Origin of the sequence: Vibrio sp. T3Y01 (assembly GCF_013114525.1) — a bacterium.
Lineage (GTDB): Bacteria > Pseudomonadota > Gammaproteobacteria > Enterobacterales > Vibrionaceae > Vibrio > Vibrio chagasii_B.
This window is the reverse complement of the sequence record NZ_VTXJ01000024.1, coordinates 1-87146: the sequence shown is the minus strand read 5'-3', so window position 1 is coordinate 87146 and position 87146 is coordinate 1. Positions and strand designations below refer to the sequence as shown.

The 87146-nt window shown below is 43.4% G+C and carries 74 protein-coding genes and 6 pseudogenes; 46 read left to right on the top strand and 34 right to left on the bottom strand.

Annotated features, from left to right (window positions below):
* Nucleotides 1–270 (bottom strand): annotated as a pseudogene (locus tag F0232_RS24960) (hypothetical protein); the annotation flags it as partial.
* A gap of 520 nt (nt 271–790) precedes the next feature.
* Here F0232_RS24960 and F0232_RS25125 point away from each other — a divergent pair.
* From F0232_RS25125 to F0232_RS20925, 3 genes and pseudogenes are all read left to right on the top strand, one after another.
* Nucleotides 791–1135 (top strand): annotated as a pseudogene (locus F0232_RS25125) (KilA-N domain-containing protein).
* Nucleotides 1081–1488: a hypothetical protein gene (locus F0232_RS25120; RefSeq protein WP_253821978.1), complete on the top strand. Its 408-nt coding sequence runs from the start codon at nt 1081–1083 to the stop codon at nt 1486–1488. Before F0232_RS25125 ends, F0232_RS25120 begins: the two are co-directional and overlap by 55 nt.
* Before the next feature lie 142 nt (nt 1489–1630).
* A pseudogene (locus F0232_RS20925) lies at nt 1631–1817 on the top strand (transposase); the annotation flags it as partial.
* A 111-nt stretch (nt 1818–1928) separates the two neighbouring features.
* Here F0232_RS20925 and F0232_RS20920 read toward each other — a convergent pair.
* Nucleotides 1929–2244, bottom strand: a pseudogene (locus F0232_RS20920) (IS3 family transposase); the annotation flags it as partial.
* A 763-nt stretch (nt 2245–3007) separates the two neighbouring features.
* Here F0232_RS20920 and F0232_RS20915 point away from each other — a divergent pair.
* The 6 genes from F0232_RS20915 to F0232_RS20890 are packed head-to-tail and all read left to right on the top strand — an operon-like array spanning nt 3008 to nt 9259.
* The gene (locus F0232_RS20915) at nt 3008–4189 is read left to right on the top strand and encodes a hypothetical protein (RefSeq protein WP_171750972.1); all 1182 of its coding nucleotides are present in this window, start codon (nt 3008–3010) and stop codon (nt 4187–4189) included.
* A 52-nt stretch (nt 4190–4241) separates the two neighbouring features.
* Entirely contained in the window at nt 4242–5018 is a 777-nt protein-coding gene (locus F0232_RS20910; RefSeq protein WP_171750971.1) for a GNAT family N-acetyltransferase, read from the top strand.
* A 2-nt stretch (nt 5019–5020) separates the two neighbouring features.
* Nucleotides 5021–5713, top strand: coding sequence for a histidine phosphatase family protein (locus F0232_RS20905; RefSeq protein WP_171750970.1), 693 nt, complete (start codon nt 5021–5023; stop codon nt 5711–5713).
* Complete coding sequence (locus tag F0232_RS20900; RefSeq protein WP_171750969.1) at nt 5710–6540, top strand: aminoglycoside phosphotransferase family protein; 831 nt, start codon at nt 5710–5712, stop codon at nt 6538–6540. Before F0232_RS20905 ends, F0232_RS20900 begins: the two co-directional genes overlap by 4 nt.
* Nucleotides 6527–8143, top strand: coding sequence for a hypothetical protein (locus tag F0232_RS20895; protein WP_171750968.1), 1617 nt, complete (start codon nt 6527–6529; stop codon nt 8141–8143). The genes F0232_RS20900 and F0232_RS20895 overlap by 14 nt, the downstream gene beginning before the upstream one ends.
* A gap of 18 nt (nt 8144–8161) precedes the next feature.
* On the top strand, nt 8162–9259 hold the full coding sequence (locus tag F0232_RS20890; RefSeq protein ID WP_171750967.1) for a hypothetical protein: 1098 nt from the start codon (nt 8162–8164) through the stop codon (nt 9257–9259).
* A gap of 153 nt (nt 9260–9412) precedes the next feature.
* Here F0232_RS20890 and F0232_RS20885 read toward each other — a convergent pair.
* A pseudogene (locus F0232_RS20885) lies at nt 9413–10191 on the bottom strand (IS5 family transposase).
* A 134-nt stretch (nt 10192–10325) separates the two neighbouring features.
* Nucleotides 10326–10436, bottom strand: a pseudogene (locus tag F0232_RS20880) (IS5 family transposase); the annotation flags it as partial.
* A 176-nt stretch (nt 10437–10612) separates the two neighbouring features.
* Here F0232_RS20880 and F0232_RS20875 point away from each other — a divergent pair.
* Together F0232_RS20875 and F0232_RS20870 are read left to right on the top strand one after the other, a co-directional pair.
* Nucleotides 10613–10747, top strand: a complete 135-nt coding sequence (locus F0232_RS20875) for an L-threonine 3-dehydrogenase (RefSeq protein WP_008218904.1) — start codon at nt 10613–10615, stop codon at nt 10745–10747.
* A gap of 174 nt (nt 10748–10921) precedes the next feature.
* Nucleotides 10922–11767, top strand: a complete 846-nt coding sequence (locus F0232_RS20870; protein ID WP_105058030.1) for a hypothetical protein — start codon at nt 10922–10924, stop codon at nt 11765–11767.
* Between the two features lie 44 nt (nt 11768–11811).
* Here the strand turns inward: F0232_RS20870 and F0232_RS20865 are convergent, their stop codons facing one another.
* Nucleotides 11812–11970 (bottom strand): hypothetical protein, encoded by a 159-nt coding sequence (locus F0232_RS20865; RefSeq protein ID WP_253821976.1) that lies wholly within the window; start codon nt 11968–11970, stop codon nt 11812–11814.
* Between the two features lie 287 nt (nt 11971–12257).
* Between F0232_RS20865 and F0232_RS20860 the strand changes: the two genes are divergently transcribed.
* Nucleotides 12258–12503, top strand: a complete 246-nt coding sequence (locus F0232_RS20860; protein WP_061031174.1) for a hypothetical protein — start codon at nt 12258–12260, stop codon at nt 12501–12503.
* A 78-nt stretch (nt 12504–12581) separates the two neighbouring features.
* On the opposite strand, the gene F0232_RS20855 is transcribed toward F0232_RS20860, so the two are convergent.
* From F0232_RS20855 to F0232_RS20845, 3 genes are all read right to left on the bottom strand, one after another.
* Nucleotides 12582–13805 (bottom strand): DUF819 domain-containing protein, encoded by a 1224-nt coding sequence (locus F0232_RS20855; RefSeq protein ID WP_061031173.1) that lies wholly within the window; start codon nt 13803–13805, stop codon nt 12582–12584.
* Nucleotides 13806–14320: 515 nt separating this feature from the next.
* The gene (locus tag F0232_RS20850; RefSeq protein ID WP_105058032.1) at nt 14321–16246 is read right to left on the bottom strand and encodes a monovalent cation:proton antiporter-2 (CPA2) family protein; all 1926 of its coding nucleotides are present in this window, start codon (nt 16244–16246) and stop codon (nt 14321–14323) included.
* Nucleotides 16247–16249: 3 nt separating this feature from the next.
* A complete protein-coding gene (locus tag F0232_RS20845; RefSeq protein ID WP_105058033.1) occupies nt 16250–16864 on the bottom strand; it encodes an NAD(P)H-dependent oxidoreductase in 615 nt (204 codons plus the stop codon).
* Nucleotides 16865–17168: 304 nt separating this feature from the next.
* Between F0232_RS20845 and F0232_RS20840 the strand changes: the two genes are divergently transcribed.
* Nucleotides 17169–18245, top strand: a complete 1077-nt coding sequence (locus F0232_RS20840; RefSeq protein ID WP_105058034.1) for a low specificity L-threonine aldolase — start codon at nt 17169–17171, stop codon at nt 18243–18245.
* A 99-nt stretch (nt 18246–18344) separates the two neighbouring features.
* Here F0232_RS20840 and F0232_RS25210 read toward each other — a convergent pair whose 3' ends face one another.
* Nucleotides 18345–18470 (bottom strand): hypothetical protein, encoded by a 126-nt coding sequence (locus F0232_RS25210; RefSeq protein ID WP_008218887.1) that lies wholly within the window; start codon nt 18468–18470, stop codon nt 18345–18347.
* Between the two features lie 234 nt (nt 18471–18704).
* On the opposite strand from F0232_RS25210, the gene F0232_RS20835 reads away from it, so the two are divergent.
* Nucleotides 18705–19139 carry a YccF domain-containing protein gene (locus F0232_RS20835; RefSeq protein WP_004740303.1) on the top strand — a complete coding sequence of 145 codons (435 nt, stop codon included), beginning with the start codon at nt 18705–18707 and terminating at the stop codon, nt 19137–19139.
* Nucleotides 19140–19247: 108 nt separating this feature from the next.
* On the opposite strand, the gene F0232_RS20830 is transcribed toward F0232_RS20835, so the two are convergent.
* The 3 genes from F0232_RS20830 to F0232_RS20820 all read right to left on the bottom strand — a co-directional run bounded on the left by F0232_RS20830 (nt 19248) and on the right by F0232_RS20820 (nt 21931).
* Nucleotides 19248–20171 (bottom strand): hypothetical protein, encoded by a 924-nt coding sequence (locus tag F0232_RS20830; protein WP_061031169.1) that lies wholly within the window; start codon nt 20169–20171, stop codon nt 19248–19250.
* A 195-nt stretch (nt 20172–20366) separates the two neighbouring features.
* Entirely contained in the window at nt 20367–21515 is a 1149-nt protein-coding gene (yiaY, locus tag F0232_RS20825) for an L-threonine dehydrogenase (protein ID WP_105058035.1), read from the bottom strand.
* A 239-nt stretch (nt 21516–21754) separates the two neighbouring features.
* Nucleotides 21755–21931, bottom strand: a complete 177-nt coding sequence (locus tag F0232_RS20820) for a hypothetical protein (protein WP_171731948.1) — start codon at nt 21929–21931, stop codon at nt 21755–21757.
* Between the two features lie 215 nt (nt 21932–22146).
* On the opposite strand from F0232_RS20820, the gene yjjG reads away from it, so the two are divergent.
* Nucleotides 22147–22821 (top strand): pyrimidine 5'-nucleotidase, encoded by a 675-nt coding sequence (gene yjjG, locus F0232_RS20815; protein WP_061031167.1) that lies wholly within the window; start codon nt 22147–22149, stop codon nt 22819–22821.
* Nucleotides 22822–23270: 449 nt separating this feature from the next.
* Nucleotides 23271–24197 (top strand): aromatic amino acid DMT transporter YddG, encoded by a 927-nt coding sequence (gene yddG, locus F0232_RS20810; RefSeq protein ID WP_061031166.1) that lies wholly within the window; start codon nt 23271–23273, stop codon nt 24195–24197.
* A 38-nt stretch (nt 24198–24235) separates the two neighbouring features.
* On the opposite strand, the gene F0232_RS20805 is transcribed toward yddG, so the two are convergent.
* Nucleotides 24236–25132: a cation diffusion facilitator family transporter gene (locus F0232_RS20805; RefSeq protein ID WP_061031165.1), complete on the bottom strand. Its 897-nt coding sequence runs from the start codon at nt 25130–25132 to the stop codon at nt 24236–24238.
* A gap of 290 nt (nt 25133–25422) precedes the next feature.
* On the opposite strand from F0232_RS20805, the gene F0232_RS20800 reads away from it, so the two are divergent.
* The gene (locus F0232_RS20800; RefSeq protein ID WP_008218874.1) at nt 25423–25773 is read left to right on the top strand and encodes a hypothetical protein; all 351 of its coding nucleotides are present in this window, start codon (nt 25423–25425) and stop codon (nt 25771–25773) included.
* 10 nt (nt 25774–25783) lie between these two features.
* Here F0232_RS20800 and F0232_RS20795 read toward each other — a convergent pair whose 3' ends face one another.
* Nucleotides 25784–26662 (bottom strand): LysR family transcriptional regulator, encoded by an 879-nt coding sequence (locus tag F0232_RS20795; RefSeq protein WP_010428915.1) that lies wholly within the window; start codon nt 26660–26662, stop codon nt 25784–25786.
* 162 nt (nt 26663–26824) lie between these two features.
* On the opposite strand from F0232_RS20795, the gene F0232_RS20790 reads away from it, so the two are divergent.
* From F0232_RS20790 to F0232_RS20780, 3 genes are all read left to right on the top strand, one after another.
* Nucleotides 26825–27406: a class I SAM-dependent methyltransferase gene (locus F0232_RS20790; protein ID WP_105058036.1), complete on the top strand. Its 582-nt coding sequence runs from the start codon at nt 26825–26827 to the stop codon at nt 27404–27406.
* 311 nt (nt 27407–27717) lie between these two features.
* Entirely contained in the window at nt 27718–29274 is a 1557-nt protein-coding gene (locus F0232_RS20785; protein ID WP_171750966.1) for a YjjI family glycine radical enzyme, read from the top strand.
* A gap of 24 nt (nt 29275–29298) precedes the next feature.
* Nucleotides 29299–30213, top strand: a complete 915-nt coding sequence (locus tag F0232_RS20780; RefSeq protein ID WP_105058038.1) for a YjjW family glycine radical enzyme activase — start codon at nt 29299–29301, stop codon at nt 30211–30213.
* Nucleotides 30214–30240: 27 nt separating this feature from the next.
* Here F0232_RS20780 and F0232_RS20775 read toward each other — a convergent pair whose 3' ends face one another.
* The 5 genes from F0232_RS20775 to yccS all read right to left on the bottom strand — a co-directional run bounded on the left by F0232_RS20775 (nt 30241) and on the right by yccS (nt 35859).
* Nucleotides 30241–31152: a LysR family transcriptional regulator gene (locus tag F0232_RS20775; RefSeq protein WP_032498365.1), complete on the bottom strand. Its 912-nt coding sequence runs from the start codon at nt 31150–31152 to the stop codon at nt 30241–30243.
* Between the two features lie 74 nt (nt 31153–31226).
* Nucleotides 31227–32489, bottom strand: a complete 1263-nt coding sequence (locus F0232_RS20770) for a hydroxymethylglutaryl-CoA reductase (protein ID WP_105058835.1) — start codon at nt 32487–32489, stop codon at nt 31227–31229.
* A 208-nt stretch (nt 32490–32697) separates the two neighbouring features.
* Nucleotides 32698–33036, bottom strand: a complete 339-nt coding sequence (locus F0232_RS20765; protein WP_061031159.1) for a hypothetical protein — start codon at nt 33034–33036, stop codon at nt 32698–32700.
* 121 nt (nt 33037–33157) lie between these two features.
* On the bottom strand, nt 33158–33343 hold the full coding sequence (locus tag F0232_RS20760) for a hypothetical protein (RefSeq protein WP_061031158.1): 186 nt from the start codon (nt 33341–33343) through the stop codon (nt 33158–33160).
* Between the two features lie 332 nt (nt 33344–33675).
* Nucleotides 33676–35859 (bottom strand): YccS family putative transporter, encoded by a 2184-nt coding sequence (gene yccS / locus F0232_RS20755; RefSeq protein WP_105058039.1) that lies wholly within the window; start codon nt 35857–35859, stop codon nt 33676–33678.
* Between the two features lie 177 nt (nt 35860–36036).
* Between yccS and helD the strand changes: the two genes are divergently transcribed.
* Nucleotides 36037–38112, top strand: coding sequence for a DNA helicase IV (gene helD / locus F0232_RS20750; protein ID WP_105058040.1), 2076 nt, complete (start codon nt 36037–36039; stop codon nt 38110–38112).
* An 84-nt stretch (nt 38113–38196) separates the two neighbouring features.
* On the top strand, nt 38197–38547 hold the full coding sequence (locus F0232_RS20745) for a VOC family protein (RefSeq protein ID WP_105058041.1): 351 nt from the start codon (nt 38197–38199) through the stop codon (nt 38545–38547).
* Between the two features lie 91 nt (nt 38548–38638).
* Here the strand turns inward: F0232_RS20745 and F0232_RS20740 are convergent, their stop codons facing one another.
* The gene (locus F0232_RS20740) at nt 38639–39094 is read right to left on the bottom strand and encodes a methylglyoxal synthase (RefSeq protein WP_008218843.1); all 456 of its coding nucleotides are present in this window, start codon (nt 39092–39094) and stop codon (nt 38639–38641) included.
* Between the two features lie 62 nt (nt 39095–39156).
* Nucleotides 39157–40185 (bottom strand): TMAO reductase system periplasmic protein TorT, encoded by a 1029-nt coding sequence (gene torT / locus F0232_RS20735; RefSeq protein ID WP_061031154.1) that lies wholly within the window; start codon nt 40183–40185, stop codon nt 39157–39159.
* Between the two features lie 92 nt (nt 40186–40277).
* Between torT and torS the strand changes: the two genes are divergently transcribed.
* The gene (torS, locus tag F0232_RS20730; protein WP_105058042.1) at nt 40278–43292 is read left to right on the top strand and encodes a TMAO reductase system sensor histidine kinase/response regulator TorS; all 3015 of its coding nucleotides are present in this window, start codon (nt 40278–40280) and stop codon (nt 43290–43292) included.
* A 127-nt stretch (nt 43293–43419) separates the two neighbouring features.
* Here the strand turns inward: torS and F0232_RS20725 are convergent, their stop codons facing one another.
* The 3 genes from F0232_RS20725 to F0232_RS20715 form a co-directional block, all read right to left on the bottom strand.
* Nucleotides 43420–45774, bottom strand: coding sequence for a fatty acid cis/trans isomerase (locus tag F0232_RS20725; protein WP_105058043.1), 2355 nt, complete (start codon nt 45772–45774; stop codon nt 43420–43422).
* Nucleotides 45775–45918: 144 nt separating this feature from the next.
* Nucleotides 45919–47583 (bottom strand): VRR-NUC domain-containing protein, encoded by a 1665-nt coding sequence (locus tag F0232_RS20720; protein ID WP_105058044.1) that lies wholly within the window; start codon nt 47581–47583, stop codon nt 45919–45921.
* A 56-nt stretch (nt 47584–47639) separates the two neighbouring features.
* The gene (locus tag F0232_RS20715; RefSeq protein WP_061031150.1) at nt 47640–48875 is read right to left on the bottom strand and encodes an OFA family MFS transporter; all 1236 of its coding nucleotides are present in this window, start codon (nt 48873–48875) and stop codon (nt 47640–47642) included.
* 596 nt (nt 48876–49471) lie between these two features.
* On the opposite strand from F0232_RS20715, the gene F0232_RS20710 reads away from it, so the two are divergent.
* Nucleotides 49472–49852, top strand: a complete 381-nt coding sequence (locus tag F0232_RS20710) for an NADH:ubiquinone oxidoreductase (protein ID WP_105023277.1) — start codon at nt 49472–49474, stop codon at nt 49850–49852.
* A gap of 137 nt (nt 49853–49989) precedes the next feature.
* Here the strand turns inward: F0232_RS20710 and F0232_RS20705 are convergent, their stop codons facing one another.
* Nucleotides 49990–50334 (bottom strand): YajD family HNH nuclease, encoded by a 345-nt coding sequence (locus tag F0232_RS20705; RefSeq protein WP_004740276.1) that lies wholly within the window; start codon nt 50332–50334, stop codon nt 49990–49992.
* Between the two features lie 274 nt (nt 50335–50608).
* Here F0232_RS20705 and yghU point away from each other — a divergent pair, with 274 nt between their 5' ends.
* The 3 genes from yghU (at nt 50609) to F0232_RS20690 (ending at nt 56727) form a co-directional block, all read left to right on the top strand.
* Nucleotides 50609–51466: a glutathione-dependent disulfide-bond oxidoreductase gene (gene yghU, locus F0232_RS20700; RefSeq protein WP_105058045.1), complete on the top strand. Its 858-nt coding sequence runs from the start codon at nt 50609–50611 to the stop codon at nt 51464–51466.
* A gap of 244 nt (nt 51467–51710) precedes the next feature.
* A complete protein-coding gene (locus F0232_RS20695) occupies nt 51711–56198 on the top strand; it encodes an SslE/AcfD family lipoprotein zinc metalloprotease (protein WP_105058046.1) in 4488 nt (1495 codons plus the stop codon).
* Nucleotides 56199–56403: 205 nt separating this feature from the next.
* Entirely contained in the window at nt 56404–56727 is a 324-nt protein-coding gene (locus tag F0232_RS20690; RefSeq protein ID WP_052880068.1) for a DOPA 4,5-dioxygenase family protein, read from the top strand.
* Between the two features lie 165 nt (nt 56728–56892).
* Here the strand turns inward: F0232_RS20690 and fruA are convergent, their stop codons facing one another.
* From fruA to fruB, 3 genes are read right to left on the bottom strand one after another with little or no spacing between them, the layout of a single operon-like run.
* On the bottom strand, nt 56893–58656 hold the full coding sequence (gene fruA / locus F0232_RS20685; RefSeq protein ID WP_105058047.1) for a PTS fructose transporter subunit IIBC: 1764 nt from the start codon (nt 58654–58656) through the stop codon (nt 56893–56895).
* Between the two features lie 15 nt (nt 58657–58671).
* The gene (gene pfkB / locus F0232_RS20680) at nt 58672–59649 is read right to left on the bottom strand and encodes a 1-phosphofructokinase (protein ID WP_061031145.1); all 978 of its coding nucleotides are present in this window, start codon (nt 59647–59649) and stop codon (nt 58672–58674) included.
* Between the two features lie 9 nt (nt 59650–59658).
* Nucleotides 59659–60792, bottom strand: coding sequence for a fused PTS fructose transporter subunit IIA/HPr protein (fruB, locus tag F0232_RS20675; RefSeq protein ID WP_105058048.1), 1134 nt, complete (start codon nt 60790–60792; stop codon nt 59659–59661).
* Nucleotides 60793–61166: 374 nt separating this feature from the next.
* Here fruB and cra point away from each other — a divergent pair, with 374 nt between their 5' ends.
* The 3 genes from cra to F0232_RS20660 all read left to right on the top strand — a co-directional run bounded on the left by cra (nt 61167) and on the right by F0232_RS20660 (nt 63575).
* Nucleotides 61167–62171, top strand: coding sequence for a catabolite repressor/activator (cra, locus tag F0232_RS20670; protein ID WP_105058049.1), 1005 nt, complete (start codon nt 61167–61169; stop codon nt 62169–62171).
* Between the two features lie 213 nt (nt 62172–62384).
* Complete coding sequence (locus tag F0232_RS20665) at nt 62385–63080, top strand: winged helix-turn-helix domain-containing protein (RefSeq protein WP_105058050.1); 696 nt, start codon at nt 62385–62387, stop codon at nt 63078–63080.
* A 15-nt stretch (nt 63081–63095) separates the two neighbouring features.
* Complete coding sequence (locus F0232_RS20660) at nt 63096–63575, top strand: hypothetical protein (protein ID WP_061031141.1); 480 nt, start codon at nt 63096–63098, stop codon at nt 63573–63575.
* A 91-nt stretch (nt 63576–63666) separates the two neighbouring features.
* Here the strand turns inward: F0232_RS20660 and F0232_RS20655 are convergent, their stop codons facing one another.
* From F0232_RS20655 to nirB, 5 genes are all read right to left on the bottom strand, one after another.
* Nucleotides 63667–64293, bottom strand: coding sequence for an outer membrane beta-barrel protein (locus F0232_RS20655; RefSeq protein WP_061031140.1), 627 nt, complete (start codon nt 64291–64293; stop codon nt 63667–63669).
* Nucleotides 64294–64533: 240 nt separating this feature from the next.
* Nucleotides 64534–66318, bottom strand: a complete 1785-nt coding sequence (locus F0232_RS20650) for a bifunctional protein-serine/threonine kinase/phosphatase (protein ID WP_105058051.1) — start codon at nt 66316–66318, stop codon at nt 64534–64536.
* 145 nt (nt 66319–66463) lie between these two features.
* Complete coding sequence (locus F0232_RS20645) at nt 66464–67933, bottom strand: NarK family nitrate/nitrite MFS transporter (protein ID WP_105058052.1); 1470 nt, start codon at nt 67931–67933, stop codon at nt 66464–66466.
* A 180-nt stretch (nt 67934–68113) separates the two neighbouring features.
* Nucleotides 68114–68458 carry a nitrite reductase small subunit NirD gene (gene nirD / locus F0232_RS20640; protein ID WP_061031137.1) on the bottom strand — a complete coding sequence of 115 codons (345 nt, stop codon included), beginning with the start codon at nt 68456–68458 and terminating at the stop codon, nt 68114–68116.
* Between the two features lie 123 nt (nt 68459–68581).
* The gene (gene nirB / locus F0232_RS20635) at nt 68582–71164 is read right to left on the bottom strand and encodes a nitrite reductase large subunit NirB (RefSeq protein ID WP_105058053.1); all 2583 of its coding nucleotides are present in this window, start codon (nt 71162–71164) and stop codon (nt 68582–68584) included.
* Between the two features lie 505 nt (nt 71165–71669).
* Between nirB and F0232_RS20630 the strand changes: the two genes are divergently transcribed.
* From F0232_RS20630 to F0232_RS20560, 15 genes are all read left to right on the top strand, one after another.
* On the top strand, nt 71670–74252 hold the full coding sequence (locus tag F0232_RS20630; RefSeq protein ID WP_105058054.1) for a molybdopterin oxidoreductase family protein: 2583 nt from the start codon (nt 71670–71672) through the stop codon (nt 74250–74252).
* A gap of 381 nt (nt 74253–74633) precedes the next feature.
* Nucleotides 74634–75308 carry a hypothetical protein gene (locus F0232_RS20625; RefSeq protein ID WP_105058836.1) on the top strand — a complete coding sequence of 225 codons (675 nt, stop codon included), beginning with the start codon at nt 74634–74636 and terminating at the stop codon, nt 75306–75308.
* A gap of 352 nt (nt 75309–75660) precedes the next feature.
* Nucleotides 75661–76119, top strand: coding sequence for a hypothetical protein (locus F0232_RS20620; protein WP_017107819.1), 459 nt, complete (start codon nt 75661–75663; stop codon nt 76117–76119).
* A 263-nt stretch (nt 76120–76382) separates the two neighbouring features.
* A complete protein-coding gene (locus F0232_RS20615) occupies nt 76383–77108 on the top strand; it encodes a hypothetical protein (protein ID WP_171750965.1) in 726 nt (241 codons plus the stop codon).
* A complete protein-coding gene (locus F0232_RS20610) occupies nt 77101–78423 on the top strand; it encodes a hypothetical protein (RefSeq protein ID WP_171750964.1) in 1323 nt (440 codons plus the stop codon). The genes F0232_RS20615 and F0232_RS20610 overlap by 8 nt, the downstream gene beginning before the upstream one ends.
* A gap of 408 nt (nt 78424–78831) precedes the next feature.
* Complete coding sequence (locus F0232_RS20605; RefSeq protein ID WP_061031132.1) at nt 78832–79284, top strand: hypothetical protein; 453 nt, start codon at nt 78832–78834, stop codon at nt 79282–79284.
* A gap of 117 nt (nt 79285–79401) precedes the next feature.
* The gene (locus F0232_RS20600) at nt 79402–79755 is read left to right on the top strand and encodes a DUF6404 family protein (protein ID WP_061031131.1); all 354 of its coding nucleotides are present in this window, start codon (nt 79402–79404) and stop codon (nt 79753–79755) included.
* 153 nt (nt 79756–79908) lie between these two features.
* Nucleotides 79909–80232 carry a hypothetical protein gene (locus tag F0232_RS20595; protein ID WP_105058056.1) on the top strand — a complete coding sequence of 108 codons (324 nt, stop codon included), beginning with the start codon at nt 79909–79911 and terminating at the stop codon, nt 80230–80232.
* Between the two features lie 66 nt (nt 80233–80298).
* Nucleotides 80299–80637, top strand: coding sequence for a DUF952 domain-containing protein (locus F0232_RS20590; protein ID WP_105058057.1), 339 nt, complete (start codon nt 80299–80301; stop codon nt 80635–80637).
* Between the two features lie 107 nt (nt 80638–80744).
* The gene (locus F0232_RS20585; protein ID WP_105058058.1) at nt 80745–81545 is read left to right on the top strand and encodes a GNAT family N-acetyltransferase; all 801 of its coding nucleotides are present in this window, start codon (nt 80745–80747) and stop codon (nt 81543–81545) included.
* 27 nt (nt 81546–81572) lie between these two features.
* On the top strand, nt 81573–82343 hold the full coding sequence (locus F0232_RS20580) for a GNAT family N-acetyltransferase (protein ID WP_105058059.1): 771 nt from the start codon (nt 81573–81575) through the stop codon (nt 82341–82343).
* A 21-nt stretch (nt 82344–82364) separates the two neighbouring features.
* Entirely contained in the window at nt 82365–82778 is a 414-nt protein-coding gene (locus F0232_RS20575; RefSeq protein WP_105058060.1) for an NUDIX hydrolase, read from the top strand.
* Between the two features lie 93 nt (nt 82779–82871).
* Nucleotides 82872–83375 carry a peptide deformylase gene (gene def / locus F0232_RS20570; RefSeq protein WP_105058061.1) on the top strand — a complete coding sequence of 168 codons (504 nt, stop codon included), beginning with the start codon at nt 82872–82874 and terminating at the stop codon, nt 83373–83375.
* Nucleotides 83376–83598: 223 nt separating this feature from the next.
* Complete coding sequence (locus tag F0232_RS20565) at nt 83599–84021, top strand: GNAT family N-acetyltransferase (RefSeq protein WP_105058062.1); 423 nt, start codon at nt 83599–83601, stop codon at nt 84019–84021.
* Between the two features lie 172 nt (nt 84022–84193).
* Nucleotides 84194–84958, top strand: a complete 765-nt coding sequence (locus F0232_RS20560) for a hypothetical protein (RefSeq protein ID WP_105058063.1) — start codon at nt 84194–84196, stop codon at nt 84956–84958.
* Between the two features lie 62 nt (nt 84959–85020).
* Here the strand turns inward: F0232_RS20560 and F0232_RS20555 are convergent, their stop codons facing one another.
* Nucleotides 85021–85308, bottom strand: coding sequence for a hypothetical protein (locus F0232_RS20555; protein ID WP_061031124.1), 288 nt, complete (start codon nt 85306–85308; stop codon nt 85021–85023).
* Between the two features lie 1113 nt (nt 85309–86421).
* On the opposite strand from F0232_RS20555, the gene F0232_RS20550 reads away from it, so the two are divergent.
* The gene (locus F0232_RS20550) at nt 86422–86880 is read left to right on the top strand and encodes a GNAT family N-acetyltransferase (RefSeq protein WP_171731989.1); all 459 of its coding nucleotides are present in this window, start codon (nt 86422–86424) and stop codon (nt 86878–86880) included.
* Nucleotides 86881–87146 lie beyond the last annotated feature (266 nt).

Below are 87146 nucleotides of genomic sequence, written 5' to 3'. Positions count from 1 at the left end.
ATAAGCAAAAGATTGCCATGCAAACTGCATAAAACTGCAATTAGTATCGGATTTACTAGTTTCTGTAGGCTCTTGAGGTAAGGAAGGGTAATCAATCCAAGAGGGGGCCCCAGTACAGCCGGAGGCTACTAACTCTAACGATTTTTTATTACTAATCTTATTTTCGTAAGAGTCATTCGATTGTAAAGCTTCCCCTCTAATTTCTATGGAATAACAATGTATTGGGGAGAGGAAAAACGAAGAAACTATGATTTTCTTTAACTTTACCATGATAATGTCTCTCATTCGTATTTGTTTGAGTGGCCAAACTACAATAGTTACAAATAAAACGAATCTAAATTAATTAATAATTTAGTGTGACTCTGGAACGGCGTGTCTTTCCTGGAATTGTTTTGTCTCGATCCTGTCTACGTTCATGGGATAGGCAAGCTGATTGTAAGAACTGTGCCCTATACGATATACTATGCTATTAAACGTTTGGCACCGATCTCCCACATCGTTAATCTGCTACGGCACTGGCAAAATCCAGCGTCGGGATTGGACCCCCGTTTGAATTTCTCGGCACATAAGTGCCAGCATATTGCTGGTTTTTTTATGTGTGGATTCATCGTATCCAAATATAGGCAATTCGTTCAGGGATTGTTCTAGCAATATTATGGTGGGCTGGGCGAGGCAGCTTTATGCTGGCCGTGTTCCGAGAGAGCGGTAGGTCCAACCTTGTTCAGTTCACCACCCATTGATTGGACCCTCTGAGTGGTGAAGGAGTCTAATTTCTCTTTCGGAGGTCACTATGACCAATCTAACTATTCTTTCTAAAGACATCCACACACTCGATAATTTGTATTCGTTAAATGATCTGCATAAAGCAAGTGGTGGACATTCAAAACACAAGCCAGTTCAGTTTCTTCGCAACCATCAAACTCAAGAGTTGATTAATGAAATTGAACAAAGTGCTAATTAGCACTTTGCTGTAAACACCAAACGTGGCGGTAGTAATGCGGGGACTTGGGTATGCAAAGAATTGGTCTACTCATACGCAATGTGGATTAGCCCAAAATTCCATCTAAATGTCATTCGTGTATGCCCACAGCTCCTGCACTTCCAACTTCAATCGTTCCGCAAGACCTATCCTTAAACGACTTAATCTTTGAACTGGCTAAGGCGAAAAACGTAACAGCGCAAACTGTACATGTGCACTACAATTCTGTATTCAATACAAATGCTTGGTCACAAGAGCGTGGCTTTGAACACGCATTGGCAAAAAGAGTCCTTAAACAAGACTTAGAAAATGAATTGCGTAGTCAAACCCCAGAACTACAATTACTCAAGCAACAAGCTAGAGATAGTGGTTTAGCATTAGTGGATAGAAGTGAATACCAAAGCTTCCAAGGCCGAATGCAAATGCAGCAAAAGCAAATCGAGAAGTTGATAGATGATGTGATGGCGTTAAGCCGAAATCATAATTCGTTGTTGAACAGGGTTATGTAAAAGCGGCGGCAAAAATGGCGGCATTCATTGTAAAACAGCGTTATTTATGGGTATAAATAACGCTGTTTTACTGTTTTTTTATACATAAACTCTCGTTTAAGATTCTGATTTAAATTGTGTTTTGTTTCTTTTTCCAAGTTCTATGTCTAAACCTTGTTACAAAACAACCAACTGGAAGCCATATCACTAACCGTGGCTCTCTGACGTTGACGTTTTGGATTGATGAAGAAGCGATCAGAGGTTGGGCGCAAAGCAAACAGAATAAGCGCGGCAAGCCGCGTCGGTTCAGTGATTTAGCTATCACGACAGCGCTCATGGTGAAACGAGTTTTAGGCATAGGGCTAGGAGAGGGAGTGAATGTAGCTGCTCAGATCGTAGGTTCTTGATTTAGTTCCATTGAATTACTCAACAAAGCCTGTTCAGCGTCAAAAATATTAACAGCTCCTGTTGAGAATAAGACATCTAAGACGTTCGTCTTTGAGTTCTTGTTCAAGTCGTTTTATTTTTTGGGCGGGCGTTTCATTCGCTCTCGGTGATTTAGGCATCATGCTCTTCCTTGGATTGGTAGTCTAATCCATTTTTCCATGTTTTTTACCAAGTAAGAACGGTTGAACGGCCTTGTATGCCGTAAATTGGTTGGGCTTGTTCATAGGTCATGTTGCCTTTTTCGATGGCGTCTACAACCTGCAATTTAAAGCCTAGTGTGTAATTACGCTGAATGCGCTTAACGTAGTGTTTATTTGGTATGGTCGTCATTAGACCTCAATGTGTATACACGTTTCAGGACGGGACAGTGTTCCCTTATCTGGCAAATCAGAGTACGGACGTACTTGCTTGCGAACGGCTAGGTTCAAGCGTTTGTGAGTACGGAATACATACTCAAGAACCACTCTGGTCGCAGGGGTGAGAAGTCGGTGAGTTTGCTTCGATATGCAGAAGCGGATGAGATCGGGTGATATCAAGAATATTTGTGAGAGAGTTGTGGTTTTCGGCTCGATGCGACGTGGTAAACGATGCGTTACGTTTAGTGTATTACGGCCAAGTATCTATCGAGAATCTTTGTATATTTTGCGATAGCAGCCCAATTAGCAAAGAACCAAATTGTACGACAATAATTTTCAAGGTTTTTTATAAATATAGACCCCAATGCGGCATATTTAGAATGAATATAACAAAAAGAAATCCCCCCCAAAATACTGATAGTTTAGTTAATAATATGATTACTATGATTCTAAACGCCTACTTGAAAGAAGTATCTGGAGTACTGTAACTCTACACGTAGCAACTAACTTAAAAATTATTATGTGGTCGTTAGACGTAGACTATTCTAACTCTGCTTGAATTTTTATTGAGTGTTGTATTAATTTTGGCGATTTGATTGTTTTATACTCAACATTAGTGAGTAATTTTATAAATCAGAAAAATTTTCATTAAAAACAGAACTTTAAGCTAGTGTGTTTAATTGCGCATTGATAGTGTAAATAGTAAGCTTCTTTTTCTATTTATATGGATAATAAAAATGAATAATAAATTATTAACGCCAGTTGTGCTGAGCAATTTAGGTGATGGCCTTTTTATGGGCGCCATTCCTTTAATTTCCTATATGCTCACAAGTGACCCCTTAATTATAACACTTTTGTCAATAGTGAGGCCGGTATCGATTATAGTATGTGGATACAAAATTGAACATCTAACAAATAACTTAAGCGATAGCTTATATACTAGCTCTATTTGTAGGATTCTCGTATTATTTGCTTTGCTATTTTTATCTCTCATGGATATGGTAAACGTCTTTGTCTTCGGTGCTATCGTTTTTCTATTTAGCTTTATGGAACTGATTTACGATTCGACATTTAGTACACTACCAAAGGTAGTGTGTAAGTCCGAAGAAGAAATAAGGCAAGGATACTCGAAACTTCAAGTATCCACGACGCTTAGCAATGATTTCATTGGACCACCTTTAGCCGCTTTAATCTTAACGATTGCAAGTGATAATACCTTAAGTGGTCTTATTCTTGCCTTAGTAGTTGTTTCATTTCTATTCTCATCACCAGTTAGAAGAACCTTGGATTCAATAGAAACATCGAAAACAAGTTCTCTAACTAGCAATGAAACAACAGCAGGATTTAAGATGCCTTCTAAGGCCAAGTCACTCCTGACGTACTGCTGCACTATTAGTATGTTTACCGGAGCGTTCACCTCAGTTTATGTGATACATATATTAAGTGGTTTAAAGTTCAGCAAAATTGACTTCGGCTTCTTAATGGTATTCTTCTCCTTAGGTGTAATTCTCAATCACTTTGTTCTTTCTAAGTATCTAACTTTTACTCCCAAGCTTGATATGTTCATTTCAATATGTCTGATATTTATGGGCACATTGATAACGTCGGTCTCAGAACTGTATGTAATGCTGGGATTCGCACAGTTACTGGCGGGGGTAGGTTTTGTGAGGTGGATGGTAAATGAATCCTATATAAAGCAAAAGCTCTGCAAAATTGAGGACCTTAATGTTCTCAATGCCAAATTCAGAATGTATGAGACCATCGCTTTCTCATCCGGTGCGGTATTTAGTGGAATGATACTCAAATACACCACGTTCGATACTTTTGATATCTATACTCTGCTTTTTATTTTTGAAATGGTAGTTGGCATCATATTTTATAAAAATTATAAGGAAGAAAGAGGTGAGGTTACCGAATAATCATCCATTTATGGATGAGAATGTTGTGTCGGACATAATGTCTTTCTACAGAATGAGTGAAAAACAAAATAGTGGCTTTTATAAGATAAATGGATGCCCCTATACGGAGTATGCATTTAAAGGTTTTGAGTTTGCTGACAAATTATTGGTTAACACACCATTTCTATTATGGTCAGGACCCACATTAAAACTGACTGATGAACGTAACAGTGATCGTATCTTTGTAAACTTAACATTGGAGCCTGAAAGAGGTCTTCCTTTTTATGAAACAGCAATCTTGATAAACCCTGACGCTAATTATGCTTTCGTCAACAAAAAACAAAGATATGATATAAAAAAAGCAGTAAAGGAAAGTTATGTACGCATATCGAGTTATAAACCAGCATATGATAAAAAAATAGTCCAGCTTCTTAAACTAAACTTGAGTCGCAAAGGTATGCCTGAACAAATGCTTCCAGATAATCTATTGAAGTACATCTTATCAAGTAAAAAATTTAAAAAGGTATGCTGTACAGATAATGAAGGTGATTTGGTTGGTATAGGCATCACTCTAGAAAATGAAAACTATATTTGTTTATGGCTTGCAGCTTTTGAACAGGACACATTGAAAACGAGCAAGACATCGTATGTGCTATACGATCATTTGATCAAAGAATCGGTTTCAAGAAAAGTTGGTGTACTAGATTTTGGGCGAGGAATAAGCCAATTCAAAAAAAAATTTGGTTTCAAGGCACATACCGTGAACCTAGATTTTTCAACTACTAACAGAAAAATAAAGGCTCAGTTAAAACAATACATTATAAACAGACAAAAAATAAAGGGAATATAATAATGGCTAGGACTGACTTAGTTATTGGTCACAATAAACTACCAAAATCTTCGATTAGAGTTGTTTTTGTTAGACATGGAAATGCTGAACACTATGGCAAAGAGATTGCTTCCGATTCCTCACTTACAGATATTGGAGATAATCAATCTGTAGAAGTATGTCAGCATATCATGAAACAATATAAGGTAGATGATGTGATTTGTTCGGAGCTATCTCGGACTCAAAATACGGCCTTACCGCTAATAAAAAACCTTGGTCTGAAAGTGAAAATTGACTGTCTATTAAATGAGGCTCATACCTTTAAGGACTGGCGGATACTTAGTAAAGATACATTAGAAAAAAATATATTACGTAGAATTATTAAAGCAGAAGAGAGACCCAAAAAAGGAGAGTCACCAAAAGATGTTCAGGGAAGGTGTGAAGCGTTTTTGAAACATATATCAAGTGACTACAGTAACTTTGGAAAAACGATCGCAATTTTTGGTCATTTTTCTTGGATTAACATGCTACTTAACTTTATTAATGGGAAAAGTAGTTGCTGTAATGTGAACTGTGTTACTGAGATACCAAATGCTTCCATAACGGAGATTATCATACACAATACGTACGATGATGATGATTTCGATGATGTTTTTTTTACAATTAAGAAAGTTGGTGATGTATCTCATCTAATTAATAGTGAGGTTACGGTATGATGGAATTACTTTATGAAGATTATAGGTATTTGTCTTCTGGTTACGAAGCTGATGTATTCTTTTCCAAAGAAAAAAATACGATTGTCAAGGTTCATAAAACAGCACAAGTTAACGATGGCAATGATGACTTTGTAATGGATATAGACCTCTACAATCAAGAGTATGACATTTTGAACTTTCTTGAGGGCAAAGCATTACTCGCGCCGAGTCAACCTAGATTAGTAACTAATCTAGGAAAACTCATGTTGGAAATGGAATACATAGAAAGCGATGGCTCGACGTGCAGTATAGATGAAAAAATTTGCTATTTAAAAAAGTTACACGCTCTGCCGGTTAGTGGCGTTGTAGCATCGATCTCGAGAGGTTCAACAACAACATTCGACGAATATATTATAAACCGACTTATGGACAGAGCATCAAAAATTTATAGTCCATCTTTAGATCCTATAGCTAAAATTTATCGAGAGCTTTTGTCTTGCCTAAATTCTAGATGTGCAGGTGATAGTTTACTTCATCTCGATTTTAGAAACGAAAATATTTTATGTAAGAACTCTAGGATTGTTGGTGTAATAGACTGGTGCAATTCGTTAGTCGGAGACCCACTTATGGATATCGCGCGATTGATATCTTTTGAGGAAAACCTATCAATAATAGATAAGTATCTAACTAGGAAACCTAATAAAAACGAATTAGGTAGAATATATATATATCTTATAGATGTATATTTGATGCTAACATTGTTTTATAAAAATGATTGTTCAGAGAACAGTAATCTTTATAGAAGTAAACTAGAAAATGCTATTGGGTGTTTCAATGAATTGTCATAGCACTTTAAACTGTTTAGTGGTAAATCTGACCAGAAGTACAGTCGTAGAGGATATGATTGATAGAAAAATTTTCCATTATAAATCAATTAAAGAGTTAGAGTCTATAGACCTGATATTTGATACTCTGTATATAATAGCAGAAGAAGGGCAGTGCACTGCATATGATATTTTACAATTGAGTAGAAAACTTGATAAGTCGATTGGATATAAATTTATAGAAAATTGTTCTAAGTTTATTATATCAGAACCAAGTTATTATTCTGATGAAGGTAATCTTGTTATAGATAGGCTTTCAAACCGAAAAGTTACTTCAGAAAATTTTAAGTATGTTTCCGAAGAGAAAAAGCTATCGGAGATGGAAACATTAGAACTATTTAAAAGAAAATATAACCTCATAGCTATTACATCACATGGAAGAGTTGATGCTACATACCTTCCTAATGTTGTTTTATGTTCTAAATCACCGTGTTTTGACTCTAATGAGGAACTTACATTAAGTTGTGAAAATTCTAGCCAGTGTTATTACGCACCTCGAACTGTATTAAATAGTTCTAGTATAAACAGTGAGGTGCTATTTTTAAACACATGTAACTCTATAAACTCTCATGGGACAGGTTTTAATAAAGCAATAGATTTTGCGCGCAATACAGAATGTAGGGCATTTATAGGCTCACCAGTAGTCCATAATAGTACAGAATATCAAACTCTAATTTTCGTAAACAGTTTTATTAATGGAAGCCCGATATACAAAGCACTGGATGATACTGAGTCTTCTCTCCGTTCTTATGAGCAAAGGTCAATGCTTATAGTAGGTGATCCTCTTACTCGAATTTCTAATCCACCAAAGTTGGTCGAGCACTTAATCAAGAATGAGGATATTCTGGTGAAGCTTGAAAAACTTGAAGAGAGAGTATCTAGAGGGCTACAAAGTCTCGTTGAAACGAAATCAGTGACAGGTGTTAGTATCAGCACTATGAAAAATGATGTATACGAAATGAGTCGCTACATTGATGAGATAAAAAATCTCAAGAAGCAAGCGCTAAGATGTATAAGAGATGATCTCGAATCTACATTATTCAATATACAATCTTTGTTTGAAAAACGCGTGAGAAAAATTCAGAACGAAATGGTTGATAAATTAATTCGGAAATCTTCAAAAGGTGTTGTTTCAATAAATGAGAATATGTTTCATTCTTTTAAATTGACTCATGGCTTTGATGACGTTTGTAATGAATGTTCATCCTCTATAAATAAATTGGTTTACGAAAATAATAGAGTTTTTTCTTATTGTGGTAATTGCTCATTACAGAAAGAAAGTTCAAATGAACGCTCCAGTTTTTCAACAAATCTTTCAGTTAATAGAGAAGAGTTAACCGCAAAAATATCTAACTTAAAAGAAAATAGTTTAGTTGTAGTTCTATTGTCTGATGTTGGTAGGTTTGGAGTGAAAAATCATTTTGTGAAAAGCGATATAGTATCTAACAAAGTATGTCTATCACTTCCAATCGATAAAAAGCTGCCCAGACATCCTTATTGGCTGAAAACATTCGTACTCGTTGACCTAAGTGTCTGCATAGAAACAAAAACAATAAATATTATATAAAATAGTTGAAAAGAAGTTATGAATAAGTTAGATGGCATCTTCAAGTCCCTTGATTCAATCAAGGAAAACTATCGGCTAGGCCTAGATTATAATGGGAAGCACTTATCTCCGATATTTTGTGGCTTCGCTATAATAAATGATTCTTTTAGCATGAAGCTAATTCAAAGAACATTTAGAGAAGTAACTTTTATATCATACAATTATATAGATTGTGATGAGATGAAAGAATACTACGTAATCAATTTCGACAGTTTACCTTTACATGAGCCTATTACAGTATGGATACCATACAGTAGTATTCGATACCAATCAGAATCATACAAAGGACTTAAACGTGACAATGCACACTTTGGTAAGATAAAAAAACTATCTTTTGTTGGGATTACACCTAAATTTGGTATTACACAAGAGGCACATAGTGAGATAGAGAAGTCTGATGTTATAATTGCCTATGATCGCTTCGTTAGTTTTTTATCCGAGATAGGCTTGGATAACAAGTATATTGAAACCTTTAAATATAATGGCAAAGATTTCAATGAAAATATTATATGTGCAAGTAATATTCTAAGGAACTTTTCAAATGATGATAGTAAGAAACGAGCTGTAGTATTATGTGATGGTTCGCCTTTAATCTACGACTTAGACGCTGGTATTGATACTAACCTATATCAAGTATCTTTTTTCTCTGCTACCCCTGTAGGGTTAAAAATACTTGCATCACTTTATAAGGACTCTTGTAAAAAAAATATCGTCTACCTTTCTGGTAGTGGCTATAGGTCAATGGAAATTATTGACAAGGTACGACAGATTGCAAATATGATTAAACAAGGTATTGTGCTGACATTAGTTGAAGGCTCATGCTTCGATATAGAGGAGCTAGTAGGCATGATCGGTAAGTATATCAATGTTTATGGTTATGTAGTATCTGACTATGGAATGGAAACTGAAAGTATTACCCACATAAAGGATGGATGTTTTCTTACTAATGGTGATGTTGATGATATGAAAACGAATCTAACTACACTTGTACTTTCCAACAGACAACAGTATGAGCAGGACTCAATCTATTCCGACTGTCCGAGCGAAAACTTAGGCTTACTGGATAAGGCAATATAAGTATTATTTAAGTCCGTTACAGAGTGTTAATTGACTGGGGTGACGGACTATTTGCTAAAAGTTGGATTAATACTATTGGCAAAAAATTCAGACTTGTAGTGGCTTTGTTGTTTAATTAAGTAAGACGACATGGCTGCCCATGTTGATTGATACTCAATCAATACAATGAATTTCAGGAATACCAAGCCCTGTAAACTTGTTCAACGCTTTGATCATTGCCTAAGTCTCGCCAACCTGAGCGTTGTAATTTCTTAGGCTTAGTCTCCCACCTAACAATGGTTTTACCCGATACATTGCTGTTTCTGAGAGCGAGCGCTTATGATAACCATACCGCTTTTTCCACTTCTTGTTGGAGCTGCTCGCTTTATATATTCAGCATCATGGCAATGTCTTGTGTCATAAGCACCATCACCTGATATCTCAATGATTTTACGACGTGTCTGCTTAAGTAGGTTGGGAAGCACTTCGGCATCGGTAACGTTAGATAAACTCAGCTCTGCTGCGATTATTTCGTGGGTGCTGGTATCGACTGCTAAATGTAGCTTACGCCAGACTCTGCGCTTCCCATCAGTACCATGCTTTTTGACCTTCCATTCGCCTTCTCCATTCACCTTGAGACCAGTGGCATCGATGGCCAGATGCTGTATCACGCCTCTGGTTTTGGTTTTAAATGAAACCTCAACTTCCTTCGCTCGACGGCTTATACAGGTGTAATGCGGACAAACAAGCGGTATGTTAGCCAGCTTAAATACAGAGTCTAGAAAACCTTGCAGCGCTCTCAATAGCATAGAGAAAACGCGTTTTACCATCGGTGCGGTAGTAATGGCTAGGTCGCTGAATTGACGAGGCCTACCGCGATTATTCTGTTTGCTTTACTTCCATTCGCTTACAGCTTCTTCATCAATCCAGAAAGTGAGTGAACCACGATTGATTAGGGCTTTGTTGTACTGTTTCTAGTTATTTGTTTTGTAACGAGGTTTCGGCATAAGGCTAAGATGATTAACTGATGTAGCCGCTCAGATCGTAACTTCCTAATTTAGTTCCATCGAAGTACGCAATAAAGCCATTTCCATGCATCTATGGCTGAGTCATCTATCCAGAACGTAACCGAACCACGTTTACATAGAGCCTTATTGTACTCCGCCCAGTTAGTAATCTTCTTTTTCGCTTTGCCCATGTTACCACTGTTCTAATCATCACAAAGGATCAGATCGCAGTTCTTGGAAAAGGTTTAACTGATTTAAGCAACAACGCCTCTTAGAGGTCAAAAGATGTCGCCATTTTGTCGCCATTGTCAATTTTGTTTTTTTGTAAGATTTTGTTCTTAAATGATTTAATTTGCAATTGTATATAATGGCTTCACTAATCCAGTCTGGCCTAGATCTATCTCCAATCATTACTCACCACTACAAAGTAGACGACTTCCAAGCAGGCTTCGACATGATGCGCTCTGGTATGTCTGGTAAAGTAATCCTAGATTGGGAATAAGCCAATAGGGTGAGACCTTTAGCTAGTTCCACAATGAAAATGCCCCAAAGAAATTTGGGGCATTTTTGTTTTTTGAGGGCGAACAAATTCCCATGTCGCCTAATGGCTATTTTGAATATCGGCAGTCTTTAAAATACGCGTAAATACACAGCGTTTATATTTAGAGAGGGCTTAATGGCTTGTAAATCACTTGCTGTAATAATGAGTGGATTATTATTAACGTCTACTGTCGTGATTGCTAATGAAGAAAGTAATCAAACAGCAGAGCAGGCAGCAAAGGAACTTGCAAACCCGAACACGGCTTACGCGAGCCTGAACTTAAAACTTCAATACTCTGGCGGATACGACGGAGGAGGGGACAGTTTTGCTACGGTTCTTCAGCCGACGCTACCATTCCCTATGGAGAACGGCGACAAAATCATTTTCCGCCCGGCTATCTCTTATGTTCAGAATGATTTCAATGTGAATACGCCGATAAGTTCCCAACATATGGATCAGTCGGGAGTGAGTGATATTTCCTTTGACCTAGCTTATGCGCCCAAAATGGAAGGCGGGACCATTGCCGCTTTTGGTGTGTTTGCTTCGTTACCAACCGGAAGTAGTGAACTCACGGCGGATCAGTTTGCTGTTGGTCCTGAGTTTATGTACGGCAAAGTAAGCGCCGATCGCGTGGTAGGTGTGTTCCCAAGCCACCTTTATGGTGTATCTGGCAATGGCGCGGATCACTCTGATACACGCATCAACAAGACATCTACGCAGTTGTTTTGGGTAGAGTTGTTGGAGGGAGGATGGACGGTAGGCTCAGCGCCGACACTTTCCTATGACTGGAACAAAGAGCAGGCTGAAATTCCGTTGAATATTAGCGTAAGTAAAACAACGGTGTTCAACGGTCGTCCTTGGAAGTTTGGTATTGAAGCTAATTACTATATCGAGAAAGATGAAAAGACTCGCCCGGACTTCATGTTGAGCTTTAACGTCAGCCCAGTCGTTGAAAACAAGCTAGCATCTTTGTTCGATTAGTAGGGTTTAAGAGATAGAGGCTGGACGGTCGTCGTTTGGCCTTTTCAATAAAACCAATAAGTTAGCCACAAAGCCAACAAAGACATAGCTGAGAGTGTAGGAATCCACTTGCTAAACATAGGCTTGTTCCAACCAAGGCGAGCAACATCTTGCTCTGTCAGTTCTAGGTTGATTTGTTCGCAGTATCTATCGAGTTCGCCCATCGTCATCACCTTGTTAATCACTTTGATAAGCAATATAACTGGATAGATGTGTTCGTATAAATCAATGATTTTCTAACAGGTGTTTAGCTAGCCTGAACGATGGTTTGTTTTAGTATCAACAGGATGGAATTAAGTCTAAATCTTCCTACAGAAAAGCTAATGAAAACAAAACCGAAAGCGGTTTGAAACTAAGAATAAACTTAAAACACACGATTCATTTTGAAGTGAGATACGATCTATTCTCTATGATAGATTTCAAGCACTTAATCTAATTATTGGTGTTTAAAATGGTACGAGTAGACGTTAGAAAATTATCCAACACATTGATTAAGGCAGGCGTTCCAGAGAAGAGGGCGGTGTTACTTGCCAAAGCATTTAAAGATTCAATTAATGAAATCGACCCGGTATCTCAGTCGTATGTGAACAAAAAGATTGAGAAGTCCAAAAATGAAACTCTTCAGTATCTGCTGGCATTCTTGGGGCTACAGATGATCTTAATTCCTTGTTTTCACTACATCATGACTAACCTGTAGACATAAAAAAGTCCGATATTGGCGTACCAATATCGGACTTTGATGTTTAATGGATAGCTTGAGCTAAGGTGAGCTCAATTAACCCGCAGCAGCCTGCATGATTAGGCCACAGATGTAAGCGCCGTATGTACCTAATGCGTAACCTAGTACCGCCATCAAGATACCTACTGGAGCTAATGCAGGGTGGAATGCTGCTGCAACCACTGGAGCTGATGCCGCGCCACCAACGTTAGCTTGGCTACCTACTGCCATGAAGAACAGCGGTGCACGAATGATTTTAGCCATCGCAATCATGAGTAGAGCATGGATAGTTAGCCATGTGATACCAATGAAGAAGTAACCTGGGTTGTCAAAGATAGCGGTAATATCCATTTGCATACCGATGGTAGCAACTAGGATATAGATGAACGCTGAACCAATCTTCGATGCGCCACTGTGCTCTAGGCTACGTGTCGATTTGAAGCACGAAGCGATCAACGCGAACGTTGTAACCATAACGATTAGCCAGAAGAAGCCAGATGTTAGGCTGTATTTTGCTAGTTCTGGAGCATTCGTTGAGATCCATGGTGCGATTAAGTCACTGAAGAAGTGAGCAAGGCCTGTTAGACCAAAAGCAATCGCAGCGATCTTCATGAGATCGGTTGTTGTTGTCGGGCGAGCGTTTTCTTCTTGGTATTTAGATACTGTCTCTTTCAGTTCTTCGATTGAAGAAGTGTCTGCTTTTAGCCATGCGTCAATTTTCTTCTGACGGCCAGCCATGATCAGTAGTACTGCCATCCAGATGTTTGCACAGATAACGTCAACCGTAATCATTGCTGAGAACAGTTTGTCATTTACCTCGAATACTTCTTTCATCGCAGCTTGGTTTGCACCACCACCGATCCAAGAGCCAGCTACTGTCGTTAGGCCGCGCCATACGTCACCAGAGACAAGATCAGGGTTTACTTGGTCGATAATTAGAATCGCCAGAGGACCACCAATGATAATACCAGCGGTACCGGTTAGGAACATGATGACGGCTTTTGAGCCAAGACCAAAGATCTTACGAAGGTCTGCTGAAATGATCAGTAGAACCAGTGCGCCTGGTAGTAGGTAGCGGCTTGCTACAAAGTAAAGTTTTGAGTTTGACGCATCGATGATACCAAAGCTGTTCAACAATGAAGGAACAAAGTAGCAGAGCAATAGGCCTGGAATGAATGAATAGAATTTTTTCAGTGCGCTGTTTTGGCTACTTTCCGTGATAAATACACCGCCAAGAATAACAGCTAACATGCCCATAATTACGGCATCATTAGTGATCATTATTATATCTCCTTTAAGGTGAGCGCATAGGTCTCACTTTTTTGATGGCAGGACTATACCGACAACTTCAATTCGTTACAAATTGTAACGATAGACATCCTTTGAAACATTTGTGTTAACTAGATTGGCTTTGGTTTGTGAATTAGACGCTTCAGATATTTGCTGTGTGAATGTTTTTGTAAAGGTTAGTAAGGTCGGCTTTGATATATGCAATGGTGTTCAACGCCCTGAAACTGGTTGTTGGAATTTTAGCTGAGTTCAGTATAGTTAAAGGAAGTGCATATTAAGCCGCATTTTTACTGGGGTTTATGCAGGGTGGGTATGTTTCAAAAATGTAAAAAGTGAATTCGTTTTTGAAGAGAGGGATGAGATTAAAAATTATAACCTGATCACATTAATTGCGATTATTATCCGCTTAGGTATCAATAAATGGCACTTGTTTGCGGTATTTAGGGGCCATAGATAAAGAAAAAGCGGCTAAATAGCCGCTTTTAATTGGGATTGAGAATCGAAGTCTATGATTCCTCTTCCTCAAAACCGTCTGCATAACCTTTTGGAGGCGGTGTCCAACCACGCTCTGAGCGAGAATGCTTATCGGATCGGTCTTTCTTCATGTCTTCTTTCATCGCTTCTTCAAGGTGAATAAATATCTGTCGATAGTTATTGTCGTACCTTGGGTTGTCTTCAGCTTCCGACCAAGCTTTGAATAGCTTTTCAGACTTACGGCTTTCAACACGTTGATAGGTCGATTTCTGCTGTTCTACGAAGAATGGATGATGACCCAACGAGCGTAGGGCTTGTGCGCCCATTTCTAGTGCTGAGTAGTAGGTTTCTGATTCCACGAAATCAGCACCAGCCTCTCTTAAGCGGTAACTATGACCACGGTCGAACGCACGAGCCAAGATTTTTACGTTAGGGTAGGAGTGCTTAACGTACTTGACCAACTCCACGCTTGAATCTTGATTGTCGATAGCAACAACAAGCATTGCTGCTTCTTCGATACCCGCAGTGTGCAACAGATCGTGACGAGTCGCATCACCAAAGTAAGATTTGATATTAATAGAGCGCAACACGTCGACTTGGTTAGCCTGATGGTCTAGAACAACCGTTTTGACATCGTTCGATACCAATAAGCGGTTAACGATCTGACCGAATCGCCCGATACCCGCAATGATTACTGTGCCTTTCTCTTCGATAGTATCTTCTTCACGGTCATTCGATTTTTGCTCGTAACGAGGCAGAATCACCTTATCAAACAAAATAAACAGGCCCGGAGTTAGGAACATTGAAAGAGCAACCACTAGTGAGAGCGTTTGAACAATGTCAGCCGGCAATACGTGGTTTTGCGCCGAGAAGCTTAATAGTACGAATCCAAATTCACCGGCTTGCGCCAAGCTCAGTGTAAATAGCCAACGATCGCTGTTCTTGATTTTGAAAATCAATGCCAAGGTAAAAAGCACAGCTGCTTTAAGTAACATGACACCCAGAGTTAGCCCTATGATTAGGATGAAATCATTGAATAGAACATCGAAGTTGATTCCCGCACCTACCGTAATAAAGAACAAGCCAAGTAGCAGTCCTTTGAACGGGTCGATGTTCGATTCCAGTTCGTGTCTGAATTCACTGTTCGCCAGTACAACACCCGCAAGGAAAGTGCCTAGTGCAGGCGATAAGCCGACAAGGCTCATCAGTGCAGCAATACCAATAACCAGCATCAGTGCCGTTGCCGTGAAGATCTCACGCAGGCCAGAGCTTGCGACGAAGCGGAAGAGTGGACGGCTTAAGAAGTGCCCGCCAACAACCACAATCGCGATAGATGCGGTAATCACAAGTCCATAAGCCCAACCAGGTAGACCAGCAACCAGACTTAACTCTTCATGGTGGTCAGAAGCTGAAGTGACCGCGCTTTGTGCAGCTTCAATTAATTCTGGCAACGCCAACAGAGGAATGAATGCCAGCATCGGAATAACGGCAATATCTTGGAATAATAGAACCGAAAAGGCATTCTTACCGCCTTCAGTCTTAGACAAGCCTTTCTCGTTGAATGTTTGAAGTACAATCGCGGTCGATGACAACGCAAAGATTAAGCCGATAGTGAGAGCGATAGTCCAAGGTTGGCCAAAGGCTAGAGCAATGCCCATTACAATCGCTGCTGTACCTCCTACTTGTAGGCCACCAAGCCCCATCAAGCGGTTTCTCATTGCCCATAGCATCTTAGGTTCGAGCTCAAGGCCAACCAAGAACAGCATCATCACCACGCCGAATTCGGCAAAGTGTTGAATGGTGGTGGTTTCTTCACCGACAAGGCCGATGATAGGTCCGATAACCACACCTGCGATTAAATATCCCAGTACTGAGCCTAAGCCAAGACGCTTAGCTATCGGCACTGCGATCACGGCGGCGACTAAGTAGATAAAGGCTTGTAAAAAATATCCAGTCATTCTTTAGTCCTTGTTGATGATTTCGTCGAGGTAGTGGTTTAACTTCGCGGCTTTCTTTGCTTTTTTGTAGTCAATATTGCCCGCGACTAGCGACTCCAACAAAAATTTATAGCGCTCAACATGTCCGGTTATTCGGTTCTCTTCCAAGGCGGTTCGCGAGCCAAATAGCGCATAAGGTGCTAAATACTCCATACCACACAAAGCAGCGGTTTGTTCAAGAGGGTGGAGTAGCTCACGAATGGTAAAATGGTTGTAGCCGTCAGTTTGGTAGGCGTCCTCTTTCCCCCCCGCAGTAATGCTGCAAAGGAATTTCTTACCTTCTAACTCGTTGCCATCCGTGCCGTAGGCAAAACCATACTCAAGAACAAGGTCTTGCCACTCTTTTAGAATTGCCGGAGTTGAATACCAATAAAGTGGGAATTGGAAAATGATGATGTCATGGTCCAACAGGCGTTTCTGTTCACGATCGATGTTGATTTTGAAAGTTGGATATTCAGCGTAGAGATCAACACAGGTCACGCCATCAATACGCTTGGCTTGTTCGAATAAGGGTTTGTTTGCTTCAGAGCGATGCTGAGAAGGGTGGGCGAATAGCACCAAGACTCGATTTTTCGACATAAAGCCCTCTTTGTCCGTTAACGAATAATGCTTATTGGAATTATAGATATACAATAATAGAAGAATGATTGAAGAACAACGAATTAGCCCATACTTATCTATTTAGATACATAGGTTTATCGAGTGCTTAATTATATAAAACACTCGTTAGTTTGCGTATTTCTGGCACACGTAGACTATGACTAAGTAAAACTAATTATTCGCGAATAATAAAAGCGAATAGACGTATTTTATGTCAACGTTGGTAGCGAACGTAAATAATTCAATCTCTCTACATAGAACAACAATGAATAAAGGAAAAAGTATGAGCATGGACTTGCGTCAACAGTGTAATTTGTTTCTTTCAGGTCACTTAGATCCGACTCCGGCCCAAACATTTGCTCAGATGGCTGAATGGTGTGAAGAGCACAACATACATCACGATACTTACGGTGATGGTGAGTTCATCGAAGGCTTTGAAGCCAAAGTTGCAGAGCTGCTTGGATATGAAGCGGCTGTATTTGTTATCACTGGCACTATGAATCAACCAACGGCACTAGAGATCGCCTGCCAAGAGAAAAGAAACCCGTTGGTCGCGATGCATGAATCGAGTCATATCCTGCGTCATGAGCGCCAAGGGTACCAGCTCCAGAACCGCTTTAATGTGTTGCCAGTGGGCAATGTGTTTCGCACTTGGAATGTCGATGACTTGAAAGCGTGGCCAGATGAAATCGCAGCAGCGCTTTATGAGTTACCGATGCGAGAGATAGGTGGTCAGCTACCAGAGTGGGAAGAGCTCGAAGCGATTAAGCAGTATTGCAACGAACAATCCATTCATCTGCATATGGATGGCGCGCGCTTGTGGGAGTGTGGTGCATATTATCAAAAACCTTACAGCGAAATCGCAAAGGGCTTTGATAGTGCTTATGTCTCGCTATACAAAGGGCTAAATGGACTTGGTGGCTCACTGTTGTTGGGTGATAAAGCGTTTGTTGCGAAGGCGTCAGCTTGGATGAAACGACAAGGCGGTAATGTGTATCACCGTACACCTTATGTTGTATCGGCAGCTATGCAGTTTGATCAACGACTAGCGCAGATGCCCCCTTTGTATGAACGCACGAAACAGATCTACCAAATCTTGTTAGATTACCCTCAATTCAAAGTGAACCCACAACAACCGCAAGCGAACATGCTACATCTTTATTTGCCGGCAAGTTACGAAGATGGGATTGCTTTAAGAGACAATATTGCTAGTAAGCATAAGGTATGGATAGGAAACCCAGCTATCTGTGAGTTACCGAATCAATGCAAAATTGAGTGGTATGTGGGGGATAACTTATTAAACCTGCCGGATCACGAGCTTATCGATATCTTGGACCTCATTAGCGAAGCACTGATTTGATTACCGAACGGCTGGACTGAATGTAGTGAGGAGTGCTAACTAGGATGAATACAGGTGTGTTTACCTGTATTCATTTAAGTCGGGACAATAGAGGGTGTGTTACATATATTGGTTGATGTACACGTCGACTAGGAACATGAATACTGGAACGGTGCTAAGAACTCCGAAGAAGACGATAGGCACCCAGTTTTTCATTTTCTTTTTAGGTTGCTCTGTATTGTTCATAGATTCGGCCTTAAATTCGTTGTTGAGTCTGCGCTTGGGTTAGAACTGAATGGTATCAAATAAATTAGCACTGCCCTATGCGGATTTGGTATTTCGTGGTGTGCATCAAACACAGAAAATCGCGTTGATTCATAAACGGTTCATAAAGGCTCAGCAATAATGAACTTATTGAAAGAAGCACAGCCTTATTTGGCATAGTAATTAAACAGCATTCAAAGAGTTGGAGAATACAGAATGAAAACAATAGGTAACATCATTTGGTTTCTGTTCGGTGGCGTATTTATGGGATTGGCGTGGTGGTTCTTTGGGCTGCTTGCATTCCTTACCATCGTTGGTATTCCGTGGGGCAGAGCGTGTTTTGTTATGGGTAACTTCTCGTTCTTTCCATTTGGTCAAGAAGCGATTTCTCGTGATGAGCTGACCAATGAAATGGATATTGGTACCAGTCCGTTAGGTATGATTGGTAACATCATTTGGTTCTTGTTTGCAGGTATTTGGCTTGCGATTGGTCATATCATGTCAGCGGTGGCATGTTTCATTACCATCATCGGTATTCCGTTTGCGATTCAGCACCTTAAGCTAGCGGTTATCTCACTGGCACCAATCGGTAAAACGGTGGTTGATAAACGCGAAGCAGAAGCGGCACGAGTAAGAAATTACAAAGGGTAAGAATTTAGCTTAACCTTTATCTGAAACCAAAAAGCACATCATTTGATGTGCTTTTTCTTGGCTCTTGGCTCTTGGTTCTCGATTTGTGTTATCAAGCTTATCTAGCCGCTATACGTTATTGAACAAGACTTCAATTCGAAGCGTGATATTCGCTTCTTCCGTGTGCTTTTCGTAAGGCTCTCGCTCCCACTGATAGCGCGGAGTAATCTCGTAAAATAGCCACTCTTTCCAAATGTTTTCTCGATAGGTAACCGACACTTGCGAGTATTCGTAGTGGTTATATGGCTCGCTGGTCGCGTTTATCGTGGCGCTGTATTGCAGAGCTTGGTCTTGAGAAAGGTAATGGTACAAGGTAATGCCCGTACCATACTCCCAGCCTTTGAGGTCATCGTTATAGCCAGCAAAGTTAGACCAACGCGCTAAGAAATCGTCACTCAAAGAGAGATCAAAATCGATATCAGTGATCTCTCCCGTCTCTTTCTTCTCTTGATACACACGTTGAGTTAGCCGGAATACTGCATCTGTGGTGAGCGGGTAGGTAAAACGATAGCGAGCCTCTATTCTTGGGCGCAATGTCGCTTTGATATTGAAACTACTATAACCCTTGGCATAGGCGTCATAACGAAGGCCAAGAGCATTCTCTAACTCTTCAGAATCTTGTGGGAAGAAGTCTAAGAATTCTTCATCACCAACAGACTCGTAGATTAGCTTAAGCCTTTTACTGACAAAGGGTAAATGTAAGCGTGCGTTTAGTTTGGTGGAGTAATCTACGTCACCGCCCTCAGAATAGATGAAATCATTATACCAACGTACAGAGGTTCCTGCTCTGGCGTCTTCGGTAATACGGTCATCCACAAAGAAGTTATCGAACCATATTGCGGGCTGACAAAACTTGCTGTTTAGGTAGTGGTAAGCTTTTTCGACGCGCGTGTCTTCTAACGGTTGGCTGTGGCACTCATCCTGTTCCTCCGCGAAGGCAGAGTGGGAAACGAGCGATGCTAATAATGAGGAGCTAACTATCCAACGACTCAATGGAACCTGTTTGTCATTCTATGTATCAATAGTTTGACTATAACTAAGCAGTTACGACAATGCGACTTTTAAAGAGATTTATCTGGATCAGTGGCTATTTAAAACAGAGACTTGAATAGCATATGGTAGGTAAAGAAAACGGGCTCAGTAGGTGAGCCCGTTTGTCGATAAGTTTATAAGTGACTTAATGGCAGATTACATTGCCGCTTCGAAAATCGCAGAGATTTCTTCGTGGGTCGCTTGTTTAGGGTTAGTAAAACCACATGCGTCTTTCAGTGCGTTGTCAGACAGAGTAGGGATATCTTCTAGCTTCGCACCAAGTTGCGCGATACCTGTTGGGATGTTCACGTCATTTGCTAGTTGAACAATCGCTTCGATCGCAGCTTCTGCACCTTGCTCTGGTGACATACCTTCAACGTTAACGCCCATTGCTTTTGCAACATCACGTAGACGCTCAGGACAAACTTGCGCGTTGTAGCGTTGAACGTGTGGTAGCAAGATAGCATTACATACACCGTGTGGAAGATCGTAGAAGCCGCCTAGCTGATGCGCCATCGCGTGAACATAACCTAGTGACGCGTTGTTGAACGCCATACCCGCCATGAACTGTGCGTAAGCCATTTGCTCACGTGCTTCAATGTCTTCGCCGTGCGCTACTGCCGTTCTTAGGTGAGCTTGTACAAGTTCAATTGCTTTAATCGCTACAGCGTCTGTTATTGGTGTCGCTGCGATAGAAACGTAAGCTTCGATTGCGTGTGTTAGCGCATCCATACCTGTTGCAGCAGTCAGTGATGCAGGCTTAGCAAGCATTAGTTCAGGATCGTTTACTGAAATAAGCGGTGTTGTGTGCTTATCAACGATAGCCATCTTAATGTGGCGCTCTTCATCTGTAATGATGCAGAAACGTGTCATTTCTGAAGCGGTGCCCGCAGTCGTGTTGATAGCGATAAGAGGCATCATAGGTTTTTCAGATTGATCGACACCTTCGTAATCTGCAATCTTGCCGCCGTTAGAAGCAACCAAAGCGATACCTTTCGCGCAGTCGTGTGGAGAACCGCCACCTAGAGAAATAACGAAATCACAGTCGTTGTCAGTCAGTAATTCAAGACCATCATTTACGTTTGTGATGGTTGGGTTTGGTTGAGTGCCATCGAATACCACAGCGTCTACACCGCGCTCGCTAAGAAGGTCTTGTACCTGCTTAACCACGCCAATTTGGTTTAGGATTTTATCGGTTACGATTAGACCTTTTTTAAAGCCTTGAGACTGAATGCTATCAGCAGCATCCTTTAGACAGCCAGTACCCATGAAGTTGATTGTAGGGATGTAAAATGCACTAGACATTGGAAAACTCCGGTTAATTATGATTTTTAATTGCCTATATGTTGTCGGCAAACAACTGGTCGACCATTGATCTGGAACAACTTTGATTCCGAACTACCACTTTCTGGCTATTGGTTGTGATAGGGCTCATATAGCAATCGTTTTTATGGTTTTCTGATGTGTATATTGCCAGTTATGGATAGCGAATGATTGATAGATTTTTGGCCAGTATGCTGCTCTATAACCATGAAAAATAAAGGTTATTCAGACACTGCCGGTTCGCGTTCTTCTTCTGTTCGCTCTTGAACAGAATCAGTACTGCACTCGACCTGAGTTTCTGATTGCTCAGGCGAATCTGACGCTTCTTGAGGCTCTTCATCGTAGTATTTGACCAGGAATGGAGTGAGCATGACGGATGACGGTAAGAAGTGCTTCATAGTACCTCCCGGTACATTTCGTGTATTTCCTTTATGGTATTGGTTTAATATGTGGCAAAATTTGCGATACATCATGACTTGTTGCTTGTTTTCTATAAATTATTAGAACTATATTCAGGCTCACAAAAATGGTAGTAGAATGCACACTTAACCGTTGAGGTTAGGAAAGAACAAAATATAAATTCGGCTCGATAGCGCGAATAATAGGACAGATAATGAAGTACGATTGGATATTCTTTGATGCGGATGAAACCTTGTTCCACTTTGACGCTTTTCAAGGAATGAAGCTAATGTTCTCACGTTTTGGTGTGGATTTTAGCGAGCAGGATTATTCCGTTTATCAAGAAGTTAACCTACCACTATGGGTAGACTATCAAGATGGCCGAATTACGGCTGATCAACTGAAGCACACACGCTTCGAAAGCTGGGCACAAAAGTTAGAAACAACAACTGCAGAATTAAACAGCGCATTCCTAACAGCAATGGCGGACATCTGTTCTTTGCTACCGGGTGCCAAAGAGCTAATGGAATCGTTACAAGGCAAAGTGAACATGGGCATTATTACTAATGGCTTCACTGAGCTGCAATCGATCCGTTTAGAGCGCACTGGCATGACCGATTACTTCGAACATGTGATCATTTCTGAAGAAGTCGGCGTTGCTAAACCAGATGCTGAGATCTTTGAACATGCACACAAGCTTGTTGGCTTACCAGCAAAGCAGCGCATTTTGATGGTGGGAGATAACCCACACTCAGACATTTTAGGTGGCTTAGATTTTGGTATCGAGACCTGTTGGTTAAACAGCCAGGAGAAGGCGACGCCAGAAGGTATTAACCCTCATTATCAAGTGAAGTCTTTGGCTGAACTACAAGCACTTCTGTTAGCGTAACAGCTCACTGACTTTAACTTTATTCATTGATCATCTCTTTATTCGTTGATCGTTAGGGCGTGTTGATCTTTCGAGCTGATTTTTGCAGCGAGTTGCTGGGTATTTATACAAGGCAGAGGCTTTGATGTGTAGCTAGCCTACATGAGATGCCGATAACGCAGTAGAAATGACCAGCAAACGCTGCCCGAAGGGTTCGGCTAAAAGCGTTTTACTCTTTGTTGAGGGAGATTTGCTTAGAATGACTAGGCTACTTCTCCCTCGCCGCGATTAAAGCGCTTTTATCTCGAACAAAATTTAACCACGAAAGTTCAACACGCCCTAATAGCCGAGTACAATTCTGTGCTCGGCTACTTAATTTCTACAGGTTTCACTTTTCGATTGTGGTACTCAGGCGTATTTATGCTTTAAGCTGCCACGATAACTACTCATAATAAATAGAAGGAATAAGCGTGCTGAAATCTCATCGCCATAGCTGCTACGGCATTGCTGCCATTTTACTTTGGAGCTGCTTAATTGCGTTATCTCGTAGCGTGTCAGAGCAATTAGGCCCAATTGGCGGCGCAGCCAGTCTTTACACAGTGAGTTCACTGTTTTTGGTTTGCGTGATGGGGTTACCTAAGCTGAAACGCTTCTCAAAGTCTTATTTGTTGATTGGTGGCGCGCTGTTTGTTTGCTACGAGATCTTTCTAGCCTTGGCATTAGGCATGGCAAATAACCGACATCAAGCCTTAGAGATGGCGGTTATCAATTACCTTTGGCCTGCGCTGACAGTATTGTTTGCGGTATTACTTAGCGATAAAAAGATAAATTGGCTGGTTTACCCAAGTATCTTTTTAGCTTTCTTTGGTGTGGCTTGGAGCATCAGTGGCGACCAAGGCCTCTCTGTTGAACAGATTGCGGCAAATATCGCGACTAACCCCAAAACCTATTCGATGGCGTTCTTCGGCGCGATTATTTGGGCGGTTTACTGTAATTACACTCAGAAAGTTGCGAAAGGGCAGAATGCGATTGTGTTGTTCTTTATCGCTACAGCGATCACCTTGTGGATCAAATACGCACTGAGCAGTGAAACCGGTATGGTAATGACGAGCAGTGCCGCGATTGATTTGGCTCTGGCGGGCGTGTGTATGGGCGCGGGTTACGCGCTTTGGAATACCGCGATATTGGGTGGCAACATGGTCTTTCTCGCAACTATGTCTTACTTCACGCCAATTTTTGCAACCTTACTCTCTTCTATGATTTTAGGTTTAACGCTGACTATCACATTTTGGCAGGGAGTATGTATGGTGACGATTGGGTCGCTGGCTTGTTGGTGGGTTACAAGAGAGAAAAAGCCGACGGTTAAGGCGTCGGCTTCTGAAGAGGTTCAATCTTAATAGCAATTGTGTTTATCTACCGATTGCTAGGATGAGAATTAGCTTGCGATATTGAGGTTCAGTTGAAGCTCATATGGCATCTTAGATAAGCGTCGCTTTAGTTGGCGGCGCGTACGTTCAATATCATCGACCGCAATCGCTTGTTGGTCGTTGGTATGAATATCAACGTTGATTCTTAGCTCAGGACCAACCTTCGTCACACCGATTAGCTCCAAATCTTGTTCTGCTTCTTTGTCTACCGCGACAACGTTCTTATCTACCGCGTCACAAATTTCTTTGTTTGCCGACATCATTAGTAGCTCACGCATAGCTTCTCTTAGCATATCGAACGGTACTTTGATGAAGTAGAAAGACATCAGCAACATCATCATCGGGTCGGCATACACAGCGTACTCTGCGAACGGCGAGAATGTCATTGACCAAGCCACGACGAAACCTGCTGTTACCGCGACACTCAACAGTGTATCCATTTGCCACTGCTTAGACTCAGCTTGAATCAAGCCTGATGAAATGCTCTTACTCTTCTTAGCGATATACCACCATGCATAACCACAGCCCAATACGTTAAAAATACCAAACAGAGTTGCGATAGAAGCATCAACTTCACGACCACCTGTCATCAAAGCGCCAATCGCTGAATACAGTGAATAACCAACCACAAGTAAAATGACAGCGGCTTTAATCGTGATGACGATAGGTTCAATGATCGCACGACCAAACGGGAATTCACGATCAGAAGGGCGATTAATGTATTTTGAGGCAGCTAGTGACAATAAAGTTAACAGTAAGCTGATAAGAGAGTAGACACCGTCAAATACTATGACCAGAGAGCCAACGAGAAGACCCAACACCAATCCGCCAATAGCGAAGCCTGATGCTAAAAGGGCTGAGAACAATAGAACTCGATTTTCGTTTTGGCTTTTCCTGTCACACATAATATTTTCCAGATGTTTTTGATAATTTCATTGTTCTAATATTGAGCGAGATTTTCAAACTTTATCTGATGATGTTTATGTTACAGAACATGGTTTTTTATATTATTCATTTTAATTCAGTTATTTACATTAATTTTCAGGTGTCAGTAAAATTGACGATGACTGTTTTCGTGGACTAGTGTGCAACTGAATCAAGATCGCTTATCATTAATAATACACATCATTCAGCGGTGTTTTATAGCGCAGTGAAGGGCATTAGCGCTTGGAATCGTGGGAAAGAAAGGATGACGATGAAGTTTGATGATATTAGCGATAGCGATTTGTGGGCAATCGCTAACCCTATTATGGATAATTTGATGGAGGGCTCAACCAATGTTGATCATGCCCAACATTGTCGCGACTTTACTCAACGAATGAAGGACATAGTGACACCTGAGTATTTAGAAAAGGTGTGCCATCATTATCAACACAGCAACGGCTTTTTTGCAGAGCGCGAACCTGTTGCGGTGTTTAGGCGTTCTGATTCCGTCGCTTTTATATGGAAGCAGGCATACACCATTGCCAAAGGCGAATTCGTTGCTGAAATGGTGCTAGTTGAAGAAGACGGACGCTATTTAGTTGACCACGTGATGGTCTTCTAACAAGCGCTAATTAGAAATCAAACAAGTAATCGCTCAGCTGGTCCGCAAGCCAGTTCATACCTGGGTGTTCTGCCATCCCGGCTGCCGTAAACATGCAGTAATCTTCTTGAGTCAGGCCGTAGGTGTGTTTGATCACTGCTAGTTCTTGTTCACGCAGTAAGTGACGAATCAATGGCTCTGGCATTACGCCCCATGCCTCTTCACGTAAAATCGTATCCAGCATAAAGTCAAAGCTAGAGAAACCAATGTAACGACGAGAGAAGGGCTCAAGCTCTGGATTATCTTTTTCATTGAGATAAACCATGGTCGCTTGCATCGAATTTCTTAGTACTTCGTCGGAGACGCGGCGCATTGCACTCAGGTCATGTCCTTTTTTACACACAGACATCATCCGAATCTTACCAAGCGGGTTATAGATGATTCGTGGGTCGTCTACACGTTCGTAATCAACACCGAATGCAAAATCAACTTGTTGAGTTTCGACGAGGTTGGCTAAGTCGCCACTCGATGCTAGAACGAAGTTGAAAGAAGTAGAAGGGTACTTGTTATTCAGCGTGTGAGATAAATCTTGCCACATTTCATCGGGTAGAGAATCATCGCGAGCAATCCATATCTCGGCGTTGAACTCACCAGAAACATGGAGGCAGGTTTGTTTAATACGCGCTGCTGTCACTAACATTCCTTCGCAATCTTTATAGATGGCTTTGCCTGCTTCAGACAGCTCGACGTGGTTGCCGCTACGTACGAAAAGTTCTACATCTAACTCTTTCTCCAAGGCTTTGATCGACATACTAAGCTTGGTTCGGTTGCATTCTAGCTGGCGAGCAGCTTCAGAGACTGACCCTAAATCAGCAACAGAACAGAAGGCTTGGACTTGAGAAAGGTTCATTTCATTTCCAGATTAGGCGGGTATTGGTGCATATTATATTGAATATTGTGCTGGCTATCTTAGAAATAGTCCATCTTTGCATGATAACTCTATGACGAATTGACTAATTTAGTTTACTCTGGGCAGGTTCCGAACCTACAAGAAGTAAAGATGGAGGCCATGATGGCGAAACAATGGGACGAGTACGCCGTTGATTGGGATAAAGATCCCGCGACCGCAGTATTCGCACAGTCCATATTTGACCAGTTAACACAGCTCGTTGATTTAAACGGAACCCGTGTCCTTGATTTTGGTTGTGGTACAGGACTACTCAGCCAAAAAATATCTCCTTTAGCAAAAGAGATCATCGCACTCGACATGTCTGAAGGGATGATTGAAGAGCTAGACAAGAAAGAACTACCCAACGTTGAACCGGTTGTTGATATTCTATCGCGCGGGCTTGCAGCGCAGCATCCAGCATTCCGAAATCAGTTTGACCTAGTGGTCGCGTCGTCGGTTTGTGGCTTTATCCCGAACCTACAAGACACAGTAAGCCTGATTTATACGCTACTCGAGAACGATGGCACATTTGTTCACTGGGACTGGTGTCTAGAAAACGGTAGTGATGATTACGGCGTAAGCCCTGAGCGTTCAGAGAACGTATTGAGTGCTGCTGGATTTTCTGTCGTTGAAGTATCGACACCTTTCTCCGTTGATACCCCGCAAGGTAAGCTAAAAGTGCTGATGGGCGTTGGGCGTAAGTAGTTCATTTGAAGCTTATGGCTAAGTGTTTAACGAGAACTAAAATCCAAAACACGTTTTAGCAAACAAAGTAATATATAAATAACCGAACCCACATCAACGGTCTTAGTGCCAGTTATGTGGGTTTTCTATTTTTAATTGTTGAGATTTATGACACTTACTAACGTTTTAAACGCATAAATCCGCCCCTCGAAAATCACCCAATTACAAACTACTTATTTCCATTTTGGAAATGTATCCTTGCATACATTTCACTAGTGGAAACTAAATGGCCAGATATAAAATAAGCCCATAACAATTTTAAGGGTTTTATCATGAGCCACCAATCTGCTTCTCCACAACTTTCCAAGCAGCAACAACGCTTTAGCAATATCATTTCAGATGCCAATCTGTCACCAAAACAGAAGTCGAGCTATCTTGCCTTAGAGGCTGAAGCGAGCCTACCGTACATGCCGGTAAGTAGTGAAGTAGAGCAAGCCTTACAGCAAGGCGTGTTATGTGACATGTTTGAAGGTCACGCCCCATTTAAGCCGCGCTATGTGCTTCCCGATTATTCTAAATACTTACATCAAGGCTCAAAGTACTTAGAGCTTAGCGCGGCAACTAATTTCGATGAAGCATTGAATATGCTTACCATCCTTTACCATCACGTTCCATCGGTCACATCTATTCCGGTTTACTTAGGTCAATTGGATGATGTATTAATGCCTTTCGTTGGCGACTTAACAGAAGAGCAGGTTTATCAGAAGCTTAAGTTATTCTGGATCATGCTGGACCGCACACTGCCAGATGCGTTCATGCATGTGAATATCGGGCCAACAGACAACGTTATCTGCCGTACTATTTTGCGAGTTGATGCTGAACTCAAGCAGATTGCGCCAAACCTTACTTTTATGTATGACCCTGCTGTAACACCTGATGATTTGCTACGTCATGCTGCGAGCAATATTTGTGAATGCAGTAAGCCACACATCGCTAACTACCCAGCACACGCTGCGGCATACGGTGATAAGCGCTTTGGCATCGTGAGTTGTTATAACTCTCTTCCTTTGGCTGGTGGTTCAAACACGTTAGTACGTATGAACCTAAAACAAGTAGCGTTGAAGTCTGAGGACAGTTTCGATTTCCTACAGCAAGTGTTACCACACTACAGCGCTATCATGGTTGAGCTAATGAACGCTCGCAGCCGCTTCTTGCATGAAGAATCTAATTTCTTCAAGGGTTTCTTAACCCAAGAGGGTCTGATCGAAGAAGACCGCTTCGCACCAATGTTCGGCATCTACGGTATGGCTGAAGCTGTGAATATCTTGATGGAGAAAGAGGGTAAAGCTGGGCGCTATGGTCATGACGAGCAAGCCAACCAACTTGGGCATCGCATTTCAGAAAAACTGGCTGAGATCGTTGATAGCTCTGAAGTGAAATATGGTCTAGAAGGCAAGGCTCTATTGCATGCTCAAGGTGGTATCAGCTTAGATGAAGGTGTAACACCAGGTGTGCGTATCCCTTATGGAACCGAACCAGATCCTGTCTCTTACGTTCGTGCGACAGCGGGTCACCACAAGTTCTATACCTCAGGTATCAGTGACATTTTAACCATCGACGAAACCGTGAAGTCAAATCCAGAAGCGATGTTCAACCTGTGTAAAGGTGCGATTCAAGCAGGTTACCGTGAGTTTACCGCTAACGTTGCCTCGAACGACTTAGCACGAGTGACAGGTTACATGATTAAGCTGTCTGACATCGCTAAATACGACGAAGAAGGTTCACGCACCAACACAACTTTCTTAGGAGCTGAAGCGGCGAAAAATACGGGCATCTTAGAGCGTAAACCGCGTGTGGCAGCCTTAGAGATGTCGCCAACGTACGAATAACCTAGTGTTCGAAGCACATTAACTATGAAAATTTCTGATCTAACAACTCAAATGGCTAGGGTTAATAACAATAAGACAGAAAAACAAGCGAAGGTCAGCCGTGTGCTGACCTTTTCTTGTGTTGATGGACCGGGAAATCGGCTTGTACTGTTTCTACAGGGGTGCAATTTCGACTGTATAACCTGTCATAACCCTCATACCATCAATCACTGTAATCATTGCGGAGATTGCGTTAGTGGCTGCCCAAGTGGTGCCTTGAGTACTATTAGTGGCAAAGTGATATGGGATCCGGTGGCTTGCACCAATTGTGACCAGTGTATTGATGTTTGTGGTCATAAATCGAGCCCGAAAATCACCACGATGACGGTTTCAGAAGTGCTAGAGCTTGTGAGACATAACCAGTTCTTCCTGAGTGGTATTACCGTGTCGGGCGGAGAAGCGACCATGCAGTTGCCGTTTATCATTGATCTATTTGAAGCGATGAAAAGCGATGCGCAGCTAGCGCATCTCACATGTTTTATTGATAGCAATGGCTCGCTGTCAAAACAAGGTTGGGACAAGGTGTTGCCTTATCTTGATGGAGCGATGATTGATCTTAAATCTTGGCAATCAGAAACCCATAACTGGCTAGTGGGAAGAGGGAATCATCGTGTGTTTGAAACCATCAACTATCTAGCGGAACAAGGTAAGTTACACGAAGTTAGGCTTTTGCATATTCCTGGTAAGAGTGACCTTGAGGAAGAGATAAACCAAGTTGGGTATTACTTGAAAGGATTGCCAGCTGATGTTCGGATTCGACTCAATGCTTTTCAACATCACGGCGTGATTGGCGAGGCGTTGGAGTGGCCGAAGTGTACAAAACAACAGATGCAAAGCTTCCACGACAAGCTCTACGCGATCGTTCAAAGGCCGATGCAAACGCCAGAGGTGTACACTTAATATTCACTGTCATCCATGACCGAAGAGTTAGGCTTCTAAAAACAGGTCACACAGCCATTTGATCGCCTGATCATTCATGTTTGGCTTGTTCCACACTAAGCTGTACGCCACTTTTCCGTAATCGAAGGGGAGTGGCTTACTCACTAATCCATGCGCTTGCTTGGCATGTTCAGCCCACTGTTTCGAACAAGTGAACAGGAAAGGTGTATTGTGACAAAGCACAGCCGCTGCCCCAAAATCAGCGACCGAAATAGCCATCTCTCTCGGCTTATGGCGTTGCACTAGGCTTTGCTCAAAGTAAGGCTGTGACAGTTCATTATCTAAGATGCCAATGTGCTTGTAGTTTAGGTAACCCTCTACCGTCAGCTCTTGCTGTGCGAGCGGGTGATGAGCACCCATCAAGCAAACCATCTCATCCGGCAGGATCGTTTCCCACACCAGCTCTTTGTTGTCTGTTGGAGGTTGAGAAATATCGTGAGGCAATAAGATCAAATTAACCTTGCCGCTGAGCAAAGCATCGAACCCAAGCTGCTGTTTCGAATAGATATGAAGTTTTGCTTTCGGAGCAAGCTCTGTGGTGATTCTGCTGATTTTAGAGGCGAATACTTCAAAGGTACTCTCCCGCATCGAGAGTGAAAAGCTGCCTTGGTATTCCTCTGGAGCGAAGCTCTTCTGATGAAGCAATCCGTTCATGCTGGAAAGAATCGCGTGAACCGTTGGAGCGATTTGAAGAGCAAAGGGCGTTGGGATGAGCTTAGTGCCATCTCGGTAGAACAGCTCGTCGTTGAGGATCTCACGAAGCTGAGACAGGGTCTTACTCACACTTGATGGGCTAACACAGAGCTGCTCAGAGGTTTGAGTCACGCTATGGGTATTTAGCATTATATGTAGAGCAGTGAGGTGCTTAAGGCTCACTCTCGATAAGTGTAAGTAATCCATGTATGACTCACGAATTCAAATTGGCTTGTGATTTTGAATTTACAGCAAAACCGAGCAAGCCAAAATGATAAAGGTTATTTACGAGCTAACTTATGGTGAGCTCGTGAAAAGTGGCCTGCACAAAATGCACCTACGATGGAAAGCTCACCGGCTAAACACAATGCAGCACAAACCTCAGCTAAGGCTTGGGATTTACCATTGCCGTGCAGGCCTAGCAAATCAAGACACGCTTTTTGGCTTGGAAGGCTTGTACCACCACCAACAGTACCCACCATTAGGTTAGGAAGTGTTACGCTTGCGTATAAGCCGCCTTCTTTGTTCAACTCCATGCGAGTCATGCCAATGGCAGATTCTGCAACACACGCTGCGTCTTGTCCGCAAGCGATGTAAAGTGCAGCCAGTGCATTAGCGTAATGGGCATTGATACCGATAGTGCCGCTAAGAGCGCCGCCCACAGTGGTCATTTGACCAAACTGAACCATCTTCTCTGGCGTGGTATGTAGATACTTAGCCACCAGTTCTGCTGGGATATTAACTTCAGCGGTTACCTTTTTACCACGAACGCTGCGCAAGGTTTGGGTATTCGCTTTCTTATCACCCGACAAGTTACCATCAAGGAAGGCATGGTCAGGCTTAACTGGTGTGTGTTCGATGATGTACTCAAATACCGCGTTGGTCGCGATGGTCACCATATTCTGACCAGAAGCATCTCCGGTTAGAAACTCAAACACCAAATAAACATGGTTGCCTTCAATGTTGATATTGATATCGGTCAGTTTGCCGTGGGAAGTCGTAGATTCAGCTAGGGTTTTAAACTTCTCATACTGAGTTACTGCCCATGCTACAAACTGTCCAGCTTCAACTAAACCTTGGAATGCAAAGCCAGGGGTGCGTGTTACGCCTTCATTGAGCAACATTGCACTCGCGCCACCACAAGCACTAATGAGCTTAGAGCCTCGGTTATAAGATGCGACAAGTGCTGCTTCGGTTGTTGCCAGTGGAACTAGGTAATCACCTTGGGCAAACAAGCCGTTGACGCGCAATGGGCCAGAAATACCGACAGGCACTTTCACTGTGCCAACGAAGTGCTCGATGTTTTTTTCGTAGGCTTGCATCTGACTTTCGGTATGAGGGTCGAGTAGCTCTTGTTGTGATTCTGCGTTGTCGAGAGCCGTCCAACGGCGTGTCACATTCTTTTCTGTCAGGTAAGGGCTAGGAGTCAGCTTGTTTGCTGGCTTTTCAAAATGAGGCTGGAGTTTATTTTCTAATTCGTCTGCGGAGATATCGCCCCCTAAAATAGAAACATAGTCACGGCGATGCAGATTTAGTTTTGGCATAAATAGTATGAAGTAAAGTTTGTGCAGCAAAATGGTTTGCGCTGATTCTACCGAGTAATAAACCAGAAACAAGCGCCAGATATAATGAGTTACAGTTTGTGTGCTTATTACGTCAAAAAGTATTAAAAGTGCTTGAACCAAAGGGATTCAGACTACAGGAACCGGACGTTAAATTCGATTATAGATCAGTTCAACAGATCAGCACGGCCTAGATATGGATATCGAGTAGGCTACCAATGGCTTCATTTTGGCGATCAACTACACTAGCACCGACTCGGTTATAGCTAGCACTTTGGGTTAATTTGATCAGTGCATCGTTTGATGAAGAAGAGGGTTCTGACTCTTTGTCTTTGAATGAAAGGGACTGTTCGGGTTCAACTTGATTAAAGCTGAGATCACTGCCTTTGAAAACATCATCAGATTCAAAAGTATCTTTAGAGACTGGGGGGTGCTCAGACGCTTGTTTGAGCTCGATCGCCGCTTCTTCAGCCATGTTGGCAGACTGCTGAATAATGGCGTAACCAGATTGAATACCAGATATCGACATAGCAGGACCTTTAATTGACGTATGGGAAGAGTCTAGGTGGACGATATTTTAAGCGCAATGTTGAGAAGGGGAAATCTACGGTGAAACGGTGAACTTAAGCTAAAATAGTGATATCTGTCTATTAACTGAACAGATCGTTAAGTGCATTTAGCTCTTCGTCGGTAAGCAGAGTTTCTTTCTCTGTTTCCAGATTACCGTCAATCTCACCCTGCAACGCTTTTAGTTGCTCCGGGTTAAGAAGCTGGATCTGCTGTTTAAATGCTTCAAATTGTTGTGTATTCATAATGTGACCTTGCTGCAATTCCATATGCTCTAATGAGCATAGACTACTGTTACCGGAAATCAAACAAGATTAAGTGAATATTAAAATAAATTTGTCGTTTCCTAGAACTAAGACAACTATAGGTTTCTGTGGTCGTTTTTTGTCCGAGGAATGTTAAGCAAAGTTATGGCTTGGTCAATCAAGGTCAGAAAATTCTTACAATGTAAAAATCGTCCTAGCCCTTTTGTAGTAAGGGTAGGCAAGGAGTTGCTCTACCCAGTTATAGGTATTTGTGAAGAGAAGTATTACTGTAACAAGTGATCAAAAGGTGAGCGATTTATGCTATCTTTTTGTTTTTACAGTATTTTGTTTGCTTTTCAAGAATCTTCTTTATCGAGTGGTTTATCAATCTTTACCTTAACCGCAAATTTGGTCGCTAGCGTATGCAGTTCTGGAAGCATTCGATAGATCAAATGCAGCTGCTGTAGGACCATCCTGACAGAACTCTCATCTTCTTCTCGCCATTCACTTAAACGCTTGTCCAAATCCGGATCGTAAGTATTTTTAACCTCACATTGCTCGCAGTGAGAGTAAAGCTGATCATTAAGTGCGTCGAGGTGCTCATGTATCACACGGTGAGCGTCTAATACTAGCTTGTGTGTCGCTTCGTCGTCGATACGAGTTCTATGGGCTCCTAACGCCGAAATGTAGCTTAATAGGGCGTGGTTGAGTGTTAGAAAACGGAAACTCTCATCTTCAGAAGTACGGTATTTCCCAGGTTCGACTAACATACTGCTGATCGCCACAGTCAGATTCGCATCGTTATTGTGCGCACTGCGACGAGCGATACGGTAATTCAGCGTGTCTTTTTTGCCGACTCGGTACTGACCGATGATTTGCGCTAGATAGTTTTTGTTGGCGTCCAGCGCGTCAGCCATTACCTTGTGTAGTCGCTTTGATTGCCAATCGGGTAACACATAAACCACTGCCAATACCGCCAAAGCACAGCCAATGAAGGTATCTGCAAGCCTTGGCAGAACCACCGCATAGCCTTCACCAAGCTGGTTAAAGCAGAACAGTACCAATAGGGTGATGAAGCCTGTCGCGAAGCCGTAGTTATTAATACGGAACGCAAAGAACATCACACCACTGATCACAATGAATACCAACTGGCTTTCTTGAGAAGGGAAGAAGGTCAACAGTGGCACACCGATCAACAGGCCAGCAACGGTACCAATAACACGCGCAGTCAGCTTTTGGCGGGTAGCACTATAGTTTGGTTGGCAAACAAACAATGTCGTTAGCAAGATCCAATAACCGCGTTCGATCTCAAACCCTTGGATGATCCCGTAGCCAAGTGTCAGTGTGATTGCCATACGAATGGCATGGCGAAAGAGCATAGAGTCAGTATGAAGGTTGGCTTTGATCTTCTGCCACATTGCCGAGAGCGTATGTGGGTTGGTGTCGTCTAATACATCTTCCTCTAGCTTTTCCGCATCTGGGTTACTGATGTTTGATAGCTGCTTCTCAACGGTCGCTAGGTTACTGAACAGATAATCCAGTTGGTTCAACAACGGCTTCCATTCAGGCTTATTTTGTTGATGTAGGTGGTTGAGTGAAGACATTAATTCATCCAGCGCTAACACTGACTTATCACCATGTTGATACTCGGTGCCGACCTTGAGTGAGCTCGCCACCTCTTTACATGCCGTTGCCTGCGCTTCCAGTAGGTATTTGAAGCGGAATAGCACATCAGAGCGTTCAAAGTGTTTAGCAAGCTCTTGATAACGATAGTGGGTCGAACTCACACGCTCGTGAATGTCTTGCGCGATGAAATAAGTGTTTAAGAAGCGGTCACTAGGGCCATCAATGTGCCCACGCTTAGAACGGTTAAGTAGCGTTGCTTTACACATGTTGAGCGCATTCACGGTACTCGCATTCAATTTGGCTTCAATAATGCGGTGTGGTTGAGGAATAAGGTCAGAAACAGGGTAGAAAAGCTCAGCCTTAGATTCCATGTAGGTGCCAATTTGGTCAAACACCGTAGCAAGGTTCTGCTGTACAGGTTGCATCGGCCACACGATTTGCCAAATCATCGACATGAAGTAGTACCAAGCCGCGCCCGTTAAGAGTAATAAAGGTTGAAACCATAAGTTGATGCTCTCATGGGCGCCGAGCATGGTGTATATGGCCACTAGCAGAGAACCAAAGGCGATACTGGCGTATTTAGGCCCGATTGCACCCAGCATGATGAATGAGAATGTTGACGCAAATAAACCTAATGCAAACAACCAGGGGGTGTCGAAAAGTAGTTCAATAGAAAAAGCGGCGACAGCAAAACAGATAAAGGTTAGGGTCAGGGCTTTTAAGCGACCGGTAAAGCTGTCATCACTTTCGGCCAATGCCGCAGCGATAACACCTAAAATCAACGGGGTGATGAGTGTGTTCTGTCCATAATACCAAGCAGGTACGACTACTCCGAGCAGAGTGATGAGAATTAATACGCTGTAATTTATGGTTTTATTCGCCCAATAGAGGCGTAATTTGGCTGAAAAGTCCACAGTCACTCGCTTGACGCACTAAAAACCATAATCCTAACAGAAATCAAGCACAAGAATTTGATACTTATCCATAATTGTCCATAGGTGGTCATGAAAGCGTCGATAAGATATGAGATATTATTAATTCTCATTGCATCATGATATAAATTCAATATTCCCAATTAAGAGCACACTCCAATGCAGCTAAGCGCTAACAAGACTGCACAATTTTTTATTCAAAATGAATACCATCAGGTTGAACTCGATGGTTCACGTCTGCTGTTGTCGTCAGTGGGCAGTGAGGAACGTATCCCGTTTACTATTTGGAGTGGCAAGATCGCGATCAAACGCGGATTGTTTTGGGGATCGTTACAGTTTTTTGCTAACCAACAAGACGGAAAGCAGCGCAGTTGGTTAGTTCAAGGTCTACCTTGGGACCAGTGTCGTCAGTTTGCACGTGCATCTGTGGCGGCATACCAGAAATGGCACGACACACAGTGTGAGCAGCTGGCCGAACACGTACCTCAATGGGAAGCTGAGTTATTACGCTTAGAGCAACTTCCAGCCTTTCTTCCTCATTCTAAAGTCAACACTTGGGTTGAGAAGGTTAACTCTGGCCTAGAGAGTATGACGATGACTTTGGACGAAGCTGCGCAGCGTATGCCAAATCGCATCGCAAGAATGCAGCGGTGGTTGTCAGACACCGAGGTTAAACAAGCGGAAAGAAACCAGCAATGGCTTGAGACCGAGAGAAAAAACTGGGAAGTGTTGTTTGCTCAGTGTGAGTCATCTCCGTTGAACCTGTCACAGCAATATGCGGTTTTGATGAACGATGACCACAATCTGATTCTTGCAGGTGCGGGCTCAGGGAAAACCAGTGTTCTGACAGCACGTGTCGCTTATTTATTGCAAAGTCACCAAGCGCAAGCCGAAGAGCTTTTATTGCTTGCCTTTGGTCGTGAAGCGGCCGAAGAGATGAAGCAGCGCCTCGACAGTAAAATTGGGTTGTCCGCTGAGAAGGTTCAAGTGAATACCTTCCACCAGTTGGGTTTGAAGATCTTGAATGAGGTTGAAACCGAACGTGTGGTGATTTCTCCGTTAGCACTTGATGATAACCAGCGCCAAGCATGGTGTATTGATTGGTTGAAGAAGCACTGGATGACGCCTACCAACTTCAAACGTTGGCAAAAACACTTATCTAAATGGCCGATTGCTTACCTGACGGGTGATGACGAGCTAGGCAGTCACGTTTCAAACCTTAAACTGATTGGCTGGCTTGAAAAGCAACTAGAACAGCTGAACGCATCAGGCTTAACCAAGAAAGAAGTACAGCAGCAGCTTATTGACCACCGCGATTACACACGTCTTAACAGCGAACTATCACTTTGCTGGCCATGTGTTACGGCGTGGCAAAAGGCACTGAAAGAAGAGAACCATATCGATTTCTCGACCATGATCAGCCGTGCAACTCAGTACGTCGAAAAAGGTAAGTTTATCTCGCCTTGGAAGTTCATCATGATCGACGAATATCAAGATATCTCTCCTGATCGCCTTGCCTTGGTAGAGGCACTGTGTAACCAGTCTAAAGCGGAGCACCAAGCGTCTATTTTTGCCGTGGGTGATGACTGGCAATCCATCTACCAATTTGCGGGTGCAGACGTTGATTTAACTACAGGTTTTAAAGATCGTTTCGCGAGCTCGACAATTCATCACCTCGATACCACGTATCGTTTCAACAATCAGTTGGGCGCAGTAGCGAATCGCTTTGTGCAGGAAAACCCAATTCAGTTGCCGAAAGAGCTGAACAGCTTCAAGCAACAGAAGCAAAAGGCGGTATACAGTGCGCCAAGTAAAGAAGTTGAGAAGATTCTTGATCAACTTAACCGTCAATCTAAAGGCAAAACTAACAAGTCGGTGTTATTGCTTGGTCGTAACCACTATCACAGGCCAGAATTATTGGAAGACTGGAAGAAGATTTTCACCTCCATTGATATCAACTTCATGACTTGTCACGCCAGTAAGGGTAAAGAAGCAGACTTCGTTATTATCCTTTGCGTGGATGAAGGACAATTCCCAGCGAAGAAGAAGCAACTGCATATTGATGGTGCATTGACTGAATCGTCAGACGTGTTCCCATACGCGGAAGAACGTCGCTTGTTCTACGTAGCGATGACACGTGCTAAAGAGAAAGTGTGGATCACGCACAGTGGCGATGGTTCTGGCTTCGTACAAGAGCTACACGGCTCCGACTACCCTGTAGTCCGTAAAAAGTAGTCGTCTAGCTAGGGTGTTTAGGTAGGGGTTTAAGTCGCATTCGCCTGTATTTTATTTGCAGACATAAAGCAGAAGGACATGCATATGGAACATGGATCAATCAACTATATCGAATTTGCCGCGAAAGATATTGCAGCGACCAAGGCGTTTTTCGGCCAAGCGTTTGGTTGGCGCTTTGAGGACTATGGTCCTGAATATTCCGCTTTTGAAGGTAAAGGGTTAATGGGCGGTTTTTACTTGGCTGATTTGTCTTCTGATGCAGAAAAGGGCGGGGCATTGATGGTTTTCTACAGTGAAGATCTCGAACAGACCGAACGTGACGTGCTTGATGCGGGGGGAGAGATCAATCGTGAAATATTCAGTTTCCCAGGTGGTCGACGCTTTCATTTTCGTGAGCCAAGTGGCAACGAAATGGCGGTGTGGAGTGACAAATAGCTTTGTTCATAACTCTATATTTAGATAAAAAGAAAGCCTGCGATTAAGCAGGCTTTTTTGTCTGTGACGTACTCATCTGTCTTAACGAGAATTAGGTACGCTCAGCCAGATACGCTTCGTAATCTGGAATCTCGATAACAACTTCTTCTTCAAGTAGTGAAGAGTTGAAAAGGAAGTTCGCAGTAGCGCGGTTGGTTGCTACAGGAATGTTCCAAACACTCGCGATACGCAGTAGTGCTTTTACATCAGGGTCGTGCGGTACGGCATTGAGTGGATCCCAGAAGAAGATCAGCATGTCGATCTTGCCTTCTGAAATTAGAGCGCCAAGTTGTTGGTCGCCACCCATTGGGCCACTGATCATGCTCTTGATTGCTAAACCTGTCTCTTTGCTTAGCAGAGAACCCGTTGTACCCGTCGCATAAAGGAAGTGGCTTTGTAGCTTCTCTTTATTCTCTTTTACCCATCTTAGAAGCTCAGGTTTGAAGTGGTCATGAGCGACTAGAGCGATATGTTTATGCGTTGGCATAGTACGCGTTGTTTTTTGCATGAATGTTCCCTAAATTATTGTTCGTATTTTTATAGTTATTGAGTGCTTGGTTCAATATAACACTATGGATTCACACTGAATACCGGCCGAAACTCAGAAGGTGACAATGAATCGGCAATAATTTGATCTTTGAGTGTTGCAGGGGTCAGAGCTTCAATTTTTGGTGCACTGTGCATCTCGTAAGGTTGGTCTCGTAGATAGCTCACCGCTTGTTTTACCGACAAGCGACCCTGTTCCACCATTTTGTCTGTTGGTGCAAAAAGTACCTTGTTTCGCAGCAAACCTCGGTAAGTCCCGTGACTTAGGTAGCTAGAAATCAGCCCAATCTCATCGGTTTTGTCCGCCGCTCTTAGCTCGCTGATTGCAGCCTCAACCGCGACGGCACTGCCGACAATGTATTTTACGTGAGCTTGTTCTATTACTTGTTGTACAAGATTGCGTTGTAGCTCTTTGTCGTTGTCAGCCCAATAGCTCACATCGATTTTTACATCGCTATCTTTAATCGCGTCATAGAATCCTAACGCCACAGGTTTGGTGCCGCCACTCGCTTGAGGGCCAAGCAAGAGTGCAATGGGTGTTTCGCCTGAACCTTTAGGATGAAGCTTGGCAAGGTATTCACCTACTTGAAAGCCCATCTTGTACCAATCAACACCAACCGTGCCTTTCAAGACTTTTTGCTGCTCCTTGCTTAGTGTTAACTCATTCACGGTCGCAAACACTGGTGTCGATCCAACCCAGTCGGTGAGGTTATCGTGATAGGCGTCTGGTGATACTGTGCCTAAAATAATGGCATCGGCACCCCATTGAGTACAAAGCACGAGTTGCGAGGCTTGCTTGCCGATATTTGGGTAGCCTCCAGCTTCTAGCACTCGTAGCTCAACCTGCAATTTTTCGGCTTCGGAAATCATGCCGTAATTCACAGATAACCAATAGGAATCCTTGAGGTGTGGGTAGATGGCGCAAATCTTCTCTTTTTGTGACGTCGCAGTTGCCGGTTTGATAGGGCTTAATAGCTCATCAGCGCTAGCGGAAGAGGCGGCTAACGCAAATAAAGATAAAAGAAGTTTTGACGCGAAGGATTTAGTGCGCATGAATTGCCGTTTTATTGGTTTTAGATAAGAAACACTGCAAAATATAGCGTATTCTGCAGGGGTAAAGAAGAACGTTTTAAGGTTTAGGTTTTATGTTGTTAGCTTCAGCAAGTATTGGACGCAAGTTGCTGGCCTCATTTTTAGTGATGGCGATGCTCGTTCTTTTGTCAGCATTGATCGGGGTATCTGGATTTAGCTTTGTTGCAAAAACAGAAAGAAACGTCGTCGATTCTGCTTTGCCTGCGATGATTGAAGCTCGTCAGGTGTCTGAGTTGAGTAATCGTATCATTTCGTCTGTGCAAACTCTTTCTAATGCGAGAAATGAAGCTGAGCGAAAAGAAGCTGGCACACTGCTGTTTGATCAGCTCGAGTCTTTGTTGCAACACATCAAAGACCTGGGTGTCGATAGTTTCGACTCAGAGCTGCTGCATAAACTTGAAAATAACGTGCAGAGCGTTATCAACACGCTAGCTGAACTGGGCGTTTCAGTAGAACGTAAACTCTGGCTAACCAAAGAGCTGACGTCGCGCGTTGAAGAGATGCGCTTATTGGCTGAAGAGCTAGAACAGCTGACTCGAACTCAAGTGCTGAATACCGCAACCATAGCCGTTGCTAACGTTACCCATATCTATGACCTGCTAGAAACTAAAGAAACCGATAAAGCTTACCAAGCCTTGGATGCGCTGGTGGAAGTAGACCTTGACCTATCAGAGCGTCTTCACGAATTACACCTTCTTGCGTTTAAAATGCTTAACCAAATTGAGGAAACTCAAACGGTAACCAATGTTGAGCGTATCCACCAAATCCAGACCGAGTTTGAAGCGAATCATAGGATCATGGTGCGCCGCGTGAAAGCGGTAGAGGATCCAACACGTTCAGAGCAAATGTCTCAGCTTCTCCATGAATTACAAAAGCGCCAAGTGGTGTTTGATATCTCTTTGGAACAGTATGAGAACACCAAGAAGTCTGAGCTATTGATGCAGAACACATTAAAGCTATTCTCAGAGCTGAACACCACGGTAAACCAACTGATCGACGACTCCAACTTGAGCACAAAAAAGGCGGTAGATGAACTGACTTCTACGTTAAGCCTCGCGCAATGGTCGCTGTCGGTGATCTCTATTATTGGTTTGGTGATAGTGGCGTTTATTGTGTGGCGAGTGGTGTATGTGTCGGTCGTGAAACGCCTTGCTGAATACTCTGCTGCCTTGATGTCTATTGCTCAAGGGCGTCTCAATATCGATATCTCGGTAAAAGGTAACGATGAGCTTGCCCACATGGGTGAGGCGATCATCACAGCAAGAAACACTGCGCAGGCGCTACAAGTGGTGGCTGTGGGTGAGGCTAAAGCGAAACGAGAGCTAGAAGAACACAAAGAGCACCTTGAAGAGCTGATCACAGAGCGAACTTACCAGCTTCAACAAACCAACGAAAAGCTGAACGTCGAGGTGACGAATCACGCCAAAGCGCGAAGTGCCGCCGAGCAAGCGAGCCGTGCTAAGTCAGCTTTCTTGGCGACGATGAGCCATGAAATCAGAACACCTATGAATGGGGTATTGGGTACGGCCCGTTTGCTAAAAGATACCGGGCTGAACTCTCTGCAATCGGGCTATGCTGACATCATTAACCGCAGCGGTAAGAACTTATTAGCCATTCTCAACGATGTATTGGACTACTCTAAAATTGAAGCTGGGCACCTTGAGATAAGGATTGCGTCTTTTGACTTGCATCAAATGGTTCAAGATACCTATCAATTGATGGAAGGGCGCGCAGCCGAGAAGAAGCTTGGCTTTAGCTACCATATTGAGAGCGATGTACAGCGCTACTGGCGTGGTGATGTCACCCGTATTAGCCAGATATTGAATAACCTGGTTGGTAACGCAATTAAGTTTACCGATAAAGGTGATGTCGACATCTTCATCAGCTTAGATCTCGAAGATGAAAACCGCGTCATGTTTGAAGTGTCCGATACGGGCGTTGGGATACATGAAAGCGAACAAAAGTGCTTGTTTGATGCGTTTAGCCAAACCAACAGTGGTCGAAACACAACGGGTGGCACTGGGCTAGGTCTGGCGATCAGTAAACGCATCATGTTGGCAATGAATGGTGATATTGGCGTTCATTCAGAAGAGGGGGAAGGCAGTCAGTTTTGGTTCTCTTTACCGCTTCAAGCTGGTGAAAAAATCGAAACTAAAGCTGCAATGGTTGAAACCTGTATCCGCGCTAAAGTGCTGTTGATTGAAGACAACCCAGTGAACTGCATTGTTGCCGAAGGCTTCCTAAACAACCTAGGGCATGAGGTCGTGATTGCCACAACCGGACAAGAAGCTCGTCAGATATACAGTGAACAGGTCTTTGATATTGCACTTGTTGATATCAACCTCCCGGACTGCGATGGCGTTGAGCTTATTCAGCAACTGAAAGAGATCGAGGTTCAAGCATCTGCTTTAGACTGTTTACCTGAGAGCACGACACAGTATGCGCTTCCTATGGTGGCGGTATCGGCTCATGTGTTTAATGAAGAAGTAGAAAGTTATTTGGCGTCTGGCTTTGATGGCTTCTTACCAAAACCTCTTGAGAAAGAAGCGCTTGCAAGGCTGATTGTGACTCAACTAGATGGCAAGACCTTGCTATTGCCACAGCCTGATCCTAATGATTCGACCTGCCAAAGAAACCAAGATGGTTTTTGTGAAAAGCGTAATGAGAGCGACCTAGTAGTCGAAAGCAAAGTTAAACAGCCAGACCAAGAGGAAAGCCCTGTGACCACTTCTGATAGCAAACTGATAATTGATAGCAAAGTAATAGAAGGCGACTTGTCTATTCTTGGTTTGGACAAGATGAAGCAGATTGTCGGGCTCTTTGAACAAAGCAGCCTTGAAACGTTAAAAGAAATGGCTGACGCCAATGATGCGGAGAACGCCCGTGAGGTGAAATCGCTCGCTCATAAGCTCAAAGGGTCGGCTGGCAGCTTAGGACTATTAGCCTTGTTTGAATTGTGTAAGAACATTGAGATAAGCAGTGAGCCATTAACGCAATACAAGAACAGCTCTGAAGAATTAACAGAGCTAGTTAAAGACTCTCTAGCGGCGTTGCAACAACATGTCTGATATAGAATGTTCTCTGCCACATAATGAGCTTCTTAGGCTAAGCTGAGCTCTGTCTAACCGCGCAGCCAGAAACAAAAAATCCTCTGCCAAGACAGAGGATTTTTGTTTTTAAAGCGGCATCTGAGGACTAACGATTTTCGAAACGGTTGTAGTCCAACAGGCCGAACTCAATTGGTTGGTCTTGCTGGTACCAACGATGTACACGGTCACTGAATGGCCAGAACTCACTAGAGCTGCGTCGGATGGCAAACTTATCAAGCAGCGCCACGTAATCTTCTTCAGTCTGTAAGTTTTGTAGAGACTTCACTAGAGTTGGAATTTCCTTCTCTGTCAGTGATAGGTAAGCGGCTGGATAGCTGCCTACAATACCTCGGACGAGCGTTAAGTCGTCATTAGCGTAATCTCTGTTACCTTCTTCGTTAAACAGGCTAGAAATGTTGCTGTGAGCGTTGTTGTGAATCATGGTGAACAGCTGCTCTTCACCGTTTTCGCCTTCAATCATGATCATCACGAGTTGAGGGACATGGCGTAAGCCTTCACCTTTAACCAAGCTTACCTGTTTAAGCAGTGCTTCATTTTTACGGCTAAAGCCAGTATCAACGATCTCATAACGGTCATTAAGTATTGGGTTCAACTTATCTTTAAGCTTATCGAGCAACTCACGTTTTGGATCGGCCGTTTTGTACACCACGCTAGTTGGCTGATCAAAAGGTGCGATATTACGTTGCAAGAAGTCGCTCAACTGGACGCTTTGATTTTGGTACCAGCTTGAGTGCTCAAGGTGGCGTACATCCTTTGGTAGTAGTGTTAAGAAGTTACTTTCACCTTCAAGACGTAAGAAATCCATAAACATACGCGTTATGAGCTGGTGGCCGAAGTTTCCGTAAACATCGAAGCCAGCTACAAGTAGGTAATGAATTCTCTCTAAAAGTGCGTAATCCAGAACCCACGCGGTTTTTGGTTGAGGGCCTACTAAGCCTTGCACAACTGATGCACTGTCAAAGTGGCGGAAAACAGTGAGGGCAGCGTTCGGGTTGGTCCCATTGCCATCCCAGATAACGTCTGTCGTTAAGTTCTCGCCATTCTTAAACCATTTATTAGCAAAATCTGATTTCCCTTCTAGGTAACGTGCTTGCTGTTTTGAATATCTAACCCAGTTAGTTGCAGGAACCGTGTTACTTTCAAGTTCACTTGGAAGCTTAAGATTGTCACGTTGGCTTGCATAGAAGGCGTTGATCTCTGGAAGATCGGCTTTGTCTGGGTCGATAAAGAATACCCAGAATCGGTCGTTAATCACGTTCAATGCTAACTGACCACGACATACTGGGCCTTTGATGTAAGCCATGATGGTGTTCTGAGCGTTGTCGAGCATGAACTTAAAGCGAGAGTTTACCGGCAAAGCTTCAAACGAGGTCATTGGGTTCGCGGCAACATCAATATCGTAACTTGGCAGCTTATCTACAGTGTAATCGGCATCAACAAACCAAGTGTTCCAGCTTTGCAGGCGCTCTTCGTTGAGGGCAAAAGGCATGTGTGTCTTGTCGACAATTGTGCCTTGCTCAGGGATAAGACGGTAGTACACGCGTGGTACTTTTGGATCGTCATAAGGACGACGAGTGGTGATGCGCTTAACTGGTTCGCCAGGAGGTGTAGCAGAACGAACGATCGAGAAGAAACGTGTCGGCTGTCCTAACTCAGAAAAATAAACGTGTGATAAGAACAAGTGCTCATAGATGTAACGTGCTGAAAGCTGGCTCTTTCTTGAACTTTTGTTGAGGAACTTTTCGTAAGTATTAACCAGCTCTTGCTCAGCTTCACTTAGCGGAATATGTTCGTTCATCAAAGCGCCATTTTCTAGCCAGCTCATCAGAGTCGCGTATTCTGTCTTGTCTAAGTTAGGCATCCCATAAGGCATACCCCACGTAGGGTAATCTCTCTCATATTGAGCGTACTCTTCGATAGTCGGACACTTCTGGTCACGATCGATGGAAAAGTCGAAGCCTTCTAGCTGCGTTTGCTGCGGAAGTGGATGATTCTCTTTCTGAATCAACATACGAGAGACAAGCCCAGCATCTAAGTTAGCGGTCGAGTTCTGCATACGTTCGTTGAGAACAGGGTGGAAATCAGCGTCGCGCCACTCTTGTGTGGTCAACGCATCTTCAAACAAGCGAGTAGGAGCCGATGCCGTTAAACGCGTACCTTGATAAACCAGTGCTTTACTTGCACCTCGGTCGATACCCTCCACAGAAGACATTTTTAGTTGGCAAGGAGCATCATAGCAGGCGTGACAAACCACACATCGGTTATCAATGATCGGTTTAACTTCGTTGAGAAAGTGTTGCGATTGAGCTGAAAGGATAGGAGTTTGGCGATCACGAACTTGTTGTTCGCCAAACAGCTCATCGAAGTTTAGACCCGCGTACACGGCACAACCTGAGAACACGCTGACAAGAGACAAAATGAAGAGTTTTTTCAAATTCATACGTACTTAGATATTTGGCATTTTTTCTAATTATATCGAAAACGATTGAAAATGCTCATGTTCTGACAATTTTGTAGACAAGATCTCTATAGGATTGAGCGATTCGCAAGGCTTGGCTGTGGGCATAGAGCTCAGTATTCAGGCCTACTGGTTAACGTAACAAACAGAAAAGGGGACTGAGAGTCGCTCAAATTCCTTTATCCAACGCCATTGGTTGTCTTGTAATTTGTCTCCAGGGCCTTTGACTTCTATCCAGTGAAATTGGTCATCTTTAAAAGCTATCAGGTCAGGCATTCCGGTTCTAAACAGTTTTAGGTCACTCAATATGACTTTGAAGAGCTCGATCAGCAAGGCTCGTGGTACTGAGTGGATGCTATGTTCGATGAGTGCTTTAGGGAAGTGATTCCAATGAACAAACGGATTAGCAATGCCAAGCTTTTCATCATAGACATCGAGCAAGTGTTCAATGCCTTTGCTCGAGATGGTTTGGAATACGGCATTGATTTGCAATTCACGCTTTTGTTGAAAGTCGGAATGATAGAGATCCAGCGGTCTATGTTGGTAGCGGTTGATAAACGCCCCCTCCACATCTGAGAAAATCACATCCCAAAACGCTAAGCCGAATAACCCACACAGAAAGCTGTTCTCGGAAAAGTAGACTTCCCAACCTTGAGCTTCAAAATGTTGCTTAACGGCAAGTTCAACTCTGGTTTGGCTTAGGTCTAATTCCAACCTAATTTGTTCGCAAATCGGCTTTGGTGCGCGTGGAACCTTTTGCCGCTGCTTGCGTAGCAACCTCTGCTCAAGCTTAACGGCGACTTCAAGTTCTGATACGTCGGATGGACTTGTTTTCATGTCCGTGACGGTGTCACTCATTAGGTTTAGCTCATCTTGCTTGTCGTAGATGCGAGCAAGCCGCTCTCTGCTCGGTGGAAGTGATGATTGTTTAAACCAATGGACGGCTTTGTCGTTCTGATTGAGTCTTTCTAGATCACGAGCAATGTCGTTGATCAGGCGTGCTCGTTTTCTCGCGATGGTGCGATGTTCTGATTCACACGGCAAGGATTGCAAAAGGTGCTCAAGAACGTCGCTGTCCTTACGGTCACCTTCATAATATTGGCGTTGAACGTCGCGCATTGAGAGCAGTTGGTTGAGCTGCTCTCTGGAGTTGAAGAAGCGACGTTGCTTACTCAATGGGTAGCTTTCAAAAGTGTTGAGGCCAAGATCGCTTAAAACGAACTGACTGAGATCTTGGTATGTATTGGCAAAAAAGAGTAGCAGCAATACATCGATAACTTGGGCTTCAATAACATGAATACAGTCAAATGTTAACGCTTCATAATTATCAAAAGGTTGTTGAGTCAGTAGCCCTAATAGCACGTCTTTTTTTGCCGACTTACTGCTTTTGAGGGTAGGAAATAGGTTTAATAGCTCAGGCTTGGTGAGCAAGTGTAAGCCTAGCTCATGCTCTGTGATGACAAGGTTGTGTGTAGCTTTAGGATTACTCAGTGCGATAAAGCCGGATGTGCTCAGCTCTTGCAGCGCGTCGGGGAGGTTGGGTATTTCAACGTAGTCGAGTTTATCACTACGAAACCAACACCCTTTACGAGACAGCAAACGAACCATTAAACACTGGCTAGGTGTAGAAAGGCGTTTGTAACCTTGTAGCCAACGAGTTTCATCGGCGCTCAGAAGGTCAGGGTAGTACGTTTGAGCGTGTTCAATCAGTCGATTGAAGTTGTCGAGATAGTAAGTTGGGTGTAGTTGAGGAGTGGATTCTAATGTCACTTGATACGTCGCTTGATACAAAAAGAGCCTAACCCTAAGGTTAAGCTCTTTCTTTTCAAATTCAATCTTTTATCAGATTAAGCTTGAGATGCTTTTAGCTCAGCCGCTTTCGCTTCAGACATTGGCTTAGTGATGATTGCTAGAACAATACATACTGCCATCATTGCTGCAGAAATAGTGTAAGCAAGGCCGTAGCTGTCGCCGTTAGTCATCGAGTAACCAACAACCGCTGTACCGATTGCACCACCGATACCCCATGCCGTGTAAAGCACGCCGTAGTTAGTACCGTAGTTTTTCAGGCCGTAGAACTCAGCTGTAAGCGTTGGGAATACTGCTAGTAGAGTACCGTAGCCAACCGCTGCTACTGCAGTACCGATGATTAGCGTGAACTCAGTGTTAAACGTAGCGAATAGCGCCATGTTTGCACCTTGCAGAATGAACGCAAGTAGAAGAGTACGAACGCCACCGATTTTGTCAGCAAGCATACCAGCAGCAACACGACCGCCTGAGTTAAATACAGCAAGGATAGAAGCAAGGTAAACCGCGTTCGGTAGGTTTGCTTGTGCGCTTGCGATACTTGTGATGTTACCGATGATCATTAGACCAACAGAAGCTGCGAATGCGTACATGATCCATAGAGAGTAGAACTGAGGAGTCTTCAGCATTACTTTCCAAGATAGGTCTTCGCTCTTCTTAACCGCTTTTGGAGCTTGGCCAGCTTTTACTTTTGGTTCAGCTGGAGCGTAACCCGCTGGTGGGTTGTTGATTGTTGCTGCTAGAGGTACAGCGATTGCTAGTACACCAACACCAAGAATCTTAAAGCTTGTTTGGATGCCCATGCTCTCGATAAGAGCAGCAGTAACTGGAGCAAGGTAAATTGCCGCTAGACCGAAGCCTGCTGCGATAAGACCGTTAACCATACCTTTCTTAGAAGGGTGGAACCACTTCATTGCAGAAGGAGAAAGACATGCGTAACCGAAGCCGATACCAGCACCTGCCATAACACCAAATGTGATGTTTAGCATTAGTGGAGAAGTCGCAAAGCCTGATGCGATCATGCCAAGGCCAGTAAGAGCTGTACCAAGAATTAGGATCTTACGTGGACCCATGCGGTCTTGTAGGATACCAGCAACAAGAAGACAGATAGAGAATGTGATTGTTGCAGTCGCGTATGGTGCTGATGCTTCAGCTGCAGACCAGCCTTCACCTTGTAGGGCTTTGTTAAATACACTCCAAGCATACAGGATGCCAAGACAAAGGTTGATACAGAAGCCTGCTAGCAGGATACGTGTAGCTTTATCAATCTTGCTCATTTTTATTCTCAGTTTTGTCTTTGGTCTAGTGAGAGCCACAGGACTAAAGACGGGTTATTGTGATTGTTTCTTCAAAATTAGTTTGCGTTTATCAACAGATAGCGCAAAAGAGCGCGGATTATAACCAATAAAAATGTGATTGGAATCTCTTTTTCCATTTTTATCAAAATTAAACTTGAGTTGTTAAAGAACTGTTTTTTATGCGTGTTGCAGTTGTTGTTAACACCTTTCTTTTTTGTACACTTTGCTGGTTTAGGCTCCAGTATTCATGCTTTTACCCAATCTCTTCCTGCTAGTGCCCCTACAAACCGTGCTGTCATCACATCATTGCAATTAATTTTAAATTATTTCTGTGGTTAATTTTGTGTAACAAAATAAATCAAATTGGACATTAATCGCCACAACCCTAGAGGGGACTTAGTTTGTTGAATTTATGAATGTTAATTGATTGTTAACATGGTGCTTTGTGTTTCTTGTTGGTTACAATTTGTTCGTTTTTTGGGCTTGTTTTGTCCGTAAAAAGTGGGAAAATAGTCCGCAAACTGAGATTTCAAATTTGAAAGGATGCGTTTCTAGTCTACTAAGAGGCAAGTGTTATGAAACTATTTTTAATTCTACTGATGTCGATTACTGGTGGTGTAGCAGCCGCTGATCATATTCATTCTTTCTTATTCGGTTTCTACATTGCAGCACTTGCAGTGGGAAGTTGCTACTGGCTTGCATTCCGCAGCACACGTTTCCCTCAGTTAGCTCTAGTGCTTCTACTGTGTGGCTTCTTTGCTAAAATCGCGGTAACAGTGGTAGGTGTGTCTTGGGGTATCTCTAACGATATTATCCAGTCACCATTCATCTTCTCATTGTCTTACCTATTCTTCTTAGTGGTTGTGTCTTACGTGTGGTTCTCTTACCGCGATAAGCTGACACTAAAGAAACGTGAGAAACAGATTGAAGAGTCTCGCAAGCAAGCTGCAGCATAGTTTAAAACAGATTTTCAAAAGCCTTCTTCGGAAGGCTTTTTTGATCCTGCGAGAACCTATATGACCTCAGATAAAAGAAACCCCAATATGGCGACATACTGGGGTTTCTTGTTATCGAGCCAGGAATGAAGAGCGTTTTACTTTTTCATCATTTTCGCTAGATCCGCGAACGGGTTATGTGTCGCCGTTTGGTGGTCATCTAAACGTGCTGTGGCGTCGACGCCGTAGCGTTCGTGGTCTGTGTATTTAGAATGTTCATGATCGTGACAGTAAAGGCACAATAGTTCCCAGTTACTGCCGTCTTCAGGGTTATTCGTATGGTCATGGTCGACGTGGTGAACAGTCAGCTCTCTTAGGTTCGAGTAAACAAATTCACGTGCACACTTACCACAAACCCAAGGGTAAAGTTTGAGTGCTTTCTCACGGTAACCTTGCTCTTGGCGAGCGTATGCCGCGCTTGAGCCATTGTAATCTGAAGACATTGCCAAATTCCTATTTGTTGTAATGCGTCGATATTATCACAGCTTTATTGAAGCTCTAGAGGTGTTGTCACTAAATGATACTTTGCTTTAACCAACATCAATTTTGCGCTGGACTGGTTTGTGAACGCTTAGACAAAGGGGGCTGTATGTTGGATATGTCTTTCTGGAATAAGGCATGCTTAACAGTTTGAAAAGAAAACGCATTGAGGGGTTTTAACCGAGTAAATGTGACCTAATATCTGTTGGTAAGACCCTATACTAATAAGGAAATATCATGTCAGAACAATACACACCACCGATAGTGTGGGTTAACGATGCTGCCGGTGGTAACAAGTGGGCAAATATTAATAGCCCTGAATCTGGCGCTCGATTCGACAAAGATCTTGCTGTTGGTGAACATGCTCTGCAACTCTACTCTCTTGGCACACCGAATGGCCAAAAAGTGACGATCATGCTCGAAGAGCTACTAGCCGCGGGTGTGAAAGAAGCTGAATATGATGCGTACTTGATCAACATTGGCGAGTCGGATCAATTCTCTTCTGGCTTTGTTGGCGTAAATCCTAACTCGAAAATTCCTGCTTTGGTCGATAAGTCTGGCAGTGAAGATGTGAACGTTTTTGAATCGGCTTCCATTCTTGTTCATCTGGCTGAAAAGTTTGGTCACTTCTTACCGAAAGAGGGCGCTGCTCGTTCTCAAACGTTTAACTGGCTATTTTGGGCACAAGGCTCAGCCCCATTCCTAGGTGGCGGCTTTGGTCACTTCTACGCTTACGCAGATGAAAAGCAAGAGTACCCAATTAACCGTTTCGCGATGGAAGCTAAGCGTCAACTAGACGTACTGGATAAGCAGTTAGCAAACAGTACCTTTGTTGCTGGAGAAGAGCTGACTATCGCTGATATGGCGATTTGGCCTTGGTATGGCAACCTAGTACTCGGTAACCTTTATGATGCTGCTGAGTTCTTACAAGTGGAGTCTTACACTAATGTCGTTCGCTGGGCGAAGTTGCTTGAAGCGCGAGAGGGTTTCCAACGCGGTCGTATTATTAACCGCTCATGGGGCGAAGAGTGGGAACAAGTACCAGAGCGCCATTCTGCAGAAGACATTGACCGAGTTTTAAAGCTTAAGCCTTAGCCTTGATTTGAACAACATTGATGATTTTTTCGAAACGCCATATCTCGATAGAGGTATGGCGTTTTTCTTTAGCTAGTATAAGAAAATAACGAAAATTGTGTCTTTAGCTCTACTTTAATTTAAGCAATTTATTCAATCGCTTATGAGTAATTGCCTTTGTGGTTAAGACAAAAAACAATAGTCATCGAGACGGAGTAAATCTATAAGATAACGGTCCATTTAAAATTACGACTAACTTCGCTCAATGAAAAAAAACTTAATTGCGTTGGCTATCATATCCGCGGCTCTTTCCGGGTGTAATCACGACTCACTAAGCTATAGTGATGGCCCTGATACGGTTCCTCCAACAGACATTATTCCACCAACGGATATTCTTCCGCCGACAGATATTGTTCCACCAACGGATATCCTTCCGCCGACTGACATTATTCCACCAACAGATATTATTCCCCCAACAACTTACATCGGTTCACTGTTGTCGAGCGGGGCGTTTGTTTCTGGAGATGTGTACTGTGACGGCATACATCTTGAAAACGGAACGTTCAGTGTAAAACAAGGCGTGAGTTTTAGTTGTACCTTGGGTCACCTTATCTTAGGTGATTTCACGGCTCCTCTCCCTGAAGTCACAGAAAGCACGATTTCAAATGATGCGCCTCATACAGCATTTGAGTTGACAGAATTACATGGAGACAACGTTACCAAGGTACTCGAATCAATTGATGTTTGTGAGACTGAAAGTGCTATCTGTTTAAAAGAGCTGGATGCTTTTGATATTGAGGATGTGTTCTCGCAACTTGATGATCAAGATGCTGTCGATGCGTACTTTTCATCGAAAGAAGAAGAATCTACCGATGAAGTAGGTAAGGCTCCTAGTTCACACGTAGACACAACTGTTGTTCCTGCGGTTGATCCTAATGCGGACAATAACCTTAACGCTGGTTTTGTTTCTGCAGATGCAGAGTCTACCTATGCTTATAAGCCAAGTGTTGAAGGCAAGGTGTTAACTCGTAGTAAGCTTACAGACGCTAATGGTACGCCGATTTCTGGGATCAGTTTCTTTTCGGCTAACGCGACGGGCGTGACGGATGAAGAGGGAACCTTTGAGTACCTGTGGGGCGACAGAATTGTTTTTGGTATTGATACGTTTGAGTTTGGCTCCATTACGGGTAATCAGATTGCTTATAAATTGTCTGATGTGACCAATAATGTGGTAGAGAAAGCGAATATCCAGTCATTACTAGAGCGCTACGCGGTTGATCATGTAAGTTATTATGAGATATCTGAAGAAGTCCAAGATACCTTTTCAAAGTACCCTAACGTTATAAATGAGTTGATCAACCTAACTCTGCCAAATGGGGGGCTGATAGAGGGTACAGACTTCGAACTTCCTAATGAGTTTGTTGGTCAGTTTAGCCAAGGGTTAACGGCAGTCATTGATGAGCAGCTGCGCCAAACGCCTCAGTTTATGGATTATGTTCGTCAACCTGCCGTTTTATCTATGGATTCTGGTCAGTATGTTACAGAGTCTCTGCAGCAAATCTTCCACAACGTCACCACATTTCATGTCTTCAATGATAATGGTAGCTTTTACGGTGCGACGGGGTATACCCGTGGTATGCGAGCTCTAAACATATCGAACAGAGCATTCCCTGTGGTGATGCCAAGAACTGATAAAAACCGTGAGCTTTACTTTGGTGAGCAACAGGCTTGGACTCGTGAAGGTAAGCCTTACATCGCACAACACCCAAGCATCTCGATGCCTCCGATTCCTTTAGTCTCTGAAGACAACGCGACTTATGGTTTTCCATTCGTTACAGCAGGCGAGATAGGCAAAGGTAAAGTTGTGTTCATGGGTAATGGCTTATACCCAAGTATTCTGTCATGCCCAGAGAATTATTGGGCGAATCGCGCATTACACATCGATAGCAACAAACAACAGTGCACTGTTTCGACGTTCGAAAACCTACTGCATGATGACCAAGGCAGCATGAGGTTGTTTTTCTCGAACTTGTTTGAGTGGTTCAATAATGGTCTGCCTATTGCTGGGATGAGTGCAGTCACCAATATTGACCAAGCTTATTCGGCTTATCACCACTCCACAATGGGTAAGCAGTACACGTTTTTTGTTAGTCCTCAGTATGGTTTTGCATCAGTAGAAAAGCGTGGTTCAGGTGACTTTGATGGTTTGGATGCGAGTACTACGCCGATTTTGATCCTTCAGGCATATCCCCCTAAGTTGATTCAAGATGGCATGACTAACCAGTTTGTTGCTGACTTGGATAACCCGAACTTAAGCCAAGACGATATTACCGCTCTTATCAACTATGTTAATAACGGTGGCAATATCTTATTTATGGATGCGATTCAAACGACAAACCCTGAACCTATTGGACGCTTGGCAGATGCCGCAGGTGTATCTCTTGGTGGTGAAAACGTTACGCCGACAAACCAAGCTTTCTGCGGTAGCTCTTATTACTGCCAAGCTCCATATCCAAATCTTCACGTGAAGAGCGAAAAGGAAATGGTGGTTCTTGAGCGTTTCCAAGATAACCAAGGAGAGCCTCCATTCACGGTAAATCAAGATGGTACGGTTGAGTGGATCAAGGATGAGTCCAAGATTAAGTTTGAAATCCCGACTTATGAGGTTACTAAGTTAGACCCTGAAGGGAAACCAGTGTTTGATGAGTCTGGAGTACCAGTCATGGAGACCAAATCCGCACGTATCTTTGTTGAATCGGCAGAAGAGCGTGAAGCGGCGATCAAAGAACTGCAGTCGGCATTCGTTGGCACTGAGCTTTGTAAGAACGAGTATGAATACGAATTTAACTGTATAGAGACTCGTTCTGGAGACGGTGTGACTGTTCGCGGTGCTTATCATAGAGCCGATTTCGATCGCTATGAAGTGAGTAAAACCGTTGTCGACAGTATGGTGAAAGCAGCGAACTTGGGTTCTAACTTTACAGCGCTCTACGAGCACGAGGTTTACTATCGCACGAAAGGCACTCAAGGTAAGCGTCTGTCTAACAGCGAATTGAATCAAGCGTTTGATAACCTGTCTGTTTGGATGTGGAATGACAACGCATACCGTTTTGAATCAGACATACAAGATGAGTTAGGGTTCAAGCAAGCTGTTCAGTTCCTTAACTGTTATACCGAAGGCTTACATCAAACAGACACAATTGATGCACAGTGTCCTGTTGACCTAAAAGCGTCGTTAGTCGCTAATGGAATGATTCATGGTGAAGGTGAGTTATCTGGACAGTTGAATCCTAGCTATCCATTAAATTACATGGAGAAACCTCTGACTCGTATCATGTTGGGGCGTTCATTCTGGGATCATGAAATCGTTGTTGATACTACAATGTATCCGGGTCGAACTTCAGGAGCATCTTCGTCAAGTTCGGTTCTTATCCAAGCTGATGGCAAGGGCGTCACGTATTCGGCTGGGAACAATCAATCGACAGGTTTATGGGCTCCTCAGCTTCAAGATGTGACTATTAGTGATGGTGTAGCTGCAACGATCACTGTGATGATGGCGGATGACCTTACAGGTAAGCCGAATCATGAAACCAGTTTGAAGCGCCCTCCGCGTATGCAAACTAACTATGCGTACGACGGTTCAAACTTAACCTTCAAGGTTCCATATGGCGGCCTTATTTACATTCAACCGAAAGTAAAAGAGTTTGGTGCAGTCTCGTTTAACATCGATGGCGCCTTAAAAGCTGCTTGGTGGAAAGAGGGAGAGTGGATTAACTCTATTCAATCGGCAGAGGCTCCAATTGCAGAAATCGATACGGGTTCATTTATTTATACGACCCCAATTAGGAATCTAGAATCCACTGATTTGAACCAATTCGCAACAGATATGAATCGATTCGCCGAAGCGGCAAGTGACTTCTACGGGCGTGATGGGAAACAAAGCGATGGTTTACACCGTAGGTTCACTTATACAGAACTGAAGGCGTTCCGCCATCGTTTTGTGAATGACGTGCAGATTTCGATTGGTGCTGCTCACTCTGGCTACCCAGTGATGAACTCAAGCTTTAATGCAAATCGGACATACATTCCAACCAACCCTGTTAATGACTGGCTGTTGTGGCATGAAGTTGGTCATAATTTAGCATCAGCTCCTTTCTTAGCGGCTGGTAGTACAGAAGTGACCAATAACCTTCTTGCGTTGTATATGCAGGAGTTAGAGGGTCGCAATGCAAACCCTGAAATGGATCGCATTAAATCGGATATTAAGAAAGCGCCTAAATGGTTGGAGCTTAATAATGAACATGCGTGGTCGCATGGTGATGCAGGTTTACGATTAGTTATGTTTGGTCAGCTAAAAATCTGGGCGAAATCGAACTTTGCAATTGATGATTGGTATACACGCGGCGCAAGCCAATCTGATGTGTATGGTGAAGATGAAGGCTGGAATATGTTCAAGCTTATGCATCGTAAAGCGCGAGGCGATAGAGAAGGCGACTCGAATACGAACTATTGTAGTGCTAGCGAGACTGGGCTTTCTGGTGGAGACTTAATGATGGTGTGCGCTTCTTATGTTTCAAACTATGACTTAAGTGACTTCTTTGTTGCTTGGAACGTGGGCGAAACCTCAATGACTAATGCTGATGGCTCTAAGTCTTATAGTGGCGGAATTAGCACTAAAGGTCTTAGTGCGGTTGAACAGTTAAAACTAGAGAAACCAAAGAACAGCCCTTTGAATGTTAATTCAATTTACTAACGCTAACTCTTGCTAAGGCATTTTATAGCCTAGATACAAACGCCACACTTAGATTACGTGTGGCGTTTTTGTCGCAATGTTCTAGAAATTATCAGCTAGATCAGTCTTCTACATGATGTTTAATACTTCGGCTGCCATTGGTTAGCTGTCCTTGCTAGAGAAAGCAGGTTAAACTGTTCGCATCATAATTCTAAAGGATGGTGCCATGTACCACGGTCATATCTATTTCCCTTTGCGATTTGCAGAGCAGGCAGAAACACTGCGTCAGAAAATCCTCTCAGAACGTAAAGATGTGTTAGAGACTTTCCCATTAATCCAGCGTTTGGTTGGCCCACATAAGATGCCGATGTTTGAGATTCACTTTGCTAACAAAGAGTCGGGTATTGTTGAGTGGCTTGAGCAAGAACGCGGCGATATGTCGGTGCTTATTCACCCGGTAACTGGCGGTGAAGAAACTTTGGATCACACAGTACGCGCGATTTGGCTTGGTCGTGAGCTGGGTGTCTTTGAAGAAACGCTAAGTAGCTAATCAAATATACCAATATTGTACTTAACTCATTCCGACCGGAAAATGCACGAATAATAAAAAGGCTCCTCAATTGAGGAGCCTTTGTTTTAGGGAGCCGTTTTACCAAGAAACCGGTTATCAAGAGCCTCTGGTTATCGGGCGGAACCGTTAACCAGAGTAGGGGGATTAAGCCTCTGCCGTTACTTTAGAGCTGCTCATCTTTTTAAGTGCTGCGTAGCCAAAGCCTGTTACTAGCGTACCTGCTGCAATTGCCACTAGGTACATAAGTACTGGAGAGATAGCGCCAGGAATCAGTAGTACGAATAGACCGCCGTGTGGAGCCATCAGCTGTGCACCAAACATCATTGATAGAGCACCCGTTAGTGCACCACCTGCCATACATGCTGGGATAACACGCATTGGGTCTTTTGCTGCGAATGGAATCGCACCTTCAGAGATGAAGCATAGGCCAAGAACGAATGATGCTTTACCCGCTTCACGCTCGCCTGCTTCAAACTTGTCTTTCACTAGGAAAGTCGCAAGGCCCATACCTAGAGCTGGAACCATACCAGCTGCCATGATAGCTGCCATTGGTGCGTAAGTTTGTGAAGCCAATAGACCAACACCGAATGTGTAAGCGGCTTTGTTTACTGGGCCACCAAGGTCGAAACACATCATTGCACCTAGAATCACACCTAGAAGAATCGCGTTAGACGTACCCATGTTGTTTAGGAAGTCTGTCATTGCGCTCATTACGCCAGAAACAGGACCACCTACGATGTAAACCATCACAAGGCCAGTGAACAAACTCGCGATAAACGGAATGATCAGGATTGGTTTAAGCGCTTCCATAGATTGTGGAAGTTGAACTTTGTCGGCAATGAACTTCGCAGAGTAACCTGCAATGAAACCCGCCGCGATACCACCTAGGAAGCCTGCGCCTGTTGAACTAGCCAGCATACCGCCGATTAGACCAGGAGCTAGACCCGGACGGTCAGCAATCGAGAATGCAATGAAACCAGCAAGAACAGGAATCATCAGTGCGAATGCAGAACCACCACCGATAGTCATCAGTGCAGCTGCTAGTGTGCCTTCTTCTTTAAACGCTTCGATGCCGAATACGAAAGACAGTGCGATGATCAAACCACCCGCAACAACCACAGGAAGCATGTGAGATACACCTGTCATTAGGTGCTTGTACACGCCTTTTTTCTCATCAGCAGGTGCTGCTTGTGAAGAAGAGGCTGTGTGTTGGTATGGCTTAGCTTCAGCGAACGCTTTCTCAACTTCTTGCTTAGTTTTCTTAAGAGCTGGGCCAGTTGTTGTTTTGTAAAGAGGCTTACCATTGAAACGATCCAGTGGAACGTCGATGTCGGCTGCGATGATAACAAGATCAGCGTCTGCGATTTCTTGGTCTGTTAGTTGGTTCTTCGCACCTACAGAGCCGCGAGTTTCCACTTTGATTTGGTGACCTAGGCGTTTACCTTCTGCTTCAAGCGCTTCCGCTGCCATGAAGGTATGTGCAACACCTGTTGGACAAGCAGTAATCGCAACGATCTTTTTGCTGCCTGTGCTTGCTGTTGTAGAAGAGTTTACTGAAGTACCGGTTACTTCAGCAGTGCTTTCAACTTGAGAAGCGTCTAATACTGTTGCTTCTGCTACCGCTTTCTCTAGAAATGCTTTTGCATCTGAAGTGCACTCAGAGATAGCTGCTTGGTAAACTTTTTTGCCCACGAAACGTGTTTTATCAACGTTTGTGTTCGCTGCAATAACCACAACGTCGCTGCTGTCGATAGCGTCTTGTGATACTGGAGATTCAGGCAGCACGCTTGATTGGCATTCAATAGCGGCGTTCCAACCCAGTGCTTTTGTTGCTTGCTCTAACAAGCCTGCTGCGATGATGCTGTTTGCTACGCCACTAGGGCAAGCTGTGATAATGGTAATATTCATAATAAACCTTTTGTCCTATTTGCTTGTGTCTAACTGGTTAGTTGGAGCACCAAGCACCTGTAATTGGATATTTTGTAGTACTGAATCCAGCTCTTGTTGGCTGGTTACACCGACACCTACCTGCGAAACGGCTAGAGCAGATAGGGCGGTTGCGAATTTGATAAGTTCTGGTTTTGGCATTTGCTGCATGTGACCCCAACATAGACCAGCAACTAAGGTGTCGCCTGCGCCTACTGTGCTCACTACTTGCATGCGTGGTGGCTGAGCGTGTAACCATTCACCTTGGTTCAGCCACATAACGCCTTCAGCACCTAGAGATACCACGATGTTATCGATGCCTTTTTCACTTAGGGCTTGGCCTGCGTGTTGGCATTGGTCACGTGTTGTCAGCTCTGCATTGAATAGCTGAGATAGCTCTTCATCGTTCGGCTTTATCAACCAAGGCTGTGCATTGATACCAGCTTTAAGTGCATCACGGCTGCTGTCGAAAAGAACCTTCTTGCCTAGGTCACGTAAGCGTTGTACCCAAGAAGCGCACAGCTCTGGTGATACGCCTTGAGGCAAGCTGCCCGCAATCACGAAATAATCGTGTGTTTCAGCCAGTTCTAGCAAAGTTTCTTCAAACGCTTTAATCGCGTCAGCATTAACAGGAACACCAGGGAAGTTGATGTCGCTTACTTGGCCAGAGTTCTCTACCAGTTTCACGTTGATGCGAGTCGCGCCATCAACACGGATGAAACGGTCTGTTGCGCTCATTTGTTCGAACAGTTGGCAGAAGGCCTCTTCGTTATTGCGACCAAGGAAACCTGTTACGGTCACTTTAGCGCCAAGCTCAGAAAGTACTTTTGCTACGTTTACGCCTTTGCCTGCTGCGTGCAGAGAACCTTGATTCACTAGGCTAACCGAGCCAACATTCAGTGCGTCGATAGCACCGGTCAGGTCTAGGGCAGGGTTTAGCGTTACAGTAACGGCTTTGATTTGTTTATCAGACATATCGATTCCTTAACCTTCGCCAAGGCCTGAAGCGATAGCTTTGCCAATCGATTCAAGTGCTTGTGCTGCATCGTCACCTTCAGCAACAAACTGAAGTTGGTGGCCGTGTTTAACGCCAAGTGCGATCACTTTCATCAAGCTCTTCGCGTTCACTTCTTTTCCGTCGCCATCTAGGTTTGAAACGCGGATTGTTGATTCGAACTTCTTCGCTTCAGCAACCAGCATTGCACCCGGACGAGCGTGTAGTCCGTGTGCGTTTTTGATCTTGAATACTGCGCAGTTGTCATCACCCTCAGAAGCTGTAGAAACCGCTTCACCTTTAAGAAGACCAATCACTTGTGCAACGTCAGCAGTTAACAGTTGTTGCTGTTTACCTTCGAAAACCATTTTGCTTAGGTTCGCCAGAATAGATTGGTGCGCGCTGTTGCAAGCCGCGAATGCCACCAATGCTTTCACTGGTGTACCCTCGAACTCACAATCGTTCGCTGTAGAAACAAAAGATACGCCAGTGCGCGTTACGCCTTTATCGCTACCTAGTAACCAAACGCCTTGGCCTAGATGAGTCGGTGTTTTTGTTACTAGGTCAGCAACGAATGCGTTGTCAGTACAGCCTGTGTTCTTAAGAAGACCGCCAGCTACCGCCGACATTTGAACCATGTCGCTTGCTGGGAACAATAGTTGAACTAGAGAAGCGTCTAGGTCGGCTTCTAGCTGAACTTCGCCGTTTAGCAGGGCGATGATCTCGTCTTCTGATTTCGCTTGCATTAATTTATCTTCAACACCGTCCGCCGCTAGCACTTTCGTTAGCTGCTTAAGGATGCCTAAGTGCTCGTCAGATTTCGCTGCAATACCAATTGCTACGTAAACACGGTTGCCGTCTGCCCAATCAATGCCTTCAGGGAAGTGGTGTACTGCAACGCCTGTCTCTTTTACTAGGCTACGCGTGTCAGTGGTGCCGTGAGGAATCGCGATGCCGTTGCCTAGGAACGTAGAGTTCTGGTTTTCACGGTTCAGCATTCCTTCAACGTAGCCAGAGTCCACTAAGCCTTTCGTGGTTAGGTCGCCAGCAATGTTCTGGATAGCTTTGAATTTGTCATCGGCCGTTTGACCAAGAGTGATGTCAGATTTTGATAATTTAAGCATGGTGCCTCTTTAGCGTATCGCTTGAGAATTTGTGTATCGCTACGATTCAGTCTAGAGCAATATTTACTCGTCGCTTGCTCTTTGTTTTATCTTGGCTGAATCGGTTCAGCATTCAGTGTAAAAAAATTCAGCAAAGCCAATTCTGTTAACCAAAATAGTTTTGCTGCGTGTCGTAATTTCAGTTTCGTTCATAACGAGAAGTTGAATCACGACAAATGACGCTCAATCCATTCAAAAGGATGATTGAAGTCACTTTTCAGATTTTGCTGAATCCTTTCAGCTTTTATACTGAATCGATTCAGCATATAATTCAACTAATCCAAGGATCAGAAGATTGGTAATATGATCCTACGCACAAAATACAGGTCACCCATATGACACTAGATGAGATTGCCAAACTAGCCGGTGTGTCGAAAACCACGGCCAGTTACGTGATTAACGGCAAGGCGCAAAAATACAGAATCAGTGAGAAGACTCAGCAGAAAGTAATGGCGGTGGTAGACGAGTATAACTACCGTCCAGACCATGCTGCTTCGTCGCTGCGTGCTGGTAATAGCCGTTCATTTGGTTTGATTATTCCTGACCTGGAAAACAGCAGTTACGCGCGCTTGGCAAAACTGATAGAGCAGAACTCACGTAAAGTGGGCTATCAAATCCTGATTGGTTGTTCTGATGATGATGCTGAAACCGAACGAAAGGTCGCGGAAGCGTTGGTGAGCCGTCGTATTGATGCTTTGCTGGTGGCGAGTTCTATGCCAGACGCTAACGAGTTTTACTTGAAGTTGCAAAACTCGGGCACGCCTGTGATTGCGATTGACCGTCCGTTAGACGATGAACATTTTGCCTGCGTGATCAGTGAAGATTTCGAAGCAGCATTTGAACTGACGCATTCGATTCTCGATGACAACATTCACAGTGTTGGTTTAATCGGCGCACTGCCTGATCTGAACATTTCACGCGAACGCCAGTTGGGTTTTGAAGCGGCGAATAAGGCTCATACACAGCAAACAGGGCTCGATGAAAATAAGCCAATGGTTGTAGGCTACGGTGAGCACTTTGATCGTGAATCCGGTCGAGAAGTGTTTGAAGAGTGGATTGCTAAAGGCACAGTTCCTGATGCCATTGTGACCATGTCTTACACCTTGTTAGAAGGTGTGTTGGATGTGATGGTCGAAAAGCCAGAGCTGATCAATCAAGTGAAGTTGGCGACTTTTGGTGATAACCGATTATTGGATTTCTTACCCTTTAAGGTTCACTCACTGCCGCAGCAATTTGAGGTCATTGCAGACAGCGCGTTTGCTTTGGCGCTAAATGCATCGGCTAAGCGTTACCAAGCTGGCATTGAACTCGTGCCAAGAAGCTTAGTGAGACGCACTTAACGCGCCGACGATTCAAGTTTAAGAGAGCCTCAGTGACTTTTAAGGTACTGAGGCTTTTTTTATGGGTGATAGTTATCAGTTGCATGTGGGATGGATCAGTTTTGGGAATGCATATGTCTTGGTCTGATCAGTGCACTTAACCTAATGTATATTCGTCACTTTTCAACTACAATAAACATTCATTTAGCTAACATCTTGGTGGGAAAAGTCAAAGTGGATAAGCAGTACTCTTGTGGTGATTTGGTTTTCGATATCGAAAAGATGACCATCACAAAAGGTCGTGCAGAACGGGCATTGAATTACAATGAATGTCTTTTGTTTAAAGCATTCTTAGACAGTTCAAACCAAGTCCTGAATAAAGAGACGCTAAAGCAAGCAGGATGGCCTGAAACCATCGTCACGGATTCCTCTCTCCAAAAGTCAGTACAAAAACTTAGACTTGCCATCGCTATGTCTGAATCCGTTGAGTTACGCACGATTGCAGGTGTCGGCTACATGCTGTATTGCGATCAAGCCTCCCTCGAAACAGAACCATCAGGTGCTCGACGTTTCAACGCGACTAAACTAGCAAAGATACTGTTGGCGTCAGCTTCTATTATGTTCATTGTCTTATCTTGCTTGAACTTTTTACGGGTGACGAACACTCAATTAATGCCTTATTTACACGGAGATTATGAAGTGGTGGATATCGGCTCTCATGAACTGTTGAAACGCAAAGACATGATTATTTCGCCTGACCTTGAGGCGGTGATTCAACGCTTCGAATGTGATTGTTTTTATTTCATTGGTGAAAAAGCGGGGCTCTACAATCTCTCTGTTTATGACAAAAAACGTCATCATAGCGAGAACTACTTTTTTGAAATTGAGGCTCTGCCAGAAATAACGGAGGGGTTGTTCAATGATGAATAGCCTGATGAATCTAGTTTGATAAAACTTAGCTTAAAATCTAGTTTAAAACCTTGGATCGTTCTTCTGATTGCTTCCGTTGCTCTTTATGGGGCGTCACTTTACGTGCTTAGTAAAAAGCTTTTGCTTAATGGCAGATACATTACTGAGGTGCAACAATATTCTGATGATATGCATATTTGGAGAGAAAGAATTGAAGTTGATTTGTATCGAAGCCATATAGAGTCAACGATATCGATAGAAGGAGATGGTTTAGAAGGTGTTGCACTGTTCTCAGTGGACGGCAAAATAACCAAATCTTTCGATGGCGAATTTGAGTTTTCTTACAATACTGAAGCCATTCAAACTACTGAAGTATTAGATGGTTACCAAGCCGCGAGTTATACCACAATGTTCCTGTCGGGTACCTCGAAAAACGAATTGATTTATCATGGGCAAGGAGTCGATGTCATTTCGAGAGAGCGGAATTATTTGATGCTAAGCCGAGTTAGGCAATAGCAAGCGATAAACATACTTCAGTAAAGATAAAGCCCAAACCAAGGTTATCTCCCGGCTAACCGGGAGATAAAGGGAATCAATTCTATCTGTGTTAGAAGTGGTATTTCACGTTCGCCATTAGTAACCACTCATCACCCACCTTTTGGGTGTTTTTGTAGGTCTTACCGTCTTCTTCAGTCCATTTGGCTTCAAGTTCATTGGTGTGGTAAACGTAGTTTACTTCGGTACCTATGCTCCAAGCATGAAAGCGGTAGTCGAGTCCTGTTTGAGCACCAAGGACGATTCCATTTAGATCATCTACATCATATTCTGCTTCTGAGTTGAACATCTCATAACCAAGTTTGCCGCCCACTGTCCAAGCGAGTTTTTGTGTAATAGGCACGATGTAGTTGTATTTAGTAAATAGTGTGCCTACTTCAAGTTCATCATCGTTATTTTCATTATTTTCGACACTGGTACCGCGGTAATCATAACCAATACTAATTTGATGAGTCTGGTTGATTGTCATACCGCCTTCGACGCCAAATACCATTGATGAAGATAAGTCGGTTTTACCTTTAGTCCCGTAATACGTGGACTCTGATTCAATTTGTCCACTTAAACGTGTACCAACATCAATACCGATAAACGGTTCATAGTTCGTAGCGGCGTTAGCGTTGAACGTTGTCGCTGTGGTTAGAATAGCAAAAGCAAAAAGTGGTGTTGTTTTATTAAGCATCATTGGTTCCTATTAAAAAGGCTGAGAGTTAACTATGTTGTTATTGTTTTTCACGTCTTGGTGAATTGATGCTCAAGTTAGAGGCTCGGGTAGGAAAGGAGAAGCGAATTGTGCGGAATAGGACAGAAAAAAGCTAAAGTGCTTATCTTGATAAATCTTTAGCTTTTTTAGTTGGATAAGGTACTGAAATATTTAGTTTTTAATTTTTCGCTCTTTTTTGTGAATTGTCGATGGACATGGCTACTGAATCAACAAACCAAATTCCACCAATGCTACTAAGCCTAAAAGTAGGGCCAGCACCTTCCAGAACTGAATGGGATGGCGGTTTATCAATGGTTGCTTGGCTTTGTGTTTCATCAGATTTTGGTTAGGTGTGTAAAGGTCTGCTACAAAATCGCCTAAAACCTGATATCGCTCGGTCGGGGATTCTGCACACGCCTTTTGTAAAACCAAATCAATCCAAGCCGGTAGATCCGTTCGCTTTTGTGTCAGCGGTTGGTATTCCCATTGATGATGGCGTGATTGCTTGAGAGATTGTGCGCTCATTTCAGAGTAGGGTAGTTCGCCCGTTAGCATCTCATAGCCGATCACCGCGATAGAGAACAAATCCGAGCTTGTCGTAGCTGTGTTGTACTTAATGCTCTCTGGTGCAATGTAATTCACCGCGCCGAGTGGTGTTGGGTCTTTGTCTGCTTGTTCTCCCTCTTCAATTCCTCTTACTAACACCGCACCAAGGTCGATGATTTTGATATCACCATCACGCTGAATCATGATGTTTTCAGGCTTCAAGTCTCTGTGTACCATGTCGGCACGCTGCAAGACACGAATCCCTTGTGTGATTTTTTCGAGTATCTCACGCACTTGTTCGAGCGAGGGCTTAGGGTTGTCGTACATCCATTGCCTTAGCGTGACACCTTCAACCAATTCGCAAATTTGATATAAGAATTGAGAATGCTCTGGTGTTGGGTAAACCTTCATTACTTTCTTTTTATTCAACAAGATGCCAGCCCATTGCTCGTTAAAGAAAGCCCTTAACTGTGCTGGATCGTCATGGTATTGAACCGAAGGCACCTTTAGGACGAATTCGGTTTGTGTCTCTTTTTGCATCACTCGATACACATGACTTCGAGTGCCCGCATACAACACCTCAAGCACCATAAAGTTATCGATACTTTGACCAAGCTTTAACGCTGGTGGAATAGCGCGCTTAGAGAGCTTTTCGTGAAATTCGATTAATGACGGCGTAGGTAAGTGAGTAACTTCGACAATCAGGCAGCTCACGTTGTCTGCGCTATTGTGGCTTAGTGCTGTGTTACAGATGGTTTGAGCGGCGTATTCGAAATCTGCACCGGGTTTGTCGATGTGTTCTTTAAATGTGTTAGGGGAAACGAACTCATGCACACCATCCGAGGTTAGGATAAAGCGGTCATTCTTCTTGATGGGTAAGGTTTGGTAGTCAACGTTGAGCTGATTATCCATGCCTAATGCTCTGGTTAAGTAATGCTTCTGTCCCATGTTCTTACGAGTGTGGTCACGGGTCAGTTGGCGTAATTCTCCATCTCTTAGCAAGTAAATGCGGCTGTCACCCACATGGAATAGATGAGCGGTGTTCGATTTCAATATCACGCTGCTGAAAGTCGAAACTAAGGCATTGTGGTTAACTTGTTGTGCGGAATGAATATTAGAAACAGAGGTGTTGAAGAGCCAAGAATTAAGCGAAGTTAGAACTTTTTGCGCTGAACGCTGAATGCTCCAGCTTTGTGGGGTCGCGTAATAGTCGTCAATAAACTGCATCACACTGGTGTGACTGGCTTTCTGACCGTGTTCACTGCAACTGGCTCCGTCGGCTATGCAGGCAACACTGCCTTTTAGTTCTTGTTCTGCACGAGTCTTCGGATGTTTTACAATGATGGCGTCTTGGTTTTCGTCACGTACGCCTTTATTCGAATAACCACCAAACTTCAAAGTCAGTTGGTTATTGGTTTCTGGCTTGATGACTTGCCCTTGGCTGAATGAAATCGTCATAACTGGTCTTCTTCTTAACAGGCCGTCTTCTCATCTGCTTGAGAGCACATCTGAGAAAGAACAAAAGCTCTCAGTAAAGCGAGAGCCTTTGAACGAAGTAACCAAGTGTCGCAAGCCCGGTTACTCCTCCCGATTCAATGAGTGGTTAGCTAGATACGTTGATTAGTGTCACGCTACCATCGTCGTTCACTTCAGCGATCTGACCGTTGGGCTCTTCCATGAACATCAGAGTAACGAAGCCAAGAACCGCCGTTGCAGCAATCACAAGGAAGAAAGTCTGGTAACTTACGAATGAAAGTACCGTTAGGTAAACCACCGCACCCACGTTACCGTAAGCACCTGTCATGCCAGCAATCTGGCCTGTCATACGGCGTTTGATTAGAGGTACTGTTGCAAATACTGCACCTTCACCCGCTTGTACGAAGAAAGAACACGCCATTGCAGCAACAACCGCTAGCCATACAGGCCATGTGCTGTCTACTTGACCCATTGCGAAGTAACCCACAGCCAAACCTGCTGTTAGGATAAGTAGGGTTGGTTTACGACCAAATTTGTCTGAAATCCAACCGCCACCTGGGCGAGACATCAAGTTCATGAAGGCATAAGCCGAAGCTACCATACCAGCCAGAACAGGCGTTAGTTCGAAGGTTTCAGAGAAGAACAGTGGCAGCATAGAAACCACTGCTAGCTCAGAACCAAAAGTCGCGAAGTACAGAACATTTAATACCGCAACTTGCTTAAACTTGTACTGGTGAATCTCTGGCACTTCTTCTTTGAATACATTCTTATTCACTTTCCAAACTTGAGTGACTTCATATACATACAAGGCTGCAAGTACTGCATACACACCGTACACCGCTGTGTCAGACAACATGCCAATACCTGATGGAGACAGTTTCCAAGCCAGTAGAGCCAGTGCCGCGTACATAGGGATCTTCATGAAGAGTAGAAAGAAAAAGTCACCCTTAGACGTCACTTCCATTGCTGTTACTCGAGCTGGTTTGAAGTAGGTAGAACCTTTTGGTGTGTCGGATACGTTTTTGTAGAACACAACAGAGAACAGTAAGCTCATTACACCGGTGATACCAACCGCGTAACGCCAGCCATCTTCGCCACCAAATACTAATGCTAGAGTAGGAAGAGTGAATGCTGCCGCTGCTGAACCAAAGTTACCCCAACCGCCGTAGATACCTTCCGCTGTACCCAGTTCGTTATGTGGGAACCATTCAGATACCAAGCGAATACCAACTACGAAGCCAGCACCAATAAAGCCAAGTAGGAAACGAGCAATGGCAGCTTGAATGAAAGAGTCAGCCAGTGCGAACATGAAACACGGGATCGAACAGATCGCGAGTAGCGAAGAGTAGACAAGTCTTGGACCGTACCGGTCGGTAAGCATACCAATCGCGACACGCGCTGGAATGGTTAAGGCAACGTTTAAGATGAGAAGGGTTTTGATCTCTTCAGTGGTTAGCCCTAGGCTGGTTTTTACCATCTGCAGTAGTGGTGCGAAGTTAAACCACACCACAAAGGTAATGAAAAAGGCCATCCAGCTGAGGTGTAAGACCTTCATCTTACCTGTAAACGAAAACAGCGAAAATTTTGAGTTATCCATGTTTTAAATCCTTTAAATATGGAAAGAGTCTAGATTTATCTAGCCGTCCACATGCCAACTCCGTAGCTTGCCTAGACTGTTAATTATAGGCGGCTAAGGCATGTTAATGGGTGAATTTGAAAGTACAACCTTTTAGTTAGGTGATAACTTGTTGTTAGTTGCTGACTGGTCGTCAGATGACTAACTTGCCAACGCTTCGGGTGCCAGTACTTGAATCTGGTTGCCTTGCCTGCGCACTTCAAAGCGAGTTAGGGCATGTTCAGGTTCTTCCAAACAAGCGCCTGTCTCTAAGTGGTAATGCTGCTTGTAGAGTGGGGAGGCCACATAGGGTTCTCCACTTAACGAGCCGATAATGCCGCGAGACATAACGTTGGCTTTGCCCACAGGGTCGAAATTCGATAGGCCATAAAGCTTGTCGCTGCGTTTGCAGTAAAAAATGGCGACTTGATGATCAGCTACTTTGGCGCACACACCCGCATTGGGTGACAGTTCCTCTTGGGAGCAAACAGTGGTCCAGTTTTCCATGACAGTCTCCTTGTCAAATTGTTGAGTCTTTGATTTTGTTCAATTTCGTAAAAAAGAAGATCGTAAAGAAGGTCGCTAGCAGCGTGTTGCCGAGATCGAAGGGGCTGCTAACGACCAAACTGGCTACGAGACTTCCGTAATTTCAATCTGTTCAGTGCTGTTTAACGCTTGGTTGCGTTCCGCTTCTTGGTCGGTATTGACCGAAGGCTTCGGGAAGCGCTGCTCACGCTCTTTGATAAATGACAGGCTAGAGTCCATCTCTTCACTGTTGATGTAGTGTTGGAAGCGCTTCATCTTCACTGGATTCTCGATAGTGGTCTTCCACTCACACTGGTAGTTTTCGATATTGAGCGCGATGTCGGCTTCTAGCTCAGCAGCGACATTGAGTTTGTCTTCAATCACTACCTCTTTGAGATACTCCAAGCCACCTTCTAAGTTCTCCATCCAAACCGAAGTGCGTTGTAGGCGGTCAGCAGTACGTGTGTAGAACATCAACACGCGGTCGATGTATTGAATAAGAGTTTGCTCGTCTAGGTCGGTCGCGAATAGGTCAGCATGACGTGGGCGCATGCCGCCATTACCACAGACGTAAAGGTTCCAACCTTTGTCTGTCGCAATAACACCAATGTCTTTTGATTGCGCTTCGGCACACTCACGAGTACAGCCAGATACGGCGAATTTGATCTTGTGTGGTGAGCGCAGGCCCTTGTAGCGGTTCTCTAGTTTAATCGCGAGGCCAACACTGTCGTTGACGCCGTAGCGACACCAAGTGCTACCGACACACGACTTCACGGTTCGAACCGATTTACCGTAGGCGTGGCCAGTTTCAAAGCCTGCATCAATCAGCTTTTTCCAGATGGCTGGCAGTTCATTGAGTTGTGCACCAAATAGATCGACACGTTGTCCACCGGTGATCTTGGTGTAAAGGTCGTATTCTTTTGCCACTTCACCTAGCACAATCAATTTGTCTGGTGTGATTTCACCGCCGGCAATACGTGGAACCACAGAGTAGGTACCGTCTTTTTGCATGTTGCCAAGGTAGATGTCGTTGGTATCTTGCAGCTCGATGTGCTCGTCCTTCAGGATGTAGTCGTTCCAGTAAGAGGCGAGAATCGAACCCACTGCAGGCTTACAAACGGTACAGCCTAAGCCTTGACCATGAGACTCAAGCAGCTCATCGAAGGTTTTGATTTTATTGACGCGAATAATGTCGGTCAGCTCTTGACGAGAGTAAGCAAAGTGCTCACAGATGTCGTTAGAGACTTCCACACCCAAGTTGCTCAATTCACTATCTAATACTTGTTTAGCAAGGGCAGAACAGCCACCACAACCCGTCGAAGCGTTGGTCGATTCTTTCAGCGCTGCCATTGTGGTGCAGCCTGCTGATACTGCTTCTTTGATGTCACCTTTGGTCACGTCGAAACATGAACAAATCACGGCGCTGTCTGGTAGGGCTTCGACACCCATTGCACTGCCTGAGTCGTCAGCAAGGTTTGGAAGAATCAATACCGACGGGTTCTCTGGCAGAGGCATATCATTTTGTTTGATTTGCAGCAGTGAACCATACGCGTCTGCGTCACCCACTAGCACAGCACCGACGATCTTCTTGCCATCAGCAGAAATAATTAAGCGCTTATAAACTTGTTCAATTTCATCGTTGTAGGTGTAAGACTGTGCGCCTTCGGTTTTGCCATGCACTTCACCAATACTGGCTACGTCTACGCCCAGCAATTTAAGCTTGGTGCTCATATCGGCACCCGTAAAGCTGCTCTCATCTTCGCCATTGGAAAGGATATGGCTTGCTGCGATTTTCGCCATCGAGTAGCCCGGAGCCACTAAGCCAAAGATCTTGTTATCCCACAGCGCACATTCACCAATCGCGTACACATCATCAATGTTGGTTTGGCAGTAATCATCAATCACGATACCACCACGTTCACCTATCGCGATGTCCGAGCTACGAGCCAGAGCATCTTGAGGGCGAATACCTGCAGAGAACACGATCATATCGGTTTCAAGGTGAGTGCCATCGGCAAAGTTCATGCGGTAGCGAGCATTTTCACCCTCTACAATCTCAGAGGTCGCTTTCTCTGTGTGAACTTGTACGCCTAGGTCTTCAATTTTACGTCTTAGTAGGGCGCCGCCGCCGTCATCGAGTTGAACTGCCATTAAGCGAGGTGCAAATTCAACGACATGTGTTTCTAAGCCAAGGTTTTTAACTGCGTTTGCGGCTTCTAAGCCCAGTAGACCACCACCGATAACCACGCCAGATTTACTCTGCTTGCTCGATAGTTCAATGGCATCAAGGTCTTCGATAGTGCGGTAGACGTGACAGTGCTCTTGGTCGTTACCTGGGATTGGTGGAACGAATGGGAATGAGCCTGTTGCGAGAATCAGTTTGTCATAGCTTTCACGATGACCAGTGTCAGTCACGACCGCCTTGTTTTCAGTATCTAGCTCAGTGACCTTGGCATTGATTAGGTATTTGACGCCATTTTCTTGGTAGTAAGCTTCACTCGTCAAAGACAAGTCGTCGGCTGATTTACCGTTGAAGTATGCCGTGAGCTGAACACGGTCATAAGCAAGTCGTGATTCTTCACTAAAAGTGATGACTTCATATTGGTCTGAGTCAGCTTGAATAATGTTGTCGATAAATTTGTGGCCAACCATGCCATTACCAACGACGACAATCTTTTGTTTGCTCATAGTAAATTCCTTTTTTGCTGGCTTCCTAGCGTTTCTAAAACTGCCCACTCTCTGGTGGATAATGTGCTGTTCTTCCAATGAACTGAAAACTGTAAATTTTGAGTTGTTGGTAAATAGGACAGCAAGTAGGGTGCCAGATAAAAATAGATATCGAGGAAAATAAAAATAACATTTTAAATTAGTGGCTTAATTAAATGATAAACGACTCAGTTACCCCTAAAGTGGTAGGCTTGAGGAAGGGAACATTTATGAAAATGAGCCTTTGTGGTGCAAAATTGATCAACATGGTGCAAAAATCTCAATATTTTCTCGATAGCATTTAATTAACATTATTTTCTGTAAGTGATTTTATTTTAAGTTGTTGTAATTGATGGTTATTTTTCTTGATTGGGAAAGGGGTGAATAGTGGTGCGTAAATTGCTTTATTAAAAAAGAGAAATTTTCACCGCGAAGAGTGGTTAGTAAGAGGCGCTCTGTTAGAACGGTGGAAACAATAAAAAGAACATTGCACGAGGGAAGAGTGATGAGTTCAAACAAGGATTGGATCAAATCAACGTGTGCTTACTGTGGCGTAGGTTGTGGTATTGAAGTAAGGCCTACTGCTTCGGGGAAATTGGAAGTGCGTGGCGATAAAGATCACCCATCGAATTATGGCAAGTTGTGTACAAAGGGCGCTGCACTGGGAGACACCGTAACACCAATTGGCCGTTTAACTCAGCCGATGCAAAGAGTCGCAAGCGGACAACAACTTCTACCTTGGAGTAGCGCATCTCAGCTGGTGGCAGACAAGTTCAAACAAGCGATAGAACAGCATGGCCCAGACTCTGTCGCCTTTTATGTGTCAGGCCAACTACTGACTGAAGATTACTATATGGCTAACAAGCTGATGAAGGGTTTTATTGGTAGCGCTAACATCGACAGCAACTCTCGCCTTTGTATGGCATCTAGTGTGGTTGGGCATAAGCGCGCGTTCGGTACTGATACTGTTCCTGTTTGTTATGAAGATCTAGAGCAAGCCGAAGTGGTCGTAATCACTGGATCAAACCTCGCTTGGTGTCACCCTGTATTGTTTCAACGCTTAAGAGCAGCCAAGCAAGCTAACCCAGACATGAAAGTGATCGTCATTGACCCGCGCTACACCGACAGCTGTGAGATTGCCGATATACACTTGGCATTGGAATCTGGTTCCGATGTCGCTCTATTCAATGGTTTGTTGGCTTACTTAGATGATAACGACCAGCTTGACTCTGATTACATTGAAAATCATACCCAAGGTTTTACGGAAGCGATTCGAACAGCCACAGATTACCGCTATACCGAATCAGGTTGGGGCAACAAAAGCGTTCCTGAACTGACTGGGCTTAGCGAGCAACAACTCGAACAGTTCTATCAGTTGTTCGCATCTAAAGAGAAAGTGCTCACCATCTATTCCCAAGGCGTGAACCAATCCACACAAGGGTGTGACAAGGTAAACGCGATTATTAACTGTCATTTAGCGACCGGCAAAATCGGTAAGCCGGGCATGGGCCCATTCTCGGTAACAGGCCAACCGAATGCGATGGGTGGGCGTGAAGTGGGCGGCCTAGCCAACACCTTAGCCGCGCACTTTGAATTTGGTGATCCACAATCACACCAAACCGTTAGCAAGTTTTGGCAAACCGACAGCTTAGCCACTCACGCAGGCTTGAAAGCCATCGACCTGTTTGATGCCATGAATGAAGGCAAGATAAAAGCGGTGTGGATCATGGCTACTAACCCTGTTGTGAGCCTGCCAGATAGCGAAAAAATCAAAACTGCTTTGGAGAAATGCCCGTTTGTGGTGGTGTCGGACTGCATTGCCGATACGGAAACCACTCGCTTGGCCGATGTAGTGCTACCCGCGCAAGGGTGGAGTGAAAAGTCGGGCACCGTAACCAACTCTGAGCGTCGAATCTCACGCCAACGCCGCGTATTACCAAGCCCTGGAGAAGCGAAACCTGATTGGTGGATATTAAAAGAAGTCGCGCAAAAAATGGGATTCAAAGAGCAGTTTGATTACCGCCACGAAGGCGAGATCTTCAAAGAGTATTGCGAGATGACAGCCCTAGGTAATGAGACAGGTAAAGCTCGCGATCTATGCTTAATCGGACTTACTCAGTTAGATGAGAAAGGCTATGGTGAACTGACTCCGCAGCAATGGCCAGTACTTGAATATCAACCAGAAATCATCGAGCAGCGCATGTTCACCGATGGCGAGTTCTTTACTGAATCGGGCAAAGCGCAGTTTGTAGCGGTTGAGCACGACAAGCCGATTGCCGATACCAGTGTCGAATTCCCACTTATTATGAACACAGGTCGAATCCGAGACCAATGGCACACCATGAGCCGAACTGGCTTAGCCGCAGGTTTAGGTGAACACACACCAGAACCCTTTGTCGCCATGCACCCAGATACGGTTGCAGAGCTTGGTTTAGAAGAGTTTGGCTTAGATGCTTTCAACCACGCCACTATTAATCCGGTAGTGAAAGTGCGCAGCGCACAAGGTGAATGCCAAGCTCGCTTAGTGGTGACCAAAGAGATGCGCCGTGAACAGGTGTTTATGCCTATTCACTGGAATGCGCCAACCGCAAAAGACAGCAAGCCGTGTGACCTGATCTTGCCTCATACCGATGCAGCTTCAGGCCAACCAGAATTTAAACACACACCTGTTGTGGTAGAGCCGTGTGGCTATCGCAGTGAAGCTGCCTTAGTCAGCGACAAGGTGATGGATTGTAGTGGGTTTGATTACTGGGTTCGCCAAAGAGTGGAGGGTGGTTTTCTGTATCGTATTTCTTCATCGAAGAATCCAATGGAGTTGGTGATTCAGCTTGCCAACACCCTTGATGCCTTACCAGAACCGAATACAGAGGCGATTAAATCACTCCATTACCACGGCAATAAATCATTCAAGAACTACGGCTCGGCCAAGTTGGATCAGTTTGGTGTAAAGCAAGCATTCGTCGTGAACAGTAAGCTCGACCATCAAAGCATCGATTGGCTGGTGGGATGTCTAATCCGAGAGGCTGATGAAGAGTTTGAAGCCGAGTTTTTGAGTACATTGGCGAAGTAGATACTTATCGAAATAGGTCCAGAGTAAAACGCCGACAATAATGTCGGCGTTTTTATTTTCTGACGAACATTCTTGATCATATTTACCAATCATCGTGCTAAATGAATAATTTGAACGAATACCTCGGTTAGGCTGCAGAGTCATATAAAAAATGACAAGCGACACACATATTCATGCTGTTTCTTTATTTGTGTGCAAATATATACAATATTTCTATTTATTCCTGGTGTATGATGCCAGGGTTTTCGTAAGGTACTGTTATTAAATGACTTATTTGTCAATTTAATCGATGGTGAGATTGCTTTACGAAGTGCCTCGGAAGTACCCAATGTTTATTGGGTGATGAATCCTGTTCAAATTATATTAAATAAAGACCAGTTTATGAGAACTCTTCTATCTGAATGCTTACATTTCACTTGCTCAAATTTTAAAAGCATATTTAAAATTTTCGGCGGTTTCATCATCACGATGTCATGTTTAGGCGTATGGCTTGAACATTCATTTTATGTATCAGAAAACCTCTGGGTCTACGCGGTGTATCTATGTGTATATTCTTCTATTTACACTTATCTAATCGCTATTTTTATCAATTTTATGGCTTCGTCTACTAATGGGTTTGATATTGAACGCTCCGTATCTTGGAGAGTTTGGTCCAGATTAATGATCGTTTATATTATTTATTCTTTAATTGTTTTAGTTGGAACGATTGCACTGATTATCCCGGGATTGTATCTAGCTGCGCGATACAGTTTCGTAGAGTTCGAAGCTGTACTAAATAATAAATCTCCACTGTTTGCGTTGGAAAAAAGTTGGCGAGATACCAAAGGTATCACTATGAAGTTGATTAAAATATCGATGTTACTGGGTATCATTAATTTTATCCTTAATTTCGTGATTGGGTATATCGGAGAGGTTTATCCGGTGTTAGAAGTAGCGACAGGGATACTCACATCAATCTTGTCCCCTGTTTTATTGATATTTGGCTCTATTGTGTACTTTAGAGTCTACATTACGAATGTTGATGCTGCTGAAATGCCACTAGGAAATGAGGCATAACCAGGGTGGTAAACAGCCTAAATAATTAGGTTTTTGATAGGCTCTAAAGCCCAAACTTTAAAATAAGAAAGATGGAGTTAACTTCCTGTATTAACTAAATATCTTCGATCTATCATCTAGAAAAAACAATATAAAATTTAAATTTGGTGAGACGGTTATATTCGGGTTCTTGTATCAGAGAACCTAAGTTTTCCGTCATGCCTTAGCTGCCTATTCTCTATAAACACTTAATTAAGTTAGAAATGAATTCTGACGAAGATTCCCCCTGTGTGACGTAAAAGATGGGTATTTATCTACGACTTATTAATAATTAAAAAGTCATTATTAAAACAATAATATAAAGGACAAATCCATGTTCAAAAGAGCAATTGTTGCTTCAGCCTTACTTTTAAGTTCTTCTGCATTCGCTAATATTGCCGTTGAGGTTAAGAATGAATCTAGAATCTATGATGTAGAATTAACCAGTAAAGATTATCAAACATCTCGATACTCACCAAACCCTCAAGACACCATTATCGCTAAATCAAGTGACCGTTTCAATGTCTCTAGCAATTATCCCAATGTAGTTCGCTTGGTTGATTTTGAATATCAGTATAGTGATAGTTCAGTCTATGACGCACCGCGTTGTCATTTCCGTTTTGTTGCTTTAATCGATCCGCGAACAGGCACTATGTTGCCTCAAAAAGTAATCGCAGAGAATGAGAGCAGAAGTTACCGAGATCGTGCGATTTGTACCGGAAAACTTGATTATTTCAATGTTGTAACCGGAGACGCAAAAGTTACCTTCACTATTAATCGTAGAAAATACTAGTTTTATAAATAGTAGTAATTTAGCTAGGTAAACAACCAAACGCCGACAACCATATCGGCGTTCTTTGACAACTTGTCAGCGACTAGCTTAGCCGCCATTTCAGCGCCACTTACTAACTATCACTCCATATGGAAAACCTAGATCTCAATATCCGTGCTAGGTGAAATTGGAGGCATGTTTGATGGGTGAAAAGCTAGTTATAAAATAAGTTCAAGTAACAAAAATGATTCGTTACACATGGCACTACTTGCTTGTTGTACTCAATGAGTAAGGAACATGCGTCAGAATTAGCAGTTCAGTTAATAAAGCAGATTTATATGAAAATAAGGTTTTTAATTGTCCCATTAGTTTCCATGTTTATGGGATGTCATGATTTAAGAAAAATAGAGGAGGTGCCGAATGATAAGTTGCCTCCTGCTGCACCAGTATCAGAAGAAGAACCGATCAATACGTTGCCTCCTGTTGCGCCAGTATCAGAAGAAGAACCGATCAATACGTTGCCTCCTGTTGCGCCAGTATCAGAAGAGGAACCGAGCAATACGTTGCCTCCTGCTGCGTCAGGATCAGAAGAAGAACTGGAGTTGCCAGAAACCCTCCCTAATTTGGAAAGAGAGCCGACACTTGTTGGTGTGGATAATGACGATAATGGCATTAGGGATGATATTGAAAGATATATCGATAATAACTACCTCGAACTGGACCAGAAACAGGCAGTTGAGCAGTATGTTAAAGCACTACAGCAAACTTTGATCATTGATCTAACAGATATCAACGCGGTCAAAAGTGCCAATAGAAAACTTTCAGAAGCTGATCATTGTATTTATAGCCGCTTTGATGGACGTAATAATAGTAAGCAACCGGCGCAAGTATCCCAAGAGCTTGAGTCCATAACAACGAATACGAAAGAAAGACTATTAGCGTATCTCGCCTTTGCCAGAGCCTTGAATGGTACTTCCTGGTCGATTCCAAAAGGAGATACCTGTGAATAAAATTATTCGATACATCTCACCTTTAAGTATTGGCCTATTCCTCTCATCGGTATTGACTTTTACAGCGTCTGCACAGGTAACCACTGAAGGAGATATTTGTAGAAACACAGATGTGGTCGTCGCTTTTTTTAATGGTGTTAACACTACGCCAAGTGGAGCAAACAGAGCAAAAGAAGAGCTAAAAAGAATCCATGGAGAAAAGTCGGTTACAGGAGACTCCATCCAGTATGAGGTTTTTTACAACTACACCGATGGTTTTGAAGACTTTGTTGAAACCTTCGAACAACGTCTTTTGGAGCAAGACCGCATATTGGAAGGGCGTTATGAGCTCTTTTTTGAAATTATGAGAGGCGATGGCCCTTGGTGGTCGAGTATTATTGAAGCTGCCTCTTCGACTGCTGCTCTATATGAAGCTATTGGTGATAAATTTCGGGCTGATACTATTCAAAGCCTTACATCATTGATGGGAAATCCACCTACTACCGCTAACTATTCAGAACATCAGGCCAAGATCGATAACTGGGTCCTTAAAGGCTTTAAGCTACTTTTTGTAGCCCATTCTCAGGGTAACCTTTTTGCGAATGCGGCCTACGAATATACAACAACAAAGGTAAATGAAGACTCCGTTAAAGTTGTTCACGTAGCTCCGGCATCACCGTCTCTTAATGGTGAGCATACATTGGCTGATCTGGATTTGGTGATAAATGGGTTAAGACTTGTGGGCAGTGTACCGAACATTACAGACAATATTCCAGGCTACTTGTTCAGGCCGAGTGGTGTTAATGGTAGTAAGGATATTCTCGGTCATGGCTTTATTGAAATATACATCAACCAAAAGCTAGATATATCGAACAGAGTGAGAACGCAGATCAATGATGCATTGAATACACTTACCGCACCTCCCGCAGAAGCGTCTCAAGGTTTCTTTACCGCACAATTAACGTGGGACGGCAAAGGAGATGTGGATCTTCATGTGACAGAGCCTAGTGGGGATCATGTTTATTACGCCAAACAACGAGGTTCATCAGGGTATTTAGATGTAGACAATACTAGGGAGTACGGTCCTGAGCATTATTTTAGTTCGTGTGATCCAGCTAGTCTTAAAACAGGGCTTTATTCAGTGTCTGTCGCGAACTTTTCTCGTGCTACTGGCCGGTTAGCAACCGTACAGATTGATTCGACGACCAATGGAGCACTTGGCACAAAAAGTGTGACATTAGGTGGAGCGACAGGTGATAAGCCTGAATACCACTTGTTTAATGTGCTAGTTACTAAAAACGAAGAAACGGGAAAATATACCGCAAGTATCGAGTAAGATGTGCACTCGTTAATTTAACACAACACGCTGAAAACCAAACGCCGACAACTCTGTCGGCGTTTTTCCATTCGCCACGGCAACGCTAGTTTTTATCTATCGAGCCTCACGTCGTTTATCCATCATCGCGTCACACACAAACCTAAAATCAACTATCCCGTCTGGGCAAGGATGTATATGGATAAAATGATAAGTAATACACATATTCATACGATTTCTACATTTAATTAGAGTTATTAGGAATACTTCTGTTTCTCGTCATGTATGATGCGACTTTCTTGCTAAGGCATTGTTATTAAATGACTTAATTGTCAATTTAATAGCTGTTGCTATTAGTAGCCGAACTATTTCAATTATAAACAGCGTCAATGTTCGGTCTCGGAACCGTTATCAGTAAAAGGGCTAGGTATGTATTTTTGGAACATCAAAGGCTTAAAGGCGGACATCAAAGCCGATAAGTTGTCGGAGAAAGATCGTTTTCGGTATGTATTTATATATATCGCGTTGGGTACGCTCGCGATGTATGGCTACGCCAATGGCTTTTCAAATACCTGGGAGGTTATCGAATCAATCAGTTTCAGCGTCATCGTTCTTCTAGGGACCTATTTTGCTTATAGAGCGAATGGTGCAGAAAATGGGCGAGACTTCTTAGGTCGCTATTTTGGTATCAGCTTTGTTGTGGGTTTGAGGTTTTTAATTTTTATGTTGCCTCTCTATATTCTGTTATTTTTCTATTACTTTTCAGTGATATCTGATGATGGCGATATTGCTACCACAGGCGTTGATGTAGCAATATCGATGAGTTTAAACATCTTGCTGTATGCGCGCATTGTTAAGCATATGGGCGATGTAAGGGATTAATAATAAACCATGTAATCAGGCGGGTAACGTGGGGCGTGCGCTTGGGTTTACATTTGTCTGCAACTCAGTTGTCTTTAGGTTTCTCTGCATAAAAGGCAGAGCTTTAGGAGTTAGCTCATGGATTATGAAACGAAAATACAACTTGCTCTAAAAGAGTTAAGTGACAAAGGTGTTTGGAAGTCGAACTATAACCCCCCAATAGATAGATTGTTGCGTAAACTCGGGTTTCGTATACGGCCACCTTACTATCAGGGCTTTTTCTCAAATTTTGTGTTTTGTTTGGTCTATTTCGCTCCTATATGGTGGGGTTTTGAATGGTTTTTGGAGTGGAATGAGATTGGGATATCTATGCTAGAATCTGCCTATAAATCATTGCAATGCGGTGCTTTGTTTGGCTTGCTTATGTCAATCCTCTACGCCATAAGACGTAAGCAGTTAAACCTAACAGATTGGGATTCATTAGGTGAATGATCGCAAACCTATCAACAAGGTTCAGAGTCTAGCTCAACACCTTAAATTTTAGGCTTTGTGTTTAGAATAGTTTTGCTGTGGTAGAAAGCTTTAAAACATCTCGTGAGGTCTCCGATTGATTCAAAACACAGGGTATTTTGGAGTTTAAATTAGATGTATAAACTTGAAATTTTCTGTACGCCTGAACAACAAGAGCGAGTTCTTAGCACTTTACATGAGTCCGGTGTCGACAGGATTGGAAACTATGACCACTGTTGGTCTATCGGGTCAGTTATCGGGTCTCACCGAGCGCTTGATGGATCTACGCCTGTGTTTGGGAGCAAAGGAAAAGTCGAAAATTACCCGCTATTAAAAGTTGAAATCAACGTGGCAAAGAGCCAAGTGAAACCAATTGTTGATCAGCTTAGAGAGTCCCTCGGCTGGGAGGAACCTTTAGTCAATGTTTTCAAAATCTATAACTCTGAGTTCGATCTTTGAAGATACTTTGGTGGTCGCTAAACGGCTTAAGTAGACTCAAAGTCTTAGAAAGTAGGATAAATAAAAATGCTATACCACTTACTGACCGAAAGTGATTACAAAGAATACCAAAGCACAGAAACCTATGAACCCGCATCCTTGAAGGACGAAGGCTTTATTCACCTTGCTTATGAAGAGCAACTGCAAAAAATTGTAGATTGTTTCTTTGTGGGAGTGACGCAAGCATATCTTCTAGAAATCGACAAAAACGCGATTGCTAGAGACTTAAGAGATGAGCCGCCAGTAGGGACTGAAGATGATGGGGCACTCTACCCACATTTATACAGTCCACTTTCTAAGCAAGCCGTGATTAGAACAATAAAGTTAGTCGCGGATTCGTCAGGTGCACTAAAAGTAAACCTGTAACAATCGAGTATTCCTATCGGCTCTGTACCATTCAAAACAAGCAGCACTTAATCGTGTGTTGTTTTGGCTCTACAGAGCTTTTTGTTTCCATCAAGTTAAGGAAAACAATGCAAGTTAAAGCAGTTAAAGACGCATATAACGCATACTTTTATTTTAATAACGAGCGAACCCTTTCAACCGATTTAGCCAGTGAACTGATTTTAATTGAAGATGATGGCTTCACTGTTTTTATCGATAAAACACGTAAGTACGACAACCAGATCCTCATTGATGGCGTTTGCAACTCCGCGAGCTTAGAGGCAGACCTCAAACTATTTAAAGATGGTATCTCACCTGAGATTTCTATTGCGCCTAACGCTTTAACGACAGAGCTGAGATCATGGTTATCGAAACATCGGTTTGTGCCTGCTTTTGAGCATGAGTTTCTTGAGTTATCCGCAGAAGGCTATGTAGAAAAGCCGAGTTCTAAAAAAACAAGCGTAGAACCATTGAGCGATGTAGGTAAAGTCACGATTGAGCGATGGACACAAGATAATGCCGATGCGTTTTTGGCTTTGCTCAAAACATCCGGTTTAGAGTGTTCAGACCAAATCTGGCAGCAGAAACGCGCGCTCTATTGCACGGATACTTTCCGTTGTTACGTTGCGAAAATAGAGGGTAAACCGTGCGCTTGGGCGACGAGTTTCATCAACAACGAACACGCAATACTTGCCAATGCGTATACACAAGAGCGCTATCGTTCAAAGGGATGCCAAACGGCGCTGTTAAGATCTCGAATCGAAGATGCCATCGCCTTAGGGGCAAAGGTACTTTTAACCGACGTAATGCCAAACAGCACCAGTAGCAAAAATTGTAAATCGATCGGTTTTCGCTCGGTTGGCGTACGAAGTGTATGGTGTAAAGATTAGAGATAGGGCGATCTGCAAGAGAAAATTATGAATACAACGGATGTCATGCAAGAGTACAACGAATTTGAGCGGAAACGTTTTAACTCATTCAATGGTATTAAGGTCACAGAGAACAACCTGACTAAGTTCGTATCTAACGATCGTCATGGTAGCTATATCTCCTTTTTCGACTTCGATGAAAGCCTCACAGACTCTATCGTCAAAGAGCAACTCGCGTACTTTAAGCAGCGTAACCTATGTTTTGAATGGAAGACGTACAGTACCGACATACCAAAGAACATCAGTGCAGTATTGCTCGAGAATGGTTTTGAGCAGGATGAGCACGAATCATTCATGGTGTTGGACTTGTCTAAGGCCACCTGCGAGCACTTTGATGAAGGCAAAATCACCGAGGTGGCGGACAGCAAAGGCATTCGCGATGCAATCAAAGTCCAAGAGCAAGTTTGGGGTGGTGATTTCGAATGGCATTACAATCACTTAGTCAGCCTTAAACAGCAGGCGCCAGATTCGGTGTCTATCTATGTCGTGTATGTCGACGACCAGCCTGTGACCTCGGCGTGGATCATATTTAATGGTAATAGCCCGTTTGCAGGTATTTGGGGCGGAAGCACCATCGAAGCATTTCGAGGTAAAGGCTATTACAGTTTGCTACTGAACAAACGCATTGAGGAAGCCAAATCGAGAGGGGTTAAATACCTTACCATCGATGCTTCTGATATGAGTAAACCCATTGTATCCAAACGTGGTTTTGAAGTGATCGCGACCACCACAGGGTATACCTCACCAAGTAGTGAGTAATGTGTTTCAAAGGAGTAAAGAGTGAATAATCAAGTACGTGTAGGTGTGGCAGCGGTCATTTTTCGGGAAGGGCGTATTCTACTTGGCGAGCGCATAGGCTCTCATGGTGCAAATACGTGGGCGACGCCTGGCGGGCACCTTGAACTGGGTGAAAGTATCGAAGAGTGCGCGCAGCGAGAAACCCTTGAAGAGACAGGGTTAGAGGTCGGCTCGTTTAAGAAGCTCGGCTTTACCAACGACATATTCGAAAAAGAAGGCAAGCACTACGTCACCTTGTATGTTGTCGCGACCAGTTCTAGTGGTGAGCCTCAAGTCATGGAACCTCATCAGTGTAAACAGTGGCAATGGTTCGATTTAGATGAACTGCCAGAACCTCTGTTCTTACCTTTGGTGAACTTGTTGAAAGAACCGGTAAACTTCAAGAACTTTGACTAGCCAGAACGCTCATACTTGGTACTCAAGCTATATTGGTTTATCTTTCTCACTCTGTTATAAAATAATGATTAAATTGAAAATTCAAAGGAAAACATGGCAGTTTTAGACATTCTTACCGCACCGGACCCAAGGCTTAAAGTGAAAGCGGAAGAGGTGCAAGATGTATCGACGGTACAAACACTCATCGACGATATGTTAGAAACACTCTATGCCACTGATAATGGTATCGGTTTGGCATCCACTCAAATCGGTCGTAAAGAGGCCGTGGTAGTTATCGATATTTCAGACAGCCGAGACCAACCGTTAATCTTGGTGAACCCGGTAGTCTCAAGTGGTTCCAACAAAGCTTTGGGCCAAGAAGGCTGCTTATCAGTGCCTGACTATTATGCGGATGTCGAGCGTTTTACGTCTGTGGTAGTTTCTGCTCTCGACCGAGAAGGGAAGCCAATCACCATTGAAAGCGATGACTTTCTCGCTATCGTAATGCAGCATGAAATTGACCATTTATCGGGTAACCTATTTATTGATTACCTGTCGCCACTAAAGCGTCAAATGGCGATGAAAAAAGTTAAAAAGTACCTTAAAGCGCACGCTTAATCCGGCTTATAAACCATTATCTCTTCAAACCCAACGAGTGAATTTCAACACATCAGCGTTGGGTTTTGTCGCTATCCTTCTCAATTTTGTCTACTACTCCTTTCATGTTACACGGCTTTTCAATAGGTTGATCCGTTCCCTTAGTTATGTTGCATATGCAAGCGAGTGCTTTTAGTTTGGTTCTCGTGTTTCATTCAGTTTTAACGTTCACAAAAGGTAAATGATGATCCAAGTAAAAAATGTTGCTTTTGATAGTGAAAATGAACAATCAATTCGTTCTATTCGCGAGAACGTTTTTATTAACGAACAATTTATCGCACCTGAAATAGAGTTCGACGGGTTAGACAGTTCGGCCATCCATGCCGTGGTGACTGTCGATGGAAAGCCTGTCGGCACGGGCCGTATTTTAAGCGACGGTCACATTGGCCGTATTGCCATCATGAGAGATTTTAGAGGACAGGGGCTTGGCTCGAAGATTGTTTTATCGCTCATCGATGAAGCGAAGAAGAGCGGTTACCAGCGCGTATATCTTGGCTCTCAAAAGCAAGCCATCGACTTCTATACCAAGCTGGGATTCACACCATTTGGAGAAGAGTTCATGGAAGCAGGCATTGTGCACTTGTCTATGGAAAAAGCGTTAGCTTAATGGGTTCATGTAACTAGCATTATCAAGACACTGATGGCAGCAGTGTAACGCTCTTGCCCTCATCGAAACATGGTTTGATAAAGCACTAAGCACTAAGCACACAAGCAATAAACAGTAAGCACCGAAGCTATAAAAAGTAAGTAATAAAGCGATAAGGCAATAAAGGAATATAATGAAGAAAAACCTCGTGGTTGGCGGCACTTTACTGGGTGTTGTGGCACTCTTTTTCGTTGGTAAACACAGAGGCGAAGAATTGACCCTTGCCCCTTGTGATATGGGTGAAAAAGTCGAAACTCCCGTTCACTTTTTTACCGATGCATCGATGAGCGAGTCAAAAATTCAGAAGATGATAGGCTACTCTAATCTTGTTCTGCAAAACTCATGCGTACCAATGGAGCGAACATTATCAGGCATCACGAGAATCGACCTTTCCGGTTTCCAAGATGCGGAAAGCAGCAAGCTGCACAAACAGTTAGTCAACCTGGTTGGCGATGAGGTGTTGGAACCCATGCAGCGAGAGGGGAGCTACTATGCACTGATTCTTCCTGAAGACCACGAGTTCTCAGACGACGGAACCTTTGGTACGGTTGATCTGAATTTAAGCCGTAGCTTTTTAGTGCTGTCATCTGCAGCAGAGGTAGGGGTACTTGAGCATGAACTCGGTCATTTGGCTTGGGCTTGGCACAACGACACTCCCGATCACTGGCTCAAAGGTATGTTGCTACAAGAAAACCATGATTATATAAAACCTTACTCTTTCGGCGCTTTGTGCCGGGAAGCGGGCACCGTGATGACCTACGCTGAAAAAGTATTGCCCGTGTATTCCTCGCCAAACATTCAATACTACGGAAAAGCATGTGGTGATGCAGAAAAAGCAGACAACGTAAGGCACATGCGAGAGTTTGCTCAGTCACTCGCTTTAAATGCCGCAACATAGGCATTTAAGACAATAAATGAATAAATACCGACCCCAGAGGTCGGTATTTTTATTCGTCAGCTCTAATTAGAGCCACACTCCAACATAAAGCCACCTTCAGTGCGGCGTAAAGTGATCGTCGTGCTGGCCTCTAATTCCCCCTCCGGTAAATAAACCGCGCAGTTTTCGAACCCAGCAGAGTTAGCTGAATTGATCGTTTCATATACCTCTTCTGAGCTGTCTACATTTTCACCTGCGTAAACAATAACGTTATCGATTTGGGCAAGCATCTGGTCGGAATTTTGTGTTGCTTTAGCGTGAGCGAAAACAGAAATAGAACCAAGAGCAAGAAACAGTAAAGCCTTTTTCATTGTATACCTCGTAAGAGTTTAGGGTTGGTGTTGAGGGGCTAATATACATCGGAATATTTGTAGATCAACAAAAAATTATCGAATAACAATAATTTTTTGTTGTTTTGTGTTTGTTCTACCATGCGCATAATGGTGAAAGCCTTCGGTTTTATTGGGCTGTTCGCTCTTAACTAACCCTTTGCTCGGTTGTGAAATTTATTAGCGCCTGCGCTCTCGCTCCGCCATTTTTTACGCAGCTAAACCTGCTGATGACTTTTGATGTATTCGTTCTGTGGGGCGATTCGCTGGTGGTGGGGGCTATTGGCTAAACGTGTGGAGCAGTCGATCAAGATTGATTCACAACACATGGTATTTAGGGCTGAATCGGTGTCGGCTCATAGCGTGAGTAGTTGAGTGGATTAATCGTCTCAGTCACATCCATCATTGATTCATAACACGCGGTGCTTTTGGTTCCAGTAATGTTTGTAGCCAAGCTAGCGCTTCAAAACGTTTGGCACTGTACTTAGCAGGATTAACCGAGCACTAAGCACCATGAAATTAATCGTGATGACAAAAATTATCAGTGCAAAAAAGGATTCATGGCTAACCCATTTTCAGTATAGAATTCAGTTAGATAAAGACCTCTTGATTGTTGTGGATAAATGCTAAGGTCTGCTAGCGTGCTGAGAGATGTGATTTATCGGCATACAACATTGAGCCCTACGGATGAGCGAAAGAGCTTTGTGACTCACTAAAAATGAACCGTTACATGCGGTGTTTTATGCGGTTTTGGGTTGTGCCGTAAGGTTACAAATGGGGCCTGTGCCTGTTGCGGCTTAATCATGCTACCGACAGTTCTAGAGTCAACATGCTTAGGTTGAAGTGAAGAAACCAATTAACAAGATGACGACTCACTCACACATTGAGCTAATTTCTACATTTTGCTGAAACTATATAGATAATTTTCTGCTTTTCATCATATTCGCTCCAGAAGCAAGCAGGTAAGGTGTTGTTATTAAATTAGTTATTAGACAGGCCCTGAACAACTCAGATTACTAGACAGCACGTTCTCAGGGACAAAATACAGAATTATTCTGTCTAATATAGCTGTTATGTGCTTTGGTGGAAATGGATATGGAAATCACAATCAGGCGTATCGAAACAGAAAGCATTGAGGACAAAGGTATATTTGAGACTTTGTTTAGAGAGTACCTATCTGGATTCTCAGTTGAGCTAGATCTCTCAGTAATTACTCAGTTGTTTGCATTGCCTTATTTCCACGGATTTATCAGTTTTTTCGACGATAAGCACGCTGGTTTTGCGGTTTGCTTTGAATCGTTTTCAACTTATCGAGCGCAAAGAGTGATGAATATCCATGATTTTATGGTGTCGGACAACTTTCGTGGTAAAGGTGTGGGGAAAGCGCAACTGAATGGTATCGAACAGTATTGTCGTGATAATGATTACCTCAAAATCACACTAGAGGTCGGTGATGACAATGTTGCAGCTAAAAAGCTCTATAGTTCATTGGACTACGAAGATTACAGGGTAGTTTTGACAGGGCATCAACATTGGCAAAAGTACCTCAATTAGCACGCACATAACAAAGCATTTAAGAGTGATTCGCAACGCTTGGCGCTTTCGCTTCGCTCAAGTATAGCCAAGCGCTGCTCACATATATGGTCTCCCCCAGTTTTGCAAGCCAGCAGTATGATTAAAAGCGCAGGTTAACTTCCATATATACGGCCTGTTGAGCGGCTATTGCCTTGGCCAAGATGAGGAAGTCGAACACGAAGTCCTAATCACCTTATCGACTTTATAAGACAGTGTGAGCATAAGGTTTTCAACGTGTAGGATTT

Excerpts from the sequence above, each read along its gene's own strand:
- yiaY (WP_105058035.1), bottom strand. The coding sequence starts at position 21,515 with ATGTCTAGTGCATTTTACATCCCTACAATCAACTTCATGGGTACTGGC.
- torS (WP_105058042.1), top strand. The coding sequence starts at position 40,278 with ATGTTGTTAGCTTCAGCAAGTATTGGACGCAAGTTGCTGGCCTCATTT.
- F0232_RS20590 (WP_105058057.1), top strand. The coding sequence starts at position 80,299 with ATGCTATACCACTTACTGACCGAAAGTGATTACAAAGAATACCAAAGC.
- F0232_RS25120 (WP_253821978.1), top strand. The coding sequence starts at position 1,081 with ATGCCCACAGCTCCTGCACTTCCAACTTCAATCGTTCCGCAAGACCTA.
- fruB (WP_105058048.1), bottom strand. The coding sequence starts at position 60,792 with ATGCTTAAATTATCAAAATCTGACATCACTCTTGGTCAAACGGCCGAT.
- F0232_RS20555 (WP_061031124.1), bottom strand. The coding sequence starts at position 85,308 with ATGAAAAAGGCTTTACTGTTTCTTGCTCTTGGTTCTATTTCTGTTTTC.
- F0232_RS20715 (WP_061031150.1), bottom strand. The coding sequence starts at position 48,875 with ATGAGCAAGATTGATAAAGCTACACGTATCCTGCTAGCAGGCTTCTGT.
- yghU (WP_105058045.1), top strand. The coding sequence starts at position 50,609 with ATGTCAGAACAATACACACCACCGATAGTGTGGGTTAACGATGCTGCC.
- fruA (WP_105058047.1), bottom strand. The coding sequence starts at position 58,656 with ATGAATATTACCATTATCACAGCTTGCCCTAGTGGCGTAGCAAACAGC.
- F0232_RS20705 (WP_004740276.1), bottom strand. The coding sequence starts at position 50,334 with ATGTCTTCAGATTACAATGGCTCAAGCGCGGCATACGCTCGCCAAGAG.
- F0232_RS20820 (WP_171731948.1), bottom strand. The coding sequence starts at position 21,931 with ATGAAGCACTTCTTACCGTCATCCGTCATGCTCACTCCATTCCTGGTC.
- F0232_RS20845 (WP_105058033.1), bottom strand. The coding sequence starts at position 16,864 with ATGTCGAAAAATCGAGTCTTGGTGCTATTCGCCCACCCTTCTCAGCAT.
- F0232_RS20580 (WP_105058059.1), top strand. The coding sequence starts at position 81,573 with ATGAATACAACGGATGTCATGCAAGAGTACAACGAATTTGAGCGGAAA.
- F0232_RS20770 (WP_105058835.1), bottom strand. The coding sequence starts at position 32,489 with ATGCCAAAACTAAATCTGCATCGCCGTGACTATGTTTCTATTTTAGGG.
- F0232_RS20745 (WP_105058041.1), top strand. The coding sequence starts at position 38,197 with ATGGAACATGGATCAATCAACTATATCGAATTTGCCGCGAAAGATATT.
- F0232_RS20625 (WP_105058836.1), top strand. The coding sequence starts at position 74,634 with ATGAGAACTCTTCTATCTGAATGCTTACATTTCACTTGCTCAAATTTT.
- cra (WP_105058049.1), top strand. The coding sequence starts at position 61,167 with ATGACACTAGATGAGATTGCCAAACTAGCCGGTGTGTCGAAAACCACG.
- F0232_RS20605 (WP_061031132.1), top strand. The coding sequence starts at position 78,832 with ATGTATTTTTGGAACATCAAAGGCTTAAAGGCGGACATCAAAGCCGAT.
- F0232_RS20790 (WP_105058036.1), top strand. The coding sequence starts at position 26,825 with ATGGCGAAACAATGGGACGAGTACGCCGTTGATTGGGATAAAGATCCC.
- F0232_RS20870 (WP_105058030.1), top strand. The coding sequence starts at position 10,922 with ATGGCTTGTAAATCACTTGCTGTAATAATGAGTGGATTATTATTAACG.
- F0232_RS20865 (WP_253821976.1), bottom strand. The coding sequence starts at position 11,970 with ATGGGCGAACTCGATAGATACTGCGAACAAATCAACCTAGAACTGACA.
- torT (WP_061031154.1), bottom strand. The coding sequence starts at position 40,185 with ATGCGCACTAAATCCTTCGCGTCAAAACTTCTTTTATCTTTATTTGCG.
- F0232_RS20710 (WP_105023277.1), top strand. The coding sequence starts at position 49,472 with ATGAAACTATTTTTAATTCTACTGATGTCGATTACTGGTGGTGTAGCA.
- F0232_RS20785 (WP_171750966.1), top strand. The coding sequence starts at position 27,718 with ATGAGCCACCAATCTGCTTCTCCACAACTTTCCAAGCAGCAACAACGC.
- F0232_RS20900 (WP_171750969.1), top strand. The coding sequence starts at position 5,710 with ATGATGGAATTACTTTATGAAGATTATAGGTATTTGTCTTCTGGTTAC.
- yjjG (WP_061031167.1), top strand. The coding sequence starts at position 22,147 with ATGAAGTACGATTGGATATTCTTTGATGCGGATGAAACCTTGTTCCAC.
- F0232_RS20895 (WP_171750968.1), top strand. The coding sequence starts at position 6,527 with ATGAATTGTCATAGCACTTTAAACTGTTTAGTGGTAAATCTGACCAGA.
- F0232_RS20690 (WP_052880068.1), top strand. The coding sequence starts at position 56,404 with ATGTACCACGGTCATATCTATTTCCCTTTGCGATTTGCAGAGCAGGCA.
- F0232_RS20645 (WP_105058052.1), bottom strand. The coding sequence starts at position 67,933 with ATGGATAACTCAAAATTTTCGCTGTTTTCGTTTACAGGTAAGATGAAG.
- F0232_RS20600 (WP_061031131.1), top strand. The coding sequence starts at position 79,402 with ATGGATTATGAAACGAAAATACAACTTGCTCTAAAAGAGTTAAGTGAC.
- F0232_RS20795 (WP_010428915.1), bottom strand. The coding sequence starts at position 26,662 with ATGAACCTTTCTCAAGTCCAAGCCTTCTGTTCTGTTGCTGATTTAGGG.
- F0232_RS20565 (WP_105058062.1), top strand. The coding sequence starts at position 83,599 with ATGATCCAAGTAAAAAATGTTGCTTTTGATAGTGAAAATGAACAATCA.
- F0232_RS20905 (WP_171750970.1), top strand. The coding sequence starts at position 5,021 with ATGGCTAGGACTGACTTAGTTATTGGTCACAATAAACTACCAAAATCT.
- helD (WP_105058040.1), top strand. The coding sequence starts at position 36,037 with ATGCAGCTAAGCGCTAACAAGACTGCACAATTTTTTATTCAAAATGAA.
- F0232_RS20740 (WP_008218843.1), bottom strand. The coding sequence starts at position 39,094 with ATGCAAAAAACAACGCGTACTATGCCAACGCATAAACATATCGCTCTA.
- F0232_RS20800 (WP_008218874.1), top strand. The coding sequence starts at position 25,423 with ATGAAGTTTGATGATATTAGCGATAGCGATTTGTGGGCAATCGCTAAC.
- F0232_RS20560 (WP_105058063.1), top strand. The coding sequence starts at position 84,194 with ATGAAGAAAAACCTCGTGGTTGGCGGCACTTTACTGGGTGTTGTGGCA.
- F0232_RS20725 (WP_105058043.1), bottom strand. The coding sequence starts at position 45,774 with ATGAATTTGAAAAAACTCTTCATTTTGTCTCTTGTCAGCGTGTTCTCA.
- F0232_RS20915 (WP_171750972.1), top strand. The coding sequence starts at position 3,008 with ATGAATAATAAATTATTAACGCCAGTTGTGCTGAGCAATTTAGGTGAT.
- pfkB (WP_061031145.1), bottom strand. The coding sequence starts at position 59,649 with ATGTCTGATAAACAAATCAAAGCCGTTACTGTAACGCTAAACCCTGCC.
- nirD (WP_061031137.1), bottom strand. The coding sequence starts at position 68,458 with ATGGAAAACTGGACCACTGTTTGCTCCCAAGAGGAACTGTCACCCAAT.
- F0232_RS20860 (WP_061031174.1), top strand. The coding sequence starts at position 12,258 with ATGGTACGAGTAGACGTTAGAAAATTATCCAACACATTGATTAAGGCA.
- F0232_RS20780 (WP_105058038.1), top strand. The coding sequence starts at position 29,299 with ATGAAAATTTCTGATCTAACAACTCAAATGGCTAGGGTTAATAACAAT.
- F0232_RS20595 (WP_105058056.1), top strand. The coding sequence starts at position 79,909 with ATGTATAAACTTGAAATTTTCTGTACGCCTGAACAACAAGAGCGAGTT.
- F0232_RS20910 (WP_171750971.1), top strand. The coding sequence starts at position 4,242 with ATGAGTGAAAAACAAAATAGTGGCTTTTATAAGATAAATGGATGCCCC.
- F0232_RS20775 (WP_032498365.1), bottom strand. The coding sequence starts at position 31,152 with ATGGATTACTTACACTTATCGAGAGTGAGCCTTAAGCACCTCACTGCT.
- F0232_RS20650 (WP_105058051.1), bottom strand. The coding sequence starts at position 66,318 with ATGACGATTTCATTCAGCCAAGGGCAAGTCATCAAGCCAGAAACCAAT.
- F0232_RS20655 (WP_061031140.1), bottom strand. The coding sequence starts at position 64,293 with ATGCTTAATAAAACAACACCACTTTTTGCTTTTGCTATTCTAACCACA.
- F0232_RS20550 (WP_171731989.1), top strand. The coding sequence starts at position 86,422 with ATGGAAATCACAATCAGGCGTATCGAAACAGAAAGCATTGAGGACAAA.
- nirB (WP_105058053.1), bottom strand. The coding sequence starts at position 71,164 with ATGAGCAAACAAAAGATTGTCGTCGTTGGTAATGGCATGGTTGGCCAC.
- F0232_RS20875 (WP_008218904.1), top strand. The coding sequence starts at position 10,613 with ATGGCTTCACTAATCCAGTCTGGCCTAGATCTATCTCCAATCATTACT.
- F0232_RS20615 (WP_171750965.1), top strand. The coding sequence starts at position 76,383 with ATGAGTAAGGAACATGCGTCAGAATTAGCAGTTCAGTTAATAAAGCAG.
- F0232_RS20855 (WP_061031173.1), bottom strand. The coding sequence starts at position 13,805 with ATGATCACTAATGATGCCGTAATTATGGGCATGTTAGCTGTTATTCTT.
- F0232_RS20850 (WP_105058032.1), bottom strand. The coding sequence starts at position 16,246 with ATGACTGGATATTTTTTACAAGCCTTTATCTACTTAGTCGCCGCCGTG.
- F0232_RS20765 (WP_061031159.1), bottom strand. The coding sequence starts at position 33,036 with ATGTCGATATCTGGTATTCAATCTGGTTACGCCATTATTCAGCAGTCT.
- F0232_RS20695 (WP_105058046.1), top strand. The coding sequence starts at position 51,711 with ATGAAAAAAAACTTAATTGCGTTGGCTATCATATCCGCGGCTCTTTCC.
- F0232_RS25210 (WP_008218887.1), bottom strand. The coding sequence starts at position 18,470 with ATGAACAATACAGAGCAACCTAAAAAGAAAATGAAAAACTGGGTGCCT.
- F0232_RS20585 (WP_105058058.1), top strand. The coding sequence starts at position 80,745 with ATGCAAGTTAAAGCAGTTAAAGACGCATATAACGCATACTTTTATTTT.
- F0232_RS20620 (WP_017107819.1), top strand. The coding sequence starts at position 75,661 with ATGTTCAAAAGAGCAATTGTTGCTTCAGCCTTACTTTTAAGTTCTTCT.
- F0232_RS20890 (WP_171750967.1), top strand. The coding sequence starts at position 8,162 with ATGAATAAGTTAGATGGCATCTTCAAGTCCCTTGATTCAATCAAGGAA.
- F0232_RS20805 (WP_061031165.1), bottom strand. The coding sequence starts at position 25,132 with ATGTGTGACAGGAAAAGCCAAAACGAAAATCGAGTTCTATTGTTCTCA.
- F0232_RS20760 (WP_061031158.1), bottom strand. The coding sequence starts at position 33,343 with ATGGAATTGCAGCAAGGTCACATTATGAATACACAACAATTTGAAGCA.
- F0232_RS20840 (WP_105058034.1), top strand. The coding sequence starts at position 17,169 with ATGAGCATGGACTTGCGTCAACAGTGTAATTTGTTTCTTTCAGGTCAC.
- F0232_RS20835 (WP_004740303.1), top strand. The coding sequence starts at position 18,705 with ATGAAAACAATAGGTAACATCATTTGGTTTCTGTTCGGTGGCGTATTT.
- def (WP_105058061.1), top strand. The coding sequence starts at position 82,872 with ATGGCAGTTTTAGACATTCTTACCGCACCGGACCCAAGGCTTAAAGTG.